This window comes from Paenibacillus sp. FSL R5-192, from assembly GCF_000517845.1.
GTDB lineage: Bacteria > Bacillota > Bacilli > Paenibacillales > Paenibacillaceae > Paenibacillus > Paenibacillus amylolyticus.
Genome location: NZ_ASPR01000008.1, coordinates 57,672 through 146,087 on the forward strand (window position 1 = coordinate 57,672; position 88,416 = coordinate 146,087).

At 46.3% G+C, this 88,416-nt stretch carries 79 protein-coding genes and 1 other annotated feature (1 of these 80 cut by a window edge); of the genes, 65 read left to right on the forward strand and 14 right to left on the reverse strand.

Features of this window, described 5'->3' with window-relative positions; translation table 11 throughout:
• The 15 genes in view from C161_RS04875 to C161_RS04945 are tightly spaced (at most 60 nt apart) and all read left to right on the forward strand, a layout consistent with a single transcriptional unit that may run on beyond the window.
• On the forward strand, positions 1 to 2,543 hold the final stretch of the coding sequence (locus tag C161_RS04875) for a hybrid non-ribosomal peptide synthetase/type I polyketide synthase (RefSeq protein ID WP_036668517.1). It extends 14,251 nt beyond the left edge of the window; only the last 2,543 of its 16,794 coding nucleotides appear in the window; the start codon falls outside the window, past its left edge; it ends in the stop codon at positions 2,541 to 2,543.
• On the forward strand, positions 2,533 to 6,732 hold the full coding sequence (locus C161_RS04880) for a beta-ketoacyl synthase N-terminal-like domain-containing protein (RefSeq protein WP_036668518.1): 4,200 nt from the start codon (positions 2,533 to 2,535) through the stop codon (positions 6,730 to 6,732). Before C161_RS04875 ends, C161_RS04880 begins: the two co-directional genes overlap by 11 nt.
• Entirely contained in the window at positions 6,729 to 6,986 is a 258-nt protein-coding gene (locus tag C161_RS04885) for an acyl carrier protein (protein WP_036668520.1), read from the forward strand. Before C161_RS04880 ends, C161_RS04885 begins: the two co-directional genes overlap by 4 nt.
• Positions 6,983 to 8,134, forward strand: coding sequence for an acyl-CoA dehydrogenase family protein (locus C161_RS04890; protein ID WP_036668521.1), 1,152 nt, complete (start codon positions 6,983 to 6,985; stop codon positions 8,132 to 8,134). The genes C161_RS04885 and C161_RS04890 overlap by 4 nt, the downstream gene beginning before the upstream one ends.
• A complete protein-coding gene (locus C161_RS31385) occupies positions 8,131 to 9,111 on the forward strand; it encodes an ACP S-malonyltransferase (RefSeq protein ID WP_051449589.1) in 981 nt (326 codons plus the stop codon). Before C161_RS04890 ends, C161_RS31385 begins: the two co-directional genes overlap by 4 nt.
• The gene (locus C161_RS04900) at positions 9,108 to 10,427 is read left to right on the forward strand and encodes an aspartate aminotransferase family protein (protein WP_036668522.1); all 1,320 of its coding nucleotides are present in this window, start codon (positions 9,108 to 9,110) and stop codon (positions 10,425 to 10,427) included. Before C161_RS31385 ends, C161_RS04900 begins: the two co-directional genes overlap by 4 nt.
• A 28-nt stretch (positions 10,428 to 10,455) precedes the next feature.
• The gene (locus C161_RS04905; protein WP_036668523.1) at positions 10,456 to 11,307 is read left to right on the forward strand and encodes a 3-hydroxyacyl-CoA dehydrogenase family protein; all 852 of its coding nucleotides are present in this window, start codon (positions 10,456 to 10,458) and stop codon (positions 11,305 to 11,307) included.
• A gap of 20 nt (positions 11,308 to 11,327) precedes the next feature.
• A complete protein-coding gene (locus tag C161_RS04910) occupies positions 11,328 to 12,377 on the forward strand; it encodes an HAD-IIIC family phosphatase (RefSeq protein ID WP_036668585.1) in 1,050 nt (349 codons plus the stop codon).
• 15 nt (positions 12,378 to 12,392) lie between these two features.
• Complete coding sequence (locus C161_RS04915) at positions 12,393 to 12,656, forward strand: acyl carrier protein (RefSeq protein ID WP_017687156.1); 264 nt, start codon at positions 12,393 to 12,395, stop codon at positions 12,654 to 12,656.
• On the forward strand, positions 12,653 to 13,537 hold the full coding sequence (locus tag C161_RS32720; RefSeq protein WP_017687157.1) for a hypothetical protein: 885 nt from the start codon (positions 12,653 to 12,655) through the stop codon (positions 13,535 to 13,537). The genes C161_RS04915 and C161_RS32720 overlap by 4 nt, the downstream gene beginning before the upstream one ends.
• 25 nt (positions 13,538 to 13,562) lie before the next feature.
• Positions 13,563 to 14,303 carry a thioesterase II family protein gene (locus C161_RS04925; protein WP_036615200.1) on the forward strand — a complete coding sequence of 247 codons (741 nt, stop codon included), beginning with the start codon at positions 13,563 to 13,565 and terminating at the stop codon, positions 14,301 to 14,303.
• Between the two features lie 35 nt (positions 14,304 to 14,338).
• A complete protein-coding gene (locus C161_RS04930) occupies positions 14,339 to 16,672 on the forward strand; it encodes an ABC transporter permease (protein ID WP_036615199.1) in 2,334 nt (777 codons plus the stop codon).
• 12 nt (positions 16,673 to 16,684) lie between these two features.
• The gene (locus C161_RS04935; protein ID WP_036668524.1) at positions 16,685 to 17,452 is read left to right on the forward strand and encodes an ABC transporter ATP-binding protein; all 768 of its coding nucleotides are present in this window, start codon (positions 16,685 to 16,687) and stop codon (positions 17,450 to 17,452) included.
• Between the two features lie 60 nt (positions 17,453 to 17,512).
• Positions 17,513 to 18,148, forward strand: coding sequence for a TetR/AcrR family transcriptional regulator (locus tag C161_RS04940; RefSeq protein WP_036668526.1), 636 nt, complete (start codon positions 17,513 to 17,515; stop codon positions 18,146 to 18,148).
• 20 nt (positions 18,149 to 18,168) lie between these two features.
• Positions 18,169 to 19,497 (forward strand): MFS transporter, encoded by a 1,329-nt coding sequence (locus C161_RS04945; protein WP_036668528.1) that lies wholly within the window; start codon positions 18,169 to 18,171, stop codon positions 19,495 to 19,497.
• Between the two features lie 161 nt (positions 19,498 to 19,658).
• On the opposite strand, the gene C161_RS04950 is transcribed toward C161_RS04945, so the two are convergent.
• From C161_RS04950 to C161_RS04960, 3 genes are all read right to left on the reverse strand, one after another.
• Positions 19,659 to 20,483 (reverse strand): carbohydrate ABC transporter permease, encoded by an 825-nt coding sequence (locus C161_RS04950; RefSeq protein ID WP_036668529.1) that lies wholly within the window; start codon positions 20,481 to 20,483, stop codon positions 19,659 to 19,661.
• A gap of 1 nt (position 20,484) precedes the next feature.
• Positions 20,485 to 21,357: a carbohydrate ABC transporter permease gene (locus tag C161_RS04955; protein WP_036668530.1), complete on the reverse strand. Its 873-nt coding sequence runs from the start codon at positions 21,355 to 21,357 to the stop codon at positions 20,485 to 20,487.
• Between the two features lie 100 nt (positions 21,358 to 21,457).
• Positions 21,458 to 22,762: an ABC transporter substrate-binding protein gene (locus C161_RS04960; protein WP_235193736.1), complete on the reverse strand. Its 1,305-nt coding sequence runs from the start codon at positions 22,760 to 22,762 to the stop codon at positions 21,458 to 21,460.
• Between the two features lie 177 nt (positions 22,763 to 22,939).
• On the opposite strand from C161_RS04960, the gene C161_RS04965 reads away from it, so the two are divergent.
• Positions 22,940 to 24,817: a cache domain-containing sensor histidine kinase gene (locus C161_RS04965; protein WP_036668534.1), complete on the forward strand. Its 1,878-nt coding sequence runs from the start codon at positions 22,940 to 22,942 to the stop codon at positions 24,815 to 24,817.
• Positions 24,810 to 25,631, forward strand: coding sequence for a response regulator transcription factor (locus C161_RS04970; RefSeq protein WP_235193737.1), 822 nt, complete (start codon positions 24,810 to 24,812; stop codon positions 25,629 to 25,631). Before C161_RS04965 ends, C161_RS04970 begins: the two co-directional genes overlap by 8 nt.
• Here C161_RS04970 and C161_RS04975 read toward each other — a convergent pair whose 3' ends face one another.
• The 4 genes from C161_RS04975 to nirB all read right to left on the reverse strand — a co-directional run bounded on the left by C161_RS04975 (position 25,632) and on the right by nirB (position 30,186).
• Positions 25,632 to 26,261, reverse strand: coding sequence for a YfbR-like 5'-deoxynucleotidase (locus tag C161_RS04975; RefSeq protein ID WP_036615181.1), 630 nt, complete (start codon positions 26,259 to 26,261; stop codon positions 25,632 to 25,634).
• A 285-nt stretch (positions 26,262 to 26,546) separates the two neighbouring features.
• Positions 26,547 to 27,329: a formate/nitrite transporter family protein gene (locus C161_RS04980; protein WP_036615178.1), complete on the reverse strand. Its 783-nt coding sequence runs from the start codon at positions 27,327 to 27,329 to the stop codon at positions 26,547 to 26,549.
• 43 nt (positions 27,330 to 27,372) lie between these two features.
• Entirely contained in the window at positions 27,373 to 27,699 is a 327-nt protein-coding gene (gene nirD, locus C161_RS04985) for a nitrite reductase small subunit NirD (RefSeq protein ID WP_036668536.1), read from the reverse strand.
• Positions 27,700 to 27,756: 57 nt separating this feature from the next.
• Complete coding sequence (gene nirB / locus C161_RS04990) at positions 27,757 to 30,186, reverse strand: nitrite reductase large subunit NirB (RefSeq protein WP_036668538.1); 2,430 nt, start codon at positions 30,184 to 30,186, stop codon at positions 27,757 to 27,759.
• 275 nt (positions 30,187 to 30,461) lie between these two features.
• Here nirB and C161_RS04995 point away from each other — a divergent pair, with 275 nt between their 5' ends.
• Positions 30,462 to 31,169 carry a metal-dependent hydrolase gene (locus C161_RS04995; protein ID WP_036615169.1) on the forward strand — a complete coding sequence of 236 codons (708 nt, stop codon included), beginning with the start codon at positions 30,462 to 30,464 and terminating at the stop codon, positions 31,167 to 31,169.
• Between the two features lie 231 nt (positions 31,170 to 31,400).
• Here the strand turns inward: C161_RS04995 and C161_RS05000 are convergent, their stop codons facing one another.
• On the reverse strand, positions 31,401 to 31,721 hold the full coding sequence (locus C161_RS05000; protein ID WP_036615167.1) for a hypothetical protein: 321 nt from the start codon (positions 31,719 to 31,721) through the stop codon (positions 31,401 to 31,403).
• Positions 31,722 to 31,880: 159 nt separating this feature from the next.
• Complete coding sequence (locus tag C161_RS05005) at positions 31,881 to 32,954, reverse strand: M42 family metallopeptidase (RefSeq protein ID WP_036668539.1); 1,074 nt, start codon at positions 32,952 to 32,954, stop codon at positions 31,881 to 31,883.
• Positions 32,955 to 33,602: 648 nt separating this feature from the next.
• On the opposite strand from C161_RS05005, the gene spoVAC reads away from it, so the two are divergent.
• The 17 genes from spoVAC (at position 33,603) to leuS (ending at position 50,934) form a co-directional block, all read left to right on the forward strand.
• Positions 33,603 to 34,106, forward strand: coding sequence for a stage V sporulation protein AC (gene spoVAC / locus C161_RS05010; RefSeq protein WP_036615164.1), 504 nt, complete (start codon positions 33,603 to 33,605; stop codon positions 34,104 to 34,106).
• Complete coding sequence (gene spoVAD, locus C161_RS05015; protein WP_036615162.1) at positions 34,103 to 35,119, forward strand: stage V sporulation protein AD; 1,017 nt, start codon at positions 34,103 to 34,105, stop codon at positions 35,117 to 35,119. Before spoVAC ends, spoVAD begins: the two co-directional genes overlap by 4 nt.
• 5 nt (positions 35,120 to 35,124) lie before the next feature.
• Positions 35,125 to 35,475 (forward strand): stage V sporulation protein AE, encoded by a 351-nt coding sequence (spoVAE, locus tag C161_RS05020; RefSeq protein WP_036615159.1) that lies wholly within the window; start codon positions 35,125 to 35,127, stop codon positions 35,473 to 35,475.
• A gap of 208 nt (positions 35,476 to 35,683) precedes the next feature.
• On the forward strand, positions 35,684 to 36,640 hold the full coding sequence (locus C161_RS05025) for an AAA family ATPase (RefSeq protein ID WP_036615157.1): 957 nt from the start codon (positions 35,684 to 35,686) through the stop codon (positions 36,638 to 36,640).
• A gap of 3 nt (positions 36,641 to 36,643) precedes the next feature.
• On the forward strand, positions 36,644 to 37,891 hold the full coding sequence (locus C161_RS05030; RefSeq protein ID WP_200869398.1) for a DUF58 domain-containing protein: 1,248 nt from the start codon (positions 36,644 to 36,646) through the stop codon (positions 37,889 to 37,891).
• Entirely contained in the window at positions 37,888 to 40,101 is a 2,214-nt protein-coding gene (locus C161_RS05035; protein ID WP_036668541.1) for a DUF4129 domain-containing transglutaminase family protein, read from the forward strand. The genes C161_RS05030 and C161_RS05035 overlap by 4 nt, the downstream gene beginning before the upstream one ends.
• A 110-nt stretch (positions 40,102 to 40,211) precedes the next feature.
• Positions 40,212 to 40,739: a YqeG family HAD IIIA-type phosphatase gene (locus C161_RS05040; RefSeq protein WP_036668542.1), complete on the forward strand. Its 528-nt coding sequence runs from the start codon at positions 40,212 to 40,214 to the stop codon at positions 40,737 to 40,739.
• The gene (gene yqeH, locus C161_RS05045) at positions 40,736 to 41,863 is read left to right on the forward strand and encodes a ribosome biogenesis GTPase YqeH (protein ID WP_036615146.1); all 1,128 of its coding nucleotides are present in this window, start codon (positions 40,736 to 40,738) and stop codon (positions 41,861 to 41,863) included. The genes C161_RS05040 and yqeH overlap by 4 nt, the downstream gene beginning before the upstream one ends.
• Positions 41,864 to 41,905: 42 nt before the next feature.
• Positions 41,906 to 42,775, forward strand: coding sequence for a shikimate dehydrogenase (gene aroE, locus C161_RS05050; RefSeq protein WP_036668543.1), 870 nt, complete (start codon positions 41,906 to 41,908; stop codon positions 42,773 to 42,775).
• A 269-nt stretch (positions 42,776 to 43,044) separates the two neighbouring features.
• Complete coding sequence (yhbY, locus tag C161_RS05055; RefSeq protein ID WP_017687186.1) at positions 43,045 to 43,338, forward strand: ribosome assembly RNA-binding protein YhbY; 294 nt, start codon at positions 43,045 to 43,047, stop codon at positions 43,336 to 43,338.
• 15 nt (positions 43,339 to 43,353) lie between these two features.
• Positions 43,354 to 43,944, forward strand: a complete 591-nt coding sequence (locus C161_RS05060; RefSeq protein ID WP_036668544.1) for a nicotinate-nucleotide adenylyltransferase — start codon at positions 43,354 to 43,356, stop codon at positions 43,942 to 43,944.
• Positions 43,928 to 44,494, forward strand: coding sequence for a bis(5'-nucleosyl)-tetraphosphatase (symmetrical) YqeK (gene yqeK, locus C161_RS05065; RefSeq protein WP_036668545.1), 567 nt, complete (start codon positions 43,928 to 43,930; stop codon positions 44,492 to 44,494). Before C161_RS05060 ends, yqeK begins: the two co-directional genes overlap by 17 nt.
• Before the next feature lie 17 nt (positions 44,495 to 44,511).
• Complete coding sequence (rsfS, locus tag C161_RS05070; protein WP_036615136.1) at positions 44,512 to 44,859, forward strand: ribosome silencing factor; 348 nt, start codon at positions 44,512 to 44,514, stop codon at positions 44,857 to 44,859.
• Complete coding sequence (locus C161_RS05075; protein WP_036668546.1) at positions 44,856 to 45,761, forward strand: CvfB family protein; 906 nt, start codon at positions 44,856 to 44,858, stop codon at positions 45,759 to 45,761. The genes rsfS and C161_RS05075 overlap by 4 nt, the downstream gene beginning before the upstream one ends.
• Positions 45,762 to 46,080: 319 nt before the next feature.
• Positions 46,081 to 46,851 carry a class I SAM-dependent DNA methyltransferase gene (locus tag C161_RS05080; RefSeq protein WP_036668547.1) on the forward strand — a complete coding sequence of 257 codons (771 nt, stop codon included), beginning with the start codon at positions 46,081 to 46,083 and terminating at the stop codon, positions 46,849 to 46,851.
• A gap of 221 nt (positions 46,852 to 47,072) precedes the next feature.
• Entirely contained in the window at positions 47,073 to 48,029 is a 957-nt protein-coding gene (locus C161_RS05085; RefSeq protein ID WP_036668548.1) for a phosphotransferase family protein, read from the forward strand.
• 112 nt (positions 48,030 to 48,141) lie between these two features.
• Positions 48,142 to 48,411 (forward strand) — a binding site (T-box leader).
• 78 nt (positions 48,412 to 48,489) lie between these two features.
• The gene (leuS, locus tag C161_RS05090) at positions 48,490 to 50,934 is read left to right on the forward strand and encodes a leucine--tRNA ligase (protein ID WP_036668549.1); all 2,445 of its coding nucleotides are present in this window, start codon (positions 48,490 to 48,492) and stop codon (positions 50,932 to 50,934) included.
• Here the strand turns inward: leuS and comER are convergent.
• Entirely contained in the window at positions 50,915 to 51,760 is an 846-nt protein-coding gene (gene comER, locus C161_RS05095) for a late competence protein ComER (protein WP_036668550.1), read from the reverse strand. The genes leuS and comER overlap by 20 nt on opposite strands.
• 185 nt (positions 51,761 to 51,945) lie before the next feature.
• On the opposite strand from comER, the gene C161_RS31395 reads away from it, so the two are divergent.
• The 3 genes from C161_RS31395 to C161_RS05110 all read left to right on the forward strand — a co-directional run bounded on the left by C161_RS31395 (position 51,946) and on the right by C161_RS05110 (position 56,109).
• A complete protein-coding gene (locus C161_RS31395; RefSeq protein WP_051449590.1) occupies positions 51,946 to 52,581 on the forward strand; it encodes a ComEA family DNA-binding protein in 636 nt (211 codons plus the stop codon).
• A 39-nt stretch (positions 52,582 to 52,620) separates the two neighbouring features.
• On the forward strand, positions 52,621 to 53,139 hold the full coding sequence (locus C161_RS05105) for a deoxycytidylate deaminase (RefSeq protein ID WP_017687196.1): 519 nt from the start codon (positions 52,621 to 52,623) through the stop codon (positions 53,137 to 53,139).
• A gap of 102 nt (positions 53,140 to 53,241) precedes the next feature.
• Entirely contained in the window at positions 53,242 to 56,109 is a 2,868-nt protein-coding gene (locus C161_RS05110; protein ID WP_036668551.1) for a ComEC/Rec2 family competence protein, read from the forward strand.
• Positions 56,110 to 56,124: 15 nt separating this feature from the next.
• On the opposite strand, the gene C161_RS05115 is transcribed toward C161_RS05110, so the two are convergent.
• Positions 56,125 to 56,577 (reverse strand): hypothetical protein, encoded by a 453-nt coding sequence (locus C161_RS05115; protein ID WP_036668552.1) that lies wholly within the window; start codon positions 56,575 to 56,577, stop codon positions 56,125 to 56,127.
• Between the two features lie 622 nt (positions 56,578 to 57,199).
• Here C161_RS05115 and C161_RS05120 point away from each other — a divergent pair.
• From C161_RS05120 to C161_RS05145, 6 genes are all read left to right on the forward strand, one after another.
• Positions 57,200 to 57,712 (forward strand): RNA polymerase sigma factor, encoded by a 513-nt coding sequence (locus C161_RS05120; protein ID WP_036668553.1) that lies wholly within the window; start codon positions 57,200 to 57,202, stop codon positions 57,710 to 57,712.
• Positions 57,709 to 58,599 carry a DUF3298 and DUF4163 domain-containing protein gene (locus C161_RS05125; protein WP_036668554.1) on the forward strand — a complete coding sequence of 297 codons (891 nt, stop codon included), beginning with the start codon at positions 57,709 to 57,711 and terminating at the stop codon, positions 58,597 to 58,599. The genes C161_RS05120 and C161_RS05125 overlap by 4 nt, the downstream gene beginning before the upstream one ends.
• A 171-nt stretch (positions 58,600 to 58,770) precedes the next feature.
• Positions 58,771 to 59,547: a DUF3298 and DUF4163 domain-containing protein gene (locus tag C161_RS05130; RefSeq protein WP_051449591.1), complete on the forward strand. Its 777-nt coding sequence runs from the start codon at positions 58,771 to 58,773 to the stop codon at positions 59,545 to 59,547.
• A gap of 408 nt (positions 59,548 to 59,955) precedes the next feature.
• On the forward strand, positions 59,956 to 60,090 hold the full coding sequence (locus C161_RS33295) for a hypothetical protein (RefSeq protein ID WP_268745214.1): 135 nt from the start codon (positions 59,956 to 59,958) through the stop codon (positions 60,088 to 60,090).
• A gap of 52 nt (positions 60,091 to 60,142) precedes the next feature.
• Positions 60,143 to 61,582, forward strand: coding sequence for a polysaccharide deacetylase family protein (locus C161_RS05135; RefSeq protein WP_036668556.1), 1,440 nt, complete (start codon positions 60,143 to 60,145; stop codon positions 61,580 to 61,582).
• 816 nt (positions 61,583 to 62,398) lie between these two features.
• On the forward strand, positions 62,399 to 64,411 hold the full coding sequence (locus tag C161_RS05145) for a copper amine oxidase N-terminal domain-containing protein (protein WP_051449592.1): 2,013 nt from the start codon (positions 62,399 to 62,401) through the stop codon (positions 64,409 to 64,411).
• A gap of 136 nt (positions 64,412 to 64,547) precedes the next feature.
• On the opposite strand, the gene C161_RS05150 is transcribed toward C161_RS05145, so the two are convergent.
• A complete protein-coding gene (locus C161_RS05150) occupies positions 64,548 to 64,850 on the reverse strand; it encodes a hypothetical protein (protein ID WP_017687204.1) in 303 nt (100 codons plus the stop codon).
• A 351-nt stretch (positions 64,851 to 65,201) separates the two neighbouring features.
• Between C161_RS05150 and C161_RS05155 the strand changes: the two genes are divergently transcribed.
• The 3 genes from C161_RS05155 (at position 65,202) to holA (ending at position 68,309) form a co-directional block, all read left to right on the forward strand.
• Positions 65,202 to 65,750, forward strand: coding sequence for an RNA polymerase sigma factor (locus C161_RS05155; protein ID WP_017687205.1), 549 nt, complete (start codon positions 65,202 to 65,204; stop codon positions 65,748 to 65,750).
• Positions 65,747 to 67,036 (forward strand): anti-sigma factor, encoded by a 1,290-nt coding sequence (locus C161_RS05160; RefSeq protein ID WP_036668559.1) that lies wholly within the window; start codon positions 65,747 to 65,749, stop codon positions 67,034 to 67,036. The genes C161_RS05155 and C161_RS05160 overlap by 4 nt, the downstream gene beginning before the upstream one ends.
• 256 nt (positions 67,037 to 67,292) lie before the next feature.
• A complete protein-coding gene (gene holA, locus C161_RS05165) occupies positions 67,293 to 68,309 on the forward strand; it encodes a DNA polymerase III subunit delta (RefSeq protein WP_036668560.1) in 1,017 nt (338 codons plus the stop codon).
• A gap of 188 nt (positions 68,310 to 68,497) precedes the next feature.
• Here the strand turns inward: holA and rpsT are convergent, their stop codons facing one another.
• Complete coding sequence (gene rpsT, locus C161_RS05170) at positions 68,498 to 68,770, reverse strand: 30S ribosomal protein S20 (RefSeq protein WP_024628504.1); 273 nt, start codon at positions 68,768 to 68,770, stop codon at positions 68,498 to 68,500.
• Between the two features lie 175 nt (positions 68,771 to 68,945).
• On the opposite strand from rpsT, the gene gpr reads away from it, so the two are divergent.
• From gpr to C161_RS05260, 18 genes are all read left to right on the forward strand, one after another.
• Positions 68,946 to 69,947 (forward strand): GPR endopeptidase, encoded by a 1,002-nt coding sequence (gene gpr, locus C161_RS05175; protein WP_036668562.1) that lies wholly within the window; start codon positions 68,946 to 68,948, stop codon positions 69,945 to 69,947.
• A gap of 146 nt (positions 69,948 to 70,093) precedes the next feature.
• Positions 70,094 to 71,389: a stage II sporulation protein P gene (locus C161_RS05180; protein ID WP_036668563.1), complete on the forward strand. Its 1,296-nt coding sequence runs from the start codon at positions 70,094 to 70,096 to the stop codon at positions 71,387 to 71,389.
• 54 nt (positions 71,390 to 71,443) lie between these two features.
• Positions 71,444 to 71,803: a hypothetical protein gene (locus C161_RS05185; protein ID WP_036615099.1), complete on the forward strand. Its 360-nt coding sequence runs from the start codon at positions 71,444 to 71,446 to the stop codon at positions 71,801 to 71,803.
• Positions 71,804 to 71,948: 145 nt separating this feature from the next.
• Positions 71,949 to 73,763 carry a translation elongation factor 4 gene (gene lepA / locus C161_RS05190; protein WP_036615097.1) on the forward strand — a complete coding sequence of 605 codons (1,815 nt, stop codon included), beginning with the start codon at positions 71,949 to 71,951 and terminating at the stop codon, positions 73,761 to 73,763.
• 222 nt (positions 73,764 to 73,985) lie between these two features.
• On the forward strand, positions 73,986 to 75,170 hold the full coding sequence (gene hemW, locus C161_RS05195) for a radical SAM family heme chaperone HemW (RefSeq protein WP_036668565.1): 1,185 nt from the start codon (positions 73,986 to 73,988) through the stop codon (positions 75,168 to 75,170).
• Positions 75,171 to 75,288: 118 nt separating this feature from the next.
• Positions 75,289 to 75,759 carry an N-acetyltransferase gene (locus tag C161_RS05200; protein WP_036668566.1) on the forward strand — a complete coding sequence of 157 codons (471 nt, stop codon included), beginning with the start codon at positions 75,289 to 75,291 and terminating at the stop codon, positions 75,757 to 75,759.
• A 254-nt stretch (positions 75,760 to 76,013) separates the two neighbouring features.
• Positions 76,014 to 77,045, forward strand: coding sequence for a heat-inducible transcriptional repressor HrcA (gene hrcA / locus C161_RS05205; protein WP_036615092.1), 1,032 nt, complete (start codon positions 76,014 to 76,016; stop codon positions 77,043 to 77,045).
• Positions 77,046 to 77,089: 44 nt separating this feature from the next.
• A complete protein-coding gene (gene grpE / locus C161_RS05210) occupies positions 77,090 to 77,653 on the forward strand; it encodes a nucleotide exchange factor GrpE (RefSeq protein ID WP_036668567.1) in 564 nt (187 codons plus the stop codon).
• Between the two features lie 161 nt (positions 77,654 to 77,814).
• Entirely contained in the window at positions 77,815 to 79,662 is a 1,848-nt protein-coding gene (gene dnaK / locus C161_RS05215) for a molecular chaperone DnaK (RefSeq protein ID WP_036615087.1), read from the forward strand.
• A 129-nt stretch (positions 79,663 to 79,791) separates the two neighbouring features.
• Positions 79,792 to 80,916, forward strand: coding sequence for a molecular chaperone DnaJ (dnaJ, locus tag C161_RS05220; RefSeq protein ID WP_036615086.1), 1,125 nt, complete (start codon positions 79,792 to 79,794; stop codon positions 80,914 to 80,916).
• Positions 80,917 to 81,156: 240 nt separating this feature from the next.
• Positions 81,157 to 81,525 (forward strand): hypothetical protein, encoded by a 369-nt coding sequence (locus tag C161_RS05225; protein WP_017687219.1) that lies wholly within the window; start codon positions 81,157 to 81,159, stop codon positions 81,523 to 81,525.
• A gap of 257 nt (positions 81,526 to 81,782) precedes the next feature.
• The gene (locus C161_RS05230; RefSeq protein WP_017687220.1) at positions 81,783 to 81,962 is read left to right on the forward strand and encodes a YfhD family protein; all 180 of its coding nucleotides are present in this window, start codon (positions 81,783 to 81,785) and stop codon (positions 81,960 to 81,962) included.
• A complete protein-coding gene (locus C161_RS05235; RefSeq protein ID WP_036668568.1) occupies positions 81,955 to 82,347 on the forward strand; it encodes a hypothetical protein in 393 nt (130 codons plus the stop codon). The genes C161_RS05230 and C161_RS05235 overlap by 8 nt, the downstream gene beginning before the upstream one ends.
• Positions 82,348 to 82,537: 190 nt before the next feature.
• Positions 82,538 to 83,503 (forward strand): 50S ribosomal protein L11 methyltransferase, encoded by a 966-nt coding sequence (gene prmA, locus C161_RS05240; RefSeq protein WP_036668569.1) that lies wholly within the window; start codon positions 82,538 to 82,540, stop codon positions 83,501 to 83,503.
• Positions 83,504 to 83,506: 3 nt separating this feature from the next.
• Positions 83,507 to 84,187: a site-2 protease family protein gene (locus C161_RS05245; protein ID WP_036668570.1), complete on the forward strand. Its 681-nt coding sequence runs from the start codon at positions 83,507 to 83,509 to the stop codon at positions 84,185 to 84,187.
• A 137-nt stretch (positions 84,188 to 84,324) separates the two neighbouring features.
• A complete protein-coding gene (locus C161_RS05250) occupies positions 84,325 to 85,089 on the forward strand; it encodes a 16S rRNA (uracil(1498)-N(3))-methyltransferase (RefSeq protein WP_036668571.1) in 765 nt (254 codons plus the stop codon).
• A gap of 2 nt (positions 85,090 to 85,091) precedes the next feature.
• Positions 85,092 to 86,438: a tRNA (N(6)-L-threonylcarbamoyladenosine(37)-C(2))-methylthiotransferase MtaB gene (gene mtaB, locus C161_RS05255; RefSeq protein WP_036615072.1), complete on the forward strand. Its 1,347-nt coding sequence runs from the start codon at positions 85,092 to 85,094 to the stop codon at positions 86,436 to 86,438.
• 114 nt (positions 86,439 to 86,552) lie between these two features.
• The gene (locus C161_RS05260) at positions 86,553 to 86,987 is read left to right on the forward strand and encodes an NUDIX hydrolase (RefSeq protein ID WP_036668572.1); all 435 of its coding nucleotides are present in this window, start codon (positions 86,553 to 86,555) and stop codon (positions 86,985 to 86,987) included.
• Positions 86,988 to 87,051: 64 nt separating this feature from the next.
• Here C161_RS05260 and C161_RS05265 read toward each other — a convergent pair whose 3' ends face one another.
• Entirely contained in the window at positions 87,052 to 88,053 is a 1,002-nt protein-coding gene (locus C161_RS05265) for a Na/Pi cotransporter family protein (protein ID WP_036668573.1), read from the reverse strand.
• Positions 88,054 to 88,416 lie beyond the last annotated feature (363 nt).

Sequence of the window (88,416 nt, forward strand, 5' to 3'; positions counted from 1 at the left end):
TTTTGGATATGGCTCGTTTGGCCGATGTCATCCAACAGCAACGGATTTCAGTATTTTATATTCCGACATCCTTGTTTAATATGCTGGTAGATTGGGATGCTGATTGCTTGAAGAATGTGCGTAGAGTGATGTTTGGTGGTGAAGCTGCATCGGTGAGTCATGCCAACAAAGCGCTTGCATGTGTGGGGCCGGGCAGACTGTTAAATGGATATGGGCCAACGGAAGCAACCTTTTTTGCCTCCTACCACTTATTACAGCAAACAGAGCCTTATACTGGCTCACTGCCTATAGGTTACCCCCTGTCTAACACAGCCTTGTATGTTCTAGATGATGAGCTGAAGCCTGTGCCACCGAACGTTCCAGGTGAACTGTATATCAGTGGGGATGCGGTAGGTATTGGATATCTTAACCGTGAGGATCTTACCCGAAAACACTTTCTTGATGATCCCTTCCGCAAGGGAGAACGAATGTATCGGACAGGTGACATCGTCAAACGTCTGGCTGATGGCAGTCTGATTTTTATTGAACGTTCGGATTTCCAGGTCAAGATTAGAGGTTTCCGCATTGAGTTATCGGAGATAGGCAATTGTATGGAGCGTGTTTCGGGAGTTCGTGATGCCTTTGTCATGACAGTTACAGAATCATCAGGAAGTCTATACATTGCCGCTTTTTATACAACCGATACTGGAGCAGATACTGAGTATATTCGAAGAGAACTTCACCAGCAGCTGCCAGAGTACATGGTACCTGCACGCATTATTCGAATGGATCATCTTCCGATTAATGCCAATGGCAAAGTGGACCGAAGAGCATTGTCCGAGCATTTGGTTGAAGAGCAGCAGAGGTCTCTGGAGATGAGTTCACCTCGGACAAAAACAGAGCGTGTCATTCTTGCCGCCATGCGACAGATCCTGGGTGATCCAGGCATTGGTGTGGAAGATCACTTCTTTCAAAATGGGGGGCATTCGCTCAAAGCGATTGCATTCACTCAAATTTTGGAAAAAGAAGGAATTGCCATCAATGTGAACGAATTATTCCAATATCCGACAGTTAGAGGACTTGCCAAATTGGTAGACATTAATCCTCCGGCGTCAGTTTGGTCCGAAGATAGCCTGCATATTCAGTCCCCGATAGTCATACCACAGGACATAATACTTCATGAGAAACAACTGGACAGCCTGGTCCTGCATGTCTTAAACAGCTGCAATCAGGTTTCATCTTTTATGGCGGGCATGACCCCTATGGGGCAATTCCCACTATCTCCAATTCAACAAGCACATGCTTCTACGACTTCACGAGCAAGCGGATTTACAACAACGCTGGAAGGCGAATTGAATGAACAAGCTGTAAAACACCTGATTCTTGGGGTTATATCCCGGCACCAGTTGCTGCACAGCATGATATATGAGGAAGAACAATTGTATTGGCATCCATGTGATATGTCGTTAGCGGCGGACATGCTGCAACAGCTTATCCCGTATCTTGATATTCGTCATTATGCTTCGGCTACGATTGAGCAGTTGGAGTACAAACTGGTTCAGTCTCTGTTACACAAAACGTATACGTTGAAGGAACTACCTTGGCGTCTGTGTATTTTGCGTACAGGAGCCACGGAGCATAAGCTGATTTGGAGTTTTGATCACCTTGCGTTTGATGGTATGAGTGCCCAAATCATCAAGCAGCAACTTGAGTCGAAGGCATTATATAGACCGCAAGGTATAGAGATCGAGAGTGATCTTCTGTACCAAGTACGAAATTATGAGGATTATGTAAATTTTCTGTCTCAAGGCCCCATAGGGGTATCAGAAGATGAAATAGAGAAACAATTTTCACTTCAAACATGGAAGAGATGTAACGCCATCGTCATGAACAAGTTGAAGGAAACAGAAACATTGTCGCCTTCAGCGATGACTGTCGAGTTGTCCCTTGCAGGGAAGGAGCCTGCAGAGGTTTGGTGGACATGCTTTGAAACTTTTTCCAACATCATTGCGGCTTATCTGAACATAAGCCAATTGCCAATAGCCCTGGTCCATTACGGAAGGGAGTATGGCGAAGAATCCTACTACGATTATGTGGGAGAATTCCTTGATCTGATTCCAGTGCTGGTAGACAGTGAATTCACACAGGAAGATCTGTTGAAACGTCTGGAATTTACGAAGCGACACAGCATTAACTTTATGGCACTTACACATGATTCTTCCCTCTCGGCACAATATGATGGCATACAGGAACAATTGGGAACTGCCTACAGGCAAACAGAACAGGAGCCGCGTCAGATGATTCTGTTTAATTATCAAGGCTTCATCTCCAGTAGCGAAGCGATCCCAATGTCGTCTCAGTCGTCGGATGACCAAGATTCGAATTCGGGACTCGCCCAATTCGAATGGGTTATTCGCTACGACGAAGAGTGTCTGTACGTACATCTGGCCTGTCAGGCTGGTCTGGACATCAAACGTATGAAACAGCTGATTGATGACAAGCTTGGTAGCGATGTGAAAGTGGTAGTTCACAATGAGGCAATGGAGGTGCAACATGTCCAGTAAATCCATACAGCGAGGACCCGAGCTGATTGTGCCAGAACATTATTCAACAGTGGCTGAGATGCTAATCTACATTGCAGATACTCATCCAGAAAAGGGAATGACCTATATCAGCTCTTCAGGTGACGAACAGTTTGAATCATATCCTGAATTACTGATGCAGGCGCGCAAGTACCTGCAGTCTCTTCAGGAGCAAGGCATTCAACAAGGACAGGTCGTTATTTTGGAGATTGACCAGTCACAGGAATTTTACCGTACCTTTTGGGCTTGTATGCTGGGGGGCATTATTGTCGCCCCGGTTAGTCCTCCGGCTGCCTGGGAACCAGGCTCAGCCGGTCTGGAGAAATTCACGAAAGTGTGGGAGGTACTCGGGCGTCCAGTCGTTATCGTCGAGGAAGCCTACATGCCCAAGTATAAGCAGCTTGGGGAAAGTCCGGTATTCAAAGGTCTTATGTTGATTAGCGTGAACCAGCTTCAAGCAGGCCAGCAGATGGCTGATCTATGCCCAACCTGTCCTGATGACATTGTGTTCCTGCAATTCTCATCAGGAAGCACTGGAATTCCCAAAGGTGTGCAGTTAACAAATCACAATATTATCGCCAACAGTATTGCATGCAAGACTTTTCTTGGAGCTGAAGAAGGAGATAATGTGTTTACCTGGTTGCCGCATACGCATGATATGGGGATATTTGGACAGCATCTGACACCCGTCCTGAGTGGAGCCAACATCATGGTGATGTCACCTTATACCTTCGTACGGTCGCCTTATCTGTTCTTGCGCAAGATTACGGAGCATCAGGGAAAATGGTTTTGCTGTACCAATTTCGGTTTCGAATGGATGGTTCAGAAGATCCCGGATTCCAAGCTCTCAACGCTTGATCTGTCTTCACTGCGTATGACCTTGAATGGTGCAGAGCCTATATCAACGTCTGTTATCGAGCGATTTGTCAAAAAATTCAGCTCTTGTGGCTATCGTCCCAATATGATGTTTCCTGCATATGGCATGGCCGAAGCGACAGTAGGTGTATGTACCTCCAGACTGGGGGAAGAGCCGCGAATTGAACGTATTTCGCGTACACGGCTGGTGCAGGAAGGACTGGCTGTGCCAGTCCAGCTACCTAGCAGTGATAGCCATACTTCGGATGTGATCGAATTTGTTCATGAAGGATATCCCATGACAGGGATTCAGATCCGGATTGCGGATGAACAGGGGGAAGTGCTGGATGAGCGGGTTGTTGGCGAAATCCAGATTCGTGGGGAATCGGTAACCTCCGGATATTACAGTCTCCCTGAGATCAATCGTGAAATGTATGTGGATGGGTGGCTTCGCACTGGAGACTTGGGTTATATGGCTGACGGCTCCCTAGTTGTAAGCGGACGAATCAAGGACATTGTGTTTATTCGGGGACAGAACCATTATGCGCATGATCTTGAAGAAATTTTGTACCAGAATAGCAGCATTCCGAGAGGGAATCTGACGGTAGTCGGGCACTTTAACAGCCTCAAACAAGTTGAGGAGCTGCTTGTATTTGTTAAATACAAATCGGGCACTCCACAGTTTCTGGATGTACGACAGGATCTGATCCAACGTATGAGGGCTGGATTGGGTATTGAGATCACTCATGTTCTCCCAATCAAGGTCATCCCCAAAACGACGAGTGGCAAGGTCCAGCGTTTCATGCTGAGAAACGATTATGAGCGTGGAGTATTTACCAAGGACATCGAGGCCATTGAAGAGCTGATTCGCGAAAACACACAACAGCAAGGACACGAGACGGTTTCCGCATCGTCTTTGGAATATACCGTACGTAAAGCCTGGGCCGAAATTCTTCAATTGCCCGCAGGAAAGATTGAGATGGATACTTCTTTTCTCGCACTTGGAGGCAATTCCATCCTCTCCTATCAATTACTTGACAAGCTGTCTGCACATATGGGGCGTGAATTAGGACAAGAACTGCTTGTTTTTTGCAGTACAGTACGTGAGATGGTGGAATATCTGCAGGAACTTCCAGCAGAAACGAAGGACTTTGAACAAGCTGAAACCACAGATAATCACCTGAATGTACATCGTGCTATTGCTATTACCGGACTGTCTCTGCGTCTGCCTGATGCCGACACCCAAGAGCAGTTCTGGAGCAATCTGATTAACGGGTTAGATAGTGTTGACCGGGTTAGCTTAGAGCGTGCAACACGTTCGAAGCAACCCGGTTGGGATGACTGGATTGGAGAGCTGAAGCAACCGGATACGTTTGATCATGAGTTCTTTGAGATCCCGTCTGAACAAGCTGCATTTATGGATCCGCAGCATCGCAAGCTGCTGGAAGTTGCTCATGAGGCGCTGGAGGATGCAGGTATGCTCGTGGATCATGAGGATAAGCGTGATGTGGGTGTGTATGTAGGGATTAACCCAAGCACATACTTCGATCTGGTTATTGATTATATGAACCGGAGTCTTGGAAAGGCTGTTCATTCTCACGCTATGGTAGGCAATATGTCCAATATTGCAGCGGCCTCCATTTCACACATGTACAATTTTACAGGGCCGGCACTGTCCATAGATACAGCATGTTCTTCTTTTCTGGTAGCACTGACACAAGCTGTGGCGGCCATTCAGGACAAGCGTATCTCTGGGGCAGTTGTAGGTGGAGCAAACATTTTGGCTACACCGCATGTTCATCAACTATCACGCAATGCTGGAATCTGTTCTTCCACTCAACATACGAAGGTATTTGACCGGGAAGCAGATGGTTCAGTCTTGGGAGAAGGTGCTGTTGTTGTATATCTGGAGCCGCTAACAGAGGCAATTCGCAACAATAAACATGTTTATGGTGTGATTCGCGGGACAGCGGTGAATAACGACGGATATTCCCTGGGCATTATGGCACCCAACCCTCAGGGGCAATATGAGGTACTCCGTGCCGCTTATCGTGATGCCAACCTAAACCCCAGCGAGATTTCTTATATTGAAGCACATGGATCGGGGACAAGGATTGGAGATCCGATCGAGGTGAATGCCTTGCTCCGACTGTTCCGGGAAAAGGGATATACAAGCGACAATTCGATTGGATTAGGTTCAGTCAAAACCAATATTGGTCATTTATTTGCAGCCTCCAGTGGAGCCAGTCTTGCCAAGGTTCTGCTCAGTATGCAGCATGGGGAACTGGCACCAAGTCTGCACATGGATAATCCGAATCCGGCCCTCCGACTGGAGCAATCGCCGTTCCATATCGTTAGCGAGCATAAAACGTGGGATGTACCTGAAGGAAAAACACGGAAGGCAGGCATCAGTTCATTTGGCCTGGGAGGTACGAATGCCCACATTGTGCTGGAGGAATGGAAAGCCCCTGTCCGTGCAGATGCCCCCGCACGTGGCCAGTTGTTAACGTTCTCTGCGAAATCAGAACAGGCTTTAAAAAAGCTGATTGATAACACGGAGCAATATGTGAAGAAACATGCGGACCTGGCACTAGAGGATCTTTGTTTTACCCGGAACAGATATAGAAAACATTATCGGTATCGTGCAGCAGTAGCTGTCAGCTCAACCGGAGAGTGGAACATCGAAGAGATGGAATTTGGCTTCAAGCCTAGAAACCGAGCTGCTCGTGTCAATATTGTGGTTGGGGGGCATGAGATTCGCGGAGAAGATGAAGCTAAAGCTCGTAAGGTACTCAGGCCAGACGATTCTAATGAAGATACGGTATCAACCTTGAACTACTGGGTGACCTTGCTTGAGACACTTGTACGTCTGGTCCCTTCCATTCAAGAGATTCGCGGAATAGCTGCAGGAGAGGAACTTGTATCCAGTTTACATCTGGATGGCGAGGAACATCACAGCGCTCATGCAAGCCAATCCTTTCCAGTGAACAACAGAGTGACGTTAGACAGTCTGCAAGACACACCTGGCAAGATGCCAAACGCCGACATTGTAATTATGATTGCTGCAGATCAGACAGAGCAGCAGCTTGAATACAGTGGCAAGGAGAGCTTCATCCGCCTGTCTGCCGAGCCGACACTTACCATGGAGGATCAGCTTGCTTTATTGCTGGGACAGCTTTATGTACGTGGTGCTGCGCTGGATTGGGAACAGTTACATCCGAATGGCTCTGGCCAGATCGTACATCTGCCAGCACACCCATTCGAGCCGTATGTACATTGGATAGATGTGAATCAGGGAACGGAGGTCATGATATGACAAAAGAAGAAATTGAGCTTTTTCTTAAAAGCGAGATTGCTGCAGCGTTGAATCAGGAGCCAGAGGATATCGATGAAGAGATGAATTTTTTGAAAATTGGTGTCTCATCTGTGCAGGCGCTCAAGATCATTAACCGTGCGCGTAAGCATCTTCAAGTTGACATCAGTCCGGTTGCGTTGTTTGAATACAAAACAATTGCCGAGTTCGCCGCTTATCTCAATGAATCTCTTCTTCAAGAGGGGGTTGCCGAATGATTGAAGCAGATATAGAGCAAGAGATCATTCATGAAGCTGAATTGTTTGCTGCCCGTGAAATTCGTCCTTATGCTCAACAGATTCAAGAACAGCAAGCCATTCCCAGAACATTGATCCGTGCCATGGCTGAAAAAGGTTACTTGGCTGCCTCGATCCCGGCTGAATATGGCGGCATGGGTCTCGGTCCTAAGGCGTACGGGCTGTTGACTGAAGTATTTGGCAAGGCTCTTCCAGCCGTTCGCAGCTTGTTAACGGTACATACTTCACTTGTAAGTGAAACGTTGGTACGTTTCGGAACGCCTGAGCAAAAATCGTCCTGGCTGCCCAAGTTGGTGAAGGGAGAATGGATTGCTGCCTTTGGTCTGACTGAACCGGAAGTTGGTTCGGATGCCAAAAGTGTAAAGACCGAGTGGAGAGAAGAATCGGACTGTTTTGTTTTAAATGGAAAAAAGAAGTGGATCACGTTTGGACATCTGGCAGATGTATTTATCATTATTGCCTCGAATCAGGGACGAAGCACTGCTTTTTGGGTCGAACGCCAGTTTGAGGGTGTACAGACCCAACCTATTGAAGGTGTCATGGTTGCGGGAGAGACAGGTATAGCTGAGATTGATCTCCATGAGGTGCGTGTACCAAAGAATCACATTATTGGACGTCTGAATGAAGGTTTTGAGTACATCGTAACCGGGGCGCTGGACCAGGGCAGATATAGCATTGCCTGGGCAGGGTTGGCGATTGCGCAGGAAGCGCTGGATGCCATGGTGACTTACTCAAGGAAGCGGAAGCAATTTGATCAGAAGCTGAGTCATTTTCAGCTGATTCGCGGCATGATTGGAGATGCGGTGACAAAAGTCCATGCAGCGCGAGCATTATGTTTACGGGCAGCCGAGCTGAGAGAAGCCAAGGACCCGCAGGCCGCCATGGAAACAACGATCGCCAAATATTTTACGTCCAAAGTTGCTGTTGAAGTTGCAAGTGATGCGCTACAGGTTCATGGTGCAAACGGAATTAGTAACCAATATCCTGTTGCCAGGCTGTATAAGGAAGCCAAAATTCTGGAGATTATTGAAGGTTCTTCTCAGATGCAGCAGGAGATGATCTCGCATTACGGATTAAAAGCCTATTACAAGCGTGGCGGTAGCGTATGACGTTCTGTGCGCTATTTCCTGGCCAGGGAAGCCAGTATATCGGAATGTGCAGCGAGTTGTTGGGCAGTGAGCCGGAGGCGAATCAGATCTTTGCGGAAGCGAGCGAGGTGATCGGATTTGATTTGAAGGCACTGGTTATGGAAGGGAGCCTGGATCAATTGACGGTCTCTGAATATGCTCAGCCTGCTGTACTGACGGCAAGCTACGTTTTATTTGACTCATTTGTTCGGCGGACTGGAATGACTCCAGATTATGCAGTAGGTCACAGTTTGGGGGAGATTTCGGCTTTAGTAGCGGCGGGAGCATTGCGATTTGCTGATGGAATTCGTTTTACAGCTCAGCGTGGTGCGTTGATGCATCGCTCCATTCAGGAGCAAAAAGGAAGAGCGGGTATTGTCGTTGATGTAACACAAGCAGCGCTTGAAGAATTAGTCGAGAATATTCGTCAGAACGAGTATGTGACGATCTCCGGTTATAATTCACCGGGACAGTTTGTCGTCGCAGGTACTGCGAAGGGTCTTCAACTGCTGGATGATCAGGTGGATGGCTACGGTGGGGAATTCATTCCTTTTCGCATGATGCCAATGAAGGCAGATGCACCTTATCATAGCGAGTTGATGCAGTTCATTCAGCCTGAGCTTGAAGAGATGCTTGCAGGGATTTCCTTCTCTGCACCGGTGTTTCCCATCTGCTCAACAGTACATGGTGAGTTCATTCGCGGAGCCGAGGACATTCCTAAGCTGCTGAGCAGCCAGCTTTTGCAACCCATTCGCTGGAATCAGGCATTGGCACGCATTCAAAATCTGGGAGCGACGGTATGGATCGATATCGGTCCAGGCCAGAGCGTAAGAAATATGCTGGCTGAGAATAACACCTTGCCTGCAGCCTATTCGCTGGATGATCCGCAAGATCGGTCCAGGTTACTGGAGCGATATGAAGCAGTAAACCAGACAAGTGGGGGAGGCGATAAGGGATGATCACGGAGATGATGCAGTACAATCAGCGGGTGAAACAATGGCTGCCTGGCGGTGTGCACTATAATTTCCACCTTCCTTGGGAAGAGACACCGCTCCATTTCAAGCATGCTTCCCGAAGCAGAGTGACGGACATGAACGGCAACGAGTATTTGGATCTATATGCACGCTTTGGTGCCCTCATCGTTGGCCACGGCAACGAGGAGTATAACGAGTGTCTGAAGGATACCATTGACCGTGTTCTTTCCGTAAGTCATTGCGATCTGGATGCAGAGGCTCTGGAACTGATCCATCAATATGTACCCTCAGCAGAGATGATTCGTTTTGGGTTATCAGGCACGGAGATTGTCCAGAATGCACTTCGTCTTGCCCGGGCGTGGACAGGTAAAAATCGCTTTGTACGTTTTGAAGGCCATTATCATGGCAATGCGGACAATATTATGGGTGGCAAGACTGCACGTACAGGTCTGCCTGTACCTTCAGACTATCCTGGTGACATGAAAGGAACAAAGGGGAGGGCAAGGGATGCAATGGAATCTCAATCCTACCTCCTGCCATGGAATGACGCACCCCGTCTGGAGGAACTATTTCGCCAGCATGGAGACGACATTGCAGCAGTAATCATGGAGCCGGTTTGTGTAAATGGAGGCGGAGTCATGCCTGCTCCAAGTTATCTGCAAAAAGTCAGACAGTTATGTGATCAGTACCAGGTCGTGCTCATTTTTGATGAGATTATAACAGGATTCCGTATGGGTCTCGGTGGTGCCCAACAGTTATTCGGTGTAACGCCTGATCTGACTACACTTGGGAAGGCAATCGCGGGTGGCGGAGTTCCAGTGTCAGCCCTGGTTGGCCGAGCGGATATCATGAAGTTGCTTGTAGACAAAAAAGTAATTCATGCGGGTACGTTTAATGGCTATCCATTAGGTACAGCTGCTGTAAAAGCTACGCTGGAAATGTTGGGACGCAATGGAGGACAGGCGATGCACAGCATGAACCGCCACGCTGAGATGATGCATGACATACTCTGCCAGGAAGCAGTGAAGGTAGGTCTGCCTTTAATTGTTCAAGGGCCGTCTGGCTGTGCTTCTTATCACTGCTGCACGGAGCCGCTTACGGATACGGCTGATTATACGTTTGAATTGATGTCTTTTGATATTTTGTTAAATAGCAAGCTTGCTGAGCACGGTGTTCTGGTATCTACGCTCTCGCGGATGTATCCGAATATCCTGCTTGATATGCAAGATGTTGCCTGGTTCCGTGAGCGTGTCCCTGCAGCGCTTGCAGAAATGAAAGAGATCTACGACGAGCTGATCTGATGGTAGCTCAATAAGGAGGTGATTAGGTATGCATAATCGACTCATTGCAATCATTGGCGCAGGGGTGATGGGATGCGCCACAGCACTGGATGTCGCGAGGGCTGGTTATCGTGTAATTTTGCAGGATATTTCGGCGTCGGTCATCGAACACGCCCCTGATGTTATACGTCGTGAATATCGTTCAGCTTGCTTTCTGAAGCAAGGGTACGGTCAGGTGCCCCTGAATCAGATCATGGAACGAATCTCGTTCCAGACACAAGATGAAGGGGTGGAAGAGGCAAGTATCATTATTGAAAATGTAACCGAAAACCTGGAGTTGAAAAAGGAAGTTTACGCACGACTATACCACAAGGTTCGTCCGGATGCTTTATTTGCGCTAAATACAAGCTGTATTTCCGTGACAAAGCTCGCTTCATTTTTGCCTGAACCAGGTCGAGTCATTGGGGTGCATCTGATGAATCCGGTTCCCGTTAAATCCATGGTGGAGGTGATCAAAGGACATCATACAACACAGGGTACGGAACATGAGATGGTAGCGTTTTTGGAAACTCTTGATAAAAGTCCAGTTGTCATAGAGGATCTGCCCGGGTTTGTCTCTAATCGCCTCTCGCACTTGTTAATGAATGAAGCGGCGTACATTGTACAGGATGGAATCGCTACACCCGAGCAGGTGGACGCCATTATGAAGAAGGGCTTCAATTATCAGATGGGGCCGCTGGAGACGGCGGATCTGATTGGTCTGGATACGGTCGTGCATTCATTGAAAGTATTGTACGACAGCTATCAGGACCCCAAATTCCGATGCTGTCCGATGTTGCAGAAAATGGTTGATGCAGGACAGTGGGGGCGGAAGACGGGTCAAGGATTCTATGCCTACTAATGATGAAGGGTGGCATGACCATGGAAAAGCTCAAGGATATCAAGTGTATCGTTTGGGATCTGGACCACACCATATGGGATGGGGTTTTGCTTGAATCTGCAGATGTGCAACTGAAGCCGGGCTTAAAGGAGGTGATTGAAAAACTGGACCAGCGAGGTATTTTGCATTCTGTTGCCAGTAAAAATGATGCAGAGCTAGCTTGGGCGAAACTAAACGAACTGGGCATCGCCGAATATTTTCTGTATCCCGAAATCCATTGGGATGCAAAATCCGTCTCTGTTCAGCGGATTCAGCAGAACATTAATATCGGCATGGATGCCATTCTGTTTGTGGATGATCAACCTTTTGAACTGGAAGAAGTGCAAAGTGTACATGCTGACATCCAGGTACTTCATGCGGGTCAATATGAAACCATGCTTGATGACCCAAGGCTGATGCCCCGATTCATTACAGCCGACTCTGCGTGCAGAAGGCAGATGTACCAGGCGGATACACTCCGTAAACAGGCTGAGGAACAGTATGAAGGACCTTCAGAACAATTTCTGGCTACGCTTGGCATGAAATTTTCCATCTACGAGGCTACTGAGGATGATCTTCAACGTGCAGAGGAACTTACCGTCCGCACCAATCAACTAAATGCAACGGGAATTACCTACAGTTACGAGGAGCTGCATCAACTGATGACCTCGCAGGACCACATGTTATTGGTGTGTGAACTCGAAGACAAATACGGAACGTATGGCAAAATTGGGCTTGCACTTATTCACATGCAGCAGAAAGTATGGCGGCTAAACATGCTTCTGATGTCATGCAGAGTGATGTCCAGGGGAGCAGGGAGTGTACTGCTAACGTATATCATGCGTGAAGCTCAGAAGCAGGGCAAACAGATGCTTGCGGACTTCAGGGATACCGGAAGGAACCGGATGATGAATATCAGCTACCGCTTTGCCGGTTTCAAGCAGCAATCTGCAGATCAGGAAGGAAGAGTACTGTTTTATCATGATTTGCAACAGGCTGTAGAGTTTCCAGACTACATTGAGGTTTTAGTGCCCGAGGGGCAATATCAATAACAAGGGGGAAGGGCAGTGGATTATCGTCAGGAAATTCGGGAGTTTATCGGGAACAACCTCACCATGGATCATGAGGACACTCAAATTAATGATAATGACAATTATTTTGAGCAGCGGTTCGTCAATTCGCTCTTTGCGATGCGTTTGGTGGACTTTGTAGAGCGTAGATTCCAGATTGAGATAGCAAATGAAGATCTGGATTTGGCTAATTTCTGCACGATTAACCGTTTGCATGATCTTATTGAGAGAAAGTTGACTGAGAAGGAGGCGGCACTATGATTACAGCTAATCAGGCATCCATTCGTCCAGTCACAAGTCCGGCAACCAGCCCGTCCAACAAATATATGTATTTGTTTTTGGGAATTTCCTTTGGCACATGTTATGGAATCGCAAGTTTGTTCATGTTCTTTGCGGATTTTATTGTACCCATAACAGGTGAGTTAACCTTGATGCATCCACTTGCGATCGTTGCTCTGTATTCACCTTCCATTGCCGGATTAATTACATGTTATGTGATGGGCGGAAAGGAAGCATTAAAAGGAATGTTTATGAAGCTGGTTCCGCGCAGACAGGACCTGTTCTGGATACCGCTCATTATTGGAATTTCCATCATCTTTGCATCAACAATGCACTTTGGTTCCTTGTTATTCGGCATACCGGTCCCTGAACTGACATATAGTGTACCTGAAATGATCTGGTTGGGGATTGTGAATCTGATCAAGGAGACGGGGCTGATTGGTGGGCTGTTTGGCTGGATCGGATTTTTGCTTCCATTCTTGCAAGGGAAGTTAAAAAATAATATAACAAGTGGTCTGATTACCGGCCTGTTGTTCGGATTATGGGTGCTTCCGGGATACTTGATTTCCTCTTTTGGCACCTCAACCACTTACATATACTACGTTGTTCAGCTTATGGCATTTATCGTGTTCCAAAGTTATATCTTCAATGCAACCAAAGGTACACTTCTGTTTTATCTGCTTGCATTCTGGCTTGTGGCCACAGGAAGTCAAATTGATTTGTACTACTTTAATCCGCAAGTTCAAATTATGCAATTCTTCTTTTTTGCAATATCGGCTATTGTCATACATGTCATTTTCAAGCGTAAAAATGTGGATACTTCGCTTCAGACATTCCCTGCATATGTTCTGGAAAGAAAGTAAGCCTGGTTATGGTGGTGGATAAGTGATGGAACCGATCTATTTGGAGCAGCTACAAAAGGGGGAGGGAAACAGACAAATGGTCTGTTTTCCTTATCTCGGTGGCAACTCCAACAGTTTTCAGCCCCTAGTGCCTTACCTTCCTGACACGGAAATTTGGGCGTTTACGCCCCCGGGTCATGGTCTGAACACCGAAACACCCCTGGAGCATATGCAGCAACTCGTAGAACTGTATACCAGCAAGCTGCTGGATGTTATACAGCCCGGCAGTCTGTTATTTGGACATAGTCTGGGAGGAATTACAGCCTACTTCGTTGCGCAGCGCTTATGTCAGGAACGTCCAGATGTAGCTAAAACGCTACGGCTTGTGTTATCTGCCTGCAACACGCCTGATGAATGCGGGATGCAGAATTATGATCGGATGTCAGACGAAAATCTGATTGATCATCTGTTTTCCTATGAAGCTCTCCCGCAAGAACTGATACATGAAAAAGAATTATTGAATTATTTTCTGCCCGTCATCCGGGCGGATTTCAGGATGCTGGAATCTGCAGCAACGCTTGAATATGAGCCGCTCTCATTGCCGGTATTGTATCTGTGGGGAGAACGGGATCGTACTGTTACCCTTCAATCAGCGTTGAGATGGGGCCGATATTTTGGCACATCCATGAAGCTTCAAACCATCAAAGAGGGTGCTCATATGTTCATGATGCATCAACCTTCAACGGTGGCGCATTGTCTGACAAGCTTTATGACTCCAGATAAATAGGAACAACTTGTAGATGAGAGGAGCCATGTTCGTTTATGCTGCTACGAATGCTGAGAAACGATATAACGAGAAAAAAAGGGATTACGGCTGCGTTGTTTATTTTTGTACTGCTGGCCGCCTTGCTGGTATCTTCGGGGTCAAGAATGATTATGGAACTGACGAGTTCCATCCAATATCTATTTTCTGAATCCAAAACACCACATTTTGTGCAAATGCATGCCGGAGAACTCGATCAGGTCAAAGTGAATACATGGGCTGAAGAAAATGCCATGGTCCAGCAGCATCAGATTGTGGAAATGGTTAACATTGACGGCTCTAATCTGTTTCTCGGAGCAGAGTCCGAAAAGAACAGCGTTATGGACATTGACTTTGTTACACAGAATCAGGGTTTCGACTATTTGTTGAATCTGGACAGTGAGATTATTCAGGTGAACGATGGCGAGATCGCGGTTCCGGTATATTACATGCAGCAAAAAAAATTGAGCGTGGGCGACCAGGTTCGGATCGATAATGGTCAATTTGAGCGTTCTTACACCATCGTTGATTTTGTCCGTGATGCTCAGATGAATCCATCGGTTGTGCACTCCAAACGTTTTATCGTGAGTGCAGGGAATTTGCAAGAACTGAAGCAGAGCATCGGAGAGATGGAGTATCTCATCGAATTCCGGTTGACGGATCCCGGACTGACGAGTGAATTTACCCAGGCTTACCAAAATGCCGGACTTCCTAACGCGGGTCCAGTCGTAACCTATGGGCTTTTCCAAGTATTGAATGCCATGACCGACGGAGTCATTGCAGCCGTTATTATTCTGGTCAGTCTTGTGCTGATTCTGATCGCGATGCTCTGCATCCGATTCACGATGCTTGCGACCATCGAAGAGGATTATCGTGAGATTAGTGTCATGAAAGCGATAGGGATCGCAGAGAAGGATATTAAGAGACTGTATCTGATGAAGTATGTATTTATGGCCGGATTTGCATCCGTGCTTGGTTACATTGCATCACTTGGTGTTAACAAATTATTTGTTTCCAACATCATGTTGTATATGGGAAAAGCACCTGCAACCCTGTTGCATTTCGCGATTCCGTTATTAGCCGCTGGAATAATATTTGCCATGGTTGTTCTGTTCTGTCGAACGGTACTGCGGCGTTTTCGTTCCATCTCCGCGGTGGATGCTCTCCGTACCGGAAGCCTGGGCGATACACAGATCATTCGAAACCGGCTTAGTTTGTCCCGCAATCGCTGGTCTTCCGTACCTGTCTTTCTTGGTCTGAAGGAAGTGATACAGCGAATCAAGATGTTTCGATTATTGTTGTTCGTCTTTGTAGTCAGTTCATTTATCATGATTGTGCCGGTCAACTTCCTGAACACTTTGCAGGCGCCAAGTTTTATCTCTTATATGGGTGTTGGACAAAGTGATATTCGCATTGACTTGAGGCACACAGATGATGTGGAGCAGCGTTATGACAATCTGGTTGCCCAGATCCAAAATGATAAAGACATCAAAACCTATTCCCCATTGGTAACAAGCCAGTTCAAGATTAAAAATGCGGAAGGAAGTTACGACAATCTGAGTGTAGAAACTGGGGATTTCAGTATTTTCCCATTGTCTTATGTTAGCGGTAATGCGCCAACAACCGAGAATGAAATTGCGTTATCTGATGCCAACAGTAGCGAGCTGCACCTGAAGACTGGTGAGCAACTTACCTTGCTGGTTAATGGCAAGGACCAGATGATGACGGTCAGCGGAATATACCAGGACGTTACGAATGGTGGCAAAACGGCGAAGGCCTTATTGCCCTACAACAAGGATAGTGTGTTGTGGTACGTGGTCAGTTTGGATCTGAATAATCGCGGGGACATGGCTACCAAAATCGCTGAATATGAGGCGGCTTTCTCGCCAGCCAAAGTAACCGATCTTCAAGGTTATCTGGATCAGACATTAGGCGGAACCATCCAACAATTGAAAATGGTGACGATGCTGGCCTTGGTCATCGGTGTCTTCATATCTATTTTAATTACAGCGCTGTTCCTTCAGATGTTAGTAGCCAAGGACAACAACGACATTGCTGTACTAAGAAGCCTTGGGTTTGCCTTGTCTAAAATCAAGTTCAAGTATGTCGTGATGTCACTTGTCATATTAATCTTAGGGGTTGTTACTGGAACGATATTGTCCAATACGTTGGGTCCGTTGCTGGTTAGTGCCATTATGTCGACGTTTGGTGCTTCCAATATTGTTTTTGTTGTTAACCCGTTACAGGCATATATTTTGTGTCCATTGTTACTTGCAGGCACGATTGTACTAACAGCATGGATTAGCATCCAATCGATCAAGGAAACGAGCATATCCAAAATGATTGTCGAATAGGGAGGATCAACGATGACAACTATACTTGAGGCTAAAGACGTGAATAAATCCGTAGCGATCGGCGAGAATGAAGAACATAACATCTTAAAAGATATCAACCTTCAATTAAAAAAGGGAGAATTTGTTTCCATCATGGGGCCATCTGGCTCAGGCAAGTCTACCTTACTGTACAACATAAGTGGTATGGATCAGATTAGTGCTGGAAGTGTCTATTTTAATGGCAAAAAAATATCGGCATTTGAGGAGAGGGATCTGGCAAGTCTACGTTTGACCAAGATGGGATTCATCTTTCAAAATATTCATCTGCTCAAGAATCTGAATCTATTAGACAATATTGTACTTTCCGCGTATCTGGCCAAGAATAGCAGCAGAGAAACGATTAATACACGGGCAATGTCATTAATGAAAAAAATGGGGATTGATGAGCTTGCTGGGCATAACATCACCCAAGCCTCAGGCGGACAGCTTCAACGGATTGCCATCTGCCGTGCGCTGATCAATAATCCAGATATTTTATTCGGCGATGAACCAACGGGGGCGCTGAATTCCAAATCAACGTATGAAATCATGGATATTCTGGGCGATATTAATGCAACGGGTACAACCATTCTGCTGGTGACCCATGATGTGAAAGTCGCTGCCAGATCGGAACGTGTACTGTTTATGATGGACGGTAAGCTGGTTGCAGATAGAAATATTGGAAAATATGCAAGAGAGCGTCAGGATTTAAAAAAAAGGGAAAGCCATTTGGCGCAATGGTTGAATGAAATGGGGTTCTAAAAAAAGAACTCCATGACTACAATAGACCGACAGTCGGTCGAACGTATCGGAGGCCAGGATATGAGACTGATAAAAAACCCGGAAGAACGCAGGAACGAGATTTTGGATGCCGCCGAGATTCTGTTCATAACAAAGGGGTACACCAAAGCTACGGTCATGGATATCCTTCAGGCGTGCAACATTGCCAAGGGTACATTTTATTATTATTTTCAGTCCAAGGAAGAGGTTATGAACGCCATCGTGATGCGTTTTATTTTGAGTGGGGAGGCATCGGCCAGGCACGTCGTGTCCGATCCCAAACTGAATGCCCATGACAAAATTTTTCGCATCATGATGGCGCAGAATCAGCCAGACGGCAGAAAACATGATCTCATCGAGCAATTGCACAGTGTTCATAATGTGGAGATGCACCAAAAGAGTCTTGTAGAGACGGTAATTCGATTAAGTCCCATCTTGGCCGAGGTGGTAGAGCAGGGCATTCAGGAGGGGGTATTTCATACACCTAACCCAAAGGAATCCATCGAATTCCTGCTCGTATCGTCACAATTTTTGCTGGATCGAGGCATCTTTCAATGGGAGGAGGAAGAACTTCAAAAAAAGGTTGAAGCATTCACACATATTATGGAACGTGTGCTGGGAGTAGAACAAGGAAGCTTCGCCTACGTCACTCGTCTCTATTTTCCGAATCAAGGTTAGCCGAGAAAGGAGTATCATCCATGGAACATACCGTTCAAAAATCATTTAAAAAGTTTCTGGTCGTATGGTTCGGTCAGCTCATCTCCATGATTGGGATTGGACTTACAGCCTTCTCCCTGGGGGTATATGCCTTCGAAAAAACGAATACGGCAACAAGTGTTGCATTGATTACCTTATTCACGTTTCTGCCGAATATCCTGCTTCGACCTATTGGAGGTGTACTGGCAGACCGATTCGACCGTCGAACGATGATGATTATCGGCGACCTGGGGTCGGCAGCCGGTTTGATTTTCATTCTGTCCATTATGCTCACAGGTGATATCCAATTATGGCATATCTATGTGGGAGTGGCCTTTAGTTCCGTGTTTTCCGCGTTGCAGAGCCCGGCATATAAGGCCTCTGCTACGGACCTGCTGGATAAGGATCAATTCTCAAAAGGCAGCGGTCTTGTACAACTGGCTGAATCCTCGAAGTTTCTGTTTTCACCCATCATTGCGGGCATTCTGCTTAGTATAACAACTATTGAAGTCATTCTGGTCATTAATATTCTGACATTCCTGGTTGCCATTCTGGCTGTGCTGGTTATTCGGAAGAGCATGAAGGTGGAGCGAGAGGATCGAGAAGGAAAAAACTGGATCACCGATATTCAAGAGGGCTGGAGAGAAGTTGTAACCAACAAGGGAGTACTGTTGCTGGTGGTGATTATTTCACTTGTCACCTTTTATCTGGGATTCCTGGAGACACTCATTGGTCCGATGCTTCTGTCATTCACGGATGCAAAGACACTTGGAACGTTTCAGTCTGTTAGCGCCATCGGCATGCTGATTAGCAGCTTGTGCATCGGCATATTTACAATAACAAAGAGATACGCAAGTGTGCTTGTGATGGGTCTGATTTTGTGCGGTTTGTCCTTTTCACTTCTGGGCATATCCACCAACATTTATTTTATTATCTTCGCAGGTTTTCTGTTCCTGTCATCACTGCCGTTTGTCAATATGAGCGCAGATGTACTGGTGCGAAACAATATCGCCAACGATAAGCAGGGCAGGGTATGGGGAATCATTGGTATTCTGTCACAACTCGGGTTTATTATCGCGTACAGTTTGGCTGGTTTTCTGGCCGACCATGTGTTTAATCCGTTGCTGATGGAGGGGGGAGCACTGGCTTCGTCTGTTGGTCAAATTATTGGAACTGGGCCAGGCAGAGGTATTGCCTTTCTGTTTATCATCGCGGGTCTGTTTGTTATTCTGATCGCAATAATCACATCCCGTTTGAAAATGATCAAATCTCTAGAGCAGAGCCCAGATATAACAGCTCCATCCGATGTTGGCGGGTTGGCGCACGATTAATTCGAATCCAACAGCGTAAGCCCTTGTCCGCAGCAGCGTGTGATACTTCTTCTGTAAGAAGAAGTTATTCACACGATGGGCAGACAAGGGCTTTTTGTGCTGAGGAGTCAGCAGATGTACTTAGACAAGATGGGTTTGTGTATTTGGATTGTCGGTGGAGCTTACCCTTTAACCGCCCCAGAAGTTAGTCCTCCTACAATATACTTTTGCCCAATGAGGAACACAATCAACACAGGCAATGACGTAAGCACGATATCGGCACTGACCAGATTCCACTGGGCACTGAATTGTCCAAAGAAGTTATATACAGCCAGCGTCATCGGCCACATCTCCACTGTATTCAGCATATAGAGTGGGGCAGTAAACTCATTCCAGACACTCAGGAAATTAAGAACAAATACCGTTACCAGCACCGAGGTTAACAAAGGTACAATGATTCTCAGGAACAGCTTGATCCCATTACATCCGTCCATGATCGCGGCTTCATCCAGTTCCTTCGGGATGTTAGACACAAACGCATACGTAATGAACAGCGAGATTGGAATGCCCATGGCCGTGTAGAGCAGAATCATGCCGACATGTGAATTGATCATACCCATCGATTTCATTACTTCCATCAGTGGAATGTAGTTAAGCGGCAGTGTGATACCGAGAATCAGGAAGAAGTACAGAAACTTGCTGAGCCTCGAATGGTTGCGGGATAACGTGAAGGCCGAGAAGGCCACAACAAACACCAATAACAGGGAGGAGGCCCCGGAATGCAGCAGACTGTTGAAAAAAGAACCTCCCAAATGTCCCTGTTCATAGACGATTTTGTAATTTTCGAAAATAAACTTCTCGGGCAGCGTCAGTTTCAGCACTTTGGCCTCGGCGTCCGACTTGAATGAATTCAGTACAATGACGACAAAAGGAATCAGGACCACCAGGCTGAGCAACCAGGCGAGAGCATTTAACCCGATCGAAGCCAATCTTTTTCTCAATCGCATGTCAGTATTCCACCTTTCGGTTCATCAAACGAATGATGAAAAAGGAGATGATCGCCATGATGACAAACAGAATGGTGGATAGTGCGCTACCCAGTCCCCAATACCCTTTGGCAAAAGAGGAATAGACCGCCGTGTTAATCACATCTGTCGCGTTACCGGGGCCACCGTTGGTTAACACGTATACGGCATCGAAAACTCTCAGCCCATACGTAATATTAAGCACCGTGGCGATAGTAATTGTAGGCATCAGCATCGGAATGGTGATCCGGAACAGCTTCTGCCCGAACCCGGCTCCATCAATGGATGCTGCTTCGTAATAATCACGGGGAATGGCGAGCAGTCCGGCGATGAACAGCACCATGATGTACCCCATGCCTTTCCACGTGTCCACTGCCATGATGGATGGCATGGCCCAGGTCAGGGAGCCCAGCCAGTTCTGTGCGAGAACGTCTAGTCCCATGGAACGCAGAGTCATGTTAACGAACCCATTGTTGGGGTCGAGCAGACTTTTGAACACGAGTCCAACAATCAGGAACGATAGCACCTGTGGTGAGAAGATAATCATCCGATGCAGATTGGCGGCCTTTACACCGCTGACCAGCAGCAGGGCCAGAAACAAGCCGAGAACCGTCTTGGCGATGGATGTAACCAGGGTGAACAGGACTGTGTTTTTGATAAAAAGAAGATAGGTCGGATCACCCGCGAGAATGGTACGGAAATGCTCCAGACCAATAAAGTTCTTCTCCGAACTATAACTGTTCCAGTCGGTGAAGGAATAATAGATGCCCAGCAGGGCGGGAGCGACAATGAACAGCAGATATAACACAATCGCTCCAGATGAGAAATACCAGGGATAGATTTTGTTTGCATTCATAATCCGTAACACCTTTCCTTCCTGCCAAAATACACAAGCGGGCAAATGCCCGCTGCATGTAACGCTGTTCAGCGTTTATGTTTATCTGTGATTTGCGCTGTTACTGCCACTTCTCATCTTTCAGCACTTTGGCTTGTTCAGCACGACGTTTATCAATATTTTGCAGAATCTGATCCGGTGTCATTGCGCCAGCGAACATACCTGACAAGTCCTTGCCAATATCCATCCATTGTGGATCAATGTATTTCACAGCGGCCTGCATAACCGTACCTTTTTCATGATCTTTCTCATAATCAATATAGTCCTGTGTCAGCTTTGGTTCGATTTCCGGCCAGCAGATCGTCAGGTTGCCTTCACCTTCATCGAACACACGCTGCAGATGATCATGCTCGGTAATCCAGCGGAAGAATTTCAGCACTTCTTCGGGATGTTTACTGTTTTTGTTACCAAACATCGCAGCTGATCCGCCCGGATTCACACCAATCGTCTGATTGTCACCCCATGGCATGACGAAGAATCCCATATTGTCTTCCATTTCCGGATACGCTTCGGAGACTTCCTTTTCCGTCCCTGGCACCCGCAGCAACATCGCTGCCTTCTCCTGACCAAACGCCTCAATTCCCGCTTCTACCGTATTGGACAAGAAGTCTTTGCCGAAATAACCGAGATCCGCAAATTCTTTTAACTGTTCAATGACCGTCTTGAGTTGCGTCATATCTGCGACTTTCATCTCATTATTGTTCAGCTTCTCGTACGTTCCCTCTGTTGTTTGCTCATAGTTGGGCCCCGTTTCAAACAAAGGCAGAACCTGATACCAGCCGCTGGCAGGTGCTTGATAGAACGGAATAATGTCTTTATCCTTAATTTTCTGGCTGATTGCCTTGAATTCGGCATAGGATGTAGGAGGCTCTGTGCCGAGCTCTTGGAAGATACGTTTGTTATAGTACACATACCAGATTTTCGTTGGCGCAAAAGAAACCCCGTACACCTTGTCATTGTGACTGACGGTTGGCAAAATCTCTTCAGACATCCGACCTGTGAATTCCTCATTGGTCAGGTCAATGGCATTTTCCTCCGGTCTTACGTTAGCCGGCATGCTTAGTGGGTCCACATCGACATTGAAAATATCAGGTGCTTCGCCAGAAGCGAGCTTCACCTTGATCAGGTCCCGCCACTGTGCGTCAGGTACGACCTGAAAGTCAATTTTGACCCCGGTCTCCTGCTCATATTCCTTGGCCATCGTCTGCATGATGCCTGTACGCGGAATACCGGATTGACTTGTTCCAAACGTGAGAGTCACCTTACCCGAACCTTCCGTACTTTTACCTGAGTTGCACCCGGCAAGCAGCAGAGTGGAGAGCAGGAGCACACTTGCAAGTGAAAATAGAAATCGTTTTCTCATCATTGAACCTCCCGGAATATAAAGAAAATTGTCACTTGCCGAAACGCTTAATGTAAGCGTATTCTTATGTGGATAACTTTACTGTGAACAAGGGATGTGCTCAATAGACAAAAGCGTTCTGTTGGGTGGACATTTTCGAATGGTGTGACAGATATCATCAGAGGACGAGGTGTGTGAGGATTGCGATATCGATTTGGAACGCTTCAGCAAAGTCTGTTTGCCTATTACTCTGCGGTATTTATTATCTTTTCGCTGATTGTGGCGGGGCTTCTGTATGTTTTTCTCGCAAGTGACATTCGTCAGCGAAGTGAAGAACAGCAGAGACAACTGGGGGTATCAATTGTCAGTAACCTGGATCAGGAAGTGGTGAAAATGAACAACTTCTCCATGAATATCGTGTATTCCAATCTGGTCAAGGAACACTTCAGTCACTACTTGGCACCAGCAGAAGACAGTGAGCAGACAATGACGAGTGATCCAGCATTGTATAAGGATACAACCACACTAATTGACGTCATTCTCGCGATCATCAGCAGCTCCAATACAGCCAAGCAGGCCAACATCTATGATGTGAACGGCAAGATGCTGGGAGCGGGTGCATTCAACGGTCAACTGTCGGTAGACCTGACTCAGCGACCGTGGTACAAGGAAACCTGGGAGCGGAGTGGATGGCGGGTAATCCAACTGTTAGAGGGCGGAGCTTTGCCCATGCCAACAGGCGATGGTAAATCAGATCAACCTTACATTTCCCTTACCCGGGTATACAAAGATGGCAACTATGTCAGCCAAGGTGTCGTTGAGATTTTGCAGGATGCCGGAACCCTGTTCCAGCATTTGAATGATTTGCAGACAAATAACGACGATCTTCGGATCTATGTAGTGGATGAACAAAATACACGGCTATATCCACTTTCTTCGGATGCCGATGCTTCTCAAGCAGGCCATTTCGATGATGTGGACTTGATTCAAAATCTTTCATTTCCGCCTGATACGATGCAGGAGATTAGCGATCCTTTGAGTCAGTCCAAACAGATGATGACGTACATGACGTCACAGGAGACGGGATGGACCGTTATTGTCATGCAGTCCAAACAGTCCCTTTTCGCGAGTCTCAACCGGATGGCTGTGATGTTTATCGGTGCGACGTTAGCTACTCTCATGCTGATTCTGATTCTCTCGTATCTGATCTCCAAACGGGTTACTTTGCCGCTGCATCGTTTGCAGCGCATTATTCTCAAAACGGGTGAGAATGATCTGGTATCGGGTCAGGATTCCGGTCAATTGTTCAAGCTGGAGCATCCCGGTTCTATTCGGGAGATGGATGAGCTAAATGATACGTTTATCCGGCTGAATCAACAGCTTGTACAATCGTTTCAGGACAGGCTGGCGATGAAATCTCAGGAGACAGAAGCGAGATTACTGGCGCTGCAATCCCAGATGAACCCGCATTTTCTCTATAACAACATCACTAATATTAGCATCATGGCGGAAGAAGGCATGAATGAGCAGATTGTCGCGTTCTGCGCCAATATTGCGTCTATGCTGCGTTATATTTCTACTCCGGGTAAGAACGGGGTTCCCCTGTCTCAAGAATTGGATTATTGTGAGCGATATCTGGAGTGTATGAAGATTAGGTTTGAGGATGATCTGCACTACGAGTTTCATATTCCGGAAGAGATGAAGTATATCCAGGTTCCGATGCTGATGGTACAACCACTACTCGAAAATGCCATGAAATATGGACTGGGTGATACCCCTCCATGGAAACTGAATATTACTGGAGATATGGATGCGGTACAGCAGACCTGGCAGATCCACGTGGAAGACAACGGACCTGGCATGGAACCCGAGGCACTTGCCAAGATCATGCATTACATCGAACAGTCACAGGAGTGGGAGCGTATGCCTGACCTCGAAATCAACGGCATGGGACTCAAAAATATATGGGTCCGATTGAAATTATGGTATGGCACGGCAGCCCACATGCAGATTACGAACAAGCCTTCCGGCGGTGTCCAGATTACCATAGGTGGTTCCATTCGAAAGGAGCATGACTGAACCCATGACAATCAAATATAGAACGATTATTGTGGAAGATGAAGCCCTGATTCGCCGGAATGTCTCGCGCAAATTCAGAGAGTTGGACACCCGGTTCGAGGTGATCGGTGAAGCGCGGAACGGTCAGGAAGCGTTACAGCTCATTGAACATTCCGTACCTGATCTGGTTGTAACTGATATACAGATGCCGGTAATGAATGGATTGGAACTCGCCAAACATCTGTACTTTGCCTATCCGCATGTGAAAATTGTCATTCTGAGTGGTTATCATGAATTCGAATATGCACGGCAGGCGATCAGTTACAAGGTGGAGGATTATCTGCTCAAACCATTATCGGAAGAACAGCTTCGTACACTGCTGGATGCGATGGAATTGAAGCTTGGGAGCGCTGTGGATTCGCTTGCGCATGTCAGTGCCGTGCTGGATGAGCAGGTGAAGCCGGAGGATATCGCAGAGGCCGTTAAGTTGTATTTGAAGCAGAATTACATGCATGAGATTACACTCCAGGACATGGCGGGACAGATGCATTTTAGTGTGGACTATCTGGGGAAGTGTTTTAAGAAAGTAACGGGTGAGACTCCGCTAAAATATATGACAGGTCTGCGGATTAATGAAGCAAAACGTATGCTCGTCACGCACGAGAATATGGATATCAAGACTATTGGTGGAGCGGTAGGGTATAGTGATTCCCACTATTTCAGCCGGATCTTCAAAAACAAAACGGGCATGTACCCTAGCGAGTACCGACTGCAATTGCAGGAACGAAAAAAAGCCCTGTCCATGGATGATGAGCACCATGTTGACTTGAGCTGATTACTGGGCCAGAGCTTCTTCTGTTATTTTGCGAATATCAAACGGGGAGCGGATACCTTCTTCGATCATGTCGGGGAGAATCTGTTCCAGGAAATACTGCACACAGTGGAGGTCGATATTTTTGATTTTGACCAGGGCATAACGGTACATAACGATAAATTCTTTCTCCGTATTGCCACGTTGGAGCTCAGCAAAGGCTTCATATACCTGATCCATCTTGTCTGCGACTTCGAGAATCAGTCCTTCAACCGATTGGTCTTTTCCCTCACGCAGCTGTCTGCGGAAAATAGGCTGGAACTCTTCAGGAATATTTTCATTAATAAAATGTTCAACCATGCCTTCTTCGACCTTTTGCAGCATCGAACGCAGCTCCAGTGAATAATGTTTGACGGGTGTTTTGATATCACCGATAAAGATTTCGCCATAATCATGACTGCTGGTGATTTCGTATAACTTCTTCCAATTGATGGTGACTCCATGTTGCTCCTCAATATCTGCGAGCGTTTTGGCGTACTGTACCACTTTCCAGGAATGGGCGGATACGCTGTGTTCTTCGAATTTGAATTTGCCAGGTGTACGAATAATACGTTCAAGATCGTTTAGTGACCTGAAGTACGTGTGAATTCCCATATAAGCGTTCATCCTTTGCTGGTTGAGTATAAGTGTGAGTATCCATCGACTATACGCCAGTTATGTCAACTGTGGATTAACGCGGATAGCGACGAAGGTAAAATGAAGTTTTAATTCTCTATAGAAGGACGAGAGGATGAATGGGAAGCGTACGAGAGAGTAACAGCTTATCGACAAACAATAAAAAGCCACGATGTGTGACTGAACGTGAGTTCGGCATCCATCGTGGCTTCAGTGTGTGTAGATGTTGTGCTCTAGGCTACATAAGTGCAGTTGAATCAAGAATTATGCTTTTTTTCGTACCGGAGAAGTATACCAATACGCCATTCCAACAAAGAGGGCACCGCCGATAATATTACCAAGCGTTACCGGAATCATGTTATGGAACCAGCCTGCCATCGTGATTGTATCCGGGTGGTTTGGCAGCAACCAGGATAAAGACAGCAAAGTCATATTGGCAACACTGTGCTCATAACCACTTGCGATAAATGCGTACAGACACCACCAGATGAGAACAAGTTTGGCGATATCTTCTTTGGAGCGAGCTGCCATCCAGATCGCCAGACAGACGAGCCAGTTACAGAGAATGCCTCGGAAGAACAACTCAGACATGGGTGCCGCCATCTTTTTGGCAGAGACAACGAATAACAGATGTTCCGGCGTAGCCGTTTTGAACAGGCCGCTACCGACTATAAGTAGACTTAATAGAATTGCGCCGAGCAGGTTACCAACAAAGACGAGCCCCCAGTTCTTCAGCGTTTCGTTCACTGTGGTTCGGCCTGCCAGTGTACTCATGGTAAAGAACATATTGTTACCTGTAAACAGTTCCGATCCGGCAAAGATAACCAGCGTGAGCGCGAGTCCGAAGGACATACCCATCAACATAGTTTGCAGTGGTGACTGTGCCGCAAGGAGCGGAGCACCAATACTGAAGATCAGAACGATGCCAAGCCCTACATAGGCACCAGCCATCAAGGCAGCAACCATATATCGTGACAGGCTTGCGTTCATTTGATCCCGTTTTTTAACCGCAGCTTCAATAATTCCCTCAACACTTGGTGTATACATCACGGTTTCCCCCATTATTTTGCATCAATCTTTGAACGTTTCGCTATATTTCGATCCAAACCTGGCCGTTCTCTACCTTTACCGGATACATCTGTACTTGACCGTCGTCCGGTGCTTGCACAAGACCTGTAGTCAGGTCAATTTTCCAATCATACAGCGGATCGTACAGATAATGCCCGGACACGATGCCTTCAGCCAGCGGCCCACCCTTAGGATGGGGGTTGTGATTATCCGCAGCGAAGATGGTACCATCCGATGCAAGAAAGACAGCAAGCTGATGATCCTTAATCTCAACTACTCTTCCGATTCGTGGCAGGAATTCTTCAACTACTCCGGCAGGGAAGTAGGTGCCTGATTGTTTTGTCGTCATCTTAAACCACTCCTTATCTATATTTAACATTCCGGCAGTATTAATCTGCAAGCTTACTTATGGACGAGCTGATACTTCGATGCCATGGAACATTTTACTCTGGCCTTCTTCATTGCGAATCGCTTTTTGCCAAGGTTCTTCAACATGCTCAAGTGCAAATTCAATCCGCTGCATCAACGCTTTACGTTCCTCAAGGTTATTCACAACCACCGAACGAATATGCTCCAGACCCATGCGTTCCACCCACTCGGAAGTCCGTTCCAGATAGTTACCTGTCTCGCGGTAATATTGCATGATGGCGCCGCACAGTTCAATCAACTCTTCATCTGTTTTCACTTTGCATAAGGAATCAGCCAGTCTAGCTTTAATACCGCCGTTACCACCGATGAATATTTCCCAGCCTCCGTCGTTACCAACGATACCGATATCTTTTGTACATGCTTCTGCACAGTTCCGCGGACAACCGTTGACGGCATATTTAAACTTGGCTGGCAGATCCAGACGTTCGAATTTACGTTCGATGCGAGCGCCCATGGCCATGGAATCCTGTGTACCGAATCGGCAGAATTGGGAGCCGACACATGTTTTGACCGTACGCAGCGATTTGGCGTATGCATAACCTGAAGGCATATCCAGTTCAGCCCAGACTTTGGTCAGATCTTCTTTTTTAACACCAATCAAATCGAGACGCTGACCGCCAGTCACTTTGACTGCTTTTACATCATATTTGACTGAAACGTCAGCGATACGTTTGAGGTCCGCTGGTGTAGTCACCCCGCCGTACATCCGAGGTACAACCGTATACGTTCCATCTTTTTGAATATTCGCGTTCATCCGTTCGTTAACAAAACGGGATTCTTTCTCATCTTCGTGTGTGTCTGGTGCAATCATGCCAAGGTAGTAGTTGATCGCCGGACGACATTTGGAACAACCTTCAGGTTGACTCCAACCCAGTACATTCATGACCTCTTTGGTCGTTTGTAGTCCTTTTTCACGAATCTCGGCTACAATCTCATCCCGTCCCATGGAAGTACATCCGCAGATGCCCTGTTTGGCTCCAGTACTGAAACTGTCTCCAAGTACATATTGCAGAATCTGTTCCACAACCGGTTTACACCCACCGCAAGAGCGTGTTGCACCGGTACAGGCTTTGATTTCATCAACAGTGGTAAGGCCCTGGTTTGTAATTACATCAACAATGGCTCCTTTGGTTACCCCGTTACATCCACAGACGATCTCGTCCTCGGGCATCGTTTCAACAGAGGTTGCTTTCTTATGACCGCCGCAGCCTGTACCCATGAGTGAACCATACAATTCCTCGGTCATTTCGGTTTGATTTTTAATCAGTTTCTGCAATTCGGCAGAATCCGTAATGTCACCGAAGAGAACAGCGCCGACCATTTTATTATCACGAAGCAGAATTTTTTTGTAAGTCCGTTTCCAGTCATCTTTGTGCGAAATGACGGTGTGCTCTGGGCTGTCGATGAATTCACCAGTTGAAAAGACATCTACACCCGAAATTTTCAATTTCGTGGATACAACTGAACCTTCATAAGGAGCGGTCTCCACACCGCAGATATGTTTCGCGAGAATCATGCCTTGCTCGAACAATGGGGCAACGAGGCCGTAACATACGCCGCGGTGCTCTGTACATTCCCCAACCGAATACACATTCTCAAGGGAAGTCTGCATATAGTCATTCACGACAATGCCCCGGTTGACTTCCATACCGCTTTCCCGAGCTACGACCGTATTAGGTTTAATCCCTACAGCCATGACCACAAAATCAACATTCAGAACCGTATCATCTGCAAAACGAATCCCTTCAACGCGTTCGCCGCCCAGCAGTTCGGAAGTCTGCGCACCCATCTTGAACCGGATACCCTGACGTTCGAGTTCTGCCTTCAACATGGCTGAAGCTTGTGGATCAAGCTGACGCTCCATCAGATCTTCCATCAGATGCACTACGGTAACTTCCATACCAAGTTGTACCAATCCTTTGGCAGCTTCAAGGCCTAGCAGTCCGCCCCCGATAACGGCCGCTCGTTTATACTGTTTAGCAGCTTCCAGCATGACATTGCAATCGGCGATATCGCGGAAACCGACAACACCTTCTTTGTCATGTCCTGGTACAGGGAGAATGAAGGAGTTGGAGCCAGTCGCAATGATGATTTTGTCATAAGGAACGCGAGTTCCATCTTCAGTCACAACTTCGTGCGTCTCGGCATCGATTCGTGTAACCGTTGTGCCTGTGTGCAGCGTAATGCCGTAATCTTCATACCAGTGAAGGTCGTTCAGCACGATATCGTCCAGTGTTTTGCTTCCTTCCAGTACATAAGACAACATAATGCGGTTGTAGTTAGGATAGGGCTCTGTGCCAAAAACGGTAATATCAAATCGCGTAGTTAATTTTAAAATTTGCTCAACGGTACTGATTCCTGCCATACCGTTACCAATGATAATGAGGTTCTCTTTTTTTCCGTTCATGTGTGTATGCCTCCTTGAATAGACGCTGTACATTACTCAAAATTTTAGTGGTTTATATTTGAAATTATACAAGTAGTTGACGACAGTTTATGTGATTTAATTCACTAATAAAGATAAAAGAGTCATAAATATAATAATGTGAGCCCCATCACAGAAAGTTATATTTATTTTCATACAAATAAGAAATGCGAACTATTGTTCTTATTTTGTTTTCGTTGTAAAATCGAAACTGGGCCGTATTGTTCCCGATTTCTTCGAAAGGACGTTTTTGCATCATGATGGGAAGATCTCACCTTATTATCGGGACCGGCGTGTCGCTTTCTGTTCTGCAGTTGGCCGGTATGCCGGTGACTGCGCCGGCAGTTACGGTTGCTCTGATTGGTTCGTTATTGCCTGACATTGATGAGCCAAATTCGCTGCTGGTATCCAGAGCCTTGCCTAACAGTCTGATCAGGTTGTTACAGACGATTCTGTTGCCCACAGCTGTATTTGTGTACTTCTATGTTCATGCCAAACCATGGAACCTATTGCTTGCGATCCTCATTGCGCTTGTGTCATTCCTGCCTTCGCGTTCGCTTCGCAAAGTGTTGATGTTTGCGATTGGACTCGGGCTGGTCTTTTATGGTCACGCGTTCGCACCGTGGAACTTGATTGCAGGCAGTTTGTTAATGCTCTGTACCACACTGACTCATAGGGGACTGACACATACCCTGTACGGAACCGCAATATGGGCGGGCTTGTTGTACAGCACGACCCAGCAGCAGGGACCGGAGATCTGGGTAGCGGGAGGCACGGCATATGCGATGCATCTATTGGCCGATTCACTAACCAATCGGGGTATTCGTCCGTTACCACCGCTCAAGTGGCGCATACGGGTGAATCTGATGAGTACAGGGACCAAGCGTGGGGCCGTTGTAGAGAATGTCTGCATTGTGCTTACTCTTATTCTGGCCTGGATTGCATTCTCACCGCTATTTCTATAGCCATCCAAAAACGCCAGCCCGCATATTGTGGGCTGGCGTTTACAGGTATGCATTTCATAATGAATAAATCGTAATAACTTAGCCAATTCAGGATTGAGAAGGAGAATCAGTCAGGTCGTCAATATCGGAAGAACCAAATACAAATAAAACAACAAGAATGACAATGATCAGTAGTTCAGCGAACCCATTTCCGTCAAAGTCAGACATCACTTCAACCTCATTTCTTGGCGTTTAGGAATTGATTCTCTGTTGGAAAGCCCGTATAACGTCATTCAACGTCATATCGCCACCGATCTCATCGAGGAATTGCACCAGTTTGTCTTGATTCGATGGTGTAATATTTTGTAGCGATTTATACTGCCCAACCAGTTCAACGACCAGTGTAGCTTCTCGAAACAACGTGACCGCATCCACTCTTAACTTCCCACTGACCAGTAATGCTGCAACGATAAGTTCCAGATTTCTTCCTTTAAGGTTGCCATTGAGAAGGGTGTTTGCGGCATTTGTTTTTTTGGAACCTTTATTCGATTTTCCATTCCTTCTCACTGCCATAACAGGTCCCCCGCTGTTTGGTGTTTAATTCATCTTCCGTTATTGTATCTTATGTGTAATTCCCTATAATGTTCGGCCTATTAATCTACGTGTCTAACTGATATCGTTGTGAATATAAAAAAGAGACCTCCCGATGGATAGGAAGTCTCTTGTCAGCTATTACGCGTTATTAATTATGGTATTCATCGTTGTCCGATCCAGACCTTTGACCAGTTTCACGATCAGTTCTTTGGCCGCATCGTAGTCATCCGTATGAATGATGGAAGAAGAGGTATGGATATAACGTGCGCAGATACCAACAACTATTGATGGTACACCAATGCCACTCAGGTGAACTTGACCTGCATCTGTACCACCTGGTGAGATGAAATACTGCATTTTGATCTGATTGGATGAAGCCGTATCTTGAACATATTCAACCATTCCGCGATGGGTGAACATACCCGGGTCAAAAATACGAAGCAATGCGCCTTCTCCGATATGTCCAAATGACTGTTTGTCACCTGTCATATCATTTGCCGCGCTACAGTCAAGTGCAAAGAAGATATCAGGCTGAATCAGATTGGCCGCCGTACGTGCACCGCGAAGCCCCAGTTCTTCCTGAACCGTTGCACCAGCGTAAAGTGTGTTAGGAAGTTTTTCCTTGTGCAGCGCTTCAACCAGTTCAAGTGCAAGTCCTACGCCGTAACGATTATCCCACGCTTTGGCCATAATTTTTTTCGGGTTCGCCATAGGCGTAAATTCACAGATCGGTACGATCTGCATCCCTGGATGAATGCCCCAGGATTCTGCTTCCGCACGGTTGTCTGCTCCAATATCGAGATACATGGAATTCAGATCCACAGGTTTATTCCGCTGGGACTCGTCCAGCAAGTGTGCAGGTGTAGAACCTACAACTCCGGTAATCCGACGATCAGGTGTGATGATTTCCAATCGTTGAGACAGTACAGCCTGACTCCACCATCCACCCAGTGGACGGAATTTGACCATACCCGTTTCCGTAATGCCTGTAGTCATGAAACCTACTTCGTCAAAGTGTCCGGCTACCATAACTTTAGGACCGGATTCCTCCCCGCGTAATACACCAAATAGACTCCCCAGGCGATCCTGGACGAACTTATCAGTATAAGCGGAAAGCTTATCTTTCATCCAACCGCGAAGCTCACGTTCAAAACCGGATGCGGAAGGAAATTCCGTCAACGTACGAAACATATCCATCGTTTTTTCATTCATGTGTCAACAACTCCTCTGTTGGTATGTATTTCAGGTCACAGTAGAACGGCTACCCGCCTGTTGTCCTTTTAAGATGTAGTTCAAAAAGTCTTTTATCTTTTTGAACATGCACTTTAATATGCTGAGGACTTGTTATTTAACCACTGGTCACATTACAGTATGAACCTTGCGCAAGTGATTGTCCATGTTTATGTCACGTATTTAAGGCATATTTTGGGCGCTTACCGTGTCCAAGTTTCATGACTCTATCCGCTGTAGTCGCAGTCCTGATGCCACTTCAATGAATATGAATATATGGAGGAGATGTCATCATTTTGTGAAGTTCTTTATTTCAATATTTGTTTGTCTGTTTACAGGAAGGAGCTAAATATCCAATGAAGCCTCCAGAAGAGGGCACGGAAAAAGTACTGTTTATCGTTCTTTTTATCTTGCTCGTGATTGTTCTTCTTTATTTATAGACGTATCTAAAAGTCCTCAGATCCGGCGTATTCCCATCTTGCTTTCACAACATAATCTTGTTGGAAACATATGCTGTCTGTCGCCGGATACATAACCTTCCGATTATTAACAAACAATGAATATAGGATTACACACATTGGCATTCAGCCGTAGCTTTGAACCATTTTCACATAGAGGAGGTCTTGTATCTTGCCAGCTCAATCTGCATCCGGAAGCGAAAAAAAATCGTCGTCCCTGTCCATGGATGAAAAGGAGTACAAAAAAGTCGCAAAAAAACATGAGCCGCCTCGTCCAATCCTGAAAAATTGCCTCAAAGCATTTCTGGTTGGGGGTACCGTCTGTTTGATTGGACAGGCCATTCAAGAGGCTTTTATGGCCGGTTTCGACATGACATCAAAGGAAGCTTCCAGTCCTACGGTAGCGGTCATGATTCTCATATCGGTTATTCTAACATGTCTCGGCGTTTACGATAAAATGGCTCAATGGGCAGGAGCGGGAACGGCTGTACCGGTTACCGGATTTGCCAATTCCATGTGTTCTGCTGCACTGGAACATCGTGCTGAAGGACTGGTGCTCGGTGTAGGGGCCAACATGTTTAAACTTGCTGGTTCCGTTATTGTGTTTGGTGTCGTGGCAGCATTTGTCGTAGGGATCGTTTATGCCTTTTTGGGATTTGGAGGTGGGCACCTGTGAAACGATTGGGTCGCCAGACATGGCAGTTTGAGAATCGTCCGCGGATCATCGGTAAATCCGCAGTTGTAGGACCAGAAGAAGGCGAGGGTCCACTGTCATCTGATTTCGATTATGTCTACGACAACCTCGAGATCGGCGAGAAAACGTGGGAAAAGGGAGAACGTAAACTGCTCGAACAGGCCTCCCAACTGGCTTTGATAAATGCAAATATCACCAAGGAAGAGCTTCAATTTTTTGTGGGTGGAGATCTGATGAACCAGATTATCAGCAGTTCCTTTTCAGCGCGAAAACTGGGTGTGCCTTACTTGGGTGTCTTTGGAGCCTGTTCTACTTCCATGGAAACGTTAGCGTTAGCGTCCATGATTGTTGACTCCGGAGCTGGCGATTATGTTCTTGCAGGAACGGTGAGCCACAACTGTACGGTGGAGAAACAATTTCGGTATCCGACGGAGTATGGCTCCCAAAAGCCGCCTTATGCCCAATATACCGTCACAGGAGCAGGGTGTGGTGTGGTCTCCCGTACGGGTGATGGTCCCGTTGTTACCAAAGCCACCATTGGACGCATTATGGATTTGGGCATCAAAGATCCCTTTAATATGGGTTCAGCCATGGCGCCAGCAGCAGCCGACACTATAATCTCTCATTTCAGGGATACGGGATTGGAACCCGGCTATTATGATCTCATTGTGACCGGGGATCTGGCTTCCGTCGGTCTGCCAATTACGAAAGAGCTTTTGCAAAAAGAAGGCATTCCCATGGAACAGACAGTTTTTAATGACTGCGGCCTGATGATCTATGATCGGGAGAAACAGCCTTATGTGGTTGCCGGGGGAAGTGGCTGCGGATGTTCTGCCACCGTCACCTATGGTCATATTTTGAACCGGATGCAGAAGGGTGATCTTAAACGGGTGCTCGTTGTTGCTACCGGGGCGCTGTTATCTCCGATTTCGTACCAGCAGGGTGAAAGTATTCCTTGTATTGCACATGCCGTAGCCATAGAAAAGGAGGGATAAAGGTAATGCAGTTCTTGTGGGCATTTATTGTTGGCGGTTTAATCTGTGTTATCGGACAGCTTTTAATGGATGGGGTTAAACTGACGCCAGCTCATACCATGAGTACACTTGTTGTGACAGGTGCGCTTGCGGATGCATTTGGCGTGTATGACCCCTTGGTTAAATTTGCAGGTGCGGGTGCTACCATCCCCATCACAAGTTTCGGTAATTCCTTGGTGCACGGGGCATTGACGGAGTTGGAAAAAGAGGGATGGCTGGGTGTGATTACAGGGATTTTCGATCTGACTGCTGCGGGAATATCGTCAGCGATCATCTTTTCTTTTCTCGCGGCATTGGTCGTTAGACCAAAAGGCTAACATAGAATGAGGAATCTCCTTGAACATATTGCGATTCAGCAGAGGCTCCGGATAACTTTTATCCGGGGCTTTTTTGTCGTATTCATGCGAGAACTGCGGTGAATCTGACGGGCTGGAAACAAATTGTGAGTTCCTTCGAGTGTACTCGTGACTCTGGATCATGTACAATAAAAGGAAATCTGTATGCTTTTTTAGGAGGTTAGACCACATGCCTGTGCGCAAAGAGTCGATCCAAATCATATCCGCAGTTCGTTCAAATCTGGAATCCTGCATTATGGGGAAATCCTTTGAAATTCAACTTTTACTTACAGCTTTGCTTGCAGGCGGGCACGTTCTGATTGAAGACGTACCGGGAACTGGCAAAACGCAGTTAATCAAGGCATTATCGAAATCCATGCGTGGTGAGTACCGGCGTATTCAATGTAATCCTGATATTTTACCTAGTGATATTACGGGCGTATCTGTGTTCCATCCGAAGGATGAGCGTTTTTATTTCCGGCCAGGTCCTGTGATGACCAACATTTTGCTAGCTGATGAGATTAACCGGGCCACAACAAAAACCCAATCGGCTCTGCTCGAAGTGATGGAGGAGCGTAGCGTAACCGTTGATGGTGATACGTATGATCTGCCACATCCATTCATGCTCTGTGCAACTCAGAATCCAATTGATTTTGAAGGTACGTATACGTTGCCGGAAGCACAACTCGACCGGTTTATGTTGAAAATAAGTCTGGGTTATCCCGATAAGGAAATTGAGAAAATTCTATTGAAACAGCATCAGCTCGGTCAGCCTGTTGATCGTCTTGAATCCGTGACTCATATGGACCAGATCTCGGCAATCCAACAGGAGATTAAAGAGGTCTTTATCGGTGATCCGGTCATGGACTATTTGCTGGATGTTGTTCGTCAAACCCGCTCCCACCCATCTGTATTGCTGGGTGCCAGCCCACGGGCAGCCATATCGTTCATGATGGCCGTAAAAGCCTTTGCTTTCTTGCAGGAACGTGATTATGTGCTTCCGGATGATGTGAAAACGATGGCCCCTTATGTGATCTCTCATCGTATTGTGCTTCGTCCCGAATCGAGACTGGACAGTATGAGTTCCGAGGCCGTTTTGAATGCCGTACTCCAGCAAGTACGCGTGCCCGTCTCCATGGGGCAATAGTTCATGAAGCCGCTTTTGAGAACAGTCAATAGAGGGTTACGCCACCCACGCGTATGGAGCATCGCAATGGTGTGGATGTGCTGTCTGGCTTATGTTTTGTTTCAGGGCGGGAAGACATCCCTTATGTTGCTGTCGATGGTGACCCTGCTCTGTGTGTACCTTGCCATTGCTGGATTTAGCGGGGTAAGACGTGCTCAAGGAGTTCGTAGGTTATCTTCTGGTCCAGACCACGAAGAATTGCTGCATGCGGGTGACCAGGTTCAAGTACAGCTGAGTCTGACGATTCCGGGATTCCTCCCGCTTCCCTATGTTGTTGTGCGTGAAATGCTGCATCGGCATAACGGAGAATCGTGGTCGTTCAAGGAAAGTTTGATTCCCAATTTGCGAGGTAATGGAGAGTTGTCTTTTCAGACACCGCCACTTGAGCGGGGAAAGTATGTTTTTTCAGAAACGGAATGTGCCAGCGAGGACATATTTGGACTGATTGAACATCGAGGAAAGTTTAAGGCCAAAGGTGAGTTTCGCGTACTGCCAAGAACGGTATTTATTCCATATTGGCAGCTTTACGACCGCAAATCACGGTTATCCGGTCCTCAGACGGCGTTAACCCGCTCACGGAGAGAGACCACTCAGATCAATGGTGTACGTGACTACGTATACGGAGATCGACTTTCCCGCATTCACTGGAATGCAACGGCAAAGACAGGGAACTGGAAGTCCAAGGAGTTTGAACATGAGTCTGTGCCCAAAACCATTCTGGTTCTGGATGCGCTGGCATCAAGTTATGAACATGGGGATGCATTTGAAATTGCCGTTTCCACGGCTGCCTCTCTGCTGGAGTATGGTGTCAGGGAACGAATGGGGATGGGATTGTTGACATTGTCAGACCAGACATCCTTCATGGCCCCCAGTGAAAGTCTGATGGAACGACAGAAGATGATGCATCATCTGGTGGATATTCAATATAACGGTCAGGATACCCATCTGTTGCCCGGCGTGGAAAAAATCGCACGTCAACTGCCTCAGGGAGCTTACTTTGTCGTGATTTCTCCCCAGAAGGATGAAAAAATAATGGAACTGTTGCGCTGGGCCGATACGCGGGGCATGACGCCATGTCATATTCTGATCGATACCAGTGAATCTCGCCGGAGTGCCGAGTGGAATGCCATGTTGCGTGGAAGAGGCACGAGGTCATTCACTGTTTCTCACTTGCAGGAGCTTCCAACGGTGATGGGGGGAGGTTCTGTATGAGTTCAAAAGGAAATGAAAGTATTGCAGGCAAACGATCCTGGTATCATGCAGCGTCATTGCTCTGGATTTTCCTGATTGGAATGCAGTGGATTTCATTTACGCAGGAATCGTGGTACACGGAGACAACTTCTCTGGTGTTATGGACACTTGCAGCGGTCAGTGTGCTGGAGGTCATTCTGCCCTTCAAAACGATCTATCGGGCGATCATCAAGGCGGTCGTTGTTGGTTACATTTTGCATAAAACGCTGATCGATTATACGGTGTACATCCCTTATGGCTCTTTAACAGACAGAGCAGAGCAGTTCATATTACACATGACGCCGTATATCTGGTTCTCCCTGTGTGCATGGGTGATGCTTGAAGCAGCGCTTCGACTCGTGACCACAACACGTCGCATTCTTGTTTTTCTGGGTGTTAACATCATTTCGATGGGGATTCTCGATTCTTTCACCCAGATTCCACTCTGGATTGAAATCGCGTGGGTGATGTTTGCGGGGATGGGATGGCTCGTATGTCAGCATTTCCGTAACTATCAGCTACAGTATCCTCAAGGTTGGAAACGAATCATCCGGTATCCTTATAAAGTCCTGGCCAATATTGCTATTATCTTTTCTTTGATTATTGTAGCCAGCGTTAATATGCCGGAGATTCCACCCACCTTGACGGACCCATATACGGCGTGGCGTAACTATACCGGAACTTCCACAAGTCAGGCTGGTAACGGAAACCTTGATATTCCCGCGGCTACCGAATCGGGATACAGCAGGGAAGACAATCAGCTTGGTGGAGGATTCAACTTCGACTATACCCCTGTCATGTCTGTCACGACCAATGAGCGTAGTTACTGGCGCGGTGAGACACGTGCAGAGTATACAGGCACAGGCTGGGATGACCGTGGACGGGGTGCGACAGAGAATATTGAATCCGGACAGCCTCTGGAGAACCAAGAATCCGGTAATGTGAATACCAAACAAGTGACTCAGAATGTAACAATGCTGAATGATAATGTCTATCCGATTCTCTTTGGTGCTTATTCGATCTCGGAAGTGAGCTCAATTAATGGTGAGGACAGAACGGAACGGATGTTGTGGAATGCTGAACAGGCTGAACTGCATGTGGTGACAGACCGTCAGCAACCACAGTATCCCAAGACGTATACTATCGTATCGGAAGCCCCTGTGATTGTGGAAGATGAGCTTCGTACGAAGTCATTTGAAGATCTGTATAACAGTAATCCGGCAGATGATATGTACTTGCAGTTACCATCCCGTTTCCCTGACCGGGTGTCGAATCTGGCAGCCGAGATAACGGCATCTGCGAATACTCCGTATGAAAAAGTGGCATTACTGCAAAACTATTTACAAACTAATTTTGAATACACAAACAATCCGGATTTATCTCGAAAAGTAAGCAGCGACTTTGTGGAAGGTTTCCTGTTTGATATTATGGAAGGCTACTGTGACTATTTCTCCACTGCGCTGGTGATGATGGCGCGCTCGGAGGGCATTCCTGCAAGGTGGGTTAAAGGTTATGCGCCTGGACAATTGTCCCTGAATTCGGACATGCAGGCCCCACGTCAACCTGGTGCGGAGATTGAGACGACCTACACCGTTACCAATGCAGATGCACACTCCTGGGCAGAGGTTTATTTTGGTGAGTATGGCTGGATTCCTGTTGAAGCAACGCCGGGCTTTGATATGCCGCTGCTAACGGAACAGCCTGATGTACAACCTGTAGATGAGCCTGAAGAAGAGCCAGAAGAGGAGCCGGTACAAGAGGAAGAGCAGACTCCTGCACCTGAGCAGACATCGTCTGCCATCCCGACTTTTGTTATCTGGGCTGCAGGAGCCATTATTGTATTGTGGGTAGCATATATGTTCTGGCGTAATCGTTTCTCCATGCGATTCTTCCTGCTTCGTCTACGGACAGGTGGACCGCTCACCCCTGAACAGAAGGTAGTGGCAGAGACCGAGCGTTGGATTCAGTATGTGAAACGCAAAGGGTTGACCCGGAGCGGAGACGAGACACTTCGTGAATCGGTAGCCCGCTGGAGCCAGGCAAAACCTGCTGCAGAAGCTACATTGCATGAGCTTCTCACGAAGTTTGAACAGACTCGTTACAGTCCAGCGTCCGTAAAAGCCGACGACTGGAAGGCCGTCTATCAGACCGCCTTGAAGCTGCGGAAGGAACTGAAAGCGGAACGGGCATAGTTGTTGCCCGTCCCGTTTTTCCTTTTTTCCTATGCCATCAGGCGCTGTATGCATTTTCAGGAAAGACGGATTTGTGATATAGTGTGTCGTATGAAACTGAGGTGACTTCTTTGTTTAAAATGTTAATGCCCAAGCTGCGTGTAGACACGGTTTTTGACATTAATCTGGAAGAGCTGTACGCTCAAGGCTACCGTGGAATTATAACTGATCTGGATAACACACTCGTTGGAGCCAAAGCCCCTGACGCTACGCCCGAACTGATTGAATGGTTTGCACGTGTGAAAGAGGCAGGTTTCAAGCTAATGATTGTGTCCAATAACAATTTGAATCGTGTATCCCTGTTTGCGACCCCGCTGGATATCCAGTTTGTGCATAGTGCACGCAAACCATCGAATGTACCGTTTCGTAGAGCAATGAAAATGATGGAGTTATCTCCTGAAAAAACGATTGTAGTAGGTGATCAGATGCTTACGGACGTTTATGGAGGGAACCGAATGGGGTTATATACCGTTCTGGTACTGCCAATCTCCATTGGGGACGAAGGTTTTATGACCCGCTTCAATCGACGCGTGGAACGGATTGCTCTAACGAGTTTACGCAAGAAAGGCTTATGGCTTGAGGAGGAAAAGAAGAAATGACAGAACCGCATAACGGCAACCTTGCCGTAAGGTGCAGCGGATGCGGCGTGCATCTGCAAACAGAAAATTCGGAATTACCAGGGTTTATCCCCGAGAAGGCATTGGATCGTGAACCGGTTATATGCCAACGCTGTTTCCGTATCAAAAACTACAATGAGTCATCATCCGTTACGGTGGATCAGGACGAATTCCTGGCGCTGCTTAGCAAAATCGGGGATAAGGATGCACTTGTCATCCATATCGTTGATTTGTTTGACTTTGATGGCAGTATTATCTCTGGTCTGCAACGTTTTGTAGGCAACAATCCGGTATTGCTTGCTGTGAACAAAACGGACTTGCTTCCGAAAGTAACCAACTGGAACAAGATTCGCAACTGGGTACAAAAGCAAGCCAAAGAACAGGGTTTGCGTACAGTGGACGTAGTCTTGTGCAGTGCGAAGCAAAATCAGGGCTTCGACCGTCTGCTTGAGCTTGTTGGAACCTATCGCGAAGATCGTGACGTATATGTGGTTGGCGGCACCAATGTGGGCAAATCCACACTGATTAACCGTCTGATCCGTGATTACAGCGATCTGGAGCAGGAACTGACCACATCCCGTTATCCGGGAACGACGCTGGATATGGTGAACATTCCGCTGGATGATGGAAAATATATCATTGATACGCCTGGAATCGTATATCCATGGCGTTTCAGCGAGATTGTTTCACGTAAGGATCTCGCTGCCATCATGCCGGAAAAACCGCTTAAACCCGCTGTGTATCAGTTGAACTCCGGTCAGACGCTGTTCTTTGGCGGCATGGCTCGATTTGACTTTGTGGAAGGTGATCGCCAGTCGTTCACTTGTTTTATCAGCACTGCGCTTGATATTCACCGGACGAAGCTGGAGCGTGCAGATGATCTGTACCGCGACCATCTGGGAGAACTGTTGTCTCCGCCAACCCGTGAGGATGCAGCAGAGATGGCTGAATGGACCAGACATGAATTCCGAATCAAACGCGGCAGTCAATCCGATGTATTCATCTCTGGCTTGGGCTGGATTAAGGTCAATGGCGATATTGGAGCGCTTGTTGCGGTTCATGCTCCAAAAGGCATTCGTGTACAGATCCGCCCATCCTTGATCTAGTAATCTCAGAACCTGTACATCAGATGGATCGGAGGCGGACCTATGTCTGAGCAGAAAAAGTTCAACTCTTCACTTCCCGTGTTGCTTGGTGTTATGGGTGATCCTATTGCTCACTCCAAGTCTCCGGCAATGCACAATGCGGCTCTGCAGGCTGCAGGAGTGAATGGAATGTATATGCCACTGCATGTTCATCCGGATCAACTGGAAGCGGCAGTTCGCGGAATTGTGGCACTGGGCTATCGTGGTGTTAATGTCACCATCCCGCACAAAGAGCAGGTGATGCAGTATCTGGATGTGATCGATGAAAGTGCTCGCCTGATTGGTGCGGTGAATACCATCGTTAATGAAGGTGGAACACTGACAGGGTACAATACGGATGGTATTGGTTATGTCCGATCGCTGAAGGAAGAGGCTGTGCCTGAGCTTGGGGGTAAACGTATTGCTGTACTAGGAGCAGGTGGAGCAGCGAGAGGTGTCATATATGCACTTGCACTGGAGAAGCCTGAACGGATCCACATTCTGAACCGTACAGCGGACAGGGCTATTACACTTGCTTCGGATTTACGAGGCCATGGCTTGGGAGAAATCTCGGGCAGTGGCATGGAAGACGCTGCAACGGTACTGGCTACGGCTGATATCGTGATTAACACAACGGCTGCCGGAATGCATCCTCATGTGGATGACGTACCAGTTGATCCTGCACTGATCCGTGAAGGCGCAGCGGTGAGTGATCTGATCTACAACCCGCTGGAGACCCGTCTGCTTAGAGAGTCGCGGAAGCGTGGATGCACAGTGCACGGTGGTCTGGGTATGTTTGTATACCAGGGTGCAGTGGCTTTTGAGCATTGGCTCGGCATTCCGGCTCCAGTGGAGACGATGAGACGTGCTGTACTAAACAGTTTTAAAGTGTGAAAATGATATTAAGAGTACATGCAGACGACGAGTGCAGAACCAATCTGAAGAAACGAAGTGGTCGCATTTATCACCGGATTTTCCCTTTGTGAAAAGGGATCAGAAAAATCTGGGGATAACAGCGATCGGAAGATGGTACTGCAATCGGAGTCACCTTGTGTACTCAGTGATCATTTTTACCATTGAAAAATAATAATTGAATGGTCAGGTCCGGACAGTTTTTGCGCTGTCGATCAGGGCCTGCTCAACATAAGGAGTATGGAGTATTCATGTTAAACGGTAAACAAAAGCGCTTTTTGCGGTCACAGGCACATCACCTGACCCCTGTATTTCAGATTGGTAAAGGTGGAACCAACGAGCACCTGTTCCGTCACATCGAAGATGCGATTGAGAAGCGCGAATTGATGAAAGTGCAAGTGTTGAACAACAATGACGAGGACAGAAAAGAGATGGCAGAAGAAGTTGCCCGTGAAACGGGAAGTGAGCTTGTACAACTCATCGGTAACACAATCATCCTGTACAAAGAATCTCGCGATAACAAACAAATCGAACTACCTAGATAAGGGAGCGTGACGCAGGTGAAGATCGGTATCATGGGTGGTACGTTTGATCCGATCCACATGGGACACCTCCTGGCAGCTGAAGCAGCAAGGGACTCACATGCACTGGATGAGATCTGGTTCATGCCTTCCCATGTTCCACCTCACAAACGCGGAGCCGGAGCTTCGGGACAGCAACGTCTTGATATGACGGAAGCGGCTGTGAAGGGTGTGCAGCAATATGAGGTGCTGGGTATCGAGATGGAATTGGGCGGAGTGTCTTATACCATCGATACGATGAAGGAACTGTGGCGTCGCCATCCTGAACATGAATTTTATTTCATTATCGGGGCGGATATGGTGAACTATCTTCCCAAATGGGAGCAGATTGAAGAGCTTGCAGAACGCTTAACCTTTATCGGAGTTGGTCGGCCGGGCTTCCAGTTACATCTGGATGATTTACCAGAGGAGTTACAGGATCGGGTCCTGCTGGCCGAGATGCCCTTGGTCGATATTTCATCGACAGCCGTACGCAGACGTCTGGCCAAAGGACATTCGGTACGCTTTATGATTCCTGATGAAGTGCACCAATACATTGTAAGGAGCGGTTTATATGGGACTAAGCCGTGAGGAACTGATTCAAGCCGTATCCGGACAAATGCCGGAGAAACGCTGGAAGCATACACTGGGTGTGATGGAATCGGCAGTGAAGTTGGCTGAAAAATATGGTGCTGATCCTGTAAAAGCGGATCTGGCATCGATATTGCATGATGTGGCGAAGTACTGGCCCGTAGCGGAGATGGAAGCGGTCATCCGTGATAACGGATTAAACCAGGAACTTCTGCAGCATGACAAGCAGCTCTGGCATTCCGAAGTCGGTGCTTTTGTAGCCGAGCGTGATTACGGTGTGGAAGATTCCGAAGTTATTAATGCCATCCGGTGGCATACCTCGGGTCGGGTAGGCATGAGCTTGCTGGACAAAGTGGTATGTCTTGCCGATTACATTGAACCGGGACGAGATTTCCCGGGAGTAGATCACATTCGCGAACAGGCTGAACGTAGTCTGGAGGAAGGTTTAATTGCCGGATTCGATTCGACGATCAGCTTGCTGATCTCGCAACGGCGTGTCATTTATCCTTTGACCATGCTGTCGCGGAATGACTTAATTGCACAATTATAGATTATGGAGGTTGGTTCATGACAGTATCATCGAAAGAACTTATGAATATGGCGGTTGCTGCTGCTGACGACAAAAAGGCATCCAATATTGTAGCGTTGGATCTGATTAATGTTTCTCTGGTGGCAGATTATTTTGTTATTTGTCACGGGAATTCCGATACACAGGTACAAGCCATTGCCACTGAAATTCGCAAACAGGCTCATGCAGCCGGAGCGACGATCAAAGGTATCGAAGGTATGGATTCCGCACGTTGGGTATTGATGGACATGGGCGATGTTGTTGTTCATATCTTCCACCGTGACGAGCGTGAATACTACAACATTGAACGACTCTGGTCTGATGCCAAAGTGGTGGAAACTGTATGAGTTTGATTGCTGGAACAGTCGTCTCTTTGCCGGTTTCACGTGAAGTGTCTCCGTTTGGCTTCTTTTTGACGACAGGATCGGAAGATGTACTGCTTCACTACACCGAGTTAACACGGGATATTAAAATTGGTGAGACGCTTGAGGTATTTGTGTTCTTTGATACTGAAGATCGTCTGGCCGTAACGATGAAAAAGCCTTATCTCATGCTTGGCGAAATGGCACGACTGGTTGTGGCTGATGTTCACCCACGACTGGGCTGTTTCCTGGAAATGGGCCTTGGACGGCAATTGCTGCTTCCTATTCGTGAATTGCCTGAACTGGAAGAACTGCGTCCTCAAGTGGGGGATGAAGTCTTTGTCATCATGGAACATGACAAGCAGGGACGTCTGCGTGCCAAATTGGCCGGGGAACGTGAGCTTTCACCATTGTCTTTCCATGCGCCAACTTCATGGTTAAACGAGTGGGTTGAAGCGACGGTATACAAGCCACTGCAGATGGGTACTTTTGTACTTGTAGAGGGCGGTGTACTGGGCTTTGGCGCGATTGGTATGATTCATTCATCCGAACGTAGTCATATGCTGCGTCTTGGTGAGAAAGTGAAATGTCGGGTGACACTGGTACGTGAAGACGGACGTGTGAATCTGGCCATGACTCAACTCAAACAAGTTGGACGTAACGAAGATGCAGACAAGCTGCTCGCTTTCATGAAAGAGCGTCCTATGGGCGGCATGCCTTACTCGGATGCAACTCCGCCGGATATCATCAAGCAGCGCTTTGGCATCAGTAAGTCTGCCTTCAAGCGTGCCTTGGGCAAATTGATGAAGGACGGACTGGTGGTCCAAAAGGAAAGCTGGACGTATCTGTCCGAATCTGCTCCTGCCGATCAAAGTGAAAACAAGTAATCTTCCTGATTAAATAGTTGTAATATGGAACTCGGATAAGGCAGGGATAGGCTGGGTAAACACCGGATGCCCCTGCTTTTTCTTTTGTTATATAAATTGAACTAAACATTTACACGAAACGGAGAGGACAGAAAGAACCTGAAGAAGCGGAGCGTTCGCCTTTATCCCCGGATTTAAACCTTTATAAAAGGAATAAAAAAAATCTGGGGATAACAGCGATCGGAAGGTTGTTCTGTCATTGGAGTGTCCAGTGTAAATATTCTTTGGTTCAACTTATATAGATCAATTCGAAAATGAAATTGAAAGTGCGGTGCCTGACATGTCTTACCGGAAATTTGCGTATGTGTATGATGAATTAATGGAAGATATGCCTTATCCGGACTGGATAAGGTTTGCAAGAACAGCATGGGAAAAGCATGGAATGCCCAAAAGTGTCGCTGAACTTGGCTGTGGAACGGGCTCCATTACGATCCCGCTCGTGAACTCCGGTTTCGAAGTTACAGGCATTGACCTCTCATCAGATATGCTGTCGGTTGCGCGCAGCAAGATGGAGGCCACGCCTCAGGGTCATCGCTTGTATCGCGAGGGCAGTGTCCGTTGGGTGCAGCAGGATATGCGGGAATGGCGAGTTCCGGAACCTGTGGATTCGGTGATATCTTTCTGTGATTGTGTCAATTATTTGCTTGAACAAGAAGATGTCGTTCGAACATTCCAGCGGACATACGAGATGCTGAAGCCTGATGGAACGTTCCTGTTTGATGTGCATCATCCCAATACCCTTATTCGTTATGATGAGGAGCAGCCTTTTGTACTGGATGAGCGCTCCGTATCTTATATTTGGACTTGTGATCTGGACCAGGATCGCTGTGAGATTGAGCATCATCTCAGTATTTTTTCGCGTGTGGATGATGGTAATAAGGATATGTATCAGCGGTTTGAAGAAGTTCATGTCCAGCGTGCATATAATCCGGACTGGATGAAGCTGGAGTTATCCAAGGCAGGTTTTAAAGACGTGAAGGTATATGCGGATTTTGAATGGAAAGAGGCCGGAGACAGTGCACAGCGCTTGTTCTACGTGGCTGTGAAGTAAGAGCGAATAATGAGAACTGTCCTTATTGTGCATAAGGGCAGTTTTTTGTTTGATTTTTTATGGAGAATGAATAGCAATAGTCTTAAATAGGGTAAAGGAATGCAAGAAAAGACATAACGACGTGACAAAAAGTATTGCCAGTTAAAGTAAAGAAGGCGATAATAGTCGGATAGAAAGCGTTTTCTGAGGAAATAAATCAAATGTCAATGTGAGGTGTAGAAATGGAAAGTACATATAAAACAAGACTTACGTCAGAACAGTTGAATGCCATAATAGAGCAGCATTTCTCTGCAAGTATACAGGACTACAAGGAAATGGTGGATGGCTGGGCCAATCATGCATATCTCATTACACTGAGTGACGCACAGCGAGTGGTACTCAAAATTGCACCGTCGGCTTCGACAAATCTGATGCGCTGTGAGCAGGATCTCATGATTGCTGAGGTTGAGGCACTACGCCTCATCACGGAGCTACAGGATGTTCCCGTACCCCAAGTGCTGGCTTATGATGATTCGTTAACTATGGTTTCAGCGCGTTATTTTATCATGGAGTACATGTCTGGAACACCCTATAATCAGGTCAAGGATCAATATTCTGCGGAAGAGCAGGAGGTCATTGAACACCAGCTCGGTCGGTACAATCGTCGAATTAATGAAATCAAGGGCGAGCAGTTTGGATATTTCTCGGAGCAAAAACAGCGATATTCCACATGGAAAGATGCATTTATGAATCTGATGGATGACATTCTTACCGATGGGGAAGAAGCCGGGATTACATTTTCGATCGATTACCCTGAATTGAGACGCCTGATTGAAGAAAAATCGGATGTGCTGGACGATGTCAAAGAACCTGTGCTTATCAGTTGGGATCTGTGGGATGGCAATGTACTAGTGGACGCGGGTCGAATCACAGCGATTATTGATTTTGAACGTTCACTGTGGGCAGATCCCCTGATGGAGCATTATTTCAGTCATTTTAACTATACGCCTGGTTTTGTGAAAGGGTATGGGCATGAGATTACGACTGAAAGTGAGCTGAAAAGAAGAAGTCTCTATGACTTGTACTTTGATCTGGTGCTGCGCATTGAGTGCGCTTATCGTCAATATGATAATCAGGAACATGTGAATTGGACCATTCATAATCTGGAGGAAGGCCTTGAGCGTTTTCGGTTATCCTGAACAGCAACGAGTATTATTGAACGGTACGAACCGTGTGACTTAAAAGGGTGATTATAACGTGTAATATTGACTTTGGGCTTGCTTTTTTATATAATGGTCCCGATATTGTATACATATTTCGATGATAAGGATCAGTAGTAATTCCTGTACATAACAGAGAGCCGGCGGTTGGTGCAAGCCGGTTGACAGTGATTTGCGAACTCGCCTTGGAGAAATGCGGTGATTACACCATTCTGTTTAACCTGCTTGTATAAAGCTTGGGTTCAGGAATGGAAATCCGCATCGGTTAACCGCCGTTACAGGTCCAAAGGGAGTGGATGACGAAGCACGTTCGTCCGCTAACTAGGGTGGTACCACGGGAATTCAACCTCTCGTCCCTAGCGCTGCAAACGCTACGGGATGCTGAGGTTTTTTTGTTGCAATTAAAGCTAAAGCGAATAACCTGAAGGAGGAACAATAGATGAGTGAGAATAACCAGCCGAAACACGGCTATCAGCCACAAGTCATGGAAAAAAGTTGGCAGCAATACTGGGATGCAAATAAAACGTTTAAGACGGGTGAGGACCCTGCTAAACCGAAATTTTATGCACTGGATATGTTCCCTTATCCATCCGGTTCAGGTCTGCACGTAGGTCACCCGGAAGGATATACGGCAACGGATATCGTTTCACGTTACAAACGTATGCGCGGTTACAACGTATTGCACCCAATGGGTTGGGATGCTTTCGGTCTGCCTGCTGAGCAGCATGCACTGGATACAGGTGAACATCCACGAGATATTACATTCCGTAATATTGACAATTTCCGTCGCCAGATCAAATCGCTTGGTTTCTCCTATGACTGGGATCGTGAGATCAGCACAACGGACCCTGAATACTATAAATGGACACAATGGATCTTTATTCAGCTGTACAATAAAGGCTTGGCTTATGTGGATGAAGTTGCAGTTAACTGGTGTGAAGCCCTTGGAACGGTACTTGCTAATGAAGAGGTTATTGATGGCAAGAGTGAACGTGGGGGACATCCGGTTGTACGCAAACCGATGCGTCAATGGGTTCTGAGAATTACCGAGTATGCAGAGCGTCTGTTGGAAGACCTGGAAGAGCTGGATTGGTCTGAAAGCATCAAGGATATGCAGCGCAACTGGATCGGTAAATCAACAGGTGCGGAAGTTGTATTTGCCATTGAGGGTCGCGAGGAAGTTATCAAGGTGTTCACTACCCGTGCGGACACATTGTTCGGTGCGAGCTTTGCAGTACTTGCTCCAGAACATGAATTGGTAGAAGCAATTACAACCGATGACCAACGTGAAGCGATTCAGGCTTATCAGGAGCAGGCTTCTCGTAAGAGTGATCTGGAACGTACAGATTTGGCCAAAGACAAAACAGGTGTATTCACTGGCGCTTATGCAATCAACCCTGTTAATGGTGCAAAACTGCCGATCTGGATTGCTGATTACGTTCTTGCAGGTTACGGCACAGGTGCGGTTATGGCAGTTCCGGGTCATGATGCACGTGACTGGGAATTTGCGAAGCAGTTCGGTTTGGATATCATCGAAGTTATTCAAGGTGGAGACGTTACACAAGAGGCGTATTCGGGTGATGGCGCACATGTGAATTCCGATTTCTTGAACGGACTGAACAATGAAGAAGCGGTTGCCAAGATGATTGCTTGGTTGGAAGAGAACGGTAAAGGACAAGGAAAAGTGACTTATCGTCTGCGCGATTGGCTGTTCAGCCGTCAGCGTTACTGGGGTGAGCCAATCCCGATTCTGCATCTGGAAGACGGAACGATGAAGACCGTACCGGAGGATCAACTTCCACTGCTGCTGCCTGATATCGACCAGATCAAACCTTCGGGTACAGGAGAATCACCACTGGCGAATGTTACGGAGTGGGTGAATACGGTAGATCCGGAAACGGGAATGAAGGCACGTCGCGAGACCAATACCATGCCACAATGGGCGGGTAGCTGCTGGTATTACCTGCGCTTTATCGATCCGCGCAATGACAAGGAACTGATCTCCAAGGAGAAACAGCAGCAGTGGCTGCCAGTTGATCTGTACATTGGCGGAGCAGAGCACGCAGTACTTCACTTGCTGTACGCTCGTTTCTGGCACAAAGTGCTGTATGATCTGGGTGTTGTGGAGACTAAAGAGCCTTTCCACAAACTGGTGAACCAAGGTATGATCCTGGGTACCAATAATGAGAAAATGAGTAAATCACGTGGTAATGTTATTAACCCGGATGAAATCGTCAATGAATTCGGTGCAGATACATTGCGTCTGTACGAGATGTTCATGGGACCATTGGAAGCGACAAAACCGTGGAATGCAAACGGGGTTGAAGGCATGCACCGCTTCCTGTCACGTGTATGGCGTCTCTTCATTAACGAAGACACAGGAGCCATCAATGACAAGATTACGGTGGACGGTGGAACGGATGAGTTCAAACGAACTGCTCACAAAACGATTAAAAAGGTTACGGAAGATCTGGAACATCTGCGCTTCAACACATCCATCAGCCAGCTGATGATTTTCATCAACGATGCATACAAAGCGGACACACTGCCTCGTGAAGCGATGGAGAAATTTGTGCAGCTGTTGTCACCACTGGCACCACATATGGCAGAGGAACTGTGGAGCCGTTTGGGTCATGAAGGTGGAATCTCTTACGTGGCTTGGCCTGAATATGATGAGTCCATGACAGTGGATGCGGAAGTAGAAATCGTTGTTCAGGTAAATGGTAAAATTGTAACTCGTGCTACAATCGCGAAGGATCTGGATGCACAGGGTATGCAGGACTTTACGATGGAGCTGGCACCTGTTAAGCAGGCGCTGGAAGGCAAGACCATTCGTAAGGTCATTGCCGTTCCAGGCAAACTCGTTAATATTGTTGCCGGTTAATCTCACCGGCTCGGAATAGTTCATCCAGCTTTAACAAATCTTCATCATATTTGTCATGTGTCGTGTGGATCAGGTTGTCGAAAACGCCGTCAAGACTAACCTTCAGCAGTGCGAGTGCCTGAGCGGTAATACCGCCAGGTACAGCGACACGAGCCTGAAGCTCTTGCGGGGTGTATCCTCCTTCGGTGAGCAGCTTGCCTGTTCCCAGGAGCATTTCGCCAGCCAGAGCGCAGGCATCTGCCCTTTTGATGCCTGTCAGCTTCACTGCACTTTCGATCCACTGTTCCAAAAAGAACGATATGAATGCAGGTCCGCAGCTGGAGAAGTCGGATGTGATTCGTGTACAGGCTTCATCCACTTGGTACGGCCTGCCTATATGACTGAGCAGACTTTCCAACACAGCGCGGTCTTCACTGGTCATTCGTTCGCCATGTATGCAGAGGGATGCTCCACTGCCGACTTGGTGTGTGACGCTGGGAATTACCTTGGAGACTTTGCAAGGAAGTGAAGATTCCAGATGTCGCAGCTGCACGGGACTGGTGATCGAGACAATTATATGATTGGGATTCACGACAGGCAGGATGTCGTCAATAACATGTTTGAATTCAAGCGGCTTCACGCACAGGAAGATGATGTTGCTTCGGATCACCGTTTCCCGATTGCTCTGGGATTCATGCAGACCGGGGTAACGGAGGGATAACTGACGTACTTTGGACGGGGTTCGATTGCTGGCCGCGATCTGCCGGGGCTCAAGTGCACCCGATTGGATCAGGGCATAGATTAGCAGGCTGCCCATGCTGCCGGTTCCGATAAATCCAACCTTCATTGTTTCAGGCCTCCTTTCATGCTTTACGGTACTGGCGCAGTTCATTCCCTCTATTCTATGCGTGAGGACCTGTTTCACATGACATGAAAAATGCACAACTTGTTTCATCAGGAAAGTTCAACGGTTCGGAAGCACCGCCCGTGTTCGAAATGAATGATTTTGAATTCAGGGAGAGGTGTGGAAGAATGAGATGGAACAAAGGGATGACCATTGCTGCTGCGGTGGTTGGAAGTATACTTATATTATGGTCGGGCAAAAGTGAACAACCACCTAGTGGCTGGGAACCCTTGCAGCTCGGCACCGAGAAGCCGACGATAGAGCAGGAACTCCCTGCTGTACAGTCGGCTACTTCGGTTCAGGGCAATACAGGAGCATCTTCGGGAGCGGATGCAAGTGGGATGCAGACTGGGAATGAGGCAAAGGCAGAAGAGTCTAAAGAGCTTGCGAGCGTTGGGGTTGAAGGTGATTCAGTTGTTCAAACTACAAGTCAGACGAATGATAATCCACCGGACACCTCGAATTCGATTGAACCAGTCACGCAAAGTACGAATTCGAATCCTTCGGTTACCTCCGAGACGGCATCAAGCAGTAATCCACCTGTAGTTCGTGAGGAATCTGGCGACAATGGCAAGATTGATGTGAATACCGCTCCTGTCTCCAAGCTTATCGAGCTTCCCGGAATTGGGGAGAAGAAGGCTCAAGCTATTGTGGACTATCGGAATGCACATGGTCCTTTTGCGAAAGTCAGTGATCTGACAAAGGTCAAAGGAATCGGGATGAAGATGCTGGAGAAGATGGCGCCGTATGTGCAGATCCGGTAAAATTAAAATATAAATTGTATTAAGCGGGAGGAAAGCAGCATGAGTACAGAGGTACGCAAGGACTGGGATACGTATTTTATGGACATCGCGTATATGGTTTCCACCCGTTCCCGCTGTTCGCGTCGTCATGTGGGCGCCGTTCTTGTTCAGGGAAAGAAACTTCTGGGAACAGCCTATAATGGTGCACCCACCGGCGTCCCGGATTGTTCTGAAGCAGGTTGCATGATATCGGAAGAGTATGAGTTGGTCGTGACCGATGGGCAAGAAGAAATGGTGAAAAAGCAAAGATGTATTCGCACAATTCATGCGGAGCAAAATTTGCTTTTATTCACAGATCGAATCGACCGCGAAGGCTCGTCCGTGTATGTGACCGACGAACCGTGCTGGACATGTGCCAATATGCTGGCGAATAGCGGGATTACAGAAATCGTGTTTCATCGTTCTTATCCTAAAGATACCGGCAAGGTTACCAATATGATGGAACAGAAGGGCATAACGTTCCGCAGGCTGGAGAATTACCAGCCCCCGCGGGAAACGATGATGACTGTGAGCAATTAATGTAAATATGATCGAATACGTGAGGGAGAACCTCCGGCAAGCCTGAATGGGCTTTCCGGGGGTTTTTCTGCGTTCAACGGGTGAAATGAAGGAGGGGTAGAGATGAAAGGCAGACCATTATTAAGCTTTACGATTTGTTGGTTGTGCGGGAGCGGGATAGCATGCGCGTTAACAGGCTGGACGTTAATCTGGGGGTTAATTGGAGCTCTGGCATGTTTGCCACTTTTACTTCGTTTTATGGATGTGCGTGGATGGTCTGTTTTATTTTTACTCGCTGCCTTTATTGGAGGTGCTACACATTGGGAGTGGAATGACGCACGCAATTATAGTAGTCTGCCGGAGATCATGCATATCGCTGCTCATGAGTTGGACGGATGGTCAGCTGAAATTCAGGGTGAGCTTGTGTCAGATGTACGTATTGATGGAGATCGGGCTGACTTTAAGATTCAGATGTCTTCAATATTGGCAACATCGGATTCGTCAGCAGATGCAGATCTGACAGCATCATCTGCATTCAAAATAGATGAACAATTGATGGTACAAGTCAGACTGTTGGAGGAAGAAGAACAACAGGTAGCAGCGGGCTGGAAGAGGGGTGATTTGATTACGCTTAATGGTTCTTTTGTCCTTCCTGGTGAAGCCAGGAACTTTGGCGGATTTGATTATCGCAGTTACTTGCGCACCCTGCATATCCACTGGTTGTTCAAAGTGAAGGGAGCCAGTTCGGTAACAGCAGTTGCTCCTGAGGGACTTGGACAATATAACGTACTACGTTGGACGGATTGGACGAGGCATAAGTTGGGCTCGGCGGTTGAGCAGTTATTTCCTGAGCCTCATGCAGGATATATGAAGGGGCTTATTATCGGGATGGCTACTGATATCGATCCAGGTACCTATGGTCAGTTTTCACAACTGGGTTTAACGCATATCCTGGCAATCTCCGGAACCCATGTCGCAGTATATGTTGCTTCGTTGCTTCTCATTCTATCTTGGCTAAGGCTTACCAGAGAGACGGCACTCACGATTGTTCTGATCCTGGTGCCAGCTTATGTACTGTTATCCGGAGGTTCACCTTCAGTGATTCGGGCAGGAATGATGTCCATGATTGGGTTGTACATGGCACGTCGAGGTCTCGCCAGAGACGGCCTTCAGATGATTAGTGCAGCAGCGTTGCTGATGATGTGGTGGGACCCGTACTTTTTGCTGAGCGTCAGCTTTCAGTTATCCTTTCTCGTGACCGCAGGTTTGATGATCTACATGCCATTAATTAACCGGCTGTTCAGCGGCTGGCCGAAATCTCTGGCTGCAACGGCATCCGTTACCGTGACCGCTCAGCTGATTTCGTTCCCAGTAACCATTTTGTATTTCAACCAGTTCTCACTACTCTCATTTGTAGCTAACTTTCTGCTGGTTTCTTTGATTAGTGCCATTGTATTACCTCTGGGGACGGTCGCCATGTTATTGTCATTCATATGGGTTCCCTTGGCGAAACCTCTCGTATGGATTGCGATGCAACTGAATCAACTGACTTTTGTAAGCGTGGAGTGGATGAACAGCCTGCCAGGTTTTGTGTCGATCTGGGCAACACCGCCCTTGTTATGGATTGCTGCCTATTATGCTGTGTTGTATGCCTTACTCTACCTGTTGCATCGTGGCAATGGTGAGCAGCAAGAAACAGCATTTGTTGAGGAAGAGACGGCTCCTCTTGTGAGGCGACAACCTTCAGTTTCAATGGCGAATATGGGCATTCGCTCTTCGATGTCTACCGTGTTACAGGATCAAGGTAAGAACCGCGTAGATGGAAAAGAATCTTCATTAACGACATTAGGAGCCAGTATTGCCTGGCCGGAGTATACAAGTGCATTTACTATACGAGGCGCAGGTTATTATTCAAATGAACGAATGAGTAAAGCTCAGCAATGGTTGTGCGGGTTGCTCGCAATCAGCTTTATTGCTGGATTATGGTGGGCATATCAGACTCCCAAGCCTGCTGGAACCGGCATCGTGCAGTTTTTGGATATTGGTCAGGGAGACAGTACATTGATTACAACCCCGGAAGGCAAACACATTCTGGTGGATGGCGGGGGAACAGTTAGTTTTGGGAACAACGAACAATCGTGGAAAACAAGGCGTGATCCGTATGAGGTGGGAGCCAAGGTGGTTGTTCCTCTATTGAAAAAGAGAGGCATCCATCAACTGGACACTGTAATTGTAACGCATGCCGATCAGGATCATGCCGGAGGACTACAGGCTGTGCTGGAACAGATTCCGGTTAAACGTTTCATATTTAATGGCACAACCAGTGGTAAAGAAAACTTTGATAAATTACTGGACACAGCCATGGAACGTAAAATTCCTCTGTACGCCATTCAGCAGGGCATGTCCTATAAGGCTGATAAAGAGACAATTTTACATTTTATAGCTCCGGATCTGGCACATATGGATGTAAATGCATCAGGCAATTTACCAGTGTCTGAAAATCAGAATCATGATTCCGTTGTCTTTTTGCTGGAAATGGCCGGGGCTTCCATGTTGTTCACCGGAGATATGGATGCGGCAGCCGAGCAGGACCTGCTCTATATGATTCAGGATGGCTCATTGGCTGCCCAGTTTGAACAGAAAGGTGCAGATATTGGAGTTACAGAGGGAGTTGTACAAAGGATACTTACCCGCCCGCTGCAGGTTGATTCAAAAGATGCTTCAGCATCTGTCTCCATTGATGTTCTAAAGGTCGCTCATCATGGGAGTAAAACGTCGTCAACCGAAGCCTGGCTCCAATACTGGAATGCCAAAACCGCGGTCATATCTGCCGGTGTTAACAATACATATGGGCACCCCAATCCGGGAGTGATGGAACGTCTGGAGGCTAACGGGTCAGATATTTATCGGACAGATCAGATGGGTGAGGTCCAGATGAGAGTGAAAGATGGGAAGATTGATGTTCGTTATAAGTTGGTTGGGATTGAGTGACGGCACGCAATCTATTTATCGGTGTGAAGATAAGTGAAGAAAACTCCGATTTAATACCAACTGAAAGGTTAAAAAGACAATAGAACATACAACAATGTGGATAGTCTGAGCGGAAAAAGTAGTGAAGTTAAGTGTAAATATCGAGTAGATGATCCCACCTGTGAAGCCTAATAGAACATATGCGGCAATAGCAACAAGCAATCTCATATACGTATTATCTTTTTTTCTGTATAAAAGTAGTCCATCCACCAATATAGAAAGTGGCGTAAGTAAGAAAAGTAATATAGCGAGGTTAATCAATAATCCAACCGCAAATGTATACCCGAATGAATAATAGTAAGTATTCTCTAATCTTTCATCTATAGGGACATAGTGATATATCCCCATTGCAAGTGAAATGAACACTGCAGTTAATACAGCTGCAACTATTTTTCCGCGCGGCCTATTGATTCTATGGTTTTTTGTCATTCGAAAATTGACCTCCCTAAATAACTATATTCAATAAGAGATAGGCTAAGGCGTTACTATATTTTAACATACAGAGGTTGAGGAAAAGTGGGAATTAGAGAAAGAAAGTACTTAGTTGACCTATAAAAGAAAGAAGTCGTTTCGCTGCGAACGACTTTTTTCTTAATCTCATGGTGGTGACATATATTTTTTGGTAGTGGCAGGGTAGGAAATGAGGGAGGGGAGCGTGGTTCCACCGACACAGATCAGAAGGAGACGGATTAAAAATATGAAATATCGTTAATATAGAAAGCCTACAACGACAAAGGCGCTACAGACTACCAAATGACTTTCGGTTCCGAGTGATACATTGTTTTTTCGGAAAGAAACCTTCAAAAGTTTCAAATGAATTCGGTCATCGGTAGTAGACTGGTATTTGGCAAGCAAAGGAAGGGAAGATTATTTTTAAAAGGACGAGGTGCATTTAATAGAGGCGCCGAGGTTTACGTTGACCTGCTTGTGAGGGCCTTGAACGGTTTGCAGAAGTAAAAAAAATTTTCGGATGCGAAAACTTTTTGGGAACCCGTAAACGTCTTACTTCTTGTTACGACAAAAGATTTATATAGAAAAGGAATAATCGACCATGTTCAATAGAAAAACTGAAAAAATTCTTACACACTGTATTACCGAGCATAAAGAGAACGTATACCGACTTGCTTATAGCTATGTCAAAAATAAGGATGATGCCCTGGATATCGTACAAGACTCCATATACAAAGCGATGACGAATCTCGAACGTTTGAAAAACCCAGACGCGGTTAAAAGCTGGTTTTACCGGATTGTGGTGAATACCGCCCTGGATTTTCTGCGCAGAAACAAAAAGGTTCACTCGATGGATCATGAAATGATCGAAACCTACAGCCTCGGGGCAGAAGATACGTATACGGACATTGATTTGAAGCTAACGCTCGAATCCTTGCCGGATAAGTACAAGAGCGTCATTATACTGAGATATTTTGAAGACATGAAGATCGAAGAAGTTGCTGCTGTACTGGATGAGAATGTGAATACGATTAAAACAAGGCTGTATCAGGCGCATCAGCTATTGCGAATCACAATGAATGATGAAACAACCAAAGGAGAACGAGTAAGATGAACAATAACATGGAACAGCTGCGAAAAGAATATCAAGAAATACCCATTCCAGATGAATTGGATAGCATTGTAAACCAATCGATTCATAAATTCTCTAAGGAGGGAAGGAGGGGCCGCGGCTCAAAGTACAGATGGTTAGCCGTTTCCAGTGCGGCTGCGTTCATGTTCCTTGTTGCGATCAATGTGAGCCCTCCCGTAGCGAAAGCCTTGTCATCCATACCGGGTGTGGACCGGGTTATCCAGGTGCTCACGTTCAAGGAATACGTGGTTGACGAGTCTAATTACAATGCGAATATCAAAGTGCCTTCCATTACCGATATGGAGAATGAGCAGTTGCAAAGCGGGTTGAACGAGAAATATATGAAGGAGAACAAAGCGCTTTACGAAAAGTTCCAGGCGGAAATCAGCGAATTGAAGAAGCAAGGCGGAGGCCATCTGGGACTTGATGTCGGATATGAAGTAAAGACGGACAACGACGAGATTTTATCTATACAAAGATACGTGGTCGAGACCGCCGGTTCATCCTCGGAGGAGCTTCAGTTTGATACGATCGATAAGAAAAACCAAATCCTCATAACTCTGCCGATGCTGTTCAAGGACGATCGTTATGTACGGCTCATCAGCGACAACGTTAAAGAGCAGATGCAGGGGCAAATGAAAGCGGACCCTAATAAGATTTACTGGGCTCCGGGAGCTACCGACGTGCCGGTCACCAGTGAGTTCCAGAGCATCGCGAAGGATCAAGGCTTCTATATCAACAACGACGGCAAGCTGGTGATTGCTTTCAACGAATATGACGTTGCGCCAGGCTATATGGGTTCTGTGGAATTCGTCATTCCCACGGATGTGTTGAAAGACGTTCTGATTAATAACAAATACATTAAGTAATGGAAGAGACCGGTGATGGGGTACCCCGCGCCGGTTTTTTTTTGTTAGTACTTTGGTCGAAGAGACATTGTTCTGTTTTTGATTTTCCAAAACTTTCTGAACCATCTCATGCGTCTAGCCAATGAGTGTGCGTGATTAGACACTCATACAAAGAGATGGAGGATGAAAGCTATGAAAAAGAAAACGATAAAATACATGAAGATGGGGGCCATGGGCTGTGTAGCCATGCTCGGCGTCGGCGCAGCGAGCTTATCTGCATATGCGCTGGCCTCGGCACCTGTTTCAGCGAACGTAACTGTCAGCTCTAAGGTACAAGCAACCGTCCCTTCGGCTACAGGTGTAAAAATCGTGGAGAAGGTACTGAGCACAACAAGCAAGAACCTTATTGTGAACATCAAGGTACCGCAGCTGGACGGCATGCTGGACACCAGATACCAGAATGAACTGAATGGCATCCTTTTATCCCGTGCGCAAAAGGATCTTGCTCAGTGGGAGAAGGATGCCGCAAAAACGGCCAAAAAGGCAAAAGTAAATCACCAGAAGTTCCACCCCTATGAATTTTACGTCAGCTATAAGCTAAAGTCGGACGGAACTGGAAACCCGGCAGGAGTAGTTTCGCTTGAAGTAATCACGGAAGGTTACAGGGGCGGAACAAGCATGCCCCGGATCGATACCTACAACTTGAAAAATGCCTCTGCGGCTCAGCGCGTGACACTGGAGGATCTCCTCGGTTCTAACTATAAAGAAAAGCTTGATGCAGATATTCTTGCGCAAATGAGAAAGGATCCCGATCAATACTTCCTGGAAGAATTCAAAGGGACGTTCACGGAACAGTCGTTTTATATTGAAAAAGGCGAACTGGTTATCGTCTTCCCAAAATACAGTATCGCGCCGGGATATGTGGCTTCACCGGAGTTCCGTTTCAATTTGAAGAATGCCAGCCTCTGAGGCAAAGCCGAATGATATGAAGCCAGAAATCGCAGTAAAGTTGGATCTGAAAAAGGTGGCAGCTTGCTTCTTCTCGAAAATGGCTCCCAAAGCGCTCGGCGCAGCCACTTCGATTCATAAAAATCAGTTTTCCGCGCAATCCAATTTGTGTCCGACATTTTAAATGTACAAGTACAACATTAATTCAAGTCTTATGCTGGAAACATGACGATTATTCTGAATGTGGCATCCCGAAGACTCTCTTCTTACGGGATGCTTTTTTTAGTTCTAAAGGTAGAAGTTCCATGAAAATGTTTTGTTCTCTTCATTGATTACATTAATTGGAGAAAACTTTTTTCACAAGCTCGGCGTCCTGCCTATGAGCGACAAATCAAAAAGGATAGGGACGAAAGCAAAATGCACGACAACATGAATCATTTCGGAAGTTTAATCCGGAACTTTGCACCGGTACGAGGCGATGGTAAACGTTATATACCAGGATTTGATGGCTTAAGGGCATTATCCGTCATGGCTGTCATGGCCTACCATCGCCGGAAGAAATGATAGACAATGACTTGCAGTTTTATGACTAGAATAAAGATAAGGATGATTTGAAATGAACAAAAGGAAGAAAACACGGTGGCCCGTTTGGCTGGTTGGATTTATTGTATTAGCTGGCGGGATTCTAGGAATCAATCTAATGGTGCAAAATGTTCTAGCTGGAAACCACAGCGTTACAGAGAACGTTGAAGTGTCGCCCAGTGCATACCCAGGCTTAAATATCGAAACAAGGACGAAGAATACGAAGCATTATATATTGTCGATTAGCAACGTTCTCACAAACAGCAAGGAGATTAATACTCCTATTCAGACGTGGGTCAATGATCAGGAAAAGAAATTCTTAACCCAGGTTAAAACCGGTGCAAAAACGCTTCAAGGCGATTATCGTGCTGAATTGAATATTACAGTAGATACGAATAAAATTAGTGACCATTTATATAGTTTAGTGTTCACTTCCTATCAGATCACCGCAGGCAGTGCTAATGGACAATCGATAATAAAATCTTTTAATATCGACACAGCTGAAAATAAAATATTGAATTTATCTGATATCATGACTTATGACAAAGCAGCTGTTAACCATATTATGTCCATCGTGAAGGGAGAACTGAAGAAACAGAAAAACGTTCACTCTTATGTATTCGAAGCAGAACTTCAAAAATCTATAAAAAATCCATCTGGATGGAAATGGTCCATAGGTAACGGAGTATTTACTTTATACTTTAATAAATACGAGATCGCTGCTGGTGCAGCCGGAACGGTCCAAGTGAACATTCCACTGAAATCCTTGCATTCCTACTTGAAGAAGGACCTTACTAAAAAATGGAATATTACTTATGAAAATAACGATGAACCAAAAGGGAAGAGGCCAACTCAGCCTCCGCTTGATCCTAAAGGGAAATATGTGGCTCTTACCTTTGATGATGGGCCTCACCCAAAGGTGACACCTAGAGTTCTAAAGACTTTGAAGGAGTACAACGCGAAGGCTACTTTCTTCATGCTGGGCGTACAAGTAGAGTATTATCCTGATATGGCTAAAAAGGTTGCTAAGGCCGGCCACGAGATCGGCAATCACTCCAAGAGTCATCCGAATCTTGCGAATATGAGCCTGAGTGAGGTGCGCAAACAAATCATAGAATCATCGCACCGAATCAAAGATGCGACTGGAGAAAAACCAACCCTATTCCGTCCGCCTTATGGTGCTATGAATGAATCAGTCAAAAAAGTCACCAAAGAACAGAAAACACCCATTATTTTATGGTCTGTGGATTCGCTGGATTGGAAAAGCCGGAACGCCCAAGCTGTAAATAAAGAGGTTGCTAAAAACATCAGATCAGGTTCGATTGTACTTATGCATGATATTCACACTTCTACAGCTGATGCGCTGCCCCGAATGCTTAAATCACTAAAAAAGCAAGGCTACCAATTCGTAACGGTTTCTCAGTTGTTGTCCTTGAATGAATCCACAGGAAATGGCCCTTATTATAATCAATAAGTTCATCACACCAAAAGAGGTACAAACCTTTGTTTTTCTAAGGTTTGTACTCTTCTATAAGAATGGATTTGTACTATCCTATATAAACCGACCTTCATTTATTTGGATTTAAAAATCATTCCTTGCTGTTCCGATTTCTCCATAGTTTCTTATATTCAGATACGGATGTAAGAGTTTTTCTAACGAACATTTTGTCCATAAGCTGCTTCACTCGCTAGCGACAGATGGTTCCAGCGTTATAATATTTTAGTTATGCAGTCATCTTTTTTTCAACTTTTCGTACTAGAAGTAAGTAATACTTCATGAAGTGTAAGGACATCTAGACTATCACTTAGGATAGTTGACTAAAAATCAGTTACTCTCTTGCCTTTGATATGCCAACTATCAAGCTAATTATAGTTGCGCTGAATAAGTTTAGTATATGATCAATTTGATCCCAACTTTTATGCCAAATTATCATATTAAATGCAATGAATAACACACTACTGAGTAGAAAGAATCCCAGGAAGTATATGAAAAATATTTTTAGATTCATTTTAGTCTCCCGCATATCCATTTAGAAGTTTGTTACGGTTGCACGCTCTATTTAGTTTGTAATATGTTTTCTATTTTAGATTATTAAATGCAATCATTTGTATTTGGTTTGTTGTATATATGTAAAAATATATTTTTAGTTAAGGATTTGATTAATGTTATATGATTTTTGTTGCAGGATTATGGTTATTTTTACCGAATATTAGTTAGGCCCACCTTGAAGAAGGGCTAGAGATACCTAGTGATCGTAGCACTATACATAATAATGAGGGGATCAAGAAAATGGAACTTGTAGAACTGACACAAAGCAACACCAATGCAACTAAGAAGTCTAAAGTGAAAAGGGTCGGGAAGACAATAGCGTTGTGGATTGGAGTTTTGGTTATCAGCTTCATTGCAGGACAGTCCTCCGCTTTTGCATCATCTGGATCGGGAAACTCCATCACTTCAGTTCTTGACCGAAATAATTATTTGCTGGACGATGGTACACTTTGGTCTAAAGGGATCACAAGTGGAGTATGGACACAAAATCGGAAGCTGATTGGTATTTCAAAATCAGACGATTATTTCATCTTTGGTTGGACTGCTGATGGCCAAGTGATTCGGTGGAATAAGGACAATGCGCATATACCAGTAACGAAACAATTCAATGGTGTGATTAAGGTATATGGCCATGGATGGGTTCAGCTTCAGGATGGGAATCTTTATAATTTTGATGATCAGGCTAAGATTTTGGAATCGATTATCGATGCGGATTCTTATAGTTTTGGAAGCGATTCTTCTTATAGCGCATTATCTTCATCAGGAGATATATATTATGACAAATACAACAAAATACGTAAAGCTGGAAATGTACCTGATGGTAAAGCAATTGCAACGAATGGTGTTTACGCAGCAGTGCTGAAAAATGATGGCTCGGTAGTGATCGTAAGTATGCTGTATGAGGATGACTACATCACGGTTGCGAATAATGTGCAATCTTTGATTTGGTGGGGGAGTACGCATAAGCTGCTCACGGTGAAACAGGATGGAAGCGTCTGGAGCTACGATCGAACTGCCAAATATAAGGGCGAGCAACTGCCTGGTCTAAGTAACGTATCGCGGATGGTGTATGCGCCTAATCTGGATGAGCTATATGCACAATTACAGGATGGATCATGGGTTACATATGATAATGGAAAGTTAACTCCTCTATCAGCTCCCGCGTTAAATCAAGTGACACTTACGGCATCTTCCAAGGAAGCTAATATTGGGGATACGATCACGCTTGCTGTTCAGGAGAATTATAGTAATGGTTTCAAAAACAAGCGTGCGCCATTGCCTGAAGAAATTATAGTGGAGCAGCCCCAAGTTGCACAGATTCAGGCAGGAGGCAAACTGAAGGTTACGGGCATGGGAACAACCAAAGTGACTTTGAAGATAGGTGATTTGGCCTCAAGTCTTCAACTGAACGTTGATTCACAGCAAAAGTTAACAGGCGCCACATTGTTGGATGGAAATGTATACTTGCCAGTACAGTCGATGTTCAAAACTTTGGGAGCCAAAATTGATGTGAAGGGTTCATCTTTTGAAATTCAATTTGGAGATGACAGTATTGTTTTGCAAAAAGGGAGTGCTGTTGTGCGATTAAACAACAAAGAGCTGAAGTTGAAAGGGAAAGTACAAACTATTGGAGGGCAAACTGTATTTCCTGCGGACTTGTTAAGACAGGCTGCGGGTATTCAGGTTCGATGGGATGCTGAGCTAAAGCAGGCCAAGGTGCTGGTTGGAAATTCTTCTATTCTAGTGGAATCGAAGGATACACTTGCACTGATCAAGAAAAAAGAGTTGGGGAATCTTGCTCGTTTCATTGGCAAGTCCTACTGGATCAACAGTGATACGAGTTTAGGGCAACGTTTCAGTAAAGTGACCATATCAGATATCAAAATTGAAAAGATTAAATACGGTGATCGAAGTTACTCTATTATCTTCCGTAATGCAAAAGGAAAAACCGTTTCTGCCTACGCAGGAGGTGCACCTTCCAGTGTGACGGAGATGCTTGCCGATTCCAACCAATTCTTCTCTTCTGATCCGTATAAGAAATACAATTGGTCCAAGTCCACTTGGAATAAAATCATTGCTGGAGAAGTAGCTTTAGGAATGAATATAACTCAGGTGCGCCTTGCTTGGGGAGATCCATCGAGCATTACGTATGAAACGAGTTCAAAAGGCAAAATCGAGGTTTGGGTGTATGCCAGCTCCGCAGGCATAAGAGCTTTAGGGTTTCTCAATGGCAAACTGATGGCGATTTACTGATGAATATACCAATTAATCACTTCATTTGATTGCAGGTTACAGCACAGCACAAAAAAAGCCCGCTTTCCGTTACACCCCACGAGGGAGAATATCGGAAAACGGGCCATTTTTTCAAAATGTAGAAGAAATATAAGAACTACTCTACGCCATCCTTAAAGTGTTTGCTCCAGTGTTTATCTCCCTTGTGCAACAGATCTTCTACCGTTTTCTCAAGAGTCATCAACAACTGTGCTCTGACATCAAGTACGGTTTCTCTGTACAAGCGTTCTTCCGATCCAACGATTTTATCGCCGTATAATGCCTGTGCAGCTACGTACTTCCGATGTTCCTCGACCAGAGTATCAATGGACTCCAATGCATGTTCAACAAAGTGGGAAATACTTTGATATTCTTTGGGCATTTGTTCTTTTAAAGCTTGAATTTTCGCAAGAGCTGGCATGCTCATCACCTCGTGTTTATGAATGTAAATTTACAATACACTATTTTCATAAAAATTGCATTAAAATCAGCTTAAATTTGGACAAATTTCGACTTTTTTTATTTTAGGAACCAAAAAAGTGCTTATCTATAATGTATGCCATTGCATTTGAATTGAGTCGTGTAAGTAATGGAATCCCTTTTGGATACGTTTGGTGACTCGTTATGCAATTTCTGTTATTCTAAGAGAAGATTTCAGCGGCCCTAATACATACGCCGTTATTTTGTTATGGCAAATTAAAAAAATACTTAACTTTGCAACAATTTTATTGATGATCACGTCTGTAAGGTTGCAGGGAGAGGGGGATCCTTTGTGGTAGAGCCGGAACTCATCAGAGCCGCTCAATCGGGCGATCGCGACGCTCTAATTACCCTATTGCGGGAGATTGAACAACATGTCTATCGGACCGCATATTACATTCTAAATAATGAACAGGACGCTTTGGATGCTGCGCAGGAAGCGTTGATCCGAATTTACACCAAAATCAATTCATACGAAGAAAAGGCCCAATTCAAAACATGGGTACAACGCATCGTCACGAACATCTGTATTGATAAATTCAGAAGAACCAAGCCGTCTGTCTCCATTGACGAACATGACATGGTTTTTCAGGATAATCAGGATGTGGAGTACGAGGTCATGTCTACATATGTGGCCCAGGACATTCAGGATGCGATCAACAAGCTTCCCGAGCATCATCGTACCGTTATTGTTCTAAGATATTTGCAGGACTTATCCTACAATGAAATTGCGGATTGTCTCGATCTTCCGTTGAATACGGTGAAATCTTATTTATTTAGAGCCAGGCAGCAATTACAGAATCTACTACAGGAATATCAGAAAGGTGGTGTGACAGGATGAAATGCGAAGAGGTGGTGGAATGGATGCACCGCTATCTGGATCATGATCTGGGCGAGGCGGAAACCGCGCAGATGCTACAGCATGTGGCAAAGTGTCCGGAGTGCGCCGAGAATTTTAGTTTACTCAGAGCTCTTTCCAGAGAACTGGAAGAATTGCCGCAAGTAAGCCCGAAATTTAGTCTGGTTGATGCGATTATGCCACAGCTTGATGCCATTGACGAAGCGCGGAAGGAACAAAGTAGCACCATACAGGAAATGAATCCTGTCCCCGCTACATTTGAGAATTTACAACGTTCAAGTGAGCGGAAAACGAAGCAAAAATGGCTTAACTCGATGGCAGGACGTATGTCCATGGGTGCAGCGGCTGCGGCAGTTATATTGGGATTCGCCATCTGGGGGAATCCGCCTGAACAGATTGAGAATGCCGATTCCATGCTGATGAGCTCTGGAGCTTCTCAAGAGGGCGGCAATTTGGATGAGAATTCATTAAGCAAGAATATTGAAAATTATGATCCTGCCACTTCGTCCCAACGAAGCAGCAACGATGTGTTTGTGGGTCAATCGAATGATTCACCAACTAAACCAGATAACCAAGACGTAGAAACAATGCCTGAAGAGAACGGTGGAGATGAGGTACAGGAGCCTGAAGTTCAGTCAGATCCGACACCTAAACAACCGGCTACTGAATCAACGCCTGCTCCGAATAAAGGACCGCAAGATAATTCGTCCAGAACTCCTTCGACCGATAATCAGAAGAATCCGGCTCAGAACCAAGATTCTGAGCAGAGAATTCAGGAATCAGGAGATTCTCCTAAATCTTCTGCAGATGGGGAAGAGAATGGAGTAACAGAAACAGAAACAGAAAATGGAGATGCCCAATCCTTCACTTCTCAGGATACAACACCTAATATGACTGAAGATGTTCCGGTTGAAGGTAACACTGTACCTGATTCCAGTGCAGGTGCAGACGCTTCTGGAGGGAACAAAGGATTCGCAGCAGGACCGGATCAGGGAATGACTACAACAGCAACACCAAAAGAATGGAAGTCACCTGACGGTTCCTATGTAGTTATGCTTATTGGTGATCAAATCAGCATATACTCCAAACCTGTGAGCGAACCGGATGTTCTAAATTTGGTTGAACAACGCAGCATAGAGGGGACACTGAAGTCAGCGAGTTGGTCAAAGGACGGTACCCTTTTTAATTACGAAACGGACAAGGACGGAACAACGGCGAAGAACTCGTTTAATGTACCTGTTGTTTCAGGTGGAGCTCCTGCGAAATAATTAAAAATGGGGAGTGCGCTCCTCTAAACGAAAGAACATTTTCAGTATGACAAGCATATAGTGGAAGTAACAAAACGTCCTATCTCAGTTCAAACAACTGACGTCGTATGACCGCGCACCCGCTTTTTCTAGAACTGCTGGTGTCTGCGTTTATATAGATGTAGGACAGGGGACCTTCATCCGCAACTGGATGTAAGGTCCCTTTGTTGTCTTGCGTTTTTTCTGGTAGGATAAGAGGGATAAGGAGGCGCCGTGAATGGATGTAAAAAGTGCAACAAAGGCAATACGTAATGGAGAAACGGCACCGATCTATGTGCTGTACGGAACGGAGAAGTACCAGATACAGCAATTTACGGATATGTTAAAAGAACAGGTTATTGAAGAAGAACATCGTGATTTTGCGATTATTCCATATGATTTGTCTGAAACGGCTGTGGAGGTTGTTATTGAAGAAGCAGAGACAGTACCTTTTCTGGTTCCACGCAAATTAATTATTGTAAGGGATGCGAGCCTGTTCACCGCAGGTAAAGAATCCAAGATTGAACATCAGGTTGATCGTCTGCTTACATATATGGAAAATCCGGCAGATTACAGTACGATTGTTTTCCTGGCCCAAGGGGATAAGCTTGATGAGCGTAAGAAACTGGTGAAAGCTGTCAAGAAACAGGCAGTAGTTCTTGCTTTTGCTCCACTCAGTGGAGAAGAGCTGTTGAATTGGATAGTGAAACTTGCGAAGCAGCGGGATGTTTCCTTGGAGACGGGAGCGGCGGAAACGTTGATCAGCTATGCAGGAACAGGTCTTCAGACCCTGTCTGCTGAAGTAGACAAGTTATGTTTGTTTGCGGGTAATGGGGGGACAATCAAACGTGCTGATATTGAGTCACTGGTTGCCCGTAGTACAGAGCAGAATGTATTTTCACTAGTGGAGGAACTCGCTAATTTGCGACTGGAGAAAGCGTTGGCTCTTTTCTATGAGTTGCTGAAGCAGCGGGAAGAACCGATTAAAATTGCGGCTTTAATCGCACGCCAGTTTCGGATCATGATCCAGGTGAAAGAGTTGGGACAACAAAGTTACTCCCAGCAGCAGATTGCCAGTCAGCTTGGTTTGCATCCGTATGCTGTTAAGATTGCGGGTGAACAAGCTCGGAAATTTCAGCCGGAACGTCTGAGAATGATTTTGAGTCACCTCAGCGAACTGGATTACCAGATGAAAACAGGAGCGGTGGATAAAGTGCTTGGTCTGGAGCTGTTCTTATTGAGACTTGGTGCATGAATGGATAAGTAAACGTAATAGATTACTAGTGTGAGAAACAAACAAAGCGACCTTTGCTCCATGATCGTTAAATCATCGGAATAAAGGTCGCTTTATCTTTGTCTTATACTTATCGAATCAGATACTAAAAAATCCTGAAAGCCTATGCTGTTCAGGATTTTTCCATTGGATCGTATAAGTAACGCTTCTTACGCTTGTGCGGAAAGAGCGTTCAGTTTTTTCGCCAAGCGAGACTTTTTGCGTGCTGCAGCATTTTTATGAACCAGACCTTTAGTTACAGCCTTGTCCAGCTTTTTGGAAGCAGCTTGAATCGCAGCTTTTGCAGTATCAACTTCGTTACTTACCAGAGCAGCATCAGCAGCTTTAACAGCTGTACGGAGTGCAGACTTCTGGGAAGCGTTGAGTGCGCGGCGCTTGTCGCTCGTTTTTACGCGTTTAACAGCGGATTTGATGTTTGGCATTACATTCACCTCCTGTAAGGCATTTGCATGAATACAAACGTTTCACAACTTAAAATATTCTATCACGCTAGCATGTAAAATGCAACAGATATTCCTACGATGTTCGACATGCTGTATAAAGAAACCCTTTTTCCCACACAATATGCTCAAATGCGGTAAGGGAGGCAGGGACAGAATGACACTGGATTTGAAAAACTATACAGTTCGTACCGATTTGGCGATCGACTCCAAGGAAATGGCGCAAGGTGGACAGAAACAGACGATTCCCGGACTACAGGAAGATGTAGAGAAAAAAGAGGGAATTACGATTACACGTATTGATGTCCTGACTGAAGAAGCAGCCACGGCTATTGGTCGGGTGAAAGGTCACTATGTCACCTTGGAAGTACCTTCACTACGGAATGGTGATACCGAGTTACAGGAGCGAGTTGCAGCCGAGTTCACCCGTGAAATGGAAGATTTTATGGTTAAGGCCGGAATTAACAAAACATCCAAGGTCTTGATTGTTGGCTTGGGCAACTTAAATGTCACCCCGGATTCACTTGGTCCACTTGTTGTGGAAAATCTGATGGTGACGCGTCAGTATTTCGAATTGGTGCCTGATCAGGTTGCGCCAGGGTATCGGGAAGTCAGCGCGATTGCTCCCGGCGTGTTAGGTACAACGGGCATTGAATCCAGTGACATCGTACAGGGGATTGTAGACCGGACCAAGCCGGATGCCATTATTGCGATTGATGCGCTAGCCTCCCGTTCCTTGGAACGTGTAAATACAACGATTCAGGTAGCAGACATTGGTATTCATCCTGGTTCCGGTATTGGAAACAAACGGCGTGGCCTGACCCGTGAGATATTAGGTGTGCCTTGCATCGCCATCGGAGTACCAACCGTATGTTATGCGTCCACCATTGTGAACAATGTGATTGAGATGATGCGCTCACACTTCCGCCAGGAAACGGATCAGACCAAACAGATCATGGGTATGCTGGACGACATTGGTGAGCAAGATCGCTTGAGTCTGGTGAAAGAGGTACTGGAGCCACTAGGTCATGACCTCATTGTTACCCCAAAGGAAATCGATGAGTTTATTGAGGGAATTGCCAATGTTATTGCTACAGGACTTAACGCGGCACTCCATGATGCTGTGAATCCAGATAACGTAGCGGCCTATACACATTAAAACTTAAAACTGCTGAGAAGAAGGTCCGAATCTATCGGACTTTCTTTTTTTTGTTTTTGGAATCTTTCATTTTCCTGTTCTATCAAATTGGGCGGGCTCATAGAGTTGAAGTATAAGAGTTGTCCAGCAGGGAAGGAGACAGCAGAATGAACAAGATATTGGCCTGGAATATTGGAAAGTGGAAAAAAAGATGTCTGCACGTGCTGGCCATGGGCCGTACGTTGTTGTTGCTTATGATCATATCTGCTTTGTTTTTTGTCGTACTTGGTCTCGGGGGAATGGCAGAGAAACGCTTGAATAATTCACCCGTTTCTTCCATGAAAGGATTTGCGAGTGCCGTATCAAGCCGCTTTTTCGTCGATATGCTCGGTATGGAGATGCCCCATCTCACCCAGAAGGAACAGACGTCTGCTATATCCGGTGAAAATCTCACCTCATTTGTTTTCCAATTACTAACGAATGTAAATCCTCAAGATCCGAAGAGCCTGATTGCGAGAGAAATGCCGGGTATGGGTTCCAACCAACCTGTTCTGCTCCGTCCTGGATCTGGTAACGAAAAAGCCGAGGCTCCCGAAGATTATCAGCCCGGCCCCGGTCTTACAGATACGGCTTCCGCAGGTGGAGGAAAACCCGGTAGTGAGCTGCATGTTCCACCAGGTCAGGACAATACGGATCCACCTGAGTCGAGTGAGCCTGGAGATGGAGAAGGTAAAGAAGATCCCCCAGCAAAGAATGGTGAGAAAGACAATTCAGGCTCACCGACAACAGGCCAAAAGTCAATTCTTATCTATCATTCCCATCCACGGGAAGGCTACAATCCACTGCTAGGTACGAAAAGTGATAATCCATCATCAGGCAAATCAACAGGCAATGTGTTTCAAGTGGGAACCTACCTCTCAGACAGTCTGGAGAAGCTGGGAATCGGCGTAGAACACGCCAAGGATGATTACCCCACTAAAGTTAAGGACTATAACTGGAACTATTCTTATAAATACTCCCGTCAAACGGTAAAAGCGGCACTCGCTCAAAATGATGATCTGACATATCTCATAGACATTCATCGCGATTCACAGCGTCATGGCAAAACAACAACCACTATTAATGACTTGGGCTACGCCAAAGTGTATTTCATTATTGGACATGAAAATCCAAATTGGCGGCAAAATGAAGCCTTTGCAGCGAAAATTCATAAGAAACTGGAAGCCAAGTATCCTGGGGTATCCCGTGGTGTGTGGGGCAAAGATGGTGGAGGAGCCAACAATGGAGAGTATAACCAAACCCTTTCACCCAACAGCATTTTGATTGAGATTGGCGGCATCGACAACACAGGAGCTGAGCTCCAACGGACATCGAAGATTCTAGCAGACATGATTGCCCAAGTATATTGGGAAGATCAGAAGGTGGACAAAGCCAGTGCAGAAACGTCATCACAGGGTGGATAGGGACTCTATATGTATGAAGAACAAAATAGTAGAGAGTGACAGGAGGCAAAGCATATGTCCAGATTCGGTAAAAGACTGTTATCCATCGCTGTATTAATGTTGCTGGGTGTTCTGTTTGGAATGCAGCTGGCGGGCAGCAACTTTCATATGGGCAATCCATCAGGAGGCACGTCAACCGTTGTGACAACTGAGCCAACTTCATCGGTGACCGAATCTGTTCCGACTGCACCTGTCCAAAAGGAAATTAAAGAACCACCATTTGTACCTGTTCAGTCACCAAGCCAAGTGCTTGGGGCAGATCAAGATAAGGCTCCGGTTGATGTGTTGGCAGACAAAACGGCTGGATTATTGCAAAATCTCTCACACAGTGGAATCAAATGGGTGGTCTCTCTTTTTAGCGGCGTTGCTGAATAAAATACTATAATTTTAAGGTACAATATAACCTCTGGGAGTGCATGATGACACTTTATTATAAAGTTGAGACATCACGGGATTGATGCACTGTGCTTCAACTGTTATAATGAAGTGATTGACACTAGGCTGTTTCTGGGGGTAAGGAATGACTGACATTCGGGCAAGACAACGTAAAATTCGTAACTTTTCTATTATTGCACATATAGATCACGGCAAATCAACACTTGCGGACCGGATCTTGGAGCACACAGGTGCGCTCACTTCACGTGAAATGCAGGAACAAGTTCTGGATAAAATGGACCTTGAACGTGAACGTGGAATAACAATCAAGCTACAAGCAGTAGCCTTGACTTACAAAGCGGATGATGGTGAAGAGTATTTATTGAATCTGATTGATACACCGGGACACGTAGACTTCACGTATGAAGTATCACGCAGTCTTGCTGCATGTGAAGGTGCTCTGCTGGTTGTGGATGCGGCTCAGGGAATTGAAGCTCAAACACTTGCCAACGTGTATCTGGCATTGGATAACAATCTTGAAATTTTACCGGTTATCAACAAAATTGACCTTCCGAGCGCTGATCCTGAACGGGTGAAGCAGGAAGTGGAAGATGTTATTGGTTTGGACACAAGTAATGCGGTTTTGGCTTCGGCCAAATCAGGAATCGGAATCAAAGAAATTTTGGAGCAAGTGGTGAAAAGTGTTCCGGCACCAACTGGTGATCCTGACCAGCCTTTGAAAGCGCTGATTTTTGACTCGCACTACGATCCGTACAAAGGTGTAATCGTATATGTGCGTGTTGTTGACGGCAAAATCAAATCCGGTTCCAAAATCAAAATGATGGCAACAGGAAAATCATTTGAAGTCATTGAAGTTGGAGCGTTCAAACCTCGTATGACCATCGTGGACGAGCTGAACGTCGGGGATGTTGGATTTATCGTTGCAGGTATCCGGCATGTTGGCGATACACAAGTCGGGGATACGGTAACGGATGCCAAAAATCCAACACCGGAACCATTGCCGGGTTATCGTAAAATTAACCCAATGGTGTATTGTGGTCTCTATCCGATCGAAACATCGGACTATGTTGATCTGCGTGAAGCGTTGGAGAAATTGCAGTTGAACGATGCGTCTCTGAGCTTTGAACCGGAAACATCCAGTGCTCTCGGTTTTGGATTCCGTTGCGGATTCCTTGGACTGCTTCACATGGACGTTATCCAGGAGCGGATCGAGCGGGAGTTTAACATTCCGTTGATCACAACGGCACCAAGTGTAATCTATCACGTTACCTTAACGAATGGTGAAGTGATGAAAATCGACAACCCATCCAACTATCCTGAGGTGGGACGGATTGATTACGTCGAGGAACCATACGTCAAGGCAGATATTATCGTACCGAATGATTACGTAGGCACCATTATGGAGCTGTGTCAGACTAAACGCGGTGAATATGTAAATATGGAATATCTGGACACAACTCGGGTTACCATTACCTATGAGATTCCGTTGTCCGAGATTGTATATGACTTCTTCGACCAGTTGAAATCCGGTACCAAAGGATATGCATCCCTGGATTATGAGCTGTCCGGTTACCGTCAGTCCAATCTGGCAAAAATGGATATTGTACTCAATGGCGAACAGGTGGATGCTCTGTCCTTCATCGTTCACCGTGATCGTGCCTATAACCGCGGACGCATTGTCTGTGAGAAACTGCGCGAGCTGATTCCACGGCAAATGTTCGAGGTGCCAATTCAGGCATCAGTAGGTACCAAGGTTGTTGCTCGTGAGACGGTAAAAGCAATGCGTAAAAACGTACTTGCCAAGTGTTATGGTGGTGACATCTCGCGGAAACGGAAACTGCTTGAGAAGCAGAAGGAAGGTAAGAAGCGGATGAAGCAGGTTGGTAACGTTGAGGTGCCGCAAGAGGCATTCATGGCGGTACTGAAAATTGATGACTAGGACGTTTGCTTGCTAACGTCACGTGAATCCTTTTGGTACATCAATAATTTGTGTATGAAAGGATAAACGATATTTTGTCTCGGGTACATCACATAATGTGTGTATCGAAATTGAATTGTAGGACGTTTGCTTGCAAACATGGTTACAACACAGAATATTAAATAACTAAGCTGAAAGGGAAGCCGGATGGCTTTCCTTTTTTCAAATAGAGGGGGACTTGCCATGACATTGGCAGCACACAGCCGGAAGACAGGTGCGCCCCAAGCGGTGTATCTTCACATTCCCTTTTGCACGAATAAATGTTTTTATTGCGACTTTAACTCTTACGTTCTGAAAGATCAGCCCGTGATGCAATATCTCGAAGCGCTGGAACGGGAGATGGAACATACAGTTAAGGCCAATCCACCGGGCGAGATCAAGACGATATTTGTAGGTGGGGGTACGCCAACAGCTCTGAAACCGGATGAGATGGCCGTATTTCTTCGTTCCGTGAAGACGTATTTCCCAAATTGGGCGGACGATATTGAATTTTCGATGGAAGCCAACCCGGGAACAACGGATGCGGAGAAACTCGCTGCGATGAAAGAAGGCGGCGTCAACCGTGTCAGCTTTGGCGTGCAGGCTTTTCAGAATGATCTGCTGACAGGCATTGGGCGTATTCATAATACGGATGATGTATATCGCAGTTTGGAGAATGCTCGAAAAGCAGGCTTGAATAACCTGTCCATTGACCTGATGTTTGGTTTGCCAAACCAGACTGTTGAAATGTTGAATGAGAGTATCGACAAAGCGCTGGAACTGGATCTGCCGCATTACTCCATCTACAGCCTGAAAGTGGAAGAGAATACACTTTTCCATACCCTGTATCAGAAGAACCAGTTGCCACTTCCTCATGAAGATGATGAGCTGGAGATGTACCTTCTATTAATGAGACGTATGAAAGAAGCAGGCTATGGACAATACGAGATCAGCAACTTTGCCAAGCCGGGCTTTGAGAGTCGTCACAATATTACCTACTGGCGTAATGAGGACTACTATGGTCTGGGTGCAGGTGCGCATGGATATGTGGGCCGCGAACGGCATATGAATATTAAAGGTATAAATCCTTATGTTGAAGCTTCACGAGCAGGGCTGCCTCGTCTGGATCATTTTGAGATTGCTCGCCCGGAGGCCATGGAAGATTATCTGATGGTTGGACTGAGAATGTTGGAGGGAGCTTCGGCCTCTCGGTTTAGCGAACAGTTCGGAGAGTCTATGGAAGAAGTGTTTGCGAAGCCTTTGGGCAAAATGTTGAATGCAGGGTTGCTTGAGCGGACGGCAGACGGCTTCCGACTGAGCGAGCAGGGTATCCTGTTCGGAAATGACGTTTTTGCGGAGTTTATCGGGTCCATATCGCTGAATTCGTAGCTTGAAATTGTATACGCTTTGTTGTATATTTATTCATATTGATTTTACAGAGCGTGTTAATTTAACAACTACGAAGTCAGCTTTCCTCTGGAAAGCTTGGTAATAGGAGGAGAGCAGGATGTCGGTAATATGCAGAAAAGCCGTGTCGGAAGATGTTGAACCACTGTATGAAATGATTAAGGGCTATGCAGAGCGTGGGATCATGCTTCCGCGATCACGGGAAATACTGCACCGACAGCTGGAGCACTTTGTTGTAGCCGAAGTTGATGGTGAAGTGGTGGGTTGCGGATCGCTTTGTCGTCTGGGGAATGATTTGGTGGAAGTCAGATCACTCGGTATCTCGGAAGGACACAAAGGGCTCGGTATTGGCTCCCGATTGCTGGACCGACTGGTAGAAGAAGCAGAGAAACAACAGATTCCTAAGGTTATGGCGTTGACATATGAAGTATCCTTCTTCCTCAAAAACGGGTTTGCCGTAGTGGAAAAAGAGATTTTCCCTGAGAAAGTATGGACCGACTGTGTTCATTGCAGCAAGCAGGATTGTTGCGATGAGATCGCGGTATTAAAAGAGCTTAACGTTTCAGCTTAACAACTGAATGGACTGCATGGATCGAGCCGAGTCTGCCTCTGCCCTACATGCAGTCCTTTTTTACTTCAAAGTATGTTCAATAAAGTTGTTAGGACTCGTCGACATTGGTCTATACTATAAATAGATGAGCCCACTCATCAAACTCACTTGACAATGTTCACGTCAGTTTGGTATTTTTGTATTACCGCTTAGCACTCATCTAACCGGAGTGCTAACGACATGGGACAGTACAGTCAGAAGGAGGGATACTCACCATGTTAACAGAGCGTCAACGAATGATTCTGAACGCTATAGTGGATGACTATATCCGTTCAGCTGAGCCCGTAGGGTCCCGGAGCATTTCCAAAAGGGGAGATGTTGGATACAGTCCGGCGACGATCCGTAATGAAATGGCGGACCTTGAAGATATGGGTTTCCTGGAACAGCCGCATACATCGGCAGGACGTATTCCATCCCATAAAGGCTATCGATATTATGTCGATCATTTGGTTCCCTGGAATCAGGTGGAGCCTCAGGAGTTGGATGATCTCAAGTCGTTCTTCGCTGAAAAACTGAACGTCATGGAACAAGTTATTCAGCATGCATCCAATATTTTGTCACATATGACGAATTATACTTCGATCCTGCTTGGACCGGAAGTATTCCATACGTCCTTACGTCACTTCCAATTGCTTCCGCTGAACGAGAGTGAAGCTGTGGCAATCATCGTGACCAATACAGGTCAAGTGGAGAACAAGACGGTGCAGATTCCACCAGAAATCTCGGTAGCCGAGATGGAAAATGTGGTTCGCTTGTTAAATACCAAGCTTGTGGGCGTACCAATCTACAAATTGAAATCCCGTCTTTATACCGAACTTGGGCAAGAGATGGAACGGCATATTACACGTTACGAGGAAGTTATGCAGGTGCTGAACAGTGCCTTTGACAACGAACATGATAATCGTCTGTTCCTCAGTGGTGCCACCAATATGTTGACTCAACCGGAGTTTAAAGATATCGAAAAGGTAAAAGATATTCTTGACCTGCTGGAAGAGACACCAACACTCATGAAATTGATGATGCCCGTGCCGGGTGGATCTGGTATTCAAGTGCGAATTGGCACTGAGAATGATCATGAAGCCTTTGCCAACTGCAGCCTGATTACAGCCTCCTATTCATTGGACGGTGAGGCTTTGGGTTCGATCGGTATTCTAGGACCCACGCGGATGGATTATGCACGTGTCATTCATATTTTAAATACACTATCCCGTGACTTGACGGCGATGCTAACACATCGTTTCAAATAAGATTCGGGAATGAACCATTTCATTCGTATAAGGAGGTGAACATCTTGAAAGAGGAGCAATCATTTACAGAAGAACAAGAGGTAACAGCAACTGAGCAGGAGCCTATTAATGAAGCTGGCGCTGCAGAAGCACAAGCTGAAGAGATGGCTGGTCAGGAGCAGGATGAGCTTGCACGTCTGAAGGCAGAAGCTGAGGAGCAACAACAGCGTTATGTCCGTGCACAGGCTGATTTTGATAACTTCCGTCGTCGTACGCAGAAGGAAAAAGAAGAATTGGCTAAATACGCTTCGATGAAGCTGGTCACCGAACTGGTACCGGTTATTGATAACTTCGAGCGCGCCATGGCTACTGTACCGGAAGGAGCAGAGGTCGAATCTTTCTCCAAGGGCATCCAAATGATTTTCCGTCAATTGGAAACCGTGATGAATAATGAAGGTCTGACGGCTATGGAATCGGTAGGACAACCGTTCAATCCTGAATTCCACCAAGCAATTATGCAAGTGGAGAGCGACGAGTACGAAGAAGGTATCGTTGTTGAGGAAGTCCAAAAAGGCTACATGCTGAAAGATAAAGTGCTTCGTCCAGCTATGGTTAAAGTCAGCTCATAAATTCCTTATAGGAAGGAATGAGTCGGCTCCATGGTTGAACAATGTGGGCGAAGTTTAATATAAAGGTTTGTACACATAGAGCACGATTAGCAACATGAACATCTAAATAAGGGTCAGATCAGACCCATTCATTTTAAATTGTTGAGGGAGGAAATTTTCGGATGAGCAAAGTAATTGGTATTGACTTAGGAACAACAAACTCATGCGTAGCAGTAATGGAAGGCGGCGAGGCTGTCGTAATTCCAAATCCGGAGGGCGCACGTACAACTCCATCCGTAGTTGGTTTCAAAAAGGATGGAGAGCGCGTTGTTGGTGAAACAGCAAAACGTCAAGCCATCACCAATCCGGATCGTACCATCATGTCGATCAAACGTCACATGGGTACTTCCCACAAGGAAACAATCGATAGCAAAGACTACTCCGCACAAGAGATCTCTGCAATCATTCTGCAAAAATTGAAATCCGATGCTGAAGCTTATCTGGGTCAAACGGTAACTCAAGCAGTTATCACTGTACCAGCTTACTTCAATGACAGTCAGCGCCAAGCGACTAAAGATGCGGGTAAAATTGCAGGTTTGGAAGTTCTGCGTATCGTCAACGAGCCAACAGCAGCAGCTTTGGCATACGGTATGGAGAAATCCGAAGACCAAACGATCCTCGTATATGACCTGGGTGGCGGTACGTTCGACGTATCCATTCTTGAACTGGGTGATGGCTTCTTCGAAGTTAAAGCAACTAGCGGGGACAACAAACTAGGCGGGGATGACTTTGACCAAGTGATCATTGATTACCTCGTAAGTGAATTCAAAAAAGATCAAGGCATTGACTTGAGTAAAGATAAAGCAGCGGTTCAACGTTTGAAAGATGCAGCGGAAAAAGCGAAAAAAGAACTTTCCGGCGTATTGACTACAACGATCTCCTTGCCGTTCATCACAGTTGCTGATGGCGTTCCTCAGCATTTGGAGTTGAACCTGAGCCGTGCGAAATTTGAAGAAATCTCTGAAGGTCTGGTTGAGCGTACGCTTGAACCAACTCGTCGTGCATTGAGTGATGCGGGTATGACGCCTAACGATATCGACAAGATCGTATTGGTTGGTGGTTCGACACGTATTCCAGCAGTACAAGAAGCAATCAAAAAACTGACGGGTAAAGAGCCACACAAAGGCGTTAACCCGGATGAAGTTGTAGCTTTGGGTGCTGCTGTACAAGCGGGCGTACTGACAGGTGACGTGAAAGACGTTGTATTGCTCGACGTAACGCCATTGTCCCTGGGTATCGAAACAGCGGGTGGCGTATTCACTAAAATGATCGAGCGTAACACTACGATCCCTACAAGCAAATCTCAAGTGTTCTCCACGTATGCAGACAATCAACCAAGCGTTGAGATTCATGTTCTGCAAGGTGAGCGTGAGATGGCAGCGGGTAACAAATCGCTTGGACGTTTCATGTTGGGTGATATTCCACCAGCTCCACGTGGCGTTCCACAGATCGAAGTTAGCTTCGATATTGATGCCAACGGTATCGTTAACGTATCTGCAACAGATAAAGGTACGAACAAAACTCAAAAAATCACAATCACTTCTTCCAGCGGTTTGAGCGATGCTGAAGTTGAGCAAATGATGAAAGATGCTGAGTTGCACGCTGAAGAAGATAAAAAACGCAGAGAACTCGTTGAAGCGAAAAACAGTGCAGATCAATTGATCTACTCTGTTGACAAAACGATCAAAGATCTTGGCGAAAAAGCAGATGCTGGCGAAGTTGAAAAAGCGAATGCTGCCAAAGAAAAACTGCAAGGCGTTCTGGCTTCCGACAACCTGGAAGATATCAAAGCTGCTACAGAAGAACTGACAGAGATCGTTCAACAACTGTCCGTGAAACTGTATGAGCAAGCTCAGGCGCAAGAGCAAGAAGCACAAGGTGCTGAAGAGCAACAACAAGGTTCTGCTAAACGTGACAACGTCGTAGACGCTGATTACGAAGTTGTGGATGAAGATAAAAAACAAAACTAATTCGTAGTTCTACGCGAATTAAACATCGGTGACGTTCGAATTAGAGGGAAAGTCATAGCCGGGGCTCCCGCGCTTTGGCTTTCCTTTTGTCACGATGTGCGATATGGTGAATGATATGGGGGTGGAAGAGTGGCTGAAAAGCGTGATTATTATGAGGTGCTTGGCGTTAGTAAAACGGCTAACGACGATGAAATTAAAAAGGCTTACCGTAAGCTTGCCCGTCAGTATCACCCTGACGTAAACAAGGCTGCTGATGCGGAAGCTAAATTTAAAGAAGTTAAAGAAGCTTACGACGTAGTGAGTGACGGTCAGAAGCGTGCACAATATGATCAATATGGTCATGTCGATCCGAATCAAGGTGGATTCGGTGGTGGCGGTGATTTTGGCGGCGGCGGATTTGGCGACATCTTCGACATGTTCTTTGGCGGCGGTGGCGGTGGACGACGTGATCCAAATGCTCCGCAACGCGGGAATGATCTGCAGTACACGATGACAATTGAGTTCAAGGAAGCTGTATTCGGTAAAGAAACCGATATTACGATTCCGCGTACCGAAGGCTGTGATACCTGTCATGGCTCAGGTGCCAAACCTGGAACGAAACCGGAAACCTGCTCGGTCTGCCAAGGTAGCGGTCAGCAGGAAGTCGTGCAAAATACACCGTTTGGTCGTATGGTTAATCGTCGTGCATGTTCGAACTGTAGCGGTTCGGGCCAAATTATCAAAGAAAAATGTACAACGTGCAGTGGTAGCGGTAAAGTCCGCAAGCAACGCAAAATCCATGTCCGCATTCCAGCGGGTGTAGATGATGGCGCGCAACTGCGTATGACAGGTGAGGGCGAAGGCGGCCTGCGTGGCGGACCAGCGGGAGATCTGTATATTGTCATTCGCGTGAAATCACATGATTTCTTCGAGCGTGAAGGCGACGATATTTATTGCGAAATCCCACTTACCTTTGCTCAGGCAGCTCTGGGAGATGAAGTTGAGATCCCAACGTTGACCGAGAAAGTGAAGTTGAAAGTACCAGCTGGTACACAAACGGGAACGTATTTCCGCCTCAAAGGCAAAGGTGTACCACGCCTGCGCGGTATGGGGCAGGGGGATCAGCATGTGAAAGTGGTTGTGGTTACACCTAGTAAGCTGAATGACGAGCAGAAGGATCTGCTTCGCCAAATTGCTTCGCTGGATGGAGAGCAAACACATGAGCATGAACAATCTTTCTTTGATAGAGTGAAACGCGCCTTCCGCGGTGACTGAGAATAAAATAAAGTAAGTTCAAAAGGACACCACAGCGGTTTTTAACGCGGGGTGTCCTTTTTTGTACGCCTTTTTTAGTGGTTCAGTGGTTTTTGTGAAATCCATGGATTTATGCTACAAAGAACGACAGCAATTTGTGGGAGCATTTCGGTATATTCTGAGCGAACTTGCGGAAAGATAGCATGGCGAGAATGATATGCATAGCTGATATGCGAGAAATTAGGGAAGCAGGTGAAGCGGATGACCGAGAAAAATATTTTGGCGTACTTTCACAGCCCGGAGCAGGCTCAAGGGGCGGCCAAAAAACTGGAGGCATTGCGAGTGGAGGACCTGTCAATTAATCGATTCAGCCGATATGCGGGTGTAGGACCAAGCGGGGCTTCCTACAAGCCGGGCGTTTCCGGCAGTTTTTCATCATGGGTGCCCGATTCGATGCAAACAAATGCCAGTGCTGGAATTATGGCTGCGGCGGACCCTTCTGCAAGCGGCATGAGTGATGGTGGACAGGGTGGACCTACAGGAAGAGATGTATTGCTAACTGTCATCGTAGATGAATCGGTACATCACCGCGCCATGTCCATAATCGAACAAGCCGGTGGAATGATCTAGTTTCAAGAAATCCATATAAGATGGACAGATAATTACACTTTAACGGAGAGTGTAGAACCAATCTGAAGAAGCGAAGCGTTCGCCTAAAAGCTTTCGCAAGAAAGCTGCTTCGGAAGCATACGCTATCCCCGGATTTCTCCCTTTAAGGAGGGAGTTGAAGGAATCTGGGGATAACAGCGATCGGAGGATGGGGCTACAATCGGAGCTTACAGTGTAACAAATATTAGTTCATTTTAATTTGAAGGAGGAGCATTACAATGGCAGAACATGAACGTCCAGGTAAGATTTTAACGAAAACGGAAAAGATGAAACGTATGCAATCCGCGAAAAATGAGGACGTGGAATTCAGCGCTGAAGCTGCGGATCATGAAGATATAGAAGCACTACGCCGCAGTGAAGCGGCTGATCGACGACAGGGACGGGAGCTTCATGACTGAAGATCGCTCGGCAGTGACCCTCGAAGCTGTTTTTACAAGCTGGACTGAGGCCGAGTCTGCACGCAGAGCCCTGGAATTTTTGCACCCGAACCAATTAAGCATTGAGAGCCTTGGCAATGAAGCGTCTGCATTGGACTCAAACGATGTTACGGGCTCCGATAATTCTCCTACGGCCGTCGTCGGAGGATTTAGTGGCGAACTGAATGTACTTGCCTTGATTAGTGATGAAACGGAAATGTTGTCCAATGGTCAGGTGTATGATACACCCAAAGAGGACTCGGCCAACAGGCTAAAACAAGAAATTTTGCTGACCGTGTCCGTATCCAATGATTCGCTCCCGCAAGCCGCAGAGATGATCACGCAGAATGGTGGGCGTTTTTGCTAACTGAGATTCAAATTATGCAATATGCTGAAGTATATGAAACAGATATGTATGAATAGATGACAGGATATTCGAGCAGTCAGGCTGCGGATATCCTGTTTTGTTTTTCTTTTACTGGTGCGGCTTTGTGCTCCGGCTAGCATGTGTAGTACAATAGTTGGGATGTTTGAAAAATGAGGAGGAAAAACCAAGTATGTTATGGCATGAACTAACAATACATACCACAGAAGAAGCTGTGGAGATGATTTCTAATTTTTTACATGAAGCGGGTGCTGGAGGGGTTTCGATTGAAGAGTCCGGTACTTTAAATAAAAAACGGGACACGACATATGGTGAGTTATACGACGTTCCTTTGAATGATATTCCGGAAGGTTTTGCAGTCATCAAAGGGTACTTCTCCGAAGGTACGGATATGGTTGCATTACAGTTAGAAGTTAATCCGAGAGTTGAGGAACTCTCCGAATTCGGAATTGATACAGGCGAGGTTCGTTATGAGACGCGTACAGTGGATGAAGATGACTGGGCAACAGCCTGGAAACAATATTTCAAGCCGGTACGTGTATCGGAACGTCTGACGATCAAGCCAACGTGGGAAGAGTATACGCCTGAAAGTCCAGATGAGAAAATTATTGAGCTTGATCCAGGCATGGCCTTTGGTACAGGAACACATCCAACGACCTCCCTCTGCTTGCGCACACTGGAAACGGTTATTCAGGGCGGCGAGGAAGTTATTGACGTAGGTACAGGCTCTGGTATTTTGGCTATTGGAGCGATAAAACTTGGGGCAAAACATGTACTGGCGCTCGATCTTGATCCAGTTGCCGTAATTAGTGCCAGGGAGAATGTGGAACTGAATGGGCTGGAGCAACAAATTACGGTTAAAGAGAGTGATCTGTTGTCCGTCCTTGGGAGTCAGGACCCTGCACTTGGTGTACAACTGCCGGTTAAGGTTGTCGTGGCGAACATTCTGGCTGAGATCATTTTGTTGTTCGTAGACGATGTCTATAATGCGCTTGAGTCTGGTGGCACCTATATTGTATCCGGCATTTGGAAGAACAAAGAGCAGGTTGTGCATGATGCACTGGTAGCCTCCGGATTTGAAGTGAGTGCGATCCACCGTGATGAGGATTGGCTGGCGTTTGTAGCCAGAAAGGGGTAACGTATGGACTTTTGGAATTCGTTCTTTCGTTATCCGATCGATCAGCTTCCGTTTTTCCTGCTGACCATTCTGATCGCATTTACAGTGCATGAATTCTCGCATGCATATTTTGCCAACAAATTTGGTGATCCAACAGCGAAGCTGTTGGGTCGGGTCACGCTGAATCCGGTTGTACACTTTGACTTGTTAGGTGTGCTGCTGCTCATTATTGCCGGCTTTGGTTGGGCACGTCCAGTTCCCGTTAATCGGGCTAACTTCGACAAACCTAGATTGATGGGCATCATCGTATCTGCAGCAGGGCCTCTGAGCAATCTGTTGCTCGCGATCATCGGTACAATCATCTATGCTTCACTGGTTGGTTCGGGAGCACTCGGTGGGATTGATAATGAGCGTCTGCTCACAGCAATCACGACGTTTTTCGCTATCTTTAACTTAACCAACTTTTTCCTGTTCCTGTTTAACTTGATTCCGTTGCCACCACTGGATGGTTATCGGATTCTAGAGGATCTACTGCCACCTTCAATCAGCCGCAAGCTGCAAGGGGTGGAGCAATGGTCTATTTTTATCTTCCTATTGATCCTTGTTATACCTCCGTTGCAAAATGTGACGATTCAACCTTTGTATGAGTTTGCGCAAACGATGTATGTGGATCTGGCAAAGGTGATCATCGAATTATATCGCTAAAAGCGCATTGTTTATGGACCGGAATACTGGTCAGAAACACGTAAAAGTTGTATGATCATCTGTGGCGATTGGATTCACGCCTGCCATCAGGCGGGGTGAATTCCAGTCATAACAGGACAGAATGGGTGGATTGACTAATGCAGCGATATTTTGTATCTGCAGAACAGTTTATTGAACACGCTGTGATTATCACAGGTGATGATGCACGCCATATTGGCAAGGTCATGCGTGGTAAACCTGGAGATAAACTGATTGTCAGTGACGGAAACTCCAGAGAAGCACTCGTGGAAATTGAGAGTATTGAAGTGGGCCAAGTGACAGCCAATATTGTGGAACCTCTCGAGATGGACCATGAAGCACGGATTCGTGTAACCGTGGCACAGAGTTTGCCCAAGGGCGACAAGATGGAAACAGTCATCCAGAGATGTACTGAGATTGGGGCGGTATCATTTGTACCCTTCCTATCAGAACGTACGATTGTGCAATATGATGCCAAGAAAGAAGGCAAACGGTTGGAGCGGTGGCGGAAAATTGCCAAGGAAGCTGCCGAACAGAGTCACCGGAATCGTATTCCATCCGTCGAACAGCCGCTTTCCTGGAAAGGGCTATTATCTTCTTTTGAGGGCTATAGCCTGGTATGTTATTGTTATGAGAAAGAAAACGGTAAACAGCTGAGAGATGCACTGAAACCGTTTATAGAGCAACTTGCACCTGATGCAAGTGCAGAAGTATTGATCGTGGTTGGACCGGAAGGTGGATTTTCTGAGAAGGAGACGGCAGAGGCTGATCAGGCAGGTGCTGTATCTGTTGGACTGGGCAAACGCATTTTGCGTGCTGAGACAGCTGGAATGGCAGCACTAACTTGCGTGCTATATGAATCCGGAGAAATGGGAGGAATGTAATTATGCCATCCGTGGCGTTTTACACCTTAGGCTGCAAAGTTAATTTCTATGATACAGAGGCGATTTGGCAATTGTTCAAAAACGAAGGTTACGATCAAGTGGACTTTGATGAACAGACAGCGGATGTATACTTGATTAATACTTGTACAGTAACCAATACCGGCGACAAAAAGAGCCGTCAAATTATTCGTCGTGCCATTCGGCGCAACCCGGAGGCGATTGTGGCCGTTACAGGCTGCTATGCGCAGACTTCTCCGGCAGAGATTCTGGACATCCCAGGGGTGGATCTGGTTATCGGTACACAGGACCGTGACAAGATTCTGCCATATGTTAATGAAATTCAGGAGTCCCGTCAACCGGTTAACGCAGTACGTAATATTATGAAAACCCGTGTATTTGAAGAAATGGACGTACCGGATTTTGCTGACCGTACCCGCGCGTTCCTGAAGATTCAGGATGGTTGCAATAACTTTTGCACGTTCTGCATCATTCCGTGGTCTCGTGGTCTCTCACGCAGTCGTGAGGCGAACAGCATTATTCAACAGGCGCATCAACTCGTACACGCCGGATACAAAGAGATTGTTCTCACGGGTATTCATACAGGTGGATATGGGGATGACATGGAGAACTATGATCTGACCGATCTGCTGTGGGATTTGGATAAGGTAGAGGGTTTGGAGCGTATTCGAATCAGCTCGATTGAAGCCAGCCAGATCGATGACCGCATGCTCGACGTGATCAAACGTTCGGACAAACTTGTTCGTCACTTCCATATTCCGCTGCAAGCGGGTGATGATACGGTGTTGAAACGCATGCGCCGTAAATATACGACAGAAGAGTTTTACAACAAGATGCTTCGCATTCGGGAAGCAATGCCGGATGTAGCGATTACAACAGACATCATTGTTGGATTTCCAGGTGAGACGGATGAGATGTACCGTAATGGCTATGAGTTGATGCGGAAGATCGGTTTTTCCGAAATGCACGTATTCCCTTATTCCAAGCGTACGGGCACGCCCGCAGCACGAATGGAAGATCAGGTGGACGAAGAAGTCAAAAATGCACGTGTGCATGAACTGATTGACTTGTCTGAACAGATGCAGCTGGAGTACGCTGAGCAGTTTGTTGGACAGGTACTGGATGTTATTCCCGAAGGGGAAGCCAAAGGCCGCGAGGGAAGTGGCAAGCTGCACGGTTATAGCGACAACTACATTCAACTGGTCTTTGACGGAACGATGGATATGGTCGGTAAAGTGTGCCGAGTCAAAGTGGTTAAAGCCGGCGTCAACGAGAGTCAGGCTACGCTGGTACGTGTGTTGGAAGAGAATCTTAAGTCCGCCGCGATGTGATCGAGGCGTCAGAAACAAGGATTTCATTTCCTTGGGGAGCTTACCCGGGGAGATGAGGTCCTTCTTTTGCAAAAAAATAAGATAAAGATATCGAAGTTGATGGGGGAGAGCACGATGAACAAAAAAGAAATTTCAGCAGGCGGAGTTGTTTATAGAACAGGGGAAGACGGACGTCTTCAAATTCAGCTTATCGTAGATCGTTATGGTAAAACAACTCTCGCCAAGGGCAAAATGGAAGATGGAGAAACAATTGAACAGACGGCACTGCGCGAGATTTTGGAGGAGACAGGTATGGTGGGCCGCATTGTAGAACCGGTTGATATCATTGCTTACACGTACCAACATGCAGACTTTGGCCCGGTGGACAAGGAAGTTCATTATTATCTCGTTGAAGCCGAGAGTGGTGATTTACAGCCTCAGATTGAAGAAATCAAGGGTGTGGATTGGTATGCTCCGGAAGAAGCATGGTCCTTACAGCAGCAGAGCGGATATGATAATAACGATGATATCTTGCGTGTAGCCCTGAACAAGTTAGGCGTTAACGTATAACGCATTATAGTTCTGGTTCGAGTCAGTTAGCCGCGCGCTCTGTGGGGTCTGGATAGGCAGATCATCAAGCCACGGGTGACTTCGCCGCGGGGGCGTGGACCGGTGGTTTTTTGTGCCAGATTGGCAAGTAACAGAACGGTAAAGCAAGCAGTGAACTGGTGATGTTAAAAAGGGTCTGGGCATGCGCAATCTGTGCCCCGTTGTCCGCTGACAGCCAAGCCGAAGCTGCATGCAGCTGGCCGATCAGCGGCATAAACAGCAGCGCTCCCGCAATGTTTAATACAACATGGGAGGCTGCGACAAATTTGCCTGCGGATGCTCCACCCGCGGCAGCAATCACAGCGGTGATGCAGGTCCCCACATTGGACCCGATCACAATGGCGATGCCGATCTCCACAGGCAATACCCCTGTGGCTGCCAGCGTAATCGCCATGCTAATGACAGCTGCGCTGCTGTGAATGAGCGCTGTCAGACAGGCACCTGCCAGGAAGCCCCACCACAAGCTGTCGGCCGAGCGGTCGAGAAACCATTGAAATACGCCCATGCTCCGCAAGGGTAAGGCAATGGATTGCATCACCTGAATGCCTGTCATAACAAGTGCAAATCCGGCAGCTGCGAGGAAGCTGTACTGGATGTTAAACAGAGTCTGACGCGTGCGTTCAGGAGCGGCCAGATTGCGTTCACCAAGAACAACAAACATGGCCCAGCCCGTTAGCGACAGGACGAGTAGCGGCAGGGAAGCACGTCCGATCTGCAGTCCCACCAGCTCCGTCGTCAGGCATGTCCCGATGTTGGTGCCGAGGATGATGCCAAGTGTGCGTCCATAGGTAATTAATCTGGCATTAGCCAGTCCAATGGTGAGTACGGTGACCGCAGTACTGCTCTGTAACAGGGCTGTTGCGCCTGCACTGAAGGCCATGCCTTTCCATGGAGCAGAGGTGGCGCGATTGAGCCAACCCGCCAACATGGGCCCAGCCATGCGCTTCAAGGCCGTTTCCATCAGCTTCATGCCACCAAAAAAGATAATAAGCCCATAGAGTAGGGGCAATATCACATCTCTAAACATAGTAATATCATTCCTTCCGTCCGGTTCCTTAACTCATCCTATGAGTAAGAAAAGACAACCATGACAAGCCTAAAGGAATTCAGAGGGAAGCGACCTAAATTACCCCACCCCAATTCGAAAGATACGGTGATTCGTGCAAACGTAGTGGAGGGGACGAAATCGAATCTGAAGAAGCGAAGCGTGCGCCTTTGTCTCCGGATTTTCCCTTTAAAAAGGGAATCAAAAAAATCTGGAGACAACAGTGATCGGAAGATCGATTCGTAACCGAAACGCCACTTAACTGCTGCACCCCAATTCGAAAGATACGGTGATTCGTGCAAGCGTAGTGGAGGGGACGAAATCGAATCTGAAGAAGCGAAGCGT

What these genes read in the sequence shown, in the direction of transcription:
- nirD (WP_036668536.1), bottom strand. Translation starts at nt 27,699, where the DNA reads ATGACGACAAAACAATCAGGCACCTACTTCCCTGCCGGAGTAGTTGAA.
- nirB (WP_036668538.1), bottom strand. Translation starts at nt 30,186, where the DNA reads ATGAACGGAAAAAAAGAGAACCTCATTATCATTGGTAACGGTATGGCA.
- C161_RS05135 (WP_036668556.1), top strand. Translation starts at nt 60,143, where the DNA reads ATGAACAAAAGGAAGAAAACACGGTGGCCCGTTTGGCTGGTTGGATTT.
- C161_RS04950 (WP_036668529.1), bottom strand. Translation starts at nt 20,483, where the DNA reads ATGCGATTGAGAAAAAGATTGGCTTCGATCGGGTTAAATGCTCTCGCC.
- yhbY (WP_017687186.1), top strand. Translation starts at nt 43,045, where the DNA reads ATGTTAAACGGTAAACAAAAGCGCTTTTTGCGGTCACAGGCACATCAC.
- rsfS (WP_036615136.1), top strand. Translation starts at nt 44,512, where the DNA reads ATGACAGTATCATCGAAAGAACTTATGAATATGGCGGTTGCTGCTGCT.
- lepA (WP_036615097.1), top strand. Translation starts at nt 71,949, where the DNA reads ATGACTGACATTCGGGCAAGACAACGTAAAATTCGTAACTTTTCTATT.
- C161_RS32720 (WP_017687157.1), top strand. Translation starts at nt 12,653, where the DNA reads ATGATTACAGCTAATCAGGCATCCATTCGTCCAGTCACAAGTCCGGCA.
- C161_RS04970 (WP_235193737.1), top strand. Translation starts at nt 24,810, where the DNA reads ATGACTGAACCCATGACAATCAAATATAGAACGATTATTGTGGAAGAT.
- C161_RS04940 (WP_036668526.1), top strand. Translation starts at nt 17,513, where the DNA reads ATGAGACTGATAAAAAACCCGGAAGAACGCAGGAACGAGATTTTGGAT.
- C161_RS05150 (WP_017687204.1), bottom strand. Translation starts at nt 64,850, where the DNA reads ATGCCAGCTCTTGCGAAAATTCAAGCTTTAAAAGAACAAATGCCCAAA.
- C161_RS04910 (WP_036668585.1), top strand. Translation starts at nt 11,328, where the DNA reads ATGGAAAAGCTCAAGGATATCAAGTGTATCGTTTGGGATCTGGACCAC.
- C161_RS05160 (WP_036668559.1), top strand. Translation starts at nt 65,747, where the DNA reads ATGAAATGCGAAGAGGTGGTGGAATGGATGCACCGCTATCTGGATCAT.
- C161_RS04880 (WP_036668518.1), top strand. Translation starts at nt 2,533, where the DNA reads ATGTCCAGTAAATCCATACAGCGAGGACCCGAGCTGATTGTGCCAGAA.
- C161_RS05110 (WP_036668551.1), top strand. Translation starts at nt 53,242, where the DNA reads ATGAAAGGCAGACCATTATTAAGCTTTACGATTTGTTGGTTGTGCGGG.
- leuS (WP_036668549.1), top strand. Translation starts at nt 48,490, where the DNA reads ATGAGTGAGAATAACCAGCCGAAACACGGCTATCAGCCACAAGTCATG.
- C161_RS05000 (WP_036615167.1), bottom strand. Translation starts at nt 31,721, where the DNA reads ATGGCAGTGAGAAGGAATGGAAAATCGAATAAAGGTTCCAAAAAAACA.
- prmA (WP_036668569.1), top strand. Translation starts at nt 82,538, where the DNA reads ATGTTATGGCATGAACTAACAATACATACCACAGAAGAAGCTGTGGAG.
- C161_RS04905 (WP_036668523.1), top strand. Translation starts at nt 10,456, where the DNA reads ATGCATAATCGACTCATTGCAATCATTGGCGCAGGGGTGATGGGATGC.
- C161_RS05185 (WP_036615099.1), top strand. Translation starts at nt 71,444, where the DNA reads ATGTCCAGATTCGGTAAAAGACTGTTATCCATCGCTGTATTAATGTTG.
- yqeK (WP_036668545.1), top strand. Translation starts at nt 43,928, where the DNA reads ATGGGACTAAGCCGTGAGGAACTGATTCAAGCCGTATCCGGACAAATG.
- C161_RS05250 (WP_036668571.1), top strand. Translation starts at nt 84,325, where the DNA reads ATGCAGCGATATTTTGTATCTGCAGAACAGTTTATTGAACACGCTGTG.
- hrcA (WP_036615092.1), top strand. Translation starts at nt 76,014, where the DNA reads ATGTTAACAGAGCGTCAACGAATGATTCTGAACGCTATAGTGGATGAC.
- yqeH (WP_036615146.1), top strand. Translation starts at nt 40,736, where the DNA reads ATGACAGAACCGCATAACGGCAACCTTGCCGTAAGGTGCAGCGGATGC.
- C161_RS05030 (WP_200869398.1), top strand. Translation starts at nt 36,644, where the DNA reads ATGAAGCCGCTTTTGAGAACAGTCAATAGAGGGTTACGCCACCCACGC.
- C161_RS31385 (WP_051449589.1), top strand. Translation starts at nt 8,131, where the DNA reads ATGACGTTCTGTGCGCTATTTCCTGGCCAGGGAAGCCAGTATATCGGA.
- C161_RS04925 (WP_036615200.1), top strand. Translation starts at nt 13,563, where the DNA reads ATGGAACCGATCTATTTGGAGCAGCTACAAAAGGGGGAGGGAAACAGA.
- C161_RS05265 (WP_036668573.1), bottom strand. Translation starts at nt 88,053, where the DNA reads ATGTTTAGAGATGTGATATTGCCCCTACTCTATGGGCTTATTATCTTT.
- comER (WP_036668550.1), bottom strand. Translation starts at nt 51,760, where the DNA reads ATGAAGGTTGGATTTATCGGAACCGGCAGCATGGGCAGCCTGCTAATC.
- C161_RS05005 (WP_036668539.1), bottom strand. Translation starts at nt 32,954, where the DNA reads ATGAATGAAAAAACGATGGATATGTTTCGTACGTTGACGGAATTTCCT.
- C161_RS04960 (WP_235193736.1), bottom strand. Translation starts at nt 22,762, where the DNA reads ATGATGAGAAAACGATTTCTATTTTCACTTGCAAGTGTGCTCCTGCTC.
- mtaB (WP_036615072.1), top strand. Translation starts at nt 85,092, where the DNA reads ATGCCATCCGTGGCGTTTTACACCTTAGGCTGCAAAGTTAATTTCTAT.
- C161_RS05080 (WP_036668547.1), top strand. Translation starts at nt 46,081, where the DNA reads ATGTCTTACCGGAAATTTGCGTATGTGTATGATGAATTAATGGAAGAT.
- C161_RS05025 (WP_036615157.1), top strand. Translation starts at nt 35,684, where the DNA reads ATGCCTGTGCGCAAAGAGTCGATCCAAATCATATCCGCAGTTCGTTCA.
- gpr (WP_036668562.1), top strand. Translation starts at nt 68,946, where the DNA reads ATGACACTGGATTTGAAAAACTATACAGTTCGTACCGATTTGGCGATC.
- C161_RS04955 (WP_036668530.1), bottom strand. Translation starts at nt 21,357, where the DNA reads ATGAATGCAAACAAAATCTATCCCTGGTATTTCTCATCTGGAGCGATT.
- C161_RS04890 (WP_036668521.1), top strand. Translation starts at nt 6,983, where the DNA reads ATGATTGAAGCAGATATAGAGCAAGAGATCATTCATGAAGCTGAATTG.
- C161_RS05125 (WP_036668554.1), top strand. Translation starts at nt 57,709, where the DNA reads ATGAACAATAACATGGAACAGCTGCGAAAAGAATATCAAGAAATACCC.
- C161_RS05075 (WP_036668546.1), top strand. Translation starts at nt 44,856, where the DNA reads ATGAGTTTGATTGCTGGAACAGTCGTCTCTTTGCCGGTTTCACGTGAA.
- C161_RS05260 (WP_036668572.1), top strand. Translation starts at nt 86,553, where the DNA reads ATGAACAAAAAAGAAATTTCAGCAGGCGGAGTTGTTTATAGAACAGGG.
- C161_RS05085 (WP_036668548.1), top strand. Translation starts at nt 47,073, where the DNA reads ATGGAAAGTACATATAAAACAAGACTTACGTCAGAACAGTTGAATGCC.
- C161_RS05145 (WP_051449592.1), top strand. Translation starts at nt 62,399, where the DNA reads ATGGAACTTGTAGAACTGACACAAAGCAACACCAATGCAACTAAGAAG.
- holA (WP_036668560.1), top strand. Translation starts at nt 67,293, where the DNA reads ATGGATGTAAAAAGTGCAACAAAGGCAATACGTAATGGAGAAACGGCA.
- C161_RS05225 (WP_017687219.1), top strand. Translation starts at nt 81,157, where the DNA reads ATGACCGAGAAAAATATTTTGGCGTACTTTCACAGCCCGGAGCAGGCT.
- rpsT (WP_024628504.1), bottom strand. Translation starts at nt 68,770, where the DNA reads ATGCCAAACATCAAATCCGCTGTTAAACGCGTAAAAACGAGCGACAAG.
- C161_RS04995 (WP_036615169.1), top strand. Translation starts at nt 30,462, where the DNA reads ATGATGGGAAGATCTCACCTTATTATCGGGACCGGCGTGTCGCTTTCT.
- C161_RS04885 (WP_036668520.1), top strand. Translation starts at nt 6,729, where the DNA reads ATGACAAAAGAAGAAATTGAGCTTTTTCTTAAAAGCGAGATTGCTGCA.
- C161_RS05035 (WP_036668541.1), top strand. Translation starts at nt 37,888, where the DNA reads ATGAGTTCAAAAGGAAATGAAAGTATTGCAGGCAAACGATCCTGGTAT.
- C161_RS04975 (WP_036615181.1), bottom strand. Translation starts at nt 26,261, where the DNA reads ATGGGAATTCACACGTACTTCAGGTCACTAAACGATCTTGAACGTATT.
- C161_RS05180 (WP_036668563.1), top strand. Translation starts at nt 70,094, where the DNA reads ATGAACAAGATATTGGCCTGGAATATTGGAAAGTGGAAAAAAAGATGT.
- C161_RS04945 (WP_036668528.1), top strand. Translation starts at nt 18,169, where the DNA reads ATGGAACATACCGTTCAAAAATCATTTAAAAAGTTTCTGGTCGTATGG.
- C161_RS04930 (WP_036615199.1), top strand. Translation starts at nt 14,339, where the DNA reads ATGCTGCTACGAATGCTGAGAAACGATATAACGAGAAAAAAAGGGATT.
- C161_RS05115 (WP_036668552.1), bottom strand. Translation starts at nt 56,577, where the DNA reads ATGACAAAAAACCATAGAATCAATAGGCCGCGCGGAAAAATAGTTGCA.
- C161_RS05105 (WP_017687196.1), top strand. Translation starts at nt 52,621, where the DNA reads ATGAGTACAGAGGTACGCAAGGACTGGGATACGTATTTTATGGACATC.
- C161_RS05235 (WP_036668568.1), top strand. Translation starts at nt 81,955, where the DNA reads ATGACTGAAGATCGCTCGGCAGTGACCCTCGAAGCTGTTTTTACAAGC.
- C161_RS05245 (WP_036668570.1), top strand. Translation starts at nt 83,507, where the DNA reads ATGGACTTTTGGAATTCGTTCTTTCGTTATCCGATCGATCAGCTTCCG.
- spoVAE (WP_036615159.1), top strand. Translation starts at nt 35,125, where the DNA reads ATGCAGTTCTTGTGGGCATTTATTGTTGGCGGTTTAATCTGTGTTATC.
- C161_RS04980 (WP_036615178.1), bottom strand. Translation starts at nt 27,329, where the DNA reads ATGTATACACCAAGTGTTGAGGGAATTATTGAAGCTGCGGTTAAAAAA.
- C161_RS31395 (WP_051449590.1), top strand. Translation starts at nt 51,946, where the DNA reads ATGAGATGGAACAAAGGGATGACCATTGCTGCTGCGGTGGTTGGAAGT.
- C161_RS05130 (WP_051449591.1), top strand. Translation starts at nt 58,771, where the DNA reads ATGAAAAAGAAAACGATAAAATACATGAAGATGGGGGCCATGGGCTGT.
- dnaK (WP_036615087.1), top strand. Translation starts at nt 77,815, where the DNA reads ATGAGCAAAGTAATTGGTATTGACTTAGGAACAACAAACTCATGCGTA.
- C161_RS05120 (WP_036668553.1), top strand. Translation starts at nt 57,200, where the DNA reads ATGTTCAATAGAAAAACTGAAAAAATTCTTACACACTGTATTACCGAG.
- C161_RS33295 (WP_268745214.1), top strand. Translation starts at nt 59,956, where the DNA reads ATGAATCATTTCGGAAGTTTAATCCGGAACTTTGCACCGGTACGAGGC.
- C161_RS04935 (WP_036668524.1), top strand. Translation starts at nt 16,685, where the DNA reads ATGACAACTATACTTGAGGCTAAAGACGTGAATAAATCCGTAGCGATC.
- aroE (WP_036668543.1), top strand. Translation starts at nt 41,906, where the DNA reads ATGTCTGAGCAGAAAAAGTTCAACTCTTCACTTCCCGTGTTGCTTGGT.
- hemW (WP_036668565.1), top strand. Translation starts at nt 73,986, where the DNA reads ATGACATTGGCAGCACACAGCCGGAAGACAGGTGCGCCCCAAGCGGTG.
- C161_RS04900 (WP_036668522.1), top strand. Translation starts at nt 9,108, where the DNA reads ATGATCACGGAGATGATGCAGTACAATCAGCGGGTGAAACAATGGCTG.
- C161_RS05200 (WP_036668566.1), top strand. Translation starts at nt 75,289, where the DNA reads ATGTCGGTAATATGCAGAAAAGCCGTGTCGGAAGATGTTGAACCACTG.
- C161_RS05230 (WP_017687220.1), top strand. Translation starts at nt 81,783, where the DNA reads ATGGCAGAACATGAACGTCCAGGTAAGATTTTAACGAAAACGGAAAAG.